Origin of the sequence: Ideonella oryzae (assembly GCF_024055665.1) — a bacterium.
GTDB classification, from domain to species: Bacteria; Pseudomonadota; Gammaproteobacteria; order Burkholderiales; family Burkholderiaceae_C; genus Ideonella; species Ideonella oryzae.
This window is the reverse complement of the sequence record NZ_JAMXMC010000005.1, coordinates 1-113,256: the sequence shown is the minus strand read 5'-3', so window position 1 is coordinate 113,256 and position 113,256 is coordinate 1. Positions and strand designations below refer to the sequence as shown.

The window sequence follows — 113,256 nt, the reverse complement described above, 5'->3', positions numbered from 1 at the left end:
TCGTCGAGCCTGGCACGCCGCGCCTCATCCTGGAAGGCGCGCGGCAGAACAACCTGCAGAACCTCTCGGTCGAGTTCCCGCTGCAGCGGCTCACCGTGGTCACCGGCGTGTCCGGCTCCGGCAAGAGCACCCTGGTGCAGGACGTGCTGGTGCCGGCCCTGAACCGCCATTTCGGCCATGCCACCGAGACCCCGGGCCTGCACGACCGCCTGCTGGGCGCCGACCTGCTGGCCGACGTGGCCTTCGTGGACCAGTCGCCCATCGGCAAGACGGCACGCTCCAACCCCGCCAGCTACGTGGGCGCTTTCGACGAGATCCGCAAGCTCTTCGCGGTCGCCCCGCTGGCGCAGGAGCGCAAGTACACCGCCGGCATGTTCAGCTTCAACGCCGGTGACGGGCGCTGCCCGACCTGCGGTGGCTCGGGCTTCGAGCATGTGGAGATGCAGTTCCTCTCCGACGTCTACCTGCGCTGCCCCGACTGTGACGGCACGCGCTACCGCGCCGAGATCCTGGACGTGAAGATCGAGCGGGCCGGCCGCAGCCTGTCCATCGCCGACACGCTGGAGCTGACCGTCAGCGAGGCGGTGCAGTGCTTTGCCGCCGACCGCGAGGTGGTGGCCAAGCTGCAGCCCATCGTCGACGTGGGCCTGGACTATGTGCGCCTGGGCCAGCCGGTGCCCACGCTCTCGGGTGGTGAGGCCCAGCGCCTGAAGCTGGCCGGCTTCCTGGCCGAGGCGGCGGGCCGGCCGCGCCAGCCGGTGGCCAAGAAGGGCACGCTCTTCGTCTTCGACGAGCCGACCACCGGCCTGCACTTCGACGACATCGCCAAGCTGATGCGCGCGCTGCGCAAGCTGCTGGACGCCGGCCATTCGCTGCTGGTGATCGAGCACAACCTGGACGTGATCCGCGCGGCCGACTGGCTGATCGACCTGGGTCCCGAGGGCGGCGACGCGGGTGGCGAGGTGGTGGCCGTGGGCACGCCGGACGATTTGCGCGCTCACCCCACGTCCCACACCGGCGCGGCCCTGCGCGACTATGACGGTGCCCTGCATGCCGGCGAGAAGAACGCGGCCGACAGCGGCAGCTACCTGGGCCGGGTGGTGCGCGAGAAGCGGGCCGAGGACGAGGCCATCCGAATCATCAACGCCCGTGAGCACAACCTGAAGTCGCTCAACGTCGACATCCCACGGGGCAAGTTCAGCGTCATCACCGGCGTGTCCGGCTCGGGCAAGAGCACGCTGGCCTTCGACATCCTGTTCAACGAGGGCCAGCGCCGCTACCTGGAATCGCTCAACGCCTATGCCCGCTCCATCGTGCAGCCGGCCGGCCGGCCCGAGGTGGACGCGGTCTGGGGCATCCCGCCCACGGTGGCCATCGAACAGCGTCTCTCGCGCGGGGGGCGCAAGTCCACCGTGGCCACCACCACCGAGGTCTGGCACTTCCTGCGCCTCTTGTGGGTCAAGCTGGGTCTGCAGCACTGCGTGCACGACGGCGCGCCGGTGATGCCGCAGACGGCCGAGAGCATCGCCGCCCAGCTGCTGCGCGACCACAAGGGCCAGCACATCGGCCTGCTGGCGCCGCTGGTGGTCAACCGCAAGGGCGTCTACACCGACCTGGCCAAGTGGGCCAAGGCGCGCGGCCACACCCACCTGCGGGTTGATGGCGAGTTCCTGCCGGTGGACCCCTGGCCGCGGCTGGACCGCTTCAAGGAGCACACCCTGGAGCTGCCGGTGGGCGACCTGGTGGTGAGCCCGGAGAACGAGGCCGAGTTGCGCCGCCTGCTGGCCCAGGCCTTGGATGTGGGCAAGGGCGTGCTGCATTTGCTGGCCCCGTTGGACGGCCTGGCCCAGGCGCTGGAGGACGGCGATTCCACGCTGGGCATCGGCAGCGTCAAGGTCTTCTCGACCAAGCGGGCCTGTCCGGTCTGCGGCACCAGCTATCCCGAGCTGGACCCGCGCATGTTCAGCTACAACAGCAAGCACGGTTGGTGCACCAGCTGCGTGGGCACCGGCCTGGCGCTCACCCGCGAACAGCGCAAGGCCTTCGATGACAGCGTGCGCGACGAGGACAACCGCGGCCGCGAGCAGAGCTTCCCCAGCGAGGAGCCCGAAGTCGAAGGCCTGGCCGGCGAGGCCTGCCCGGACTGTCATGGCGCCCGTCTGAACCCGATGTCGCGCGCGGTCAGCTTCCAGGGCGAGGGCATCCACGAGGTGGCTCAGTGGTCGGTCACCCAGACCCGGGCCTGGATCGAGGGCCTGAGCACCGGCGGGGCGATGAGCGCCCGCGAGCTGGGCATCGCCCGCGACGTCATCACCGAGATCCAGGGCCGGCTGGCCTTTCTGGAAGAGGTGGGCCTGGGCTATCTGACGCTGGACCGCGCCGCGCCCACGCTGTCCGGTGGCGAGGCCCAGCGCATCCGCCTGGCCGCGCAACTGGGCAGCAGCCTGCAGGGCGTCTGCTACGTGCTGGACGAGCCGACCATCGGCCTGCATCCGCGCGACAACGGCATCCTGCTCAACGCACTGCACCAGCTGGGCCAGAACGGCAACACCCTGGTGGTGGTGGAGCACGACGAGGACACCATCCGCCGGGCCGACCACATCATTGACATCGGCCCTGGCGCCGGCAAGCGCGGCGGTCGGCTGATCGCCCAGGGCACGGCGGCCGAGCTGGCGCAGCAGCCCGACTCGGTGACTGGTCGCTGCCTGGCCCATCCGCTGGTCCACCCGCTGCAGGCCCGGCGCGAGGTGACCCGGGCCACCCCGGCCCTGGAACTGCGCGGCGCCCGCCTGCACAACCTGCAGCAGGTGGACGTGGACGTGCCGCTGGGCCGGCTGGTGGCGGTCACCGGCGTGTCGGGCTCCGGCAAGTCCACGCTGGCGCGCGACGTGCTGCTGGCCAATGTGGCCGCGCTGGTGGCGGCCAAGGGCCGCAAGAACGACGAGGCCGCGGCCCAGTCCGTCATCCTGCAGGGCTGCAAGAGCCTGAGTGGCTGGGGCGGGGTGGACCGCGTGCTGGAGGTCGACCAGACCCCCATCGGCAAGACGCCGCGCTCCTGCCCGGCCACCTACATCGGCTTCTGGGATGCGATCCGCAAGCTCTTCACCGAGACGCTGGAGGCCAAGGCTCGCGGCTACGCCGCGGCCCGCTTCTCCTTCAACACCGGCCAGGGCCGCTGCCCGGCCTGCGAGGGGCAGGGCATGCGCACCATCGAGATGAGCTTCCTGCCCGATGTGAAGGTGCCCTGCGACGTCTGCCACGGCCAGCGTTTCAACACCGAGACGCTGGCAGTGACCTGGCGCGGCAAGAGCATCGGCGACGTGCTGAAGATGGAGGTGGACGAGGCGGTGGAATTCTTTGCCAGCATGCCGTCCATCGCCCACCCGCTGCAGCTGCTCAAGGACGTGGGACTGGGCTACCTGACCCTGGGCCAGCCCAGTCCCACGCTGTCCGGCGGCGAGGCTCAGCGCATCAAGCTGGTGACCGAGCTGACCAAGGTGCGTGACGAAGTGGGCCGGCGTGGCCAGAAGGCGCCCCACACCCTCTATGTGCTGGACGAGCCCACCGTGGGCCTGCACATGGCGGACGTGGAGCGCCTGATCCGCGTGCTGCACCGGCTGGTGGACGGCGGCCATTCGGTGGTGGTGATCGAGCACGACCTGGACGTGATCGCCGAGGCCGACTGGGTGCTGGACCTGGGGCCCGAGGGTGGCACCGGCGGGGGCCGGGTGGTCTGTGCCGGCACGCCAGAGGCGCTGGTGAAGGCCGGCACCCACACTGGCCACGCTTTGAAGCCGGTGCTGGCACGGCGCTGAGCGGGCCGGGGCCGGGTGATCTCGGCCTCAAGCTGGCGGCTGGGCTGCCGATGTCATGAAATCGATCCGATTTCCAGGGGCTGGCCCCTGCACCCGTTCACCCCGCCATGCGTGTCTGCTCCCTCGCCTCCGTCCAAAACTGCATCGAGCTCGGCCAGCCGCTGCAGTTCAGCGTGCGCGACGAGGGCCATCTGCTGTTGCTGGCCAAGGGGCAGGTGATTGCCGATCAGCGTCAGCTGGAGGATCTGTTTCGGCGTGGCGCCCTGGTGGAGGTGGACGAGTTGGCGGGCCTCAAGCCCGTGGCCCGTCGCAGTGCGCCCGTGCAGCGTCCTGCCGCCCTGTCCCAGGCCTGGGACCGCTGTGGACTGGAGATGCGGCAGTTGTTCAGCACCGAATCCTCGGCCTTGGCCGTGGCGATCGATGCGGCCACGGATCAGATCCTGACGCTGATCCAGGCTGCCCCCGAGGTGGCGCTGTCCCGGGTGGTGCGGCAGCCGAGCAGCGGCGGGGGGCACTACGGGGTGCGCCACTCCATCCATGCCGCCACGGCCTGTCAGGCTGCGGCACGGTTCCTGGGCTGGAGCGACACCGACCAGCGCCGAGCGTTCCAGGCCGCCTTGACGATGAACATCGCCATGGTGGACCTGCAGGCTCGGCTGGCCACGCAGGTCTCACCACTGACGGTGCGCCAGCGCGAGGCCATCCATGAACATCCGCACCGTGGGGCCCAGATGCTGGTGGACGCCGGCATCCAGGACGAGCTCTGGCTGCAGGCGATCCGTCTGCACCACGAGCAACCCGATGGCTCAGGCTATCCGGCGGGTACCTCCGAGAGCAATGAGCTGGCGGAGATGCTGCGCTTTGCCGATGTCTACACCGCGCGCCTGAGCGACCGGGCCGACCGCCCGGCGATCAGTGCCCGCCAGGCGGGGCGGGAACTGCACCAGATGGCCGATGCGAGCCCCCTGGCGGGTGCGCTGATCAAGGCCTTCGGCATCTTCCCGCCGGGCAGCGTGGTGCGCCTGGTCAGCGGCGAAATGGGGATCGTGGTGCGCAACGGCGAGAAGGCCTACCACCCGCACGTGGCCATCCTGACCACGACCAGCGGCGAGCCCCGCCTGTCCCCCCGGCTGGCAGACACATCACGCGACAGTCATGCGGTGTCGGCCCTGCTGCCGGCCCATGCCATGCCCATGCTGATCAGCGAGGAGACGATCGCCGGCTTGATCGCCGCAGCCTGAACCGCGCCAAGAAAAAAGCCCGCCAGGTGGCGGGCTTTCAGTGCGGTCGCGGAGCGACTCAGGGGGTCGGGGTGGCGACCACGTAGCTTTCGGTCACGCCGACGTTGGTCGTGCTGGAGCGGTCCGGGCCGATGGCACCCACACCCATGCCGCGCTTGGCGAAGGCGGTGGCCCAGATCATGAAGTCGGCGTCGTCGGTGGCATCGGCCACCGACAGGATGGCGTCGCGCGCTTCCAGCATGGTCGGCGCGTTGGGCGTCATCTTCAGACCGGCGATGATGTAGTCCTGCACCTTGCTGCGGGCCTGCTTGAAGGTGTAGCGGCCGTCTTGCAGGAAGCCGGCATAGGCCTCCCACAGCACGTTGGCCCAGATCTCGCCGGTGTTGTGCACCTCGGCGTTGCTGACGCCATCCTGGCCGAAGGCCAGCGGGGCGCTGGTGGGCAGGGCCACACCGTTCTGGATGTGCTTGAAGGTCAGCGGGTTCTTGGCGAAGTCCGTCGAGTAGGGCGCGCGGCGGATGCCGAAGTAGTAATCGCCCAGCACATAGCTGCCCACCGAGTACGCACCGTTCCAGGTCGGGTTGGTCTTGACCTGGGTGTCGTCCTGGCGCACCTGCAGCAGCATGGTGTTGAAGTCGCTCCAGCCTTCGCCCATGCCCTTGCCCTGGTTGCTGGACAGGCCGCTGCCGTTGCCGACCAGGCGGTTGCTCACGTAGTGGAAGAACTCGTGGGCGATGATGCCTTCGTCGATGGTGCCGTCCAGGTCATGGGTCGGCTGGGTCCGCTGCATGTGGACCGACACCGGCGCCGGCGAGGCCTTGATGGCATTGCCGTCGTCCAGGGTGACCATCATCGCGGGAATGTTCACCACCGTGACGTCGTCACCGGCCATGCCGATGGGCGAGCCGGCGACGTTGTTGACGATCACGGCACCGACGGCGCCGGCGTCCTGGGCCATCTTGGCCTTCGAGACGAAGCTGCAGCTGCCGCGGTCGATCAGGGCGATCTTGCCAGCCAGTGCCGCCCCATTGATGGGGGCGGTGCAGGCGTCGGTGGTCGGGGCGGTGCCGTCATCCACCAGTTGCAGCGTGCCGGTCAGGTCGAAGCCCTGGGGGCCGAAGGCGGCGGTGCCGAAGCTCAGCTTGCCGGCCAGCGAGGCGGGATCCAGCACCTGGAATTCACCCGTGCTCAGGCCGTCGAAGAGGTACATCTGCATGCGCGGCGAGCCGCCGTCGGCCGGGGTCGACATGTTGGCGTTGTTGCGGCCCGAATAATCCTGGCCTTCGGCCAGGATCGGGTCACCCTCGACGCCACCACGGCCGTAGTTGCTGGCCTGGGCGTTGCCGGCGGCTTCGTCGAAGCCGTGGTCGTACCAGAAGTCATGCAGCCAGTTGTTCATGTAGAACAGGTTGACCACGGCCGCGTTCTTGGCCGGCGTGGTACTCGGGTCCACGTCGCCCTGCAGCGGGTAATCGAAGGTGTTGGCGGCCGTGGTGCCAGCCATCAGGTCGCCGCGGCTGGGCGAGTAGCCGTTGGGCGAAGCCAGGTCCAGATAGGCCTTGACGTTGTTGCCCGAGGTGGACGTGGCGCCATTGGCCAGCCAGGCATCCTGGGTGGAGATCTTGTTGCTGGCCGACTGGGTGATCAGGCGAGACGCCACATCCTTGCGCGGCACCGACTTGGTGTAGTCGAACTTCTTGAACGGTTCCATGCCGTTGCCCAGCGGCGAGTCGTACGGCACGCCGTACTTGTCGGCCAGCATGCGGTAGGTGTAGGGCGTGGCGGTCTCGTAGGTGGTCAGGTTCTTGCGGAACAGCACGCTGCCGTCCTCGGCCGAGACCACGTAGCCATAGTCGAGCTGGCGGGCACCATCGCGGGTGGCAGCCGAGAGTTCGATGTAGTAGCCGGGGACGACCTTGCCGTTGAGTGCGTAGAGCACCGGCTTCACTCGCGGATCGGCTTCCAGCTGCAGATCGCCTTGGCCGGCCGGCCGGGCCCAGGTGCGGTAGGCTCCCTTGGTGGCGCCGGCGGTGAAGTTGCCACCGACCTTGCCGCCCAGATTGCCGAAGGCCTTGACGATGGCCTGGGGGGCGCTCAGCGAGTACTTGGCAGCGCCGATGCTGTTGGCATCAGCCTGCGAGGCGAAGTAGCCGGCGATGGCGACCAGGCGGTTGTTGCGGTCCATCAGCACGCTGATGTCGCGGTTGAAGACCTCGACACCACCGACGCGCTGGCGGAAGCGCTGGATCACGGGACCGGTACCGGTGTCCTGGTGGTCGAACAGGCGCGCATCGCTGATGGCGCCCTGCGACAGACCCAGGGCGCTGGCGTGGCGGGCCAGGAAGTGGCGGGCGGTGGCCTCGCGCAGGGCCTGACCGGTCAGGCTGCTGCGCAGGGTGGAGGTGTTGTTGTCCTTCTTGGCCCACAGGAAGGTGACGCCCAGTCGGCTGTCGTACTGGCTGCGGAAGCCGAAGCGCGACACCTGCGTGTCGGCCGTCTGTCGCAGCGAGGCAGGGGCCGCCTGCCGGGTTTGCAGGGCGGCATCGAAATCGGGCAGATCACCCGACTTGAATTGGGCGGATAGGGGGGACGCTGCTGGCGCAGCCAGGCTGCCGGCAGCCCACAGTGCAGCGATGGTTCCCAGGACAAAGTGACGCATGGTTCGGAACTTCCAGAAAGGAGCGCTGCGCGACCACCCGGTGGGACGTTCGCGCTGGCCACACCGCTTCCGCGCCCCGATCCGGGCCCGAAAACGAACGAAGGACTTTGATTCTCAGCGTTGCGCTTTGTTTCTGGGCGATGAACGCGCCTTCGGATTAGGGGTGGTCAATCCCCGATGCGCCAGCGTCGCCAGCGCCAGGCCAGCAGGCCCAGGACGACCAATCCGTACACCGCGACCTCGGCAAAGTCGTTCTTGCCGGCCTTGACCCAGAAGAAATGCAGGAGCGCCGCCAGGGCGATGCCATAGACCGTCTTGTGCAGGTCCTGCCAGCGGCGACCGCCCATGGCCCGGATGGCGGCGTTGAAGGAGGTGGCCGCCAGCGGCAGCATGGCCAGCCAGGCGGCCGTGCCCACCAGGATGAAAGGCCGTTTGGCCACGTCATGGACCAGGGCGGGCCAGTCCAGGCCTTGGTCCAGCCAGGCGTAGGCCAGCCAGTGCAGCGTGCCGTAGAGGAAGGTGGCTACCCCCAGGTTGCGGCGCCAGCGGGCCAGAGCGTGCCAGCCGGTCCAGCGGCGCAGGGGGGTGATCAGCAAGGTCAGGCACAGCAGGCGCAGGGTCCAGTCGCCCAGGCCCCGGATCAGCGCCTCGGCCGGGTTGGGGCCGAGGGTGTCATGGAAGCCGCGCCAGACGAGCGAGGCGGCGGGCGCGGCCAGCAACAGCCACAGCACCGGCTTGGCCGCCGGGTGCAACAACCAGCGCTGGATCATCAGTAGTACTTCTTCAGGTCCATGCCGGCATAGAGCGAGCCCACCTGGGCTTCGTAGCCATTGAACATCAGCGTCGGGCGCTTGCGGGCGAACAGGCCGTCCTCGCCGATGCGGCGCTCGGTGGCCTGGCTCCAGCGGGGGTGGTCCACATGGGGGTTCACGTTCGAGAAGAAGCCGTACTCCTGCGGCGCTGCGCGGGTCCAGCTGCTCACGGGCTGCTGCTCCACCAGGCGGATCTTCACCAGGCTCTTGGCGCTCTTGAAACCGTACTTCCAGGGCAGGACCACGCGCACCGGTGCGCCGTTCTGCTTGGGCAGCGCCTCGCCATACAGACCCATGGCCAGCAGGGTCAGCGGGTGCATGGCCTCGTCCAGGCGCAGCCCTTCGCGGTAGGGCCAGTCCAGCACGCCCGAGCGCAGGCCGGGCATCTGCGCGGGGTTGGCCTGCGAGACGAACTCCACGTACTTCGCATTGCCGGTGGGCTCGACCTGCCGCAGCAGCTGGGACAGCGAGTAGCCGATCCAGGGGATCACCATGGACCAGCCTTCCACGCAGCGCAGGCGGTAGATGCGTTCTTCCAGCGGCGCCAGCTTGAGCAGATCGTCGATGCCGAAGGTGCGCGGCTTTTGCACTGCGCCTTCGATCGTCACCGTCCAGGGGCGCGTCTGCAGGCTGTCGGCCAGGCGGCCGGGGTCGCTCTTGTCCGTGCCGAACTCGTAGAAGTTGTTGTAGTGGGTGAGGTCGTCGTAGGACGTGGGCTTGTCCATCACGAGGGCCCCGGCCACGCTGGAGCGACCGGCGCTCAGCCTGGGCAGCTTGCCGGGCCCGGCGAGGCCTTGTGCCCGGGCCGCCGGGCTGGACAGACCGGCCAGACCCGCGCCCGCCACGGCCGCGGTTTGCAACCACTGGCGGCGGCTCCGCCAGACGTCTTGGGGGGTGATTTCCGAGGCAACAGGGTGCTGGAAACCGCGGTCTTTCAGGGGGTGCATGGCGAATCCTCGTGGAGGGCGGCTGGGCCGCCGTGGCAGGGCTTCTCCATGAGTCGCGCCGGCCGCCCGAACCTTACGATCGGGCGGGGCTGGACAAGTTCACGCGAGGTGCTGCCGCAGGAAGGCCAGCGTGCGCTCCATGGCCTGGGCGGCGGCCTGGGCGTCGTAGCGGTTGGTGGGTACGCGGTGCGGATCCACCTGGGTTTCGTTGGCAAAGGCGTGCATCGCCTCGTAGGTGTGGAAGCTGGTCGGCACGCCGGCGGCCTTCAGCTTGGCTTCCAGCGCGGGCACGGTGGCCACCGGGAAGAAGGCGTCCTGGGTGGCAAAGTGGCCCATCACCGCGGCGCGGATCTTCGTGGCGTCGATGTACTCCAGCGGTGGGAAGCCGTACCAGGTCACCGCGGCCGCCAGCTCCGGCGAGAAGCAGGCCGACAGCAGGGTCAGCGCCCCGCCCATGCAGTAGCCGGTCACCCCCAGCTTGGCGCTGCCGCTGGCCTGCAGGTGCAGCACGGCGCCCCGGATGTCCTGGCTGGCCGCATCCGCGAAGTCCAGGCCGTTCATCAGGTGCTCGGCCTCCTTGGCCTCGACCGTGGCCTGGCCGCGGTACAGGTCGGGCACCAGCACGCGGTAGCCCGCACGGGCGTAGGCATCGGCCACACCCTTGATCTGGTCGTTCAGTCCCCACCATTCCTGGATCAACACCAGGCCGGGTGCGCCCTGCGGCTGGGCGGGCTCCACCAGCCAGCCCTGGGCGGCTTGTCCATCGGGGCGCTGGAACGTGATCATCTGGCTCATCAGCAGGTCTCCGGCTTCGGTTCGGTCACAAGGTGCCGTAGGAGTGCAGGCCCGACAGGAACATGTTGACACCCAGGAAGGCGAAGGTGGTCACCACCAGCCCGCTCAGGGCCCACCAGGCCGAGGCCACGCCGCGCAGGCCCTTCATCAGGCGCATGTGCAGCCAGGCCGCGTAGTTCAGCCACACGATCAGGGCCCAGGTTTCCTTCGGGTCCCAGCTCCAGTAGCCGCCCCAGGCTTCGGCCGCCCAGAAGGCGCCCAGCACGGTGGCGATCGTGAAGAAGGCAAAGCCCACGGCAATGGCCTTGTACATCACGTCGTCCATCACCGTCAGCGTGGGGGTTTTGGCATTGATCGGGCGCCGCAGGGACACCATCAGGGCGAAGAACAGCGCCGTGCCGCCGATCAGACGCACGGCCTTCCAGGCGGCGTCCACCGGGGCATCCGGGGCGCTGGCCAGGGCGGCGTAGCCGGCGATGCCCACGGCGAGCACGCCGGGCACCGCCACCAGGCCCGTCCACAGCGCGCGCGGGGGCGATTCCTTGAGCAGGCAGGCCAGGCCGACCATGGCGGCCAGGGCGAAGGTGCCGTAGCCGATGAAGTTGGCCGGCACGTGCAGCTTCATCCACCAGCTCTGCAGGGCCGGCACCAGGGGCTGGATCTCCTGGGCATCGCGCACCAGGGTGTACCAGAGCAGGAAGCCGACGGCGGCGCTGACCACCAGCATCACGAAGGGGCCCAGCGTGCGGACTTTGTAATGGGCTTCGTAGTACAGGTAAAACAGCGTGGTCAGCCAGCTGAACAGGACGAACACCTCGTAGAGGTTGCTGACCGGTATGTGGCCGATGTCCGGGCCGATCTGGTGGCTTTCGAACCAGCGCACCATGGTGCCGGTCAGTGCCATGAACACGGCGGTCCAGGCCAGGCCGGAGCCCACCTTCAGGCCCAGCGCGTTCTCGCCGCCCTGGCGGGTGAAGAAGCCGATCCAGTAGAAGAGGGTGCTCATGTAGAAGAGCACGCTCATCCACATGATGGCGCTCTGGCTGGCCAGGAAATACTTCAGCAGGAAGACCTTGTCGCCCGCCGCCAGGTCGGCACCGAAGTTGTCCAGGTGCTGGTTGTAGAGCGAGATGGCCAGCAAGGCCGCCGCACCCACGCCCAGGCTGAGCGTGCGCAGCGGGCCCCAGAACCAGCCCAGGCCGATCAGGCTGGGGACGGCGCCCAGCAGGATGCCGCGCTCGTACACGTCCATCGAGCTGCCGTAACGCTGGAAGGCGTAGCCGGCGCCCAGCACGATGCACAGGGCATAGAGCCAGTCATAGGCGCCGCGCTGGCTGAACCAGCCGGGCTTGCCGACCGCGAGGGTGGTGGTGGTCATCGCGTGGTGTCTCCGGAAAGGGCAGACGGGCCGAGAAGGTCCTGCCGCAGGGCGTTGAAGTCGGCATCAATGTCCAGTGTGCGGCGCGGGGTGGACATGGCCATGAGAATGCGGGTGCGTCCGTCGCCGACCGGGCTGAGCCAGACCCACAGGCGACGTTCGCGAATGTAGAGCATGGCGAAGACGCCCAGGATCAGCAGCACCGCCCCCAGGTAGACCAGCTTCTTGCCGGGGGCGCGGGCCACCTGGAATACGCTGGCTTGGACCTGGTTGAAGCCGCTGAGTTGCATCATCAGCGGCGCCGGGTAGAAATAGCTGTCGGACAGGGCCATCACGGCCTGGGTCATGAAGGTCTGGGTGCTTGCGTCCGACTGGAGCGGGGCCAGACCGTCCGCCTGTCGCACCAGCTGCTCCAGCTCGAACAGCGAGCCGTTGAGGATGCGCAGCAGCACGTCAGCCACGCGCTGGCGGTCGGCTTCAGGCACCGTGCCCTCGATGAACTGGCTCATCGCGGCCAGACCGCCCGGGACCGCGTTGGCCTTGGCCGCCTTCTCGGCGCCGGCGAACAGGGCCAGGGCGCGCTCGCCGGTGATGCGCAGCTGGTCGCGCATCTCGGGACGGTCCGCGGGCGTGGCACTGTCCGCATAGCGCTGGGCGGCCTGGCTGCGCAGGGCCGGGTCGGCCAGGGCGCGGCGCAGGTGCAGCCAGCCGTTCATGCTGTTCTGGTCGTCGACCGGGATGCGCAGGTAGCGGAAGTTCTCGTCGGCGGCCTCGCGCACACCCATCACGAAGACACGCTGGCCATCGATCTCCAGCGGCAGCATGTAGTTCTGGAACTCGCGGGCCTGGCCGCTGGCATCGCGCAGCTTGTAGGTGAAGGACGGGCCGACGTTGTGCAGCTGCTTCTTCTTGTCCGGGTCGACGCCAGCACCCAGGTGCTTGTCCAGCGTGCTGCCAAGGTCGACCTTGCGCACATCCGTGCCCTTGCCGTCGGCCTGGCCCAGGTTCTCGACGTTGATGACCCGCAGGCTGGTCAGCTCCAGGGTGTACTTGTCGCTGCCGCCACTGAGCGGCAGGTTGTCGCCGATGCGACCCTTGAACACCAGCGGCGGGCCGTTGCCCGCGAGCGGCTGGGCCGTCAGTTCCAGCAGTGAGCCGCCGTCTTCGAAGCTGCTCTGGTAGATGGCCACGCCGCGATGGAAAACCGGCTCGTTGACCTTGACCATGGCCTCCGTGGCGGCGCCGGTGTCGTGGTCATGCAGCACGATCTTGCTGGCGAACAGCTTGGGCATGCCGGTGTCGTAGTACTCGACGATGAATTTCTTGAGTTCGACGTCGAAGTCCAGGTCCTGCAGCACGATGCCGTTGGGCATGCTCAGCACCGCGGTGCCGGCGCGCCCTCCCTCGGGCACGAACAGGTTGCCTCGGAAGGTCGGGTTGGTGGGCGGCAGCCGGTGTTCGGGGGCGACATCCTTGATCAGGCCCCCCCCCTCGAAGGTGCTTTTGCCGGTGAACCACATCTGGGCCCGCACGACCAGGTCGCCGTCGAACAGGCCGCCCAGGCACACCAGCACCACGGCCGAGTGGGCGGCCAGGTAGCCGATCTTGTTGAGCCGGCCCTGACGGGCGGCGACCATCGTGCCGTCTTCGCGCACCTGGGCCCGGGCCTGCCAGCCGCGGCGGGCCAGCACGTCGGACACCTGCTGGAGCGCCGCCTCGCCATTCACCGGCAGTTCGCCCTCGGCCCGGTGGTGGAAGGCCTTGAGCGACTGGGCCCGCACATGCTCCTTGAAGCTGCGCAGGTCGTTCAGGATCTTGGGCGTGTTGCGCGCGATGCACAGGCTGGTCGACAGCACCAGAAAGCCCAGGATCAGCAGGAACCAGGGGGCGCTGTAGACGTTGAAGAGGTGGAAACGGCCGAAGACATCCGCCCAGAAGGGCCCGAACTGGTTGATGTAGTTGTTCAGCGGCTCGTTCTGCTTGACCACGGTGCCGATGACCGAGGCGATGCAGATCACGCACAGCAGCGTGATGGCAAAGCGCATCGAGGACAGCAGTTCGAGGCTGTCGCGCCAGGCACGTTGGGGCAGGGAGGGCGAGGCTCCGTGGGAGGCGGTCATGCGGCGATTATCCGGGGCCCGTGGGGCCAACAAGACAAAGGCCGGTCATCGACCGGCCTTTCAAGGGGAATTCAGGAAACCTTCAGCCTGCATCGGCTGATTCGGAGCGGTCTCAATGCAGGCCGGCCACGTAGTCGGACACGGCCTTGATCTCGGCGTCGCTCATGCGGCCGGCGATGTCCATCATCTGCGGGCTGTTGGTCCGCGCGCCACCGCGGAAGGCGGTCAGCTGGGCTTCCACGTACTCGGCGTGCTGACCACCCAGGCGCGGATACTGCACCGGGATGCCGGCCCCGCTGGGGCCATGGCAGCCGGCGCAGGCGGGCACCTTCCGCTCAGCGATGCCGCCGCGGTAGATCTTTTCGCCCAGGGCCACGGTGTCCTTGTTTCTGGCGGCGCCAGCCACAGGCTTCTTGCTGGCGTAGAACGCGGCCACGTTTTTCATGTCGACCTCGGTCAGCGGGGCGGCCATGCCGTTCATGATCGGGTTGACGCGCTTGCTGGCCTTGAACTCGGTCAATTGCTTGACCAGGTACTCGGGGTGCTGACCCTGCAAAATGGGGTAGGTCGCCAAGCCACGGGTGCCATCATTGGTGTGGCAGGCGCCACAGGTCACGGCAATCGCTTGACCGCGGGCCAGATCCGGCTTGAACGGGGCCGCAGCTTCGGCGGCATGAACGGAACCCGCCATCAGGGCTGCGAGCACGAGGGAACTGGCGAACGCGACAGGAGACTTCATTCGGAGGGCCTCGGGGATTGTGGAATTTGTGGGTGTTGGCATGTCAGCGCAAGCCAGCAATCAAACCAGGGAATTCTAGAATGTGCCATGCGTGAAACCTCCAGCCAAAGTCGTTCGGATTTGTCCGAACTCAAACACCCTGCATTGGCCTGGGCTCACAGTGCTCGTTTCCTGACCACGGCCAGCCAGCTTGACCAGCTCCCGCCCGGGGACTTGGGAGAGATCGCTTTTGTCGGCCGCAGCAATGCCGGCAAGTCCACCGCGATCAATGCACTGGCCCAGCGGCGACAGCTGGCGTTCGCCTCCAAAACCCCGGGGCGCACCCAGCATATCAACCTCTTCGCACTGGGGCCGCGCGACGCCCCCGATGCCTACCTGGCCGACCTGCCCGGCTACGGCTACGCCACCGTTTCCCGGACCGAGAAGGTGCGCTGGCAGAAAGTGATGGCGGACTACCTGGAGGTGCGCCGCAACCTCAACGGCGTGGTGCTGCTGGTGGACAGCCGCCTGGGGCTGACACCACTGGACGAGCGTCTGCTGGAGTTCGTTTCGCCGCGGATCAACACCGGTGAAGTCAAGCTGCTGGTGGCGCTGACGAAGGCAGACAAGCTCAACCGCCGCGAGCAACAGGCTGCGCTGGCGGCCGTGCAGGAGCAACTGGGTGCGCGCGTGAGCGAACACGCCGACGTGGGCATGCTGCTGTTCTCGGCCACCAAGCACCAGGGCCTGTCAGACTTGGCCGAGACGATCCACGGCTGGGTGCATCCCCAGGCGAAGCCGCCCGAGGCTGAGACCTCGACAGGCGAGGCAGACGAGGCAAAGGATTTGCCTGCCTGAAGACCGGAGATGAGGGCAGAAGACCGATCCTGCCCCTCTCTGTCAGGGCCGGCCGATGACCAGGGCCAGCCCGGCTTCGCCCCGCGGCGCCCAGGTCAGACCCAGGTACATGGGGCCCAGCCCGGTATCCGCCCCCAGGAACACACTGCCACCATAGCGCAGGCCGGTCAGCCGCAGGTCGCGGTAATCCTGCCAGGCGTTGCCCGCCTCGACGCTGGTGCCCACAAAGAAGCCCCGGGCGAAGACCGGCGTTTCGGCCAGGCGCATGTACCAGTTCAGCCGGCCGAACACCAGGGCGTTGCCGCTGACCTGCCCCGGCTGGTAACCGGACAGTTGCTGGAAGCCACCGAGGCTGTAGCGGCCCACGGTCGAGGCCGAGGCGGTGTTGGCTGCCTTCATCTCGCCATGGAGGGTGATGGTCTGTCGTCCCCAGCTCGCGGCACCGGTGACCTGGCTCTCGACCCAGGCCAGGTTGTGGCTGTCGCCGCGCTCGTGGCGGGTCCCGACCAGGGCGTCGGTCTCGAAGCGGTAGCCCCGCTGGGGAAAGTTGGCGTAGTCGAGCTGGTCCACCACGACGCGTCCGCGCAGCCCCATTTCCTGCCAGGTCTCCTGCGTGTTGATCAGGGTGTCGGCGCCGCCGGCCAGCAGGGGGTCGCTGCGGGTGGCCTCGTAGACGGGGCCGACCCGTACCTCGCCCAGGTTGCCCCAGGGCTGGCCCAGGTCCAGCCCGATGCGCAGTTGGGAGCGGCGCAGCTCGCCGATTTTGTCGCCCCCATTGCTGTTGAACACCGAGAGCTTGCGCCGCTCGCCGTCGGTCCATCCCGAGACGAACCAGTCATCGGACAGGCCAATGTTCCAGTTCAGGGGGTGGTAGAGCTCGGTGAACAAGCGCGGGACCTCGCCGATCTGCGCGATGCTGCGCCATTCCGTGCCATTGGGGGTGAGCCAATGGCGGTTCAGCGAGAGCTTGATGTTGAAGGCGCTGTTGCCGCTGAAGTCGGTGGAGAGGTCCAGGCCGGCGTTCAGGTAGGTGGGGCCCCAGGGCTTGTCTTCCAGGGTGAAGAGCAGGCCGTCGCCGCGCTCGTCGTGCACCAGGTGGTAGTCGGCCTGAACGTAGTCGCCACTGGCTGCCAGGTAGCGTGCATCGCGCTCCGCCTTGGCCGGATCGAAAGGCTCGCCTGCCTTGCTTTCCAACTGGGGCTGAAGCCGGCCCGGGTTGGTCGCCGTGGTGCCTCCGAAGGCCACGAAGTCCAGTTGCGTGGGGGGCAGGCTGGGGGACTGGGTCGCCAGTTGCCAGTCCGCATACTGCACGTTGGGGGTTGCCAGAGCAGTGAGACGGTCCGTACTGGCACGGGCCCCCGCCTCGCCGATGTCGATCAACTGGGCGACCTTGTCAAAATCACCGGAGGTGAGCGTGCCCAGCTCGGGCTGGATCAGGATGTCGCGGGGGCCCAGCGAGTCCAGGCTGTGCCGCACATTCTGCTCGGTCAGGATGTTGATCATCTGGGCGGTGAGCCCGATGGCGGAGTTCAGGGTTTCCCGGCCGGCCAGGGGCGTGCCGATGTTGACGACGATGACGATGTCGGCGCCCATCGCGCGGGCCACGTCCACCGGCACGTTGTCCACCAGTCCGCCATCGCCCAGGATGCGGCCGTTCACCTCGGTGGCGGGGAACACCCCGGGCACACTCATGCTGGAGCGCAGCGCCGTGGCCAGGTCCCCCCGGTCGAGGATGACCGGTCGTCCGGTCTCCATGTCGGTGGCCACCGCGCGGAAGGGGATGGGCAGACGGTTGAAGTCGCTGATCTCCTGGGCCGGCAGGGTGTAGCGTCGCAGCAGGGCGTCCAGGCCCCGGCTGGAGACGGCGCCCTGGGGGGCGCGGAACTCCCCATCGCGCCAGCCGAGTTCCACTGCGGTGCTGAGTTCGAAATCCTGCTCCTTGCGCCGCTGTGACAGCTCTTCCCGGCCCACCCGGGTGGAGAACAGGCTGGTCCAGTTGATTTTCTTGAAGGCGGCCTCGATCTGGTCGGCCTTCATCCCGCTGGCGTACAGCCCGCCGATGATGGCCCCCATCGAGGTGCCTGCGATCACGTCGATCGGAATGTGCTGAGCCTCCAGCACCTTGAGGACACCCACATGGCTGATGCCGCGGGCACCACCACCGGACAGCACCAGGCCCACGCGCGGGCGCTGTCCGGCTGCGGGCGTGGATGCGGCCGATGCCGCAGTGGCTGGTGGGAGTGGTGGTGTGAGAGCCGCCGCGCTCCAGGCGGCGGCATGGAGGCTGCCCAGCAGCAGGGCGGTGGTCAGAAGGCGGGGCATGGTGGTCATTGTGGCCTGGGCCAAGCATGAAAAAGGCCACCCGAAGGTGGCCTCTTGTCTGGCTTGCGAGAGCAGGGTGCTCAGGCAGGACAGCTTACATGTCCATGCCCATGCCGCCCATGCCACCCATGCCGCCGCCCGGCATCGCGGGGGCTTCTTCCTTGGGGGCTTCCGCGACCATGCATTCGGTGGTCAGCATCAGCGAAGCGACGGACGCGGCGTTCTGCAGCGCGGTACGGGTCACCTTGGTCGGGTCCAGGATGCCCATCTCGATCATGTCGCCGTAGGTGTCATTGGCAGCGTTGAAGCCGTAGTTGCCCTTGCCGGCCAGCACGGCGTTGATCACCACGCTCGGTTCGCCACCGGCGTTGGCCACGATCTCGCGCAGCGGGGCTTCGATGGCCTTCAGGACCAGCTTGACGCCAGCGTCCTGATCGGCGTTGTCGCCCTTGATCTCGCCAGCGGCCTGACGGGCACGCAGCAGGGCCACGCCACCACCGGCCACGATGCCTTCTTCCACGGCAGCGCGGGTGGCATGCAGCGCGTCTTCCACGCGGGCCTTCTTCTCCTTCATCTCGACTTCGGTCGCGGCACCGACCTTGATCACTGCCACGCCGCCGGCCAGCTTGGCCACGCGCTCTTGCAGCTTCTCACGGTCGTAGTCGGAGGTCGCTTCTTCGATCTGGATGCGGATCTGCTTGACGCGGGCTTCGATGTCGGCGGCAGCACCGTTGCCATCGATGAGGGTGGTGTTTTCCTTGCCCACTTCGACGCGCTTGGCCTGGCCCAGGTCGGCCAGGGTCACCTTCTCCAGCGACAGGCCCACTTCCTCGGCGATCACCTTGCCACCGGTCAGGATGGCGATGTCTTCCAGCATGGCCTTGCGACGGTCACCAAAGCCCGGCGCCTTGACGGCCACGACCTTCAGGATGCCGCGGATGGTGTTGACCACCAGCGTCGCCAGGGCTTCGCCTTCGACGTCTTCCGCGATGATCAGCAGCGGACGGCCGGCCTTGGCCACGGCTTCCAGCGTGGGCAGCAGGTCGCGGATGTTGCTGACCTTTTTGTCGTACAGCAGGACAAACGGGTTGTCCAGGATGGCCGACTGCTTTTCGGGATTGTTGATGAAGTAGGGCGACAGGTAGCCACGGTCGAACTGCATGCCTTCGACGACATCCAGCTCGTTGTTCAGGCTCTTGCCGTCTTCGACGGTGATCACGCCTTCCTTGCCAACCTTGTCCATCGCCTCGGCGATGATGCCGCCGACGTCGGAGTCGCTGTTGGCCGAGATGGTGCCGACCTGCGCGATTTCCTTGGAGGTGGTGGTGGCCTTGGAGGCCTTCTTCAGCTCGACGACCAGGGCGGCGACAGCCTTGTCGATGCCGCGCTTGAGGTCCATCGGGTTCATGCCGGCGGCCACGTACTTCATGCCTTCGCGCACGATGGCCTGACCCAGCACGGTGGCGGTGGTGGTGCCGTCGCCAGCGTTGTCAGAGGTCTTGGAAGCGACTTCCTTGACCATCTGGGCGCCCATGTTCATGAGCTTGTCTTTGAGCTCGATCTCCTTGGCGACCGACACACCGTCCTTGGTGACGGTGGGGGCGCCGAAGGAGCGCTCGAGCACGACATTGCGACCCTTGGGGCCCAGGGTGACCTTGACCGCATTGGCCAGGATGTTCACGCCTTCGACCATGCGGGCGCGGGCGTCAGCGCCGAAGACGACGTCTTTTGCTGCCATTTGGGATATCTCCGAATTCAGTACAGGATGGATGGGCGGTGATCAGGAAGGATCAGATGATCACTTCTGGATCACGGCGAAGAGGTCTTCTTCGCGCATGACGAGCAGTTCTTCGCCATCGACCTTGACCGACTGGCCCGAGTACTTGCCAAACAGCACACGGTCACCGACCTGAACGTTCAGGGCCACGAAATCGCCCTTGTCGTTGCGCTTGCCCGGACCCACGGCCAGCACTTCGCCTTGGTCAGGCTTCTCGGCGGCGTTGTCGGGAATCACGATGCCGGAAGCGGTCTTGGTCTCGTTTTCCAGACGCTTGACGATCACGCGATCGTGCAACGGACGAAGTTTCATTGCATCTCCTTGGAGCATGGACAGTCAAATGGGAAGGAGGTCGGGGTGCACCGGGCACCTGCCTCGTTCCTTCAGTGAACGTGCAACCCCTCTCTGGGGGTCGCGTTTGTTAGCACTCTCATTGGGTGAGTGCTAAGACACATTATAGGGATGGCTTGCCGGCTTTCAAGAGCCGCCCCGCGTCCGCCTAGGGGTCTTACTTCGCGCGTTCGCGGCTGATCAGCGCGAAGGGCACGAGGATGGGGGCCAGCACCACGTAGTAGAGCAAGGTCACCCCATTGGCCGCCGTCGAGACGGGTGACACCAGGGCATTGGCCACCTGCTCGCTGCGCGGCTGCTCGGCCTGGATCTCCACCGTGTAGGGGTGGTTGAGGGTGGTGCGGATGCGGTTCGCTTTGACCGTGCCCTGGAGATAGCGCTGGCCTCCCACATGGCCAGTCAGACGCAGCCGACCCGGCTCGGTCGGGTCGGCCTGAAAGCCCATCGCCAGTGCCTGGGCCCGATCGGCGTCGTCAAGGCCGGAAGGCAGGATCAGGGCATAGTCGCCCTCGGTCCTGCCATCGGCCGACACGGTGAAGCGCCCCAGTTCGCCCTCCATCCGGGCGTGCAGGGGCGACTCGAGAGCGGCCACCAGGGCCTGCGGGGTGTCGAAGATGTAGTGGTGGTGCTCGCCGATGACCACCAGGTGCTGGCGGTCCTGCGAGAGCAGCAGCGAGCTGAGGGTCTCGTGGTAGGTCTTGAGCACCAGCGGCTCGGGCTGTGCGGTGGCGCAGGCGGCCAGTACACCGGCGGCCGCCAAGGACAGCAGCAACTGTCGGCGCTGCAGCAAGGGGTGTCCGTCACTCATTCGGGCGTCTCCTCGCTGGGCTCGGCCCCGCCGTTGGCGGCCACCCGGTAGTTCTCGCTGGCCCAGGCGCCGAAGTCGTGGCCCTGGCAGCGGGCGCTGCAGAAGGGACGGTAGGGGTTGGTCGGGCCGAACACCGTCCGCTCGCCGCAGGACGGGCAGGTGACGTTGATTGGCGCGCGCGGGGTCGCGGTCGTCGGTGGGTTCACGGTCTCAGGCGCAGAGCGAGAGGTCAAAGGCCGCATCCTGCCCGAAAGGCTTCAGCCGGCCCTCGGTATCAGCCCGCATCAGTCGCACGGACACCATCAGCCGGTGACCGCTGATCTCCGGCACCAGATCCAGCGATTCGTCCAGCCGCAGGCGCAGCAACTGGTAAGTGCGTCCCTGCGGCAGGGGCTGCTGGTACTGCCCACCGGTTGCCACCACGCGGTGCGGCACGCCGCTGTCGCGCAGCAGGCGCAGCAGGAGGTCCAGTCCATTCTTCATGGGCCAGAGCGAGTCGATCCAGCGGGCCAGGTCCTGGCGGCGGGCTTCGGCCGGGTGCTGCTGCCAGGCGTAATAGGCCGGCAGGTCGAACTCGCAGGTGCCGCCGGGGATGCTGATGCGGCTGCGGATGCTCATCAGCCATTCGTTGGCGGTGAGCGCCTGACCGGCCTTGCCGGCCTGGTTGTTGAGGGCCTGGTAGCCCTCATCGATCTGGCCGATCACCTCGTCCAGCGCGGCTTCAGAGATGTGCGGGTTGCCACGGTAGCCCAGCAGCACGCTGCGGTGGCGGTCCAGTTCCTTCAGGATGTCGGACTTCAGGTCGGCGCGCGAGGCCACGTCCATGATCTCGAAGACGGTAACCAGGGCGAAATGATGGTCCACGGGTTCGTCACGTGGCACCAGCAGAGTCAGCCGCTTGAACAGGTGCTCAAGCCGCAGCATGGTGCGAATGCTCTCGTTGAACGGGTATTCGTACAGGACCAAGGTGGGGCTTCCAGGCGGGTGGGATGCTGTGTCGATTGTTTCACAGCCGGGCTGCAGCCGGCACACCGAAGAATCCAAGCATCCACAGGGCATCGAGCTCGCCCGCGAGTTCGTCCAGGGCCAGACCGTCGTTGACGACGCTCGCATCGGCCGCGGCCCGCCGCTCAGCCCGGCTGGCCTGCTGCTGGATGACCTGTTGCACCTGGGCCCGTGGCCAGCCGGACCGTGCCTGGACCCGAGCCTGCTGTGTCGCCTCACTGCAGTCCACCACCAGCACGCGGTCCACCTGCCGGCGCCAGCGGGCACCGGCCTCCACCAGCAGGGGGACATCGAAAACCACGGGGTGGGCCGGATCGGCGGTCTGCGCCTGCCGCTCGGTTTCCAGGCCGATCAGCGGATGGAGGATGGCTTCCAGCTTCAGCTTGGCATCCGGCTGGCCGAAGACGAGTGCACGCATGCGGGCCCGGTCCAACGCCCCCTGGCTGTCGATCATCTCGGGTCCGAAACGGGCGGCGATCTCCGGCAGCGCCGCGCCCCCGGCGAGGGTCAGGGCGCGGGCGATCGCGTCGGTGTCGATGACGCAGGCGCCTCGCTGGGCCAGCATCCGGGCCACTGTGCTTTTGCCGCTGCCGATGCCGCCGGTCAGACCGATGCGGCGCGCCCGGGTCATTGTCCGATCCAGCCCAGCACCCGGTCCAGCCCCGCCAGCATCACGACCAGGCCGCCGCCAGCCAGGAAGGGGCCGAAAGGCACGTAGCGCCCCTCCCTCAGGGCGTTGCTGAGCTTCATGCCGATGCCCACGAACGCGCCGATCACCGAGGCCATCAGCACGATGGGCAGGATGGCCTGCCAGCCCAGCCAGGCGCCCAGGGCGGCCAGCAGCTTGAAGTCGCCCTGCCCCATGCCTTCCTTGCCGGTGGTGAGCTTGAACAGCCAGTACACCGACCACAGCGAGAGGTAGCCCGCAGCCGCCCCGCCGATGGACAGGGCGATCGGCAGGGTCCAGCCCAGGGCAGCGGCGCACAGACCGGCCCACAGCAGGGGCAGGGTGAGGCTGTCGGGCAGCAGGGTGGTGTCCCAGTCGATGGCGGTCAGGGCCACCAGGGTGGCCGCCACGCCGCACCACAGCAGCACGGCCGGCTGCGGGCCCATGCGCCAAGCCAGGCCGGCAAACAGCAGACCGGTGACCAGTTCCACCAGAGGGTAGCGCGCCGAGATGCGGGTGCCGCAGGCGGCACACCGACCGCGCAGCCGCAGCCAGCCCAGCAGAGGGATGTTCTCGTGCCAGCGAATGGCGTGGCCGCAGGCCGGGCAGCGCGACGCCGGCTTGGACAGGGACAGGGGGGGCAGCCCCTCAAGACGTCGTGTCAGCTCCAGCGCGGTGGGCGCCAGGGGCTTCGGGACCGCATCACCAAAGGTGCGCTGCCAGGAATCGGCGTCCGACAGTTGTGCCGCCACATCGGCCCACCATTGCCGCTCCATCATGCGGGGCAGCCGGTGGGCTACCACGTTCAGGAAGCTGCCCACGCACAGGCCCAGCAGACCCAGCACCCAGGGCGAGAGCCACCAGCCCAGGGTTTCGGTACCACCCACCATGCCTCAGACCACCTGACCCAGCTTGAAGATCGGCAGGTACATGGAGACCACGATGCCACCGATGAGCACGCCCAGGATCACGATGATCAGGGGCTCCATCAGGGTGGACAGGCCCTTGACCATCTCGTCCACCTCTTCCTCGTAGAAGTCGGCCGCACGGGAGAGCATGTCGTCCAGCGCGCCCGATTCCTCACCGATGGCGGCCATCTGCAGCACCATGTTCGGGAACACGCCGGTGGTGGTCATCGACGGGGTGAGGGCCGTGCCGGCCGCCACGTCGCGCTGGATCTGCTCGGTGGCCTTGGCATAGACCGCGTTGCCGGCGGTGCCGCCGACCGAGTCAAGCGCTTCCACCAGCGGTACGCCTGCCGCGAACAGCGTGGAGAGCGTGCGCGTCCAGCGGGCCACCACCGACTTCATGATCAGCTCACCGAAGATCGGCATGCGCAGCAGCAGCCGGTCCATCACCATCTGCATCTTCTCCGAGCGCTTCCAGGTGCGGAAGAACATGTAGCCGCCACCAAAGATGGTGCCGAAGATGGCCCACCAGTAGTGCACGAAGAAGTCGCTCATGCCCATGACCAGCAGGGTGGGGGCCGGCAGATCGGCGCCGAAGCTGGTGAAGACCTGCTTGAAGGCCGGGATCACGAAGATCATGATCACTGTCACCACCACGAAGGCCACCACCAGCACCGAGACCGGATAGATCATCGCCGACTTGACCTTCTGCTTCAGTGCCAGGCTCTTCTCCTGGTACATGGCCAGGCGGGCCAGCAACTGCTCCAGGATGCCGCCGGCTTCACCGGCCTCGACCAGGTTGCAGTACAGCGCGTCGAAGTATTGCGGGTGCCGGCGGAAGGCCGAGGACAGGGCCGTGCCGGTCTCCACATCGGCGCGGATGTCGAGCAGGAGGCGGGTCAGCCGGGCGTTGACGCTGCCGCGGGCGACGATGTCGAACGCCTGCAGCAAGGGCACGCCGGCCCGCATCATGGTGGCCAGCTGCCGCGTGAAGACGGCAATGTCCTTGGGCTTGATCGACTTGCCACCGGAGGTGCGGCGCTTCTTGACCTTGGAGACCATCACCCCCTGGCGGCGCAGGCTGGCGCTGACCGCGGCCTCGCCCCCGGCGCGCATCTCACCGCGGACGATCTTGCCGTTGCGGTCCTTGCCTTCCCATTCGTAGGTGAAGTCCTTGACGTTCTTCGCTGCCGCTGCAGTTGCCATTGAGCCTCCGACCGCTCCCGACGGTTGATGGATGAGTGTGTTCTGTTGCCGCGTTCGTTTGCGACTCAGTCGTTGGTGGCCGCAATCACCTCTTCAAGGGTGGTGACCCCCAGCTTGACCTTCACCAGGCCGGACTGTCGCAGGTCACGCACACCTTCGCGCCGCGCCTGCTCGGCCAAGTCCACGGCCGAGCCGTTGCTCAGGATCAGCCGCTGGATCGTCTCTGTGATGGGCATGGCCTGGTAGACACCGACCCGGCCACGGTAGCCATTGTTGCAGGCCGAGCAGCCGACGGCCTTGTAGGGGCGCCAACTGCCGTCCAGATCGCTTTCCTCGTAGCCCGCCCGGATCAGGGCATCGCGCGGATAGTCCACGGGTTGCTTGCAGCTCTCGCACAGCCGGCGCACGAGGCGCTGTGCGGTGATCAGCAGCACGCTAGAAGCGATGTTGAACGGGGCGACCCCCATGTTCAGCAGGCGGGTGAGCGTGGAGGGGGCGTCGTTGGTGTGCAGTGTGGACAGCACCATGTGGCCAGTCTGTGCCGCCTTGATCGCGATGTCGGCGGTTTCGAGGTCCCGGATTTCGCCCACCATGATCACGTCCGGATCCTGCCGCAGGAAAGATTTCAGCGCGCTGGAGAAGGTCAGTCCTGCTTTGTCGTTGACGTTGACCTGGTTGATCCCCGGCAGGTTGATTTCCGCCGGGTCCTCCACGGTGGAAATGTTCACGCCAGGCTGGTTCAGGATGTTCAGGCAGGTGTAGAGCGACACGGTCTTGCCTGAGCCGGTCGGGCCGGTCACCAGCACCATGCCGTAGGGGCGGTAGACGGCATGGAGCAGCCGTTCCTTCTCGGCCGGCTCGTAGCCCAGTGCCTCGATGCCCAGCTTGGCGCTGGAGGAATCGAGGATACGGATCACGATCTTTTCGCCGAACAGCGTGGGCAGCGTGCTGACACGGAAGTCGATCGACTTGCTGCCGAAGCGCAGCTTCATCCGGCCGTCCTGGGGGACGCGCTTCTCCGAGATGTCCAGGCGGGAGATCACCTTGATGCGCGAGGCCAGCTTGTCCTTGATCGCCAGCGGAGGCTGGGTGATTTCGCGCAGTTCTCCATCGACGCGGAAGCGGACGCGGTAGTGGAACTCGTAAGGCTCGAAGTGCAGGTCGGAGGCCCGCATGTTGATGGCATCCACCAACATTTTTTGCAGGAAGCGCACCACCGGCGCGTCCTCCACCTCGGACACCACGTCGGCCGGCGGAGCGTTCGCGCCAGCGTCCTCTTCCGTGACTTCGAAATCGAAGTCTGCCGCACTGATGGCCTCCAGGGCCTGGTTGGCCGACCCGGTTTGTCCGTCGATCAGCTTGCTGAGCTTGTCGTGCTCGACCACCACCCACTCAGGCGACAGCTGGGTGGCGAACTTGATGCGCTCGCTGGCCTCCTGGTCCGTCGGATCAACACAGGCCAGGAACAGTCGGCTGCCCCGCTTGTTCAGCGGCAGGACGTGGTACTGCCCGATCAGCTTGGCGTCGATGATGTTCTTGGGCAGGCGCTGAACATCCACCGCATCCAGGTCCAGCAGGGGAACCGCGAGCGCGGAAGACAGCGCATGCGCCAGTTGGGCCGGACTGAGTTCGCCCGACCCCATCAGCTCGCTGATGAAGGAGACCTTTTTCTCCTTCGCGCCGCGCACCAGTTCCTCGGCACGTGCTGCCGCCAGCTTGCCGCCATGGACAAGCACGCGCGCCACGCCGGAAAGCGTGGGCTTTGAAACATCAGTGATAGTGTCCACGGGTCACAGCAGGCCGGCTGGGCAGGCCAACACCTTGCTCGGCGCAAAATCAATGGCACATGATGACGCAAAACGGCCGCGTTCTGTCAACGGCGCTCGCTTCCGTGGCAGGTGGGGACCGAATTTCCACAGAAATGGCGGCTCCAGGCGACAAAGTGTGTCCGTGCGTCACGGCAGGCGTCACCGGGCGGGGACCGCAGAAAGCACAAAGGCCACGGAAGTCCGTGGCCTTTGTGCATGTGCCTGGTCGGGGTGAGAGGATTCGAACCTCCGGCCTCTACGTCCCGAACGTAGCGCTCTACCAGGCTAAGCTACACCCCGAAGAAGTCGATGGAGCCAAAGCCACCACCGCTCTTGGTGATCTGTTTTTTTCGGTTTCTTTGCCAGCGCTTTTGACTGCGTTCGACTCAGAAAGACCGATCAACTGATCGAGCAGGAAATTCTAGCAAGATTTTTTGGGCAAGGGAAGGGGGTAGGGTGGCGATGCTTTGCTGGGCCGCTTCGGCCTCCTGCCGCGCGGCCTGGCGTGTCACCTCCAATGCCCCCGTGCGATGGACGATGGCCACGATGTCACGCAGTCGCTCCACCTCGCCATGCTCAATGGCGTGCCGGATCACCTGGCGTTCTTCGGCGCTGCCGCGCTGCATGGCCGCCAGCAGAGGCAGGGTGGGTTTGCCTTCGCGCAGATCGTCACCCACGTTCTTGCCCAGGGTGGTGGTGTCCCCCTGGTAGTCCAGCAAGTCGTCCACCAGCTGGAAGGCGGTTCCCAGCGCGCGCCCGTAGCTGGCGCAGGCCTCTTCCGTTTCGCGGGGTGCGCCGGCGAGCACCGCGCCCAGACGGGCGCTGGCCTCGAACAGCTTGGCGGTCTTGTAGCGGATCACCTGCAAATAACTCTCCAGGGCCACATCGGGCTGGTGCATGTTCATCAGCTGCAGCACTTCGCCTTCGGCGATGACGTTGGTGGCCTCGGCGAGCACCTCGAGCACGCGCAGGTCGCCCACCGAAACCATCATTTCGAAGGCCCGGGAGTAGAGGAAATCGCCGACCAGCACGCTGGCGGCATCGCCGAACACGGCATTGGCCGTGGGGCGGCCGCGCCGAAGCATCGACTCGTCCACCACATCGTCGTGCAGCAGCGTGGCGGTGTGGATGAACTCCACCGTGGCGGCCAGTTCATAGTGATGGTCGCCTTGGTAGCCCAGGGCCTGGGCAAACAACAGCACCAGCCGCGGCCGGATGCGCTTGCCGCCGGCATTGACGATGTAGTGGCCGATCTTTTCAATCAAGTCCACTTCTGACCGCAGTCGCCTCTGGATGGCCTCGTCTACCCGGCGCATTTCCAGGGCCATCGGATCGGGGTCGGTGGCCGCATGGTGGACCTGGGCGAGCGAGGGGGTCATGGAGACACGGGTGGCGAGGCACGGGACTGGAGCGGGCCATTATAGGAAGGTGGGCCCGTCCCCGTTGGTCATGGGCCGCACAAGCTGGCATTCTGGGGGGCGGCATGCTATGATGCCAAGCTTCGCCTGGGAATGGGCCCGGGCGGGATTGGTGTTCCGGTTGTGCTGCGCGGCGTTTGTCGCGGACCACCCCGGCTCACCTTTGAGCAAAAGGGCACATATGTACGCGGTCGTAAAAACCGGTGGCAAGCAATACAAGGTTGCTGCCGGCGAAAAGATCAAGGTAGAACAGATTGCTGCGGACGTTGGCCAGGAAATCGTGATCGATCAGGTACTGGCCGTGGGTAGCGGCGCGGATCTGAAGATCGGGACCCCCCTGGTGAGCGGCGCCACGGTCAAGGCAGTGGTGGTGGCTCATGGCCGTCACGACAAGGTCCGCATCTTCAAGATGCGCCGTCGCAAGCACTACCAGAAGCATGGCGGTCACCGCCAGAACTACACCGAGCTGGAGATCAGCGCGGTCAACGCCTGATCCGGGCATCAGAAGGAGTTCTGAACCATGGCACAGAAAAAAGGCGGCGGTTCCACGCGGAACGGCCGTGATTCCCAACCGAAGATGCTGGGCGTGAAGGCATTTGGTGGTCAAGTGGTTTCGGCCGGCTCGATCATCGTGCGTCAGCGCGGTACCAAGTTCCACGCTGGCAACAATGTCGGCATGGGCCGCGACCACACGCTGTTTGCGCTGGTCGAGGGCACCATCTCGTTCGCCGTCAAGGGCGAGCACGACCGCCACACCGTGAACGTGACGCCGCTGGCCTGAGGCCTGCGCGTCCTGTTTGCCTTCGGGCAGACCGCCAAAGCCCCGGCACGCCGGGGCTTTTTGTCTTCTGGCCACCGCCGCGCTGGCGGGGCCGCCCGGCATCGCGGGAGCGGTGCATCCTCTCCGATACCATCGAGGCACCATGAAATTCGTTGACGAAGCCACCATCGACATCGCCGCCGGCAACGGGGGCGCAGGCTGCGTGAGCTTCCGCCGCGAGAAGTTCATTCCCTTCGGCGGGCCGGATGGCGGCGATGGCGGGCGCGGCGGCAGCGTCTATGCCGTGGCCGACCGCAATCTCAACACGCTGATCGATTACCGCTACCAGCGACGCTACGACGCCCGCAATGGCGAGGGCGGGCGCGGCGCGGACTGCTTCGGCGCCGCCGCGGAGGATGTCGTCCTGCGCATGCCGGTGGGCACCATCATCACCGACATTGAAACCGGTCGCGTGCTGGCCGAGCTGATTGAACCCGATCAGCCGGTGCTGCTCGCCAAGGGTGGCGACGGCGGCTTCGGCAACCTCCATTACAAGAGCGCGACCAACCGCGCGCCGCGCCAGCACACGCCGGGCTGGCCGGGCGAGCGCTACAAGGTCAAGCTGGAGCTGCGCGTGCTGGCCGATGTGGGCCTGCTGGGCATGCCCAATGCGGGCAAATCCACGCTGATCGCCGCCATCTCCAACGCCCGGCCCAAGATCGCCGACTACCCCTTCACCACCCTGCATCCCAATCTGGGGGTGGTGCGGGTCGGGCCGGAAAAGAGCTTTGTCGTGGCCGACATTCCCGGCCTGATCGAGGGCGCTTCCGAAGGCGCCGGTCTGGGCCACCTGTTCCTGCGCCATCTGCAGCGTACCCGGTTGCTGTTGCACGTGGTGGACCTGGCGCCCTTCGACGAAGGCGTCGACCCGGTGCAGCAGGCCAAGGCCATCGTCGAGGAACTGCGCAAGTACGACGACGGCCTGCATGCCAAGCCCCGCTGGCTGGTGCTGAACAAGCTGGACATGGTGCCTGAAGACGAGCGCGCCGCGCGGGTCAAGGATTTCGTCAAGCGCTACAAGTGGAAGGGGCCGGTGTTCGAGATCTCGGCCCTGGCGCGCGAAGGTCTGCAGCCGCTGCTTCATGCCATCTGGGACCACGTGGCGGCCCAGCAGGAGCTCCCGCCGCCTGAGCGTGATCCGCGCTTTGACGAGGTGCCCGGCGAGGCCGGCCATGAGTGAGGCCCTGCGCCAGGCCCGGCGCATCGTCGTCAAGGTGGGCTCCAGTCTGGTGACCAACGAGGGCCGGGGCGTGGACGCCGAAGCCATCGGCAACTGGTGCCGCCAGATGGCTGCGCTGGCCCACCAGGGACTGGAGGTGGTCATGGTCTCCAGTGGCGCGATTGCCGAAGGCATGAAGCGCCTGGGCTGGACCAGCCGTCCGACCGAACTTTCCGAGTTGCAGGCTGCCGCAGCCGTGGGGCAGATGGGCCTGGCCCAGATGTACGAGAGCCAGCTGTCCCGCCATGGCATGGGCAGCGCCCAGGTGCTGCTCACCCATGCCGATCTGGCCGACCGCGAGCGTTACCTGAATGCCCGCTCGACCCTGCTGACCCTGCTGGGCTTGAAGGTCATCCCGGTCATCAACGAGAACGACACCGTCGTCAACGACGAAATCAAGTTCGGCGACAACGACACGCTGGGCGCTTTGGTGGCCAACCTGATCGAGGCCGATGCCTTGATCATCCTGACCGATCAGAAGGGCCTGTACTCGGCCGATCCACGCAAGGACCCCGACGCCCGCTTCATCGACGTCGCCCAGGCCGGTGACCCGGCCCTGGAAGACATGGCCGGCGGCGCCGGCTCCCGTGTGGGCACCGGCGGGATGATCACCAAGGTGCTCGCGGCCAAGCGTGCTGCGGGCAGCGGTGCCAGCACGGTGATCGCCTGGGGCCGGGAGCCGGATGTGCTGTTGCGTCTGGCGGCGGGCGAAGCCATCGGCACCGCCCTGGTGGCTGGCACGGCCAAGACGGCAGCCCGCAAGCAGTGGATCCTGGATCACCTGCAGATCCACGGCGCCGTGCGGATCGACGCCGGCGCGGTGGCCAAGCTGACCCGGGAAGGCGCCAGCCTGCTGCCCATCGGTGTGACCGCCGTCGAAGGTGATTTCCAGCGTGGCGACGTGATTGCCATCGGCGACGCCCAGGGCCAGGAGGTGGCCCGCGGGCTGGCCAGCTACTCCAGCGCCGAGGCGCGCCTCATCGCGCGCAAGCCCTCGTCACAGATCGCCGGTCTGCTGGGGTACACCCACGGCACCGAACTGGTCCACCGCGACAACCTCATCCTGCGCTGAAGCCGGCTGAGCCGCCAGGTCGCAGAAGTCGCCTCCCAGAGGGGGGGCATCCCGACGCCCATCGCGGCCATGCGGGCGGACGCCGCCGCGCAGATAGCGGTTCGGATGATGGGACACCTTGGGCAGGAAGCGCGCCAGTTCGGTCAACGCCAGTTGGTAGACATCCCGCTTGAACTCGATCACCACGTCCAGTGGCACCCAGTACTCGTTCCAGCGCCAGGCGTCGAACTCGGGATGGTTGGTGGCGCGCAGGTTCATGTCGCTGTCGCGCCCGCACAGGCGCAGCAGGAACCAGATCTGCTTCTGGCCCTTGTAATGGCCGCGTGCGTCCTTGCGGATGAAGTTCTCGGGCACGTCGTAGCGCAGCCAGTCACGGGTGCGTGCGACGATCTCGACATGCTCGGGCCGCAGCCCGACTTCCTCGTGCAACTCACGCAACATCGCCTGCTCAGGCGACTCGCCGTACTTGATGCCCCCTTGCGGGAACTGCCAGGAGTGGGTGCGCAAGCGCTTGCCCCAAAACACCTGATTGCGGGCGTTGAGCAGGATGATGCCGACGTTGGGCCGATAGCCTTCCCGGTCGAGCATAATCAAACCCCTGATTTTGAACTGAAATCAATATAGCACCGGCCGTGCCAGCTGCGGAGCTTCTCGCTAACCCGCAGGCCGCGGTCAGGCTGCAGAGCCCCCCATGAAAGCCTCCCAGTTTTTCATTTCCACCCTCAAGGAAGCGCCCGCCGATGCGGAAGTGGTCAGCCACAAGCTGATGATGCGTGCCGGCATGATCAAGCGCCTGGGCGCTGGCATCTACAACTACATGCCCATGGGCCTGCGGGTGATCCGCAAGGTCGAGGCCATCATCCGCGAAGAGATGAACCGTGCCGGTGCGGTGGAGCTGCTGATGCCGGTGGTGCAGCCCGCCGAGCTGTGGCAGGAGACGGGCCGCTTCGACAAGATGGGGCCGGAACTCATGCGGGTCAAGGACCGGCATGACCGCGACTTCGTGATCCAGCCGACCTCGGAAGAGGTGGTGACCGACATCGCCCGCCAGGAGCTGCGCAGCTACAAGCAACTGCCCAAGAACTTCTATCACATCCAGACCAAGTTCCGTGACGAGCGCCGTCCCCGCTTCGGCGTGATGCGCGGGCGCGAGTTCACGATGAAGGACGCCTACTCCTTCGACCGTGACGTGCCCGCAGCGACCCTCAGCTACCAGACCATGTTCGATGCGTACAAGCGCATCTTTGACCGCTTTGGCTTGCAGTACCGTGCTGTGGCGGCCGACACGGGCGCCATTGGCGGCGAGATCTCGCACGAGTTCCAGGTCATTGCCGAGACGGGGGAAGACGCCATCGTCTACTGCCCGGGCAGCGATTTCGCAGCCAATATCGAGCTGGCCGAAGGGGTGCCCTTGCTGTCCCAGCGCGCTGGGGCCACGCAAGCGCTGGCCAAGACGGCCACGCCGGGCAAGAGCACCTGCGCCGATGTGGCAATGCTGCTAGGCTTGCCGCTGGCGCAGACCGTCAAGTCGCTGGTGTTGGCCACCGATGAGCTAGACGAACGGGGCGACATCAAGAAGACCACCGTGTGGCTGCTGCTGTTGCGCGGCGATCATGATCTGAACGAGGTCAAGACTAGCAAGGTCGAGGGCCTGAAGGCGGGCTTCCGCTTTGCCACCGTGGCCGAGATCGAGGACCACTTCGGCTGCAAGCCGGGCTACCTGGGGCCCATCGGCCTGAAGAAGCCGGTGAAGGTGATCGCCGACCGCACCGTGGCCCGCATGGCTGATTTCGTCTGCGGAGCCAACGAGCCTGACTTCCACCTCACCGGGGTCAACTGGGGCCGGGATTTGCCTGAGCCCGACGTGGTGGCCGACATTCGCAACGTGGTCGAGGGTGATCCGTCCCCCGACGGCCAGGGCGTGCTGGCTATCCAGCGCGGGATCGAGGTCGGCCATGTGTTCCTGCTGGGCACCAAGTACTCCAAGGACATGAATGCCACCTTCCTGGACGAAACCGGCAAGCCGCAGCTGATGGTCATGGGCTGCTACGGCATCGGCGTCACCCGCATCCTGGGCGCGGCCATCGAGCAGAACCACGATGAGCGCGGCATCATCTGGCCGGCTGCCATCGCGCCGTTCCAGGTGGCGATCTGCCCGATCGGTTACGACCGTTCGGTCGAGGTGAAGGCCGCGGCCGACGCGCTGCACCAGGAACTGCTGGACGCCGGGATGGATGTGATCCTGGACGACCGCGGAGAGCGTCCGGGCGCCATGTTCGCCGACTGGGAGTTGATTGGCGTGCCGCAACGCGTGGTCATTTCCGACCGCGGACTGAAGGAAGGTGCCTTGGAAGTGCAGGGCCGCCGAGAGGCCGAAGCCAGCAAGGTGGCGCCGGCCGAAGTGGGCGCGTTCGTGAAGGCGCGCCTGTCGGCATGACCGCTCGTGGCGCCGGCCCCAGCGCGGGCCGGCGGGTTTGCCTGCTGGGCCTGGGGAGTCTGTTGCTGCCCGCCTGGCGTCCTGCCTGGGCGGGGGCCCAGGTCGAGGAGCAGCTGGCCGATGCTGTCCGCACGGCACTGTCGGCGGCCGTGGCCGACAGTGCGCCTCCCAAGCCCCGCTTTGACCAGATCGAGGACCGACTGGCCTACCTGCGTTGGCTGGGGACGATGAGCGACCGCCTGAAGCGGCAGAAGTCCGAGTTGCAGACCCGCGTGGAGTTTCTCGAGACACTCTGGTACGAGAGCAAGCGGGCTGGACTGGAGCCGGCCCTGGCGCTGGGGCTGGTGCAGGTGGAGAGCAACTTCCGCAAGTACGCCATCAGCGTGGCCGGCGCCCGCGGCTACATGCAGGTGATGCCTTTCTGGATGCGCCAGATTGGCAACGGGGATGTTTCCCGTCTGTTCCACATGCAGACTAATCTGCGCTTTGGCTGCGTGATCCTGCGTCACTACCTGGACGTGGAGCAGGGCAACCTCTTCATGGCGCTGGGCCGCTACAACGGCAGCCGCGGCCGGGCCGAATACCCGAACATGGTGTTGGGCGCGCGCAAGCGCTGGCTGCCGACCGTCTGAGCGGTCGGGCTCAGAGCCCAGTCCAACGGCGAGGTTGGCCCCGGCCCACGCCGGTCAGCTCGATCACCCGCTCCACCGTGTCGTCCACCAGCTCGGCGATGCTCTGGGGGCGGTGGTAGAAGGCGGGCAGCGGCGGGAAGACGATGCCGCCCATCTCCGTCACCGCGGTCATGTTGCGCAGGTGGGCCAGGTTGAATGGGGTTTCGCGCACCATCAACACCAGACGCCGCCGCTCCTTGAGCGTCACGTCCGCGGCGCGCGTGAGCAGGTTGTCGCCAAAGCCATGGGCGATGGCCGCCAGCGTCTTCATCGAACAGGGCGCCACCACCATGGCGGTGGTGGGGTGGCTGCCGCTGGCAATGCAGGCGCCCACGTCGCCCAGGGCATGGACCTCATCGGCCAACTGTTCCAGCGCGCCGCGATCCAGGCCCAGCTCATGGTGCACATTCAGCACCCCGGCCGAGGTGACGACCAGATGGGTGTATACCTGCAACTCGCGCAGGCGCTCCAGCAGACGCACGCCATACACCGCGCCCGAAGCGCCGGTGATGCCCACCGCGACCCGCGGCGGAGCCGATGACTCCACGGTCAAGGCCGCAGATCCTCAGGCTGCCAGCATGGGCTGCAGTTCGCCGGTCTGGTACATCTCCATCATGATGTCCGAGCCGCCGACGAATTCGCCGTTCACGTACAGCTGGGGGATGGTGGGCCAGTTGGCGTAGTCCTTGATGCCCTGGCGGATTTCCTCATCCTCCAGCACATTCACCGTGGTGATGTCGGTCGCGCCGCAGGCCTTCAGGATCTGGATGGCCCGGCCCGAGAAACCGCACATCGGAAACTGGGCGGTGCCCTTCATGAACAGAACCACCTTGTGGCCCTTGACGAGTTGGTCGATGCGTTGCTGAACGTCGCTCATGGCTGTCTCTGCTTCTGCTGTCCGGACATGGGTCACCGTGACCCATCGGTCCCGGTGTCGTATGGCAGATTTATACGTCAAGCCGACGCTGCCGGTGGCGAAAGCCCGGCAAGGCCCCGGGACGCGCCCAGGAAAAGTGCCGGTTTGGGTTCAGAAGCGGTAGGACAACTGCACCTGCATCACCGGTGTCAGCTGCATGCGGTCCAGCAGATCACTGCCCTGCAGGCCGGTGGCGGGACGCAGGCCCTGGGCCAGCAGCCCCAGGTCGGCGCTCAGGCTCAGGCCGCTGCGAGCCCACCAAGCGGTGTAACCCATGCCCAGGTAAGGGGTGGGGCTGTGATCCAAGGCACGGGTGCCCGGCGTGGACAGCAGCGAGGGGCGGGTCAACACAGGCTCAGTCCCCGCGGGCATGGGAGCGCCCAGGGCCAGGGAAGGTGGGCCGAACAACAGGGCGCCGGTGGCGCGCAGCCCGCCGCCATCGCCCACCTGGCCCAGGCCCAGGTACCGGTCACCCGACACGCTGGCAGCCCCCAGGCCCAGGCGCGCACCTTCGAGGGACGCGGACCAGCCGATCGGCTGGCTCACCGTGCTGATGCGCAGCTGCCATTGGGGCCAATGGTCTTCCGGATGCAGGCCATCGCCCACCGTGGCGGCACCACAGGTGGCCACCCACAGGGCACCCACCATGAAACCCAGGACTTTGCGCATGATCCAGTCCTCCATCACAGCTGCCCGGGCGCCTTCGAGTCGGTGAAGGCACTTGCATCCGGTGACATTGATGCTACGCCAGCAGCAGCTTCTTGCGCACTGAAATGCGGGCGGGAAAACGCCTTGTTTCAGGCCAAGTCCCGCTCGGCCCGAGCGGGCCAGCGGCCACCGGTGCATCGGTCCACGCCGGCGAGATCCTGGCGGGTCTGAACATCGCGGAAACCCGCTTCGGCCAGCAGGCTCCGCACTGCCTTGGCCTGGTCCCAGCCATGTTCGAACAGCAGCCAGGCCTCCGGGCGCAGGTGGGACGGCGCATCACGCACCAGCGCGCGCAGGGCGTCCAGTCCGTCCCCTTCGGGGGTCAGCGCCTGCCGCGGCTCGTGGCGCAGCGCCGGCAGGTGGGGATCGTCACCTGCGATGTAGGGGGGATTGCTCACCGCCAGATCGAAGGTTTTGCCTGCCACCGCCTGCCACCAGTCGCTCTGCAGAAAACGCACGGGCAGCGCCAGCCGCTCGGCATTGGTCCGCGCCACCGCCAGCGCATCGGCGCTGGCATCCAGGGCCGTGACATCGGCCGCGGGCCAGCGGTGACGCAGGGCCAGCGCGATGGCGCCGCTGCCGGTGCCCAGGTCGATGACCCGTGGGGATGTCGCTGCCATGCCCACCAGGCATTCCAGTGCCCAGTCGACCAGCACCTCGGTGTCCGGCCGGGGCACCAGCACCGCCGGGCTGACCTGCAGCCGCAGGCCGTGGAACTCCCGCTCGCCCAGCAGATAGGCCACCGGTTCGCCGTCCAGCCGGCGCTGAACCAGGGCTTCGAAGCGCTGCTGCTCGCCTGTGGGCAACGGAGCATCGTCATGGGCGATCAGCCAGCTGCGGTCGTGTTGCAGTACATGGCCCAGCAAGAGGTGGGCGTCGACCCGATCGATCCCGGCCTGCAGGGCCTGGCGCAGGGCCTGGGCAACGGTCAGGGCCTGGCTCATGCGCCGGTCTCCAGCGCGGCCAGCTGCTGCTGGGCGCGGGCGACCTGCAGAGCCTGGATCAACTCGCCCAGGTCACCGTCCATCACTGCACCGAGCTTGTAGAGCGTCAGGTTGATGCGGTGGTCGGTCACCCGGCCCTGGGGGAAGTTGTAGGTGCGGATGCGGTCGCTGCGGTCGCCCGAGCCCACCAGGGCCTTGCGGGTGGCCGCCTCCTTGGCCTGACGCGCGCTGCGTTCCCTGTCCTGCAGCCGGGCCTGCAGCACGGCCAGGGCCTTGGCCTTGTTGCGGTGCTGGCTGCGGTCGTCCTGGCATTCGGCCACCAGGCCGGTGGGCAGGTGGGTGACGCGGATGGCGCTGTCGGTCTTGTTGATGTGCTGTCCGCCGGCGCCGCTGGCGCGGAAGGTGTCGATGCGCAGCTCGGCCGGGTTGAGCGTCACCTCGGCCGCCTCGTCGGGCTCGGGCATCACCGCCACCGTGCAGGCGCTGGTGTGGATGCGGCCCTGGGCCTCGGTGGCCGGCACCCGCTGCACGCGGTGGCCGCCGGACTCGAACTTCATCCGCTCGTAGACCCGTGTGCCCTCCACGCGGACGACGATTTCCTTGTAGCCGCCCAGGTCGGAGGCGCTTTCGCTCATCACCTCGCAGCGCCAGCCTTGGCGCTCGGCAAAGCGCAGGTACATGCGAGCCAGGTCGGCCGCGAACAGGGCGGATTCCTCGCCCCCGGTGCCGGCGCGGATCTCCAGGAAGGCGTTGCGGGCGTCGTCCGGGTCGCGTGGCAGCAGGGCGGTCTGCAGCTGGGTGTCCAGCGTGGCCAGCTCGGCCTGGGCCGTGTCCACCTCATCGCGGGCCATCTCGGCCATCTCCGGGTCGTCCAGCATCTCCCGTGCGGCGGCCAGATCAGCTTCGCGCTGGGCGAAGCGCTGGTACAGCCCCACCACCTCGGCCGCCTCGGCCTGTTCGCGGGCCAGCTGCCGGTAGCGGCCCATGTCGGCGGTGACCTGGGGGTCGGCCAGCAGGCTGTCGAGTTCGGACAGGCGCATGGCCAGGCGCTGGAGCTGCTGGCGCAGGGATTCGTTCATGGGCGGGGGCTCCGCAGAGGAGCCGGGGGAGGCGAGGACGGACGGCGGCTTGCTGCACGGCAGGCGTGCAAAGCAAAGGCGTGCAAAGCGGCAGGACGGCCGCTAATGCCCGTTGCCGGCCGGGTCGCGCGGGCTGTTGCGCAGGAACAGACGCGAGACCACCTCGGCCGTGTGCTGGCGCTGCTCTCCTTCGGAGGCGTGCAGCTCGGCCAGGGCGCCGTGCAGGATCTTCTGGGTCAGGCCGCGGCTGAGGGCGTCCAGCACTTCGTCCACATCACCGCCGCGGGCCAGCAGCTTGCGGGCGCGGGCGATTTCGGCGGCGCGCCAGTGGTCGGCCTGCTGGTTCAGGGCCTGGATCAGCGGCACGCTGGCGCGCTGGTCCAGCCAGTGGCTGAAGCTCTGCACGCCGGCATCGATGATGGCCTCGGCCTGGGCCACGGCGGCTTGGCGCTTCTCGGTGGCCGTCTGCACCGCCTGGGTCAGGTCGTCCACGGTGTAGAGATAGACGTCCGAGAGCTGGGCGACCTCGGGTTCGATGTCGCGCGGCACGGCCAGGTCCACCATGAACATCGGGCGGCGGCGGCGGGCCTTCAGGGCCGATTCCACCGCGCCCAGGCCGATGATGGGCAGGCTGCTGGCAGTGCACGAGATGATGGCGTCGAACTCGTGCAGCCGGCTGGGCAACTCGGCCAGGCGCAGGGCCTGGGCGCCGAAGCGGGTGGCGAGTTTCTCGCCACGCTCCAGCGTGCGGTTGGCCACGGCCATCAGCCGGGGTTCGCGGGCGGCGAAGTGGGTGGCCACCAGCTCGATCATCTCGCCGGCGCCGACGAACAGCACCTTGATCTGGCTGAGGTCTTCGAACAGCTGGGCGGCCAGGCGCACCGTGGCGGCGGCCATGCTGATGGAGTGGCTGCCGATCTCGGTGGAGGTGCGGACTTCCTTGGCCACCGAGAAGGAGCGCTGGAACAGCTGGTGCAGCGTGGTGCCCAGGGTGCCGGCTTCGTCAGCGCCGCGCACGGCCTGCTTCATCTGGCCCAGGATCTGCGGTTCGCCCAGCACCATGGAATCCAGGCCAGAGGCCACGCGGAAGGCGTGCCGGGCCGCCTCGCGGTTCTCCAGCACATAGGTGTGGTCCTGCAGGTGCATCTCGGAGACGCCGCCGCGCTCGGCGAGCCAGGCCAGGGCCGGGCCGACCAACTCCCGACCTTGCTCGGGGGTGGCCGAAGCCACGTAAAGCTCGGTGCGGTTGCAGGTGGACAGGATGGCCGTTTCCGGTGTCGCCCGCCGCAGCGCGTCGCGCAGGGCCTGCAGCGAAGGGGTCAGCTGCTCAGGCGCGAACGCGAACCGCCCGCGCAGATCCAGCGGGGCGGTGTGATGGTTCAGACCGAGCGCGATGACACTCATGTTGCCGATTATAAAATTCGACTTCCGTCCCCGCACTGGGGACGCCCGGCGCAAATGCGGCGGATTTGACAACCATCAAGCGAGAGGCTGGTCGACATGGGTCCCCTGGACGCTTTGTGGCACCTGTTGAACTTCTTCGGCCCGGCCCTGGGCGTGGGGCTGGCGGTGACGCTGCTGGCCAAGCTGATCTGGTGGCGTGAGCTCAAGGCGGTGTCTTTCCAGACCCTGGCGCTGTGGTGTGTGGCCGTCGGAGCCATGGTGCTGGTGGCGGGACTGGTGATTTTCGGTCGGGATGGCCGCATGGCCACCTATGGCGCCCTGGTGCTGGCGATGGCCCTGACGCTGGGCTGGCGCGGCGGCCTGCTGCGCCGCTGAGCGCCCGGCCGGCACCGGGCCGCCTGGGCGAAGTTCAGGCCGTCACGCGGTCGCGCACCAGCACCTCGGCCCGCAGCGAATGCGGGAAGGCCTCGGTGATGGTCACGTCCACCATCTGGCCAATCAGGCGGGCGGTGCCGGCGAAGTTGACGATGCGGTTGCACTCGGTGCGGCCCATCAGCTCCTCGGCATTGCGGCGCGAGGGGCCCTCCACCAGGATGCGTTGCACCGTGCCCACGCGGGCCGCGCTGATGGTGCGCACGTTCTCCTCCAGCCGGGCTTGCAGGCGCTGCAGCCGGGCCAGCTTGACCTCCTGCGGCGTGTCGTCGGGCAGGGCGGCGGCCGGGGTGCCGGGGCGGGCGCTGAAGATGAAGCTGAAGGAGGCGTCGAAGCCGACATCGTCGATCAGCTTCATGGACTTCTCGAAGTCCTCGTCCGTCTCGCCCGGGAAGCCGACGATGAAATCGGTCGACAGGCTGATGTCCGGCCGCACCGCGCGCAGCTTGCGGATGATGCTCTTGTATTCCAGCGCGGTGTAGCCGCGCTTCATGGCCGAGAGGATGCGGTCTGCGCCATGCTGCACCGGCAGGTGCAGGTGGTTGACCAGCTGCGGCACGCGGCCGTAGACGTCGATCAGGCGCTGGCTGAACTCGTTGGGGTGGCTGGTGGTGTAGCGGATGCGCTCGATGCCGGGGATCTCGGCCACGTACTCGATCAGCAGCGCGAAGTCGGCGATCTCGCCGCTGTCGCCCATGGCACCGCGGTAGGCGTTGACGTTCTGGCCCAGCAGCGTCACTTCCTTGACACCCTGGTCGGCCAGGCCGGCAATCTCGGTCAGCACGTCCTCGAAGGGGCGCGACACCTCTTCACCCCGGGTGTAGGGCACCACGCAGTAGGTGCAGTACTTGGAGCAGCCTTCCATGATGGAGACGAAGGCGGTGGCGCCCTCGACCCGGGCCGGCGGCAGGTGGTCGAATTTCTCGATCTCGGGGAAGCTGATGTCCACCTGCGGGCGGCGCTCGGCCTGGCGCTGGGCGATCATCTGCGGCAGGCGGTGCAGCGTCTGCGGGCCGAAGACCAGGTCCACATAGGGTGCTCGCTCGATGATGGCCGCGCCTTCCTGGCTGGCCACGCAGCCGCCCACGCCGATCAGCACGCCCTTTTCCTTCAGGTGCTTGACCCGGCCCAGGTCGGAGAAGACCTTCTCGGCGGCCTTCTCGCGGATGGAGCAGGTGTTGAACAGCACCAGGTCGGCCTGCTCCACGTCGTCGGTGGGCTCGTAGCCTTCGGCGGCGCGCAGCACGTCGCTCATCTTGTCGGAGTCGTACTCGTTCATCTGGCAGCCGAAGGTCCGGATGAACACTTTCTTGGTCGTCATGGCGGGGTCTCCTCCGGCGGGCGCCGGGGCGAAGGTCTGCGCGCAAGGGCAGCGTCAGACCGCAGTCGAAAGGGGGAGTGGCGGCTCAGGACGCCGCCGGGTGGGCCGGAGCCGGCCTCAGGGCTTGGTCCAGGTCTGGGCCGCGGCGTCGAAGGTCCAGCTGCGGGCCTGTTCCAGCGTCATCGGCCAGGGCCGCTTCTCGGCCTCGTCGTCGCGCAGCAGCCAGACGTCAAGCACGGTGCCGGAGTTCATCTCCACCGTGTAGTTCACGACGAAGCGCTGGCCGGTCAAGGTACCGGGCAGCTTCATCATGTTGTCGGTGCCATGGATGCGCGCGCCCGGGGCCAGGCGGGCGGACTCGCCGTTGAGCAGGATCTGCGGCGGCGCGCTGAAGTTGATGACGCCACGCAGCGCGTTGGCGGGGAAGGTGCGCGTCATCCAGGCCTGAGCGACCAGCGGGGTCAGCAACAGGGCGGCGGGGCCCGCCAGCAGGCGACGGCGGGTCAGGCAGGGAACACAGCGGGGCATGGTGTGGATCCAGAGGCTGTGAAGCAGTGGGGCCCGATCGAGTGATCTGGCGACCGAGCCAATGAAAAGGCCCGAGCATTTTGCAATGACTCGGGCCAGTATGTTCTGGTGGCGCTTCAGGGATTCGAACCCCGGACCTGCGGATTATGATTCCGTCGCTCTAACCGGCTGAGCTAAAGCGCCAAGAGCCCTCTACTATAGCATCGAGTTTTTTCTCGCGTCAACACTTTTTGTCGATCAGGGGGCGAGACCGGCCCTCAGCTGGATGGCAATGGCGGCCGCCTGCCCGAAGGAGAGCCGTTCGACCGCGTCTTGCAGGGCGGCAAAGGTGTCGGGCGCCAATTGCTGGCGAAGGGCCGGGGCGAGCTCGCGGAACCGCGCCAGCGCCCCCAGGTCCTGGGCCTCCAGCAGATCCAGCCAGGCTTGAAGGATGGGGGGGGGCAGGGCGGGGGCGGAGGCTGGCGCCGCCGGGGCCTGCCCGTCCGCCTTGCGCAGCGCGGCCAGGGGGGGGGCAGCCTGCTGGTTCAAGCGCCCCAGCGCCTGGGCCAGGGCCTCCAGGGCTGGACGCAAGGAGGCCTCCGGCCCACCCGAGCGGGCCAGCGCTTCGGCATCTCCGGCCAGCTGCTGAACCACCTTGGCGCTCAGCATGCCTGCGCTGCCGCGCAGCTTGTGCAATCGTGCGGCCAGGGTGGTGTTCTGGGCGGGCTCGGCCGTCGGCGCCTGGCGCAGATCCTGGTATTCCTGCAGCAGGCGTTCCAGCATGCGCAGGAAGACGGCGGGATCGGGGCCGATGCGCTCGGCGGCTTCGCGGGTGTCGATGTCCGGCAGGCGTGGCCAGTGAGGTGGCGTTGCGGCAGCATCGGCCTGGCGCCGCTCCACCGGCCAGGGGGTCCCTTGGCGGGATTCCACATGCCGCCTCAGCAGGCGGATCAGGGCATGGGGGTCCAGCGGCTTGCTGATGAAGTCATCCATGCCGCTGTCCAGCGCGCGCTGGCGCTCGGCCACCAGCGCGCCTGCGGTGAGTGCGATGACCGGCAGATCCTTGAGACCCATGTCCTGGCGCAGGCGGCGTGTGGCCTCGTTGCCGTCCATCACCGGCATCTGCACGTCCATCAGCACGGCGTGGAAGCCCAGAGGGGACTGTCGCAGCAGGTCCAGTGCCTCCTGTCCGTTGCCGCAGGTGGTCACGTCGGCACCTTCGCGCTGCAGGATGCGCCGGGCCACCTCGAGGTTGATGTCGCTGTCGTCCACCAGCAGCAGTCGCATGCCCGGCAGCCAGCAGGCGCCCGCGGCATCAAGGCGGGTGGACTGGGTGACCTTGTCGAGCCGGTCGCTGCGCCGGGCCACGGCCGCATTGACGGCATTGAAGAGCTCCGAATGGGACACCGGCTTGCCCATCGTGCCATCCACCAGTTCGCTGGTGGGCAAGGGTGCCTGGGCGCTCAGGAGAACCGAAGGCGGCAACTGCTGGCGGCCAAACTCCTGCCCCAGTTCCTCCAGCACCTCCAGGGCTGTGGCGTCGGCCAGGTGCAGGTCGGCCACCAGGGCGTCCGGAGGGCGCTGGTGTTGCAGCCGCTCCCGCAGCCGTGCGCGCAGCTGTTGGCCGGAATCCACGGTTTCCGCGCGCCATCCCAGGGACCGGGCCATGGCCGCCAGGATGTTGCGGTCGGTGCCCAGGTCGTCGGCGATCAGCACCTCCAGGGCCTGGTTCATCGGCCGCTCCGAGGGTGGCTTCGCAGTGCCGTCGCGGGGCAGCCGCAGGGGCAGGGTGAGCCAGAACGTGCTGCCTGCGCCGCTCTGGCTGCGCACGCCCACCTCGCCACCCATCAGGCCGGTCAGGTGGCGCACGATGGACAGACCGAGTCCGGTCCCGCCGAAGCGGCGGGTGGTGGAGGCATCGGCCTGCGTGAAGGGGGCGAACAGGCGCGCTTGCACAGCCTGCGGGATGCCCATGCCGGTGTCGGTCACTTCGCAGCGCAGGACGACGCGTTCGGGGCCGTGCTCGAGCGCGTGGATGACCAGCTCGATCCGCCCGGATTCCGTGAACTTGAGGGCATTGCTCAGCAGGTTGGTGAAGATCTGCCGGATGCGCTGGACATCGCCCTGCAGCTCGCGGGGCACCTCGGCGTCGGCCTCCAGGGTCATCACCAGGCCTTTGGCCTCGGCCTGCGGGGCCATCCATTCCCGCAGTTCGTGGAGCAGTTCGTCCAGGCGGAAGGGCGCCTCATCCAGGGTCATCTCGCCGGCCTCGATCTTCGAGACGTCGAGCACGTCGTTGATCACGCCCAGCAAGGACCGGCTGGCCATCTGGATCTTGGACAGGCAGGACCGCTGTTCACTGTCGAGCTCGGTCTGCTCCAGCAGGTAGGACAGGCCGATCACGGCATTCATGGGGGTGCGGATCTCATGGCTCATGTTGGCCAGGAAGGCTGTCTTGGCCGCACTGGCGGCCTCGGCCGCTTCCAGGCGCAGCAGGGCCTGGTCGGCGGCGCGCCGGGCCGTGATGTCCTGGATGGCGCCCAGCAGCCGGACGGGCGGGCCGGCGGGCTCCTGTGGACCGGCGTCGGGCTCGCCCACGCTGCGCACCCAGATGGTCTGACCGTCCGCGCGCCGCAGCGGGAGTTCCAGATCCCAGCTGCGGCCGTGTTCCGTGGCCTCCCGGATGGCCTGTTGCATGGCCGTGCCCGCTTCGCCAGGATAGAAGGCCAGGGCCTCCTCGAGGCTGGGCTGGTGGTCTTCGGCCACGCCGTGGATCTGCCGGACCTGCACGGTCCAGTCCAGTTGTCCGGTGCCCAGGTCCAACTGCCAGCCACCCACCCCGGCCAGCCGCCCGGTGCGCTCCAGCAGGGCCTGGCTCTCGGCGAGGCGCCGCTCGGCATTCTTGCGTTCGGTGATGTCGGTGCGGATGGAGATGAAGCGCTCGATGCGTCCCTGCGCGCCGACAAAGGGGGCGATGATGCTGTCCACCCAGTAAGGCTGTCCCTGCTTGGTGTGGTTGCAGACCTCGCCGTGCCAGGGGTGGCCGCTGCTGACCGTGCGCCACATCGCCTGCCAGAAGGCCTGCGGATGGTGGCCGGAATTGACGAGGCGGTGGGTCTGCCCGATCAGTTCCTCCCGGCTGTAGCCGCTGATCTGGCAAAAGCCCTCGTTGACGTCGATGATGCGCCCGGCCCGGTCCGTGACGGAATAGAGGGCGTGGGACTTGATGGTGGACAGCAGCGCCTCGTTCTCGCGCAGGGCCTGGCTCAGGCGCAAGCGGCTCTCGGCCTGCTCGGTGACGTCGTGCACCAGCACGTAGAAGCCGCGAACCTCGCCGTCCTGGATGTCGGGCAGGTAGTGCGCCAGCAGGTGGACCAGGCCCTGGCCGCCCGGTGCGGGCATGCTGCGCTCGAAGGTCTGCGCCTGGCCTTGCAGGGCCGCCTCGATCTGCGGGCGGTCCTGTTCAAAGCGGTCCGGTCCCAGCAGATCGCCCAGGCGCTGGCCCGGCAGCCGACCGGGGTCCACGCCGAACCAGCGCTGATAGGCCTGGTTGGCAAAGCGGTTGATCAGCTGGTGGTCCCAGTAGCCGATCATCGAGGGCACGGCGTCCAGGATGGTCTGGAGATCGCGCCGGGCCGCCTCCAGCTGGGTGGTCCGCTCCAGCACCTCCTGCTCCAGCCGGGCATTGAATTCGCGCAGATTGCGCTCGACCAGCTTGCGCTCGCGGATGTCGCGGATCGTCTTGGCCAGGCCGACGATGTGCCCCTGGGCGTCGGTCACGGCCGACAGGGTGATCGACACATCGACCCATTGGCCATCGCGCTGATGGCACTGGGTGTCGAAGGCGGGCAGCCGTTCCCCATTCAGCACGCGGGCGCGGCGCCGGTCCTGCTCCTCCAGCCCCTCGATCGGTTCCAGCAGCCACGCCGCATGGCGTCCCGCCACCTCGCTTTCCGCATAGCCGAAGATCTGCTCGGCGGCACGGTTCCAGCTCACGATCCGACCGTCCAGCGTCTCGCCGATGATGGCGTCGCTGGAGTGCTCGATCAGCGTGACCAGCTGCGCCTGCAGCACACGGGCGGTCGCCTGCCGCTGGCGGCCCACCACCACACCCCAGGCCACTGCCGCCAATGCCAGCGACACGGTCAGGCCGGAGCCGAGCACCAGCCAGACCGGGGTGAGGTGCAGGCCCCGCACAAAGCCCGGCGGGGCGGCCAGGGAGATGTCCCATTGACGGCCATACACCGTCCGGACCAGGGTCTGCTGGAGCTCGGGGTGTGTTCCCGCCTGGCCGGTCTGGAAGAACGGGGTGTGCTCCTCGGCCCCCTGGTCGCGCAGGCTGACGGCGAAGTTCTCGCCGCGCCAGTGGGTGCTGCTCAGCAGCTCGTCCAGGGAGAGCGGCGCGAAGGCCCAGCCCAGGGTGGCCGCCTCACGTTGCTCGGGGCTGTCCAGCGAGGCCTCGGGTCGGTAGATCGGCAGCAGGAACAGGAAGCTCTGGTGCGCCTGACCGCTGGCCTGCAGCAGGGTGATGGGCGCGGTGAGACGGGCCTGTCCGGTGCGCGCGGCATCCAGGGCGGCGGCCCGGCGCCGGGCCTCGGAGGCAATGTCCAGACCCACGGCGGCCCGGTTGCGCGCCTCCGGCTCGATGTACTCGATCACGGCCAGCGGGCCGTCGTGCGGGGCCAGTTGCTGGATGCCAGCGCCAGGGCCGCGTTCCTGGCGCATGCGTGCCAACAAACGCGGCAGATCCGCCGGTGCCAGTCGGCGGATGAAACCGTAACCCCGCACGCCGGAGAATTCCTTGTCGATGTCACGAGAGGCGGCATAGGCGCGCAGGCGGGGCAGGCTGATCTGCCATTCCCCGGTGGCCAGCACGGCCCCACGCAGGCCCCGCAGGCCGTACTCGTAACTGCGCACCCGGTCCGTCAGGGCATCGGCGAGCAGCTGCGAGCGGATGGCGAATTCCGCTTGTGCAAAGGCCATGTTGTGGCGCTGCCATTGCCACGCCGTCAGGGCGGACAGCAGGGCACCCGCCAGCAGCAGGGCGAGCGGCCAGCGCCAGATGGGTGGGGGCGGCCTCATGGTCTGGCCTGCATGGGCGGTGCCATGGCGCCGGGCCTCAGGCCTGTGGCGCCGATCCAGGCGGCCGGCTTGACGGGAAGGTCAGCGCCATCGTCGTGCCCTGCTCTGGCGCACTGCGGACTTCCAGCCGGCCGCCCATGGCCTGCACCAGTTGCCGCGTCAGGGCCAGGCCGATGCCGTGGCCCTGGCCGGAGCGGCCCAGGCGGTTGAAGGGCTCGAAGAGATGGGCCTGCTGGTCGGGACTCATGCCCGAGCCCTCATCCGTGAAGTGCAGGACCGTCAGGTCATCCTGGCGGGTCGCCCGCACGGTCAGGAGACCCGCGCGGCGGTTGTACTTGATGCCGTTGCTGCCGAGGTTGAGCACGCATTGCTTGAGCCGGTCGGCGTCTCCCAGGATCCACAAGGGCGTGGCCTCGACCTGCAGTTCGATGCGAACCTGGCGCTCGGCCGCCTGGGTGCCCAGGGCGGGCAGGGTGTCCTGCAGAAGACCGGTCAACTCCACCGGCTCGGATTGGATCTGGAACTGCCCGGTTTCGAAGCGGTTGACGTCCAGCACGTCGCGCATCAGGGCCTGCAGCATTCTGCCGGCGGTGGTGATCTGCTGGAGCCGCTCGGCCTGCTCGGGCGCCAGGGGATGCGGGTCGTCCAGCGCCATCAGCTGCGCGAAACCCAGGATGCCGTTGAGCGGGTTGCCGATCTCGTGGGCGAAGTAGGACAGCATCAGGGTCTTGGTGCGGCTGGCCGTTTCAGCCGCCAGCTGGTCGCGTCGGGCCTTTTCCGCCAGCTCCTGGCCACGCAGGTCGCGCAGCCAGACGGTGGCGAGCTTGTCTCCATCCTGGCCGAGCTGGACATGGACCACCTCCACGGGTACCGGTTCGCCACGGGGCGCGGGCAGCAGGGCACGCAAAGACCGGTGCGGTCCTTGGGCCAGCGCCTCGGGGGGCACCCACCGCAGCAGGGGTTGCCCCAGCAGCTGCTCCTCGTCCACCTGCAGCAGGCGGCAGACGGCCCGGTTGGCCAACACCACGCGCCCCTGCGCGTCGGCGGTCAGCAGCGCCTCGGGGGCCGCAGCGAGGATGTCCGCCATGCGGTCGTCGCCCAGCCGTCGCCAGTGTTCCCGCTCGGCCAGCAAGGCCGCATCGGCCTGGCGCCGGCTGCGCAACAGGCTGCGCAAGCGGGCCTGGAGCACCGAGGGGATGAAGGGCTTGGTGATGAAGTCGGTTCCGCCGGCCTCGAGTGCATGGGCTTCGGTCTCCGGGTCGGCGTATCGGGTGACGAACACCACCGGCACCGAGCGCAGGCGGGGCAGGGCCTGCAGGCGCTCGCACAGCTGCAGGCCATCCTGGTCGGGCATCTGGATGTCCAGCAGGATCAGATCGGGTGGATCGGACTGGGCCAGCTGCAGGGCCTGGGCACCATCGCTGGCCAGCAGGAGGCGGGCCCCCATGCCATCGAGGGCGCGTCGCATCACTTCCTGGGCGATCACGTCGTCGTCCACGATCAAGATGGTGGGGGGCGGTGGCGCGCCCGCAGGGGCGGGACGTGACCCGGCCTGCTGCACGGCCGAGGCCGCCAGGCGGCGGGCCCGGAGCTGGGCACGGATGCGGGCGATCACCTGGGAAGCGACTGGCGGCTTGTTGACGAAATCGGCCGCACCCAGGTCCAGTGCGGCCGCTTCGATGCGGGCGTCGTGGTGGCTGGTCAGGAAGATGATCGGGATGGGGGAGAGATCGGGGTCTCCTTTCAGGCCCCTGCACACGGCAAAGCCGTCCAGGCCCGGCATCTCGGCATCCAGCAGGATGAGGTCCGGGTGCTGCTCTCGGGCCAGGCGCAGCGCGTCCGTGCCATTGAGCGCAAAGCGCACACGCCCCTCATCGGCCAGCATGCGGCCCAGGACCTGCACGGTCTCCGAGTCGTCATCCACCAGCAGCAGCAGTGGTTTGGACATGGCGCTCCCTGGTTCTTGTGGACGTCCGTCCTGCCATTGTGGAGTTCTTTACTGGGAAATAGAGGGGGCCCCAGGGAAATCCGCAGGCCGACATCCTCAAGTTGTTCACGCCGGAGCGCCTGTCGGCCCCTTTCCGGGCATGGGGCGGGCCCTCAGTGACAATACGGGCATGTTCAGTTTCTTCCGCAAAAAGGCCGCGCCGCCGGCGCCGACCGTGGAGGCGCCCGCCGAGTCCACCCCGGTCCCTGCGCCCGCACCCGCCGAGGCACCACCCACGCCTGAGCCACCGGCCGCTGTCGCCCAGACCGCGGTGACCGAGCCAGCCGTCCCGTCCCCCGTGGCGGCAGAGGCGGCGCCGGCCCCTCGACAGGGCTGGCTGTCCAAGCTCAAGGCGGGGCTGGCTCGCACCGGCTCCAGCATTGCCCAGGTCTTCACCGGCACCCAGATCGACGACTCGCTCTACGAGGAGTTGGAGTCGGCCCTGCTGATGGCCGATGCCGGCGTCAAGGCCACCGAGCACCTGCTGGCCGACCTCAAGCGCCGCGTCAAGGAGGCCAAGGCCACCGAGCCGGCGCAGGTCAAGGCCCTGCTGGTGGACGCGGTGGCCGAACTGCTGGCCCCGCTGGAGGCGGCGCTGACCATCGGCCGCCACCCGACCACGGTGATGATGGTGGTGGGCGTCAACGGCGCGGGCAAGACCACCAGCATCGGCAAGCTCACCCGCTACCTGGCCGAGCACGACGCCAAGGTGCTGCTGGCCGCGGCCGACACCTTCCGTGCCGCGGCGCGCGAGCAGCTCTCGGTCTGGGCCGGTCGCAACCAGGTTGAGATCGTTTCACAGGAGGGGGGCGATCCGGCCGCGGTCAGCTTCGACGCGGTCAACGCCGGTCGTGCCCGCGGCTGCGACGTGGTCATTGCGGACACCGCCGGCCGCCTGCCCACCCAGCTCCACCTGATGGAGGAGCTCAAGAAGATCCGGCGCGTGATCGCCAAGGCCGACGCCAGCGCCCCGCACGAGGTGCTGCTGGTGGTGGACGGCAACACCGGCCAGAACGCGCTGGCGCAGGTCAAGGCCTTTGACGAGGCCCTGGGCCTGACCGGTCTGGTGGTGACCAAGCTGGACGGCACCGCCAAAGGCGGCGTGCTGGCGGCCATCGCGCTGTGGGCGCGCGAGCGTGCGGCCGGCCCGGTGCCGGTCTATTTCATCGGCGTGGGCGAGAAGCTGGAGGACCTGCAGACCTTCAGTGCGCGCGAGTTCGCGCAGGCCCTGCTGGACTGAGCCCGCACAGCGATCCAGAAATGCAAAAGGCCCCATGCGGGGCCTTTTTTCATGGGGCGGGGGCTCAGCGGCCGCCCGGCATGCCCGGGGGCATCATGCCCTTCATGCCACCCAGGCGCTTCATCATCTTCATGAGGCCGCCGCCCTTCATCTTTTTCATCATGCCCTGCATCTGGTCGAACTGGTTGATCACCCGGTTCACATCCTGAACCTGCACGCCCGCACCCTGGGCAATGCGGCGCTTGCGGCTGGCCTTGCTCTTGTGGTCCAGCAGCAGCGAGGGCTTGGTGCGCTCCTTGGCGGTCATCGCGCTGATGATGCCCTCCATGCGGCGCATGTCCTTCTCGGCCCGGTCCATGTCGGCCTGGCCGGCCTTGGCGGCCATCTGCGCGGGCAGCTTGTCCATCAGGCTGGACAGCCCCCCCATCTTCTTCATCTGGCTGATCTGCGACAGGAAGTCGTTGAAGTCGAAGCCCTCGCCGGACTTGACCTTCTCGGCCAGCTTCTGGGCGGCCTCCAGGTCCACACCCTTCTGGACCTCTTCCACCAGGGCCACGATGTCGCCCATGCCCAGCACGCGGCCGGCGTGGCGATCGGCGTCGAAGACCTCCAGGCCGTCGATCTTCTCGGAGACGCCGGCGAACTTGATCGGCGCGCCGGTGATCTGCCGCACCGACAGCGCCGCACCACCGCGCGAATCGCCGTCCAGCTTGGTCAGCACCACGCCGGTCAGGGGCAGGGCCTCCTTGAAGGCCTTGGCCGTGTTGATGGCGTCCTGGCCCTGCATCGCGTCGACCACGAACAGGGTCTCGACCGGGTTCAACGTGGCGTGCAGCTCGCGGATCTCGGCCATCAGGGCCTCGTCGATCGCCAGCCGGCCGGCCGTGTCCACCAGCAGCACGTCGAAGTAATGCTTCTTGGCGTAGTCCAGCGCCGCCAGCGCGATGTCACGCGGCTTCTGGTCCGGTGCAGAGGGGAACCACTCCGCGCCGGCCTGGCCGGTCACGGTCTTGAGCTGCTCAATGGCGGCCGGGCGGTAGACGTCGGCCGAGACGGTCAGCACCTTCTTCTTGCGCTTCTCGATCAGCAGCTTGGCCAGCTTGGCGGTGGTGGTCGTCTTGCCCGCGCCCTGCAGACCGGCCATCAGGATGATGGCGGGCGGCTGGGCATTGAGGTTGATGTCGGCCACGCCCTCGCCCATGGTGGCGGCGAGTTCCTTGTGGACGACCGAGACCAGGACCTGGCCGGGGTTGAGCGAGCCCACCACCTCCTGGCCCAGGGCCTTTTCCTTGACCCGGGCGATGAAGTCCTTCACGACGGGCAGGGCCACGTCGGCTTCCAGCAGGGCCATGCGCACTTCGCGCAGCATGTCCTGGACGTTCGATTCGGTGATGCGGGCCTGGCCGCGCATGGTCTTGACCAGGCGCGACAGGCGGTCGGTGAGGGTGGTGGCCATGGGGTGTGCGCTCCTTTGCGTTCCGGCACGGAAGGCGGATGGGGGCGCCGGTAAACTGTGGCGATGATTTTAGCCGCCGACCCCCCCGCCGCTTCGACGACGCTGGCCACGGCGTTGACTGTGGCCGCCTACCTGCTGGCCACCTTGCCCGCCGCGCCCGAGCGCCGCTGGCCCCTGCAGGCCCTGGTGGCGGCCTGGGGGCTGCAGGCGCTGGTGCTGATCTCGGACGCCTGGCCGGGGGGCGATGGCCTGCCAGGCCTGCGCATCGGGTTTGCGCCGGTGCTCTCGCTCACGGTCTGGCTGGTGATCGCCATCCACGGGCTGGAAAGCCGCATGCTGCCGGTGCCGCGTCTGCGGCGCACCCTGGCGGCCACCGGCGCGGTGGCTGCGGCCCTGGCCTGGATCTTTCCGGGCGAGCTGCATGTGGTGGCCCATTCCCACTGGGCGCCGCTGCACTGGCTGCTGGGGCTGTGTTCCTATGGCCTGTTCGGCGCCGCAGTGCTGCATGCGCTGCTGCTGGACAACGCCGAGCGTCGCCTGCGCCGCGGCATTGGCACTGGCAGCGGCACCTTCGGCGTGCCGCTGATGCGGCTGGAGCGGCTGACCTTCCGCTTTGTCGAGGCCGGCTTCGTGGTGCTCACGCTGGCGCTGGCGCTGGGTCTGAGCTCGGCCTACTGGCGCTGGGATCACAAGACCGTGCTGTCCCTGTTGGGCTGGGCCACGCTGGCGGCGCTGCTGATCGGCCGCCGGGTGCGGGGCTGGCGAGGCCACCTGGCCACCCGCTGGCTGTATGCCGGCGCCCTGTTGCTGTTGCTGGCCTATGTGGGCTCCCGCTTCGTGCTGGAGGTGGTGTTGCAGCGCGCCGCCGGCTGAGGTCGCCCATGGCCAGGATCCTGCTGTTGCTGGGCTTGCTCGTGCTGGCTCTGTTCTGGGCCTTTGGCCGGCGCCGGGACGGGACAGGCCAGGCGCCGGGCGGGCGCGATCCCGTCGCGCCATCGTCCGGGCCCCAGCCCATGGTGGGCTGTGCCCACTGTGGCCTGCATCTGCCGCAGGCCGAGGCCGTGCAGGATGGTGAGGGCCGCTGGTTCTGCAGCGAGGACCACCGGGCGCGTGGAGGGCGGGTGTGAGCCGGCCCCGCTCCGGCCCGCGTGCGGCCAAGGAGGCCGCCCGTGACAGTTCCTGGTTTGGCAGCTCGGTGGCCTTCACCGAAGAGAACGATGCGGCCGATGATGGCCCCTTCTGGGCCGCCCGGGTGCGCCGCCTGCTGCAGGGGGGGCGTGCTACCCAGCGCCGCATCTACGCCACCTACCTCTTCGCGCGCGCGGCCCTGGGGCTGGGCCTGGTGGGCGCCCAGGGCCTGCTGAACTGGCTGAGCGGACGCAGCCTGGGCGAGGTGTTCTGGCTGGCGGGGCTCTACGCCGGCCAGGCCAGTCTGCGGTGGTGGTGGTGGAAGCGCCGGGCCGCCCAGGCCCAGCGCCTGACGGCCATGCACTGGTGGAGCACCATCGGCGTGGACGTGCTGCTCTTCGGCGGGATGCACTGGCTGGACACCAGTTCGGCCCTCAACTACGGGGCACTGCTGGTGCTGCCGGTGCTGATGGCCGGCGTGCTCAGCACCCGTCTGCCGGCCCTGGCCACGGCCTCGGCCGTCACGCTGCTGTTGCTGGTCACCGCCTTCCACAAGGGCCTGCAGGGGGGCGATCTGCCGGGCCTGCTGTCCCAGGCCGGCCTGGCCGGTGCGGGCCTGTTCATGATCTCCCTGGTGTCGGGTCAGATGACCCAGCGCCTGGCCCGGGAGGAACAGGCGGCCCGCGACAGCCTGGAACTGGCCTTCCAGCAGGCGGAGCTCAACCGCCTGGTGATCGACGAGATGTCCGACGGGGTGCTGGTGGTGGACCGGGCCGGCACCGTGCGTGCGGCCAATCCAGCGGCCCGGGCGCTGCTGTCTGACCAGGGCCACTGTCCGGCGCCGCCGTTCCCGCTGGGGCAGGAGCGGGGTTGGCGTGCGCTGCGCGATGCCGTGCTCCGGGCCTACGAGGCCGGCCACTGGCCGCCGGAAGGGGTGGATCTGTCGGTGGCGGCGACCGGCGAGATGCCTCGTTCCATCCGGGTGCGGGCGCGTTTCACCCGCGGCGTGCGGCTGACGTCCGAGGCCTTGCCAGGCCGGTCGGGCAGCCAGCAGGAGGTGCTGGCCGTGCTTTTCGTGGAGGAGCTGCGGCAGGTGCTGGCGCGCCAGCGGCAGGACCGCCTGGTGGCCATGGGTCGCATCTCCGCCGGGGTGGCGCATGAGATCCGCAATCCGCTGGCGGCGGTGGCGCAGGCCAATGCCCTGCTGCAGGAGGATGCCCTGCGGGCCGACCAGCAGCGGCTGGTGCGCATCATTGCCGACAACGTCGAACGCCTGCGCCGCATCGTCGACGACGTGCTGGAGGCGGCTCCCGGCAGCAGCACGCCCTCGCGCAGCCTGGACGCCGTGGCTGAAACGGGCACCATCGTCAGCGAGTGGGCCCACACGGTGGGCCTGAGCCTGGGCGGTGCCAGCCGGCTGAAGGTGGAACTGCCGACCCAGGCCCTGGGGGTGTCCTTCGACCCGGACCACCTGCGCCGCGTGCTGGTGAACCTGCTGGACAACGCCCTGCGTCACGCCAGCGAGCAGCCGGGCTCGGTGCTGCTGCGGCTGGAGGCTCTGGAAGGCGACTTCGTGCGCCTGACCGTGGCCAATGACGGCCAGCCCATTCCCCCGGAGGTGGAGCCCCATCTCTTCGAACCCTTCCACAGCACGCGCAGCCGCGGCACGGGCCTGGGCCTGTACATCTGCCGGGAACTGTGCGAGCGTCACGGTGCCCTGATCGACTATGTGCGCCTGCCCGGCGAGCGCCGCTGCAACCAGTTCATGGTGGTGATGCGGCGCGATGTGGTCCCCGACGAGGCCAGACTCCACCTATGAACGAATCCCATTCGACCGGCCGCGTGCTCGTGGTCGACGACGAGCCCGACCTGCTGACGCTGTACGAGCTCAGCCTGCTGCGCGAGGGACATGAGGTCGAGACCGCGGCCAGCGTCAGCGAGGCCTGGGGCCTGCTGCAGCAACGGCACTTCAGCCTCGTCATCACCGACATGCGCCTGCCCGACGGCAGCGGCATGACGCTGATGCACAAGCTGGAAGAGGCGCACCGACCGGAAAAGATCATTGTGATCACCGCCTACGGTTCGGCCGAGAACGCGGTGGAAGCCCTCAAGGCCGGCGCCTTCGACTACCTCACCAAGCCGGTGGACCTGCGGCAGTTCCGCTCAGTGGTGGCGGCCGCGTTGGGCCGGGTGGCCACCCCGGTGCCGCCGGCCCAGCCGGCCGGGCCCCTGTCGCAGTCCGCGCTGGCTCGGCTGGTGGGCCGCTCGGCGGCCATGGGCGAGGTGCGCGTGCTGGTCGAGAAAGTGGCGCGCAGCATGGCCCCGGTGCTGGTGCAGGGCGAATCCGGCACCGGCAAGGAACTGGTGGCCCGCGCCATCCACGAGGTCAGCCCGCGCTCGGGCCAGGCCTTCGTGGCGGTCAACTGCGGCGCCATCCCGGAGCATCTGCTGGAGGCCGAGTTCTTCGGCTACCGCAAGGGCGCCTTCACCGGTGCTCAGGAAGACCGTGCCGGCTTCTTCCAGGCCGCGCACGGGGGCACCCTGTTCCTTGACGAGATCGGCGACCTGCCACTGGCCATGCAGTCCAAGCTGCTGCGGGTGATCCAGGAACGCGCGGTGCGGCCTGTGGGCGCGGTGAGCGAGACGCCGCTGAACGTTCGCATCGTCAGCGCCACGCACAAGGACCTGGCAGCCGAAGTGGCGGCCGGGCGCTTCCGGCAGGATCTGTTCTACCGCCTGAACGTCATCCGCATCGAGGTGCCGCCCCTGCGCGAGCGCCTGCAGGACCTCGGCGAGATCTGCCAGGCCCTGCTCGAACGCATCGCCCGCGATGCCGGCGTGTGGCCGTCGCCGCAGCTGTCGGCGGAGGCCCGCGCCCGCCTGCAGCGTTACCACTTTCCCGGCAATGTGCGTGAACTGGAAAACCTGCTGCACCGTGCCGTGGCCCTGAGCACCCACGAGGTCATCGAGGCGGGCGACCTGGGGCTGCCGGATACCTTGCTGGGCGATGGGCACGGTGATGGCGAAGCGCCCGCCATGCCTGTTCTCGCACGGCCGGCGGCATCGGCTCCTGTCGAGGATGCTGGTGCCGAGCCGCTGCCGACGGATCTGGCCGCCTACCTTGACGAGGTGGAGCGGGCCATCCTGGTGCGGGCCTTGCGCCAGCATGGCTTCAACCGCACGGCCGCGGGCGCCAGCCTGGGCCTGTCACTGCGGCAGATGCGCTACCGCATGGCCCGCCTGGCCATCACCGAAGGGGATGACGGGCCGGCCGCGGAGACACCATGAACCCTGCTTCAGCACCAGGGGGTGGTGAGGGTTGGCAGGCCGGGTGGTGGTGCGGGGCGCAGGCCGTGCCGTCGCCGAATTTCGGCCCCCGCCCGGCGGGTGTGGCCATCGACCTGGTCGTGCTGCATTCCATCAGCCTGCCGCCGGGCGAGTATGGCGGTGACGGCATCGTCCGCCTGTTCACCAACACGCTGGACTGGTCGGCTCATCCGTACTACGAAGGGATCCGCGGTCTGGAAGTCTCGGCCCACTTCGTGATCCGGCGCGATGGCCAGCTGCTGCAGTTCGTTTCCTGTGACGACCGGGCCTGGCATGCCGGGCGTTCGGCCTGGCAGGGGCGCGAGAACTGCAACGACTACGCCATCGGCATCGAGCTCGAAGGCCTGGAAGGCGAGCCCTTCGAGGTGGTGCAGTACGAGGCCCTGGCACGTCTTCTGCAAGCCGTGGCGCGAGCCTACCCGGTGCGCGCCGCCATGGGGCATGAGCATGTGGCACCCGGTCGCAAGCGTGACCCGGGTCCGGGCTTCGATTGGTCTGCCGTTTCGACCCGCCTGGCCGCTCTCGGCTGGGACTGGCCGCCGCGGACCACCGCACGCTGAGTCACGGAGTCGCTGCAAAGCGGCATCAGGGTTCGACGCTATCTGTAGTGCTTGAACAGGGCTGCGACCCCAGATATAGTGTCCAGCGTGATAAGCTCTTAGCTTGGACATCCTGACATGCAACACCGACTCGGTTTGTGCCTGACCTGCGCGAGCGCCCTTTGCGGGGTGCGCGGTCAGGAACACCCCTCCACCGAGCGCGGCATGAACACCGGGATCCGACGAAGTCGAGCCGTCGCCACGGGCTGAACCTCCCGCGGCGACCTTTCTTTTTTCAATCTTTGTTTTTCAGCGACGCCGCGGCGCCGCAGGGGATTCCTTTTCCCTGATGGCGCCTGGAAAGCCGCACACCAAGAACTTCACCGAGGGGAATTCATGCAAGCTGTTGCCACCAGCACCTCCGAGTCCACGATGACCGCCCGTCCGGCGGCACCCGCCGAGCAGCGGGATGCGGGCGCCTTCCAGGGCTACCAGATCATCCGTCGCAATGGCGCCGTGGTCTCCTTCGAGCCCAACAAGATCGCCGTGGCCCTGATGAAGGCTTTCCTGGCGGTGCATGGCACCCAGGGGGCGGCTTCGGCCAGCGTGCGCGAGATGGTGGAGGCGCTGACCGAGGCCGTGGTGCGCGCGCTGATGCGCTCCCGTCCGGGCGGTGGCACCTTCCACATTGAAGACGTGCAGGATCAGGTCGAGCTGGGTCTGATGCGCGGTGGTCACCATGAAGTGGCGCGTGCCTACGTGCTGTACCGCGAGCGCCGCGCGCAGGAGCGCGCCAAGGCTGGCCAGGCTGCCGAGGCGGCCCTCGTCCACACCCTGACCGTGACCGACCGTGGCCAGCGCGTGCCGCTGGACGAAGGCAGGCTGCAGGGCCTGATCGAATCGGCTTGCGCCAACCTGGGCGCCGATGTGCGGCCCGAGCCCATCCTGGCCGAGACCCGCCGCAACCTGTATGACGGCGTGCCCATCGACGAGGTGTACAAGGCCGCCATCCTGGCGGCCCGCACCCTGATCGAGAAGGAGCCGGCCTACACCCGCGCCACCGCGCGTCTGCTGCTGCACACCATCCGCAAGGAGGTGCTGGGCGAGGAGGCGACCCAGGCCGAGATGGCCCAGCGCTACGCCGAGTACTTCCCCAAGTTCATCAAGAAGGGCGTGCAGGCCGAGCTGCTGGACGAGAAGCTGATGCAGTTCGACCTGGCCAAGCTGGGCGCCGCACTGCAGGCCGACCGTGACCTGCAGTTCGATTACCTGGGCCTGCAGACCCTGTTCGACCGCTACTTCCTGCATGTGGACGAGCAGCGCATCGAGATGCCGCAGGCCTTCTTCATGCGCGTGGCCATGGGCCTGGCCCTGGGCGAGATCGACCGCGAAGCCCGCGCGATCGAGTTCTACAACGTGCTGTCGACCTTCGACTTCATGTCCTCGACGCCCACGCTGTTCAACGCGGGCACCCGCCGCTCGCAGCTGTCGAGTTGCTACCTGACCACGGTGGCCGATGACCTGGACGGCATCTACGAGGCCCTGAAGGAGAACGCGCTGCTGTCGAAGTTCGCCGGCGGCCTGGGCAACGACTGGACCAATGTGCGCGCGCTGGGCTCCTACATCAAGGGCACCAACGGCAAGAGCCAGGGCGTGGTTCCCTTCCTGAAGGTGGTCAACGACACGGCCGTGGCGGTGAACCAGGGCGGCAAGCGCAAGGGCGCCGTCTGCGCCTACCTGGAGAGCTGGCACCTGGACATCGAAGAGTTCCTGGAGCTGCGCAAGAACACTGGTGACGACCGCCGCCGCACCCACGACATGAACACCGCGAACTGGATTCCGGACCTGTTCATGAAGCGGGTGATCGAGGGCGGTGACTGGACTCTGTTCAGCCCCTCGACCTGCCCGGACCTGCACGATCTGATGGGCGCCGAGTTCGAGCGCGCCTACACCGCCTACGAGGCCAAGGCCGATCGTGGCGAGATCAAGCTCTTCAAGCGCATGCCGGCCAAGGACCTGTGGCGCAAGATGCTGACCATGCTGTTCGAGACCGGCCATCCCTGGATCACCTTCAAGGATGCCTGCAACGTGCGCTCGCCGCAGCAGCACGTGGGCGTGGTGCACTCGTCCAACCTGTGCACCGAGATCACGCTCAACACCAGCGATGACGAGATCGCCGTCTGCAACCTGGGCTCGGTCAACCTGGCCCAGCACCTGAAGGACGGTGCCAACGGCAAGGAGCTGGACCTCGACAAGCTGAAGAAGACGGTGTCCACCGCCATGCGCATGCTGGACAACGTCATCGACATCAACTACTACGCGGTCAAGAAGGCACGCGACTCCAATCTGCGTCACCGTCCGGTGGGTCTGGGCATCATGGGCTTCCAGGACGCGCTGTACCAACTGCGCACGCCTTACGCCAGCCAGGCCGCGGTGGAGTTCGCCGACCGCTCGATGGAAGCCGTCTGCTATCACGCCTACTGGGCCTCGTCCGAGCTGGCCGCTGAGCGGGGTCGTTACTCGACCTACCGCGGCTCGCTGTGGGACCGCGGCATCCTGCCGATCGACTCGATCGAGCTGCTGGCCCAGCAGCGTGGTGGCTATGTGGACGTGGACCGCAGCACGACGCTGGACTGGGATGCGCTGCGCGCCAAGATCGCTCGCGACGGCATGCGCAACAGCAACTGCGTGGCCATCGCCCCGACCGCGACCATCTCCAACATCATTGGCGTGGATGCCTCGATCGAGCCCTGCTTCGGCAACCTGTCGGTCAAGTCCAACCTGTCGGGCGAGTTCACCGTGGTCAACGAGTACCTGGTGCGCGACCTGAAGGTACTGGGCCTGTGGGACAGCGTGATGGTCATGGACCTCAAGCACTACGACGGTTCGCTGCGCCGCATCGACCGCGTGCCCGATGAGCTCAAGCAGCTCTATGCCACCGCCTTCGAGGTCGAGACGCAGTGGCTGGTCGAAGCGGCAGCGCGCCGCCAGAAGTGGATCGACCAGGCCCAGTCGCTCAACATCTACATGGCCGGCGCCTCGGGCAAGAAGCTCGACGAGACCTACAAGCTGGCCTGGGTGCGTGGCTTGAAGACCACCTACTACCTGCGCACCATGGGCGCCACGCATGCGGAGAAGTCGACCATCTCGGCTGGCTCGCTCAATGCGGTGCCGATGGGTGGCGGTCAAGGTGGCCTGTCCGCGATGGAAGCCGCTGCAGCACAGGCTCAAGCCGCGATGGCCGAGGCTGCTCCCGCGACCGACATCAAGTTCTGCGCAATCGACGATCCGGGCTGCGAGGCCTGCCAGTAAGCCGCGATGGTGAAGCGCATGCCCCAACGGGTTTGCAGTGGCATGTGCTTCAAGTCGGTTCGTGGTGCGCGATGGCGTGATCACTGCTGCATTCCGATGCAGTGCTGCAACATCGCTGTCGCGCGTCTGTCAAGAAGTGCTTGGTGTTCCAACACAACACTCCGATAATTCGCCCCATAGGAAACACGCCATGCTGGTCTGGGAAGACGACGTTCGTACCCCGCCGAATCCTGCTCAACGTCCCGCGCCTGAAGCCGAACTCGGCCTGCGGACTGTGACTCCGTCGCCGCTTCAAACCGCGACGGCTGCTGTGGCCTCCACCCCTTCTTCTGCTTCTGCAGATGCCAGCGCTGCCAGTTCCGTGTTCGCCAAGAGCACCCGCCGCGTGAACGTGGCCGACAAGCGCATCATCAACGGCCAAACCGATGTGAATCAGCTGGTGCCGTTCAAGTACAAGTGGGCCTGGGAGAAGTACCTCGCCACCTGCGCGAATCACTGGATGCCGCAGGAAGTGAACATGAGCCGCGACATCGCGCTCTGGAAGGACCCCAACGGCCTGAGCGAGGACGAGCGCCGCATCATCAAGCGCAACCTCGGCTTCTTCGTGACCGCCGACTCGCTGGCCGCCAACAACATCGTGCTGGGCACCTACCGCCACATCACGGCGCCCGAGTGCCGCCAGTTCCTGCTGCGCCAGGCCTTCGAAGAGGCAATCCACACGCACGCCTACCAGTACATCGTCGAGAGCCTGGGCCTGGACGAGAGCGAGATCTTCAACGCCTACAACGAAGTCCAGTCCATCCGCGACAAGGACGAGTTCCTGATCCCGTTCATCGACGCGATCATGAACCCCGGCTTCAAGACCGGCTCGCTGCAGAACGACCAGACGCTGCTGAAGTCGCTGATCGTGTTCGCCTGCCTGATGGAAGGCCTGTTTTTCTACGTCGGCTTCACGCAGATCCTGGCCATGGGTCGCCAGAACAAGATGACCGGTGCGGCCGAGCAGTACCAGTACATCCTGCGCGACGAGTCCATGCACTGCAACTTCGGCATCGACCTGATCAACCAGATCAAGCTCGAGAACCCGCAGCTGTGGACGACCGAGTTCAAGGCCGAGATCCGGGCGCTGTTCGAGAAGGCCGTGGACCTCGAATACCGCTACGCCGAAGACACCATGCCGCGTGGGGTGCTGGGCTTGAACGCCTCGATGTTCAAGGGCTACCTGCGCTACATCGCCAACCGCCGTGCCACCCAGATCGGTCTGGATGCTCTGTTCCCGAACGAGGAAAACCCGTTCCCGTGGATGAGCGAAATGATCGACCTGAAGAAGGAGCGCAACTTTTTCGAGACCCGCGTCATCGAGTATCAATCTGGTGGCGCACTGAGCTGGGACTGAGCGGCCTGGAGGCCGGGTGGACACGGGGGCTCAGACGCTGAGCCCCCGCGGCAAAGCCACCCATTTCTTCCGGTTGTCGGTTTCGGACAGCGAGAGATCAAGATCCCCAGCCCGTCCGCCAGGCCACAGAAGCTTGGCGACGTGCTGTCTCCCCATTCATCGCACCGGGGGAGCCCCGGCTTGCCGGGATAACACCGCGGGCGATGGATCGCCGGGCTGTCTCGAGCGGCACGGTGTTTCTGCAACTTGATCAAGGAGTTTGAAATGGCAACTGCGAAGAAGGCGGCTCCGGCCAAGAAGGCCCCGGCCAAGAAGTCCACCCCGGTCAAGCCGGTGGTGAAGGCGACCGCGAAGAAGGCGGCCCCGGCCAAGAAGGCCGCTGCTCCGGCGAAGAAGGCGGCTCCGGCCAAGAAGGCAGCCGCTCCGGCGAAGAAGGCGGCCCCGGCCAAGAAGGCAGCCGCTCCGGCGAAGAAGGCGGCTCCGGCCAAGAAGGCAGCCGCTCCGGCGAAGAAGGCGGCTCCGGCCAAGAAGGCAGCCGCTCCGGCGAAGAAGGCTGCGGCTCCGGCCAAGAAGGCGGCCGCTCCGGCGAAGAAGGCTGCGGCTCCGGCCAAGAAGGCGGCTGCTCCGGCGAAGAAGGTCGCTCCGGTCAAGAAGACGGCGGCGAAGAAGGCTGCGGCTCCGGCCAAGAAGGCGGCTCCGGCCAAGAAGGCGGCGGCCAAGAAGGCCCCCGCCAAGCCTGCCCCTGCGGCCCCTGCCCCTGCTGCGAGCGCTGCCAAGACGGCCCTGAGCCCGACCGCGGCCTGGCCCTTCCCGACTGGCAACAAGCCCTGAGGATCGCGTCAGGCGGCCTGTGCCGCCTGTGCGAGACGGAAAGCCCGGCCTGGCCGGGCTTTTTTTATGGGCAGCGTGGGCGTCAGGCCAGGCCCAGGGCCGCGTGCTCGATCGGGTGGTTTTGACCACCGCGGTGGGCGATCTTCAGCGCACCCAGGCGGTTGCCCAGGGCCACGCACCGGTCCAGCGACCAGCCTTGTTCCAGTCCGAACAGCAGCCCGCCCCGGAAGGCATCGCCGCAGCCGGTGGGATCGACCAGGGCCGATGCTGCCACGCCCGGCACGCGCTGACATTCGCCCTGGACCCACACATCCGCCCCCTGGTCGCCCAACGTGACGACCAGGCCCGCCAGGTGTGAGCGAGAGATGTCGGCCAGCTCCTGTCCGACGCGGTCACACAGCATGCGGGCCTCGTAGTCGTTGACGGCCACCCAGGTGGCCTGGGCGATGAAGGCCTTGAGCTCGTCACCGTTGAACATCGGCAAGCCCTGACCCGGATCGAACACAAAGGGGATGCCTGCGGCTTGCAGGTCACGGGCGCGTCGCAGCATGGCCTCGCGCCCATCCGGTCCGATGATGGCCAGGCGGATGTCCTGCCGTGTCGGCAGGCCGATCTCGTGGGCCCGCTGCATTGCACCCGGGTGGAAGGCGGTGATCTGGTTGTTGTCCCGGTCGGTGATGATGATTGCCTGCGCGGTGTAGTCGTCGGCAACGCGCAGCACGCTGGCGGTGTCGATGCCCAGCTCGCCGAAGCGGTTCAGGTAGGCCTGACCGTCGTTGCCCAGGGCGGCCAGCACCACCGGCTCGCCGCCGAGTTGCCGCAGGGTGTAAGCGATGTTGCCGGCGCAGCCGCCCCATTCGCGGCGCAGCGTGGGCACCAGGAAGGACACGTTCAGGATGTGCACCTGGTCGGGCAGGATCTGGTCGGCGAAGCGGCCGGGAAAGTCGGTGATGGTGTCGAAAGCCAGCGAGCCGCAGACGAGACAGGCCATGGGGGTTCCTTGGTGGGCGAGCGCAGGGCTCAGGGGTAGAACACTTCCAGCGCGTAGCCGGTGACTTTCAGCGGCGCCACATCCAACCGCACCTGCGCATGCCAGCTGCCCTCGCTGGGCAGCGTGGTGTCTGTGGCGCCCAGTTCGGCCGGACTGAGCACCCGGCGGGCCAGGGTGAGGCCGTCGTCAGAGGTCAGGGTCAATTCGAGTGAGGGGCGCCGCACCGGCCAGCCGGCCCGGTTGCGCAGCTCGGCCGTGATGGTCAGCTCCCCAGGCACCTCGGTGGTCTGCAGCTGGCTGCTGTCGAGCACGATCTGGTCGAGGGCCATGGGGGCGCCCACCTCGCAGCCGACGGTGCCGCACAAGGCTGCAAGATAAGGGCGGCTGGCCGGCCAATGCGCAGCCAGCAGGTCCCGACCCTGCAGGGTCAGCTGTCCGCCCAGCGCCAGCAGCAGCAGCGCACACAGAACCGCCAGGAGTGCGCGGCGGACCCGGCGGGCGCCTTGCACCTGTCTATCGGCCTGCTGCAGAAAGCGCGGCACCACGGCTTCGGGCTCGGGGTTGGCCTCTTCTGGCGTCAGGGCCTCGCGTTCCCAGGGTTCGGGCAGTCGACTGGCGCCGAAGGGGGCGGCCAATGCGTCGGTGTCGGGCGCGTCCACGCTGTCGTCTCCACCATCGCCGGGCAACTCGTAGCCGGCCGGCGGTGTGGGTTCGGCGCTTGCCTCCTCATTGGCCCCAACTTCGGGCTCAGGCTCGGGTGCGGGCTCAGCGGGTGCGGCAGGCGCGGGGGGCGGCGGAGAGGGGAGGGTGACTGGCGCCGGTGCGGGCGGAGAAGGAAGGGAGGGCGCGGGAGGAGGGGGCGGCGAGGCGAGAGGGGCCTCTTCCGGCGTGGGTTCGGGCGGGGGCGGCGAAGCCTCCAGGGGGCTGGGCTCGGTGGCCGCAAAGGAGGGCGAAGGGGCGTCTGCCGGTGTGGGGGTGGGGGCTGGCGACGGACTGTTGTCCAGATCGAACAGGCTCTCCAGGGCGTTGAAGACCTCGTGGCACTGGCCGCAGCGCACCCAGCCCTGGGACACCTTGAGCTGGTCCTGGACAACACGGAAAACCGTGCCGCAAGCGGGGCAACGCGTAGCCAGACTCATGGCGGCGATGATGCCATGGGTGTGCCCTGCCGCCCGGGCTCAGGCGCGTGCAGCGCCCATCAGGATCCAGCCGTCCTCACGGTCCAGCACCTGCAGGGGCAGCCAGGGCGCGTAGGCTGCCTGGAGCTCTTCGGCCTGCCTTTCCAGGATGCCGGCCAGCACCAGGTGACCACCCGGGCGCACATGCCCGCACAGCAGCGGCGCCAGCAGCTTGAGCGGCGTGGCCAGGATGTTGGCCAGCACCAGCGGGTATTCGCCCCGGGCCAATTCGGGCAAACCGGCCTGCACCGTGACGCCATTGGCCTGGGCATTGGCCAGGGTGGACTCGACCGCGGCCGGGTCGATGTCCACCGCGTCGACCGCCCGGGCGCTGTGCAGGGCGGCGGCAATGGCCAGGATGCCGGAGCCACAGCCATAGTCCAGCACGCGGTCCCAGCCAGCCGCCCGGGTGGGCGCCTGTCGGGCGATCCAGCGCAGGCACATGCGGGTGGTCGGATGCGTGCCGGTGCCAAAGGCCAGGCCCGGATCCAGGCGGATCACCTCGCGGGCCTGGGCAGGTGGCTCATGCCAGCTCGGCACAATCCAGAAGCGCTCGGTGATCTCCACCGGCGAGAACTGGGACTGGGTCAGTCGCACCCAGTCCTGCTCGGCCACCGGCTGCAGGGCCTGCACCCGGAGGTCGACCGCCCAGTCCTGGGCCAACAGCAGGGTGGCGGCCTGGGAAGCCTCCTCCTCGGTGTTGAACAGGGCCTTGAGGGTCGAGCGATTCCAGCCCGGCCGGGCCGCGGGCATGCCCGGCTCACCGAACAGGGCCTTCTCTGCCTCGGTGTCGGCGTCCGCGTCCTCGACCGAGACGGAGAGGGCCTCCAAATCGTTCATCAGGGCTTCGGACACCGGCTCCACCAGCGTCTCCGGTGCGCTCAGCACCAGTTCAAACATCGCCACCAGCGGTTCCGATCAGCGGTTGTGGCTGGACAGCCAGCCTTCCAGGTAATGGATGCTGGTGCCGCCTTGCACGAACTTGGCATCAACCATCAACTCGCGGTGCAGCGGGATGTTGGTCTGGATGCCTTCGACCACGGTCTCGTTCAGGGCCATGCGCATGCGGGCCAGGGCCTGCTCGCGGGTGTCCCCGTGCACGATGACCTTGCCGATCATCGAGTCGTAGTTCGGCGGCACGAAGTAGTTGGTGTAGGCGTGGGAGTCCACCCGCACCCCCGGGCCGCCCGGCGGATGCCACATCGTGATGCGGCCCGGCGAGGGCAGGAAGTTGTACGGGTTCTCGGCATTGATCCGGCACTCGATGGCGTGGCCGTGCATCTGGATCTGGCGCTGGGTGAAGGGCAGCTTCTCGCCAGCCGCGATGCGGATCTGCTGCTGGACGATGTCGATGCCCGTGACCAGTTCGGTCACCGGATGCTCCACCTGCACGCGGGTGTTCATCTCGATGAAGTAGAACTCGCCGTTCTCGTACAGGAACTCGAAGGTGCCGGCTCCGCGGTAGCCCATCTTCTTGCAGGCGGCGGCACAGCGGTCGCCCACCTTCTCGATGACGCGGCGGGGAATGCCCGGTGCCGGCGCTTCTTCGATGATCTTCTGGTGGCGACGCTGCATCGAGCAGTCGCGTTCACCCAGCCAGACCGCGTTGCGGAAGGTGTCGGCCAGCACCTGGATCTCCACATGGCGTGGGTTTTCCAGGAACTTCTCCATGTAGACGGCCGGGTTGCCGAAGGCCGCACCAGCCTCGGTCTTGGTCATCTGCACCGCATTGACCAGGGCGGCCTCGGTGTGGACCACTCGCATGCCGCGGCCACCGCCGCCGCCCGCGGCCTTGATGATCACCGGGTAGCCGATGGAGCGGGCGATGCGGATGATCTCCTTGGGATCCTCCGGCAGGGCCCCTTCGGAGCCGGGCACGCAGGGCACACCGGCCTTGATCATCGTCTGCTTGGCCGACACCTTGTCGCCCATCATGCGGATGGACTCGGGGGTCGGGCCGATGAAGGTGAAACCGCTCTGCTCCACCCGTTCGGCAAAGTCGGCGTTCTCTGAGAGAAAGCCGTAGCCGGGGTGGATGGCCTCGGCGTCGGTCACCTCGGCGGTCGAGATGATGGCCGGCATGCTGAGATAGCTCTGCGCGGAGGGGGCCGGGCCAATGCACACGGCCTCGTCGGCCAGACGCACATACTTGGCATCCCGGTCGGCCTCGGAATAGACCACGACCGACTTGATGCCCATCTCCTGGCAGGCCCGCAGGACGCGCAGGGCGATTTCGCCCCGGTTCGCGATCAGGATCTTCTTGAACATGGTGTTCCGATCACTCGATCACGAACATCGGCTGACCGAACTCGACCGCCTGGCCGTTCTCGACCAGGACTTGGCGGACCGTGCCGGTGACTTCGGCCTCGATCTCGTTCATGATCTTCATCGCCTCGATGATGCACAGGGCTTCACCCGACTTGATGCTGCTGCCCACTTCGACGAAGGGCTTGCCGCCAGGGGTGGAGGACGCGTAGAAGGTGCCGACCATCGGCGACTTCACCACGGTGCCCGTCACGGCGGGAGCGGCCGGGGCTTCGGCGGGCGGCAGGGCGGCCGGGGCGGCAGCGGCGGCGGGCGCGGCGACCGGCATGGTCATGACCGGCGCGGCGAAGGTCGCTCCACCGGACTTCACGATGCGCACCTTGCCTTCGTTTTCGGTGATCTCGAGTTCAGCGATGTTGGACTCCGAGACCAGGTCGATCAGAGTCTTGAGCTTGCGCAGGTCCATGGGAAACAGTGCTCCTGTCGATGGGAGATGCCCGCGGCCCGGGTGGGGCAGGGGCAACACGGGGGGGGCAACCGGGCGCGAGGGTCCAGGTGTCATTTGATCGGGCGATGAGTCCCGAAGTCCGTGCATTATGGGGAAACAGCCGATATCCGTCAGCTTCGCCCCCTATCTTGAACTGGGGTGTCCGAGGCTGTCGGATCGCTGTGCGAAGCCGGCATTGTCGCACTTTGCCAGCATGTTTCCAGATGATCTGGCTGTCATGCCTCAAATTGCCGTGCAATCAACCCGGGTCGGATCTCAGGGGGGCGTCTGGTCTGTTCAGGCCCGCGGCAACCACTGAGCCAGTTCATCCGGCGTCGCGGCACCCAGTTTGCGCCAGATGATCTGCTCATCCGATGACAGCAGCAGTGAAAACGGCAGCCCCCCATTGGGATTGCCCAGGGGCCGCAGCATGGACAGGCCGGCCACACCCAGCACCCCGACCGGGTAGTGCACCGGGGTTTGGGCCAGGAAGCCCGCCACGGCCTCGCTGCTGTCCAGAGCCAAGCCCAGCACCTGAACCCGGGGCCATTGGCGGGATGCGGCGTCCAGCGCCGGCAGTTCATGCACGCAGGGCGGGCACCAGGTGGCCCAGAAGTTCACAAGCAAAGGGCGTTCCAGCCATTGGGCAGGGTCCAGTGCGGGTCGTCCGGGGGGCACGGGCCAAGCCTGGTGACGCAGCCGGTGCAGCAGTTCTGCCTCTTCGGGCGGGCCGTCCGTGGCGGATTGCCTTCGCCACCACCAGCCGCCTGCCAGGCCTGCGGCGCCGGCAGCCGCTGCGCCGGCCAGCCAGCGACGTCGGGCGGGCTTCATGCGGCGTCCTCCTGCAGGCGCTGGCGCAGCGCCTGGGCATCGCCTCGCCAACTCCGACCGCGGCCGTCCGGCCGCAGGGCGCCACGCAGGTCGTCGTGGTCATGCACCACGAAATGCAGGGTCACCGGTTCCGGCAGCTCCCGGCTGCGATCGACCGTGCTCAGAACCACCGTGTCCGGGTCGTCACTGCCACTGTCGAAATCCAGGCCCTCATTCAGGAAGGCGATCTCGGCGCTCTTCGGGTCATCGCAGTAGAGGTCGATCACGATGTTGGACAGCCGCGTGGCGGTGCCGCGCCAGACCGCACCGCCCAGGTGCGGCCGGAAGACGGCGAGCCGCTCCATCCAGCGCAGGGCCAGCTGGCGCAGCGCCCGCAGTTCGGCCGGCTGGGTGTCGGCGCAGAACAAGGCGATGTACTCGCGCACCGCATCCTCCACCTGCTCGTTGCTGGGCAGCTCACCCTGCCGGCCACCGCGGCGACCCAGGTCGCGGGCCGCCTTGCGCTTGGCGCTGGGGTACTCCAGTCCCTCGTCCACCACCAGCCGGGCGGCTGTGGCAGCGATCTCCTCGCTCAGGTCCGGGTTCATCGGCGCGCTCCTAGGGCAGGTCCACCGCGCCCATCCGGGCCTGGATGATGGCCGATCGGCCGCTGACGTAGGCGGAGCCGGGGTTTTTCTCGAAACGCTTGGGGGCCGGCAGCATCACCGCCAGCCGGGCCGCGGCGGGCGGTGACAGGTGCGCCGCGTCCACATGGAAATAGTGGCGGGCGGCGGCCTGGGCCCCAAACACCCCTTCGCCCCATTCCACATTGTTCAGGTAGATGGTGAGGATGCGCTTCTTGCCCAGCACAAACTCCAGCATGTAGGTGATCAGCGCCTCCTGGGCCTTGCGCAGCACATGTCGCTCGCCGGAGAGGAACAGGTTCTTGGCCAGTTGCTGGCTGATGGTGGAGCCGCCCACCACCTTGGCGACCACCTGCTTCGCGGGCGCAGGGGCGCCAGCCTTGGCGGGCTTGCGTTGGGCCAGGCGGTCGTTCTGGCGGTCGGCCCGGGCTTCCGCGCGCTGGTTTTTCTGCCAGGCGCCCTCGATGGCATCCCATTCAATGCCGCTGTGCTCGGTGAAGCCAGCGTCCTCGCTGGCGATCACCGCGCGCTTGAGCGAGGGCGCGATGCGTTCGTCGTCCACCCACTCCTGGGTCCAGTCGATCTGGTGCTGCTCGGTCAGCAGGCGCCAGGCCTCGCTGCGCTGGAAGGTGGTGGACTGGGGGGCGACCACCAGCATCAGGGCGATGCGCAACAGGAAATACAGCTGCAGCGCCAGCAGGGACAGGGCCAGCAGGGCGAACAATCGGCCCAGACGGGCGCCGAGCGCGTTCATCTCAATGTCCTTGTGTCGCGTCGACTTCGGCCCGCAAGGTCGCCAGCACGCCGGCCGTCGGGGGACGCACACCCCGCCACCAGGCGAAGGACTCGGCGGCCTGCTCGACCAGCATGCCCAGCCCATCACGCCCGATGGCGCCGTGGCGGGCCGCCCAGGCCAGGAAGGGGCGGGCGGCAGGGCCGTACATCAGGTCCAGCGCCAGGGCGCCGGGCCGCAGCACCGTGGCCGGTACCGGGATTTCGCCGCCACCCAGGCTGCTGGCGGTGGCGTTGAGCACCACGTCAAAACCGGTGCCGGGCGCCTCCAGGCCGCTGGCCAGCAGGTCCACGCCATGGCGCCGGGCCAGGGCGGCGTGGCCGGCGGTCAGGGCCTGGGCTTTGTCCAGGCTGCGGTTGGCCAGCACCAGCTGGACCGGCCCTTCGGTCAGCAAGGGGCCCAGCACGCCCGCCCCGGCGCCACCGGCGCCGATCAGCAGCACGCGCTGCCCGGCCAAGGGCACGCCGGCGTTGGTCACGATGTCGCGCACCAGCCCCACGCCGTCGGTGTTGTCGGCCAACCAGCGGTCGCCGTCGCGCTTGAGGGTGTTGACGGCCCCGGCCAGCTCGGCGCGCTCACTACGCTCAGCCGCGGCCTCGAAGGCTTCGAACTTGAAGGGCACGGTGACGTTGCAGCCCCGACCACCCTGTTCGGCAAAGTCCGCCAGGGTCTGGGCGAAGCCGTCCAGCGGGGCCTGCACCCGCTCGTAGCGCAGGGCCTGGCCCGTGGCGGCGGCGAAAGCGGCATGGATGGCGGGTGAGCGGCTGTGGGCCACAGGGTGGCCGATCACCGCGTAGAGGTCGGTGGGGACGGTCATGGGAGCGACTCAGGGGCGCGCCGAGGTTTCGGCCGTGGCCTCGAAGCCCTCGTTGCGGGTGAAGCGGAAGCGCGAGGTGACCACGATCTGGTCGGCCTGCTTGCGCATGGCGTCGGTGAAGTCCCCAAAGGGCGAGGCGGCGCGGGCGATGGCCAGGGCGCGCCGGTTCAGCAGCTCCGACTTGGAGGCCTGCACGATCTCGGCATCGACGATGCGGCCCTGGGCATCGATCGTGATGTTCATGATCAGCTCGCCGTAGAGCTTCTGGCCCTTGTATTCGGGGAAGTCGCGCGTGCCGCGCTCCTCGATCCGGCGGCGCAGCTTGTCGTAGTAGACCGCATACACCTGGCCTTGCGTGGCCGGGCTGATGTAGCGCTTGCGCGGTCGGGCGTTCTCTTCATTGATGCGCTTCTCGATCTCGGCGAGCGTGCGCAGCATCTGGCGGCGACGCTCTTCGCGCTGGGCCTGGTCAGGGGTCTGGACCGGTCGCGTCGGGTCGGGCACCGGCAGCAGGGCGATCTGGCGGCGCAGGTCGGCCAGCAGCTGCTGTTGCTGGGCCTGCATCTGGTTGATCTGCTGCTCCGCCTCGTCGGTGTCGATGCCCAGGCTGTTCAGCTCGGAGGCCGGCAGCGGCGAGGTGGCGCGGCCCTGGTCCTGGTTTCCGCCGCCGGCCAGGTCGGCCTGGGCGATGGCCTGGGCCTTGACCGGCTTCTCGCTGGAGCGGGCATTGACCAGGATGACTTCCAGCGGCGTGTCCTCGAATACCCGGTTGAAGCGCTCTGGATCGACGAAGCGGATCGTCAGCAGCACCGCATGCAGGGCGACCGAGATCAGCAGCGTGCTTTGCAGCAGGGTCGGGGGCCAGGGCAGCTTGGGCGGTCGCATCGGCGCAGCAGGGCGGAGGAACTCAGGCGGCGGGGGCGGCGGGTGGGGCGTCCTCGCCGGCCTCGTCGAGATTGATGGCCAGGGTGAGACCGGTGGCCGGCGCGTCGTCCTCGCCCTCGCTGTCCTCCGCCTCGGCCGGGGCGGCCTCGTCGTCCAGGCGGGCGGACAGGCTCGCGTGCAACTCCAGCGTCAGCAGGTCCATGCCGGTGACGCGCACCCGCACCCGGGTGCCGCGCGGGAAGCTCTCCGTGCCCAGGGCGCGGAAGACCAGCGGCAGGGTGTCGGCCCGCACCAGACCATCCTTGAGCACGGCGGCGTCCAGCTCGGTCACGCCCTGCTGCTCGATCCAGCGCAGCGTCCAGAAGCGCTCGATGGCGGACTGGAAGCCGTTGTAGGCCGCATAGGCGCCGTCAAAGCCCGAGATGACCGAGAACAGCGTCGCATCCTTGGGCTTGAAGGGGGCGGCCAGCGCCGCGGTGCGGCCATGGCGGGCGCAGGCGATGATCTGCCACTGGTTGACCAGGTCCACGTAGCGGCGCAGCGGCGAGGTGGCCCAGGTGTACTGCGCCACGCCCATGCCCGCGTGCGGCAGCGCCTTGGTGCCCATGCGCACCTTCACGCCCGGGGCCAGGCTGGCCTGGCTGCGGTAGATGCCGGGCACGCCCAGTTCGGCCAGCCAGCCACCCCAGGTGCTGTTGGCCAGGATCATGGCTTCGGACACGATCAGGTCCAGCGGGGCGCCGCGTCGGCGCTCACTGATGCGCACCGTCTCGCTGCCGTCGGGCTCGCCGCTGTTGCCATCCAGGCGGAAGTTGTAGTCCGGCCGGTTGAAGTTCTCGGGCTTGCCGCGCACCACCTCGCGCGCGGCCTTGAGCTGGCGCGCCAGGCTGAAGCAGAAGGCCAGCTCGGCCGCGAAGGGGTAGTCGGCCACCGCCTCGCCGCTCAGCGTGGCCTCGGTGATGACCTCGTCGAGCTGGTCATGGCGCAGGTTGGCGGCGATCGGCACCCGCTCGAGCCGGGTCTCGCTTTTCTTGACCGCCAGCGTGGCTTCGTCCAGCGTCACGTACAGGCTGACGGCCGGGCAGTCGCGGCCCTCGTCCAGCGTGTAGGCCTGCACCACCGCGTCGGGCAGCATGGTCAGCTTCCAGCCGGGCATGTAGACGGTGGACAGGCGCTCGCGGGCCACCTTGTCCACCGGCGAATCCGGCAGCACGGCCAGGGCCGGCGCGGCGATGTGCACGCCGAACACCACCTCGCCCGAGCCCAGGCCGGTGACCGAGAGCGCATCGTCGATTTCGGTGGTCTGCGAATCGTCGATCGAGAAGGCCTGCACCGGGGCCAGCGGCAGCTCGTCGGCAATGGCCGGCGCCTCCAGTGGCGGGAAACCCGTGCCCTTGGGGAACTGCTCGAACAGGAAGCGCCGCCAGTGGAACTGGTAGGGGCTGGTGATGGCGCCGGCGTCCTTGAGCAGGTCCAGCGGGGCGCGCTGGCTCTGCTTGGCGGCGTCCACCACGGCCTTGTATTCGGGGGCGTTCTTGTCCGGCTTGAACAGGATCTTGTAGAGCTGCTCGCGCACCGGAGCCGGGCATTGGCCGGACACCAGCTCGGCGGCCCAGCCCTCGATCTGCGCGGCCAGCTGCTTCTTGCGCTCGATGGCCAGCAGGGCGGCCTTGATGGTTTCTTCTGGGGCCTTCTTGAACTGGCCCTTGCCGGCACGGCGGAAGTAGTGTGGGGCTTCAAACAGCCGGAACAGCGCGGCGGCTTGCAGCTCAGGCCCGGCGGAGGCGCTGAAATAGTCGCGCGCCAGATCCGCAAAGCCGAACTCGCCCTCGGGGGCGAATTCCCAAGCCAGGTCGAGGTCGATCTCGCCGGCCTTGGCCTGCGCGGCGGCGATCAACTCTGCCGGCTGCGGCTTGTCAAAGCGCAGCAGCACGTTGGCATTCTTCACCTTCACGCGCTTGCCCGAGTCGAGCTCGATCTGCATCGAGCTGTCGGCTTCGGACATCACACGGCCGGCCAGGAATTTGCCAGCATCATCGAACAGGGCGTACATCACCGGCGGATTGTCGCCGATGGGCGGGCCGTGCCGTCAGCCGGTCGCTTCCAGAAGTTGCAGTGAGCGGACCATGTAGGCCAGCGGCGCCTCGAAATTGCTCAGCGCGTGGTCGCTGCCTTCGATCAGCAGGCGCGGTGCGCCGGCATAGCGCGCGGCCATCTCGCGCCAGTCCAGCACCTCGTCGCCGGTGGCAATGACGGGGAAGTAGCGCTCGGCCCGGGTGAGCTGCGCGGGGGTCATCTCTTGCAATTCGCCGATGAACTCCTCGCGGAAGTAGAAGCGGTCCAGCGGGTTGTGCCAGGCGGTCTGCTCGCCGATGTGGCGGGCCAGGTCCCGCGCCGGGTTCACCGCGGGGTTGAAGAGCACGGCCGGCCGGCCCAGGCGCTCGGCCAGCACCGTGGCATAGAAGCCGCCCAGCGAACTGCCCACCAGCACGGCGCCCTCCAGTGGCCAGTCGCGCACCAAGTCCAGGGCCAGCGCGATGGCCTCGCGGGGGGAGGGCGGCAGCTGCGGGCAGCAGAGGTTCAGATCCGGGCGGTGGGCATCCCGCCAGGCGGCCACCGCACGGGCCTTGGCCGACTGGGGGGAGGAGCGGAACCCGTGCAGATACAGCAGATGCGAGGGAAGCATGGGATCAGTGTAGGCGCGATCTTGAGGTACAAGAGCCGCTTGCCGCTGCCCGGCCCGACCCCGGCCGCTGTGGCCCTCCTTCCCGCCCAACCCGGGCTTCCGTCCCTGATGTCCATGCCTCAGCCTACTTCCTCTTCCGCCGCGCCGGCCACGGCGTTCCGACCCGTCCGCACCGTGCTGGTGAGCGCCCTGATGGGGGCCCTCGGGGCGATGGCCCAGGCCCAGCCCGGCACGCCGGAGCCCGCCGCAGCGGCCAGTGCGCCCGCCGCGGCCGCGCGGCCGGACCCGAACGCCCCCAAGCCGTTCGACGAGGTCGTCAAGGATGCCCAGCGCACCGAGGGCTTTTTCCCGGTCTGGCGCAAGGACGACAAGGTGTGGCTGGAGATCCCGGCCGAGCGCCTGGGCCAGCCCTTCCTGCTGACCGCGGGCATCAACCAGTCGGTGGGCGAGCGCGGTCTGTATGCCAGCCAGATGGGTCCGGACTGGACGGCCGAGTTCCGCATGGTCGGCAAGCAGATCCAGCTGATCGCGCTGAACACCGCCTACCGCCCCGGGGCAGACAAGGCCTCCCAGGCCGCCGTTCGGCAGGCCTTTGCCGAAAGCCTGCTGGGCGCCGCTCCGGTGGCCAGTGCGCCGCACCCGCAACGCAAGAGCGTGCTGATCGATGCCGGCTTCCTGCTGTCCGACATCGTGGGCTACTCGACCCAGCTGGAAGCGGCCTTCCGCCTGCCCTACGGCCTGGCCCGGGGCGAATCCTCCTTCGAGTCGGTGCGGGCCGATGAGGGCCTGACGACGCTGAACGTGCGCCTGCTCTACGCCACCCCGCGCCTGCCGGCGCCGCCGCTCACCCCGCCGCCGGTGCCCACGCCGCCGCCGCCGGAGACCACGCCCGATCCGCGCAACTTCTTCGTCGGTGTGACCTACAGCCTGGCCAAGCTGCCCGAGCAGCCGATGGCGCCCCGTCTGGCCGACCCGCGCCTGGGCTTCTTCACCGAAGACTTCACCGACTTCAGCGGCGACCTCAAGCCCAACCAGCGTGTGCACTACGTGGACCGCTGGCGCCTGGAGAAGAAAGACCCGGCGGCCGAACTCTCCGAGCCGGTCAAGCCCATCACCTACTGGCTGGACAAGAACATCCCCGAGCGCTACCGCGCCACCATCACCGCGGGCATCCTGGAGTGGAACAAGGCCTTCGAGAAGATCGGCTTCAAGAACGCCATCGTGGTGCGGCAGCAGCCCGACGATGCGGACTTCGACACCCTGGACGCCGGCCATGCCTCGATCCGCTGGTTCGTCGGCGCCGATGTGGGCTTTGCCCGCGGCCCGAGCAAGGCCGACCCGCGCTCCGGCGAGATCCTGGATGCGGACATCGCCATGAGCGACGTCTTCGCCCGGGGCGCCCGCCGCACGCTGGCCGAGGACACCGACGGTGCGAAGGCTCAGGTGCTGCGGCAGGCCACCCAGGCGGCCCAGTCCCTGGTGCTGGGCGGCGGCCGGGGCGACGAGGAACGTTGCAACTACGCGCAGGAGGCGGCCGAGCAGATGGGCTTTGCCCTGGATCTGCTGGAAGCCCGCGGCGACATCGCGCCGGACAGTCCTGAGGCCGAGGCCTTCGTGCAGGCGGTGATCAAGGACGTGATCACGCACGAGGTGGGCCACACGCTGGGCCTGAAGCACAACTTCAAGGCTTCTACCACCGTGACCCGCGAACAGCTCAAGGACCCGGCCTGGACGGCCACCCACGGCATCTCCGGTTCGGTGATGGACTACAACGCCTACAACCTGTCGCTGCGCAGCGAGGCGACCTCGTCGATCACCAACACCACGCTGGGCCCTTACGACTACTGGGCCATCGAGTACGCCTACAAGCCCATCGCACCGGGGCAGGAGGCCCAGGAGCTCGGCCGCATTGCCAGCCGCAGCACCGAGCCGACCCTGGCCTATGCCGACGATTCGGATGCCGAGGGTGGCCCGGTGGGGGGCATCGACCCGCTGGCCAACCGCTTCGACCTGGGTGACGACCCGCTGGCCTGGTACAGCCGGCGCATGGAGCTCTCGCGCGAGCTCTGGACCCGGGTGCAGGCCCGTGGCGCGCGGCCGGGCGACGACCCGTTGCGTGCGCGGCGGGTGCTGCTGAGCGGCTTCCGCCAGCTGCGCAACATGCCCGAGATGGTGGCCAAGTACGTGGGGGGCATGCAGACGCTGCGCGACCTGCCGGGCACCACCGACCGGCCGGCCTATCAGCCGGTGGCGCCGGAGCGTCAGCGTCAGGCGCTCAAGCTGCTGGCCAAGGATGTCTTCAGCGTGGACAGCTTCAGTTTCCGGCCGGAGTTCCTGTCCTCGCTGTCGCCCGACTACACCGAGTGGGAGCGTGCCAAGCCGGTGAGCATCCCCTCGGTGGTGCTGCAGCTGCAGACCCAGGCGCTGGACAAGCTGATGTCGGCTGGCACGGCGCAGCGCCTGCTGGAGCTGCCGAACTACCTGAGCCCGGCGCAGCGCCCGGGGGCGCTGTCGCTGGACGAGGTCTATGCCACCTTGCAAGCCAGCGTGTGGAGCGAGCTGCAGAGTGGCCGCGAGATCGAGCCGATGCGTCGCAGCCTGCAGCGCGAACACCTGCAACGCGTGGTGGCCATCCTGACCAAGGGCGGCGCCAAGCTGCCGGCCGATGCGGCCAGCCTGGTGCGTTGGCATGCGGTGAAGCTGCAGGCCCAGCTCAAGGCGGCAGCAGGGCGTGGCAGTCTGTCGGTGGCCTCGCGCGCGCACCTGGCCGAGAGCCTGGGCACGCTGACCGAAGCGCTGCGGGCCGTGATGGACCGCAGCTGACCGGATGGAGCAGGGACGGGGCGCGGGTCGGCCCCGTCTTCTTCAGGCGGTCTTCTGGGCCAGGGCGGCGAGCAGCTTCTCGTGGATGCCGCCGAAGCCGCCGTTGCTCATGCACAGCACATGGTCGCCCGGGCGGGCGACCTTGACGATGGCGACCACCATCGCGTCGATGGTGTCGCAGACCTGGGCCTGGGCGCCCATGGGCGAGAGGGCCTCCCGGGCGTCCCAGCCCAGGCCGCCGCTGTAGCAGAAGGCCAGGTCGGCCTCCTCCAGCGCCCAGGGCAACTGGGCTTTCATGGTGCCCAGCTTCATGGTGTTGCTGCGCGGCTCGAAGGCAGCCAGGATGCGATGGTCCAGCCCCACCTTGCGGCGCAGGCCGTCCAGCGTGGTGCGGATGGCAGTGGGGTGGTGGGCGAAGTCGTCGTAGACCTTCACCCCGCCCGCCTCACCCCGCAGCTCCAGGCGACGACGCACGTTCTGAAAACGGCCCAGCGCGGCGGCGCTGACCTCGGGCGCCACGCCCAGGTGCTCGGCCGCCGCGATGGTGGCCAGCGCGTTGAGCTGGTTGTGCTCGCCCAGCAGGCTCCATTCCACGCGAGCGATCTTCATCGCGCCACGCAGCACGTCGAAGGCATGGGGTTCACCGCGCGCGCGCAGCGCGCCCGGATCTTCCTTGCGGGCGCCAAAGCGCTGCACCTGACTCCAGCAGCCACGCGCCAGCACCCGCTGCAGGGCTTCCTCGCGGGCGTTCACCACCAGGCAGCCGGTGGAGGGCACGGTGCGAACCAGGTGGTGGAACTGGGTCTCGATGGCGGCCAGGTCCGGGAAGATGTCGGCGTGGTCGTACTCGAGGTTGTTCAGGATGGCCGTGCGGGGGTGGTAGTGCACGAACTTGCTGCGCTTGTCGAAGAAGGCCGTGTCGTACTCGTCCGCTTCGATCACGAAGGCGGAACCATTCCCGAGCCGGGCTGAGACGCCGAAGTTCTGCGGCACGCCGCCGACCAGGAAGCCGGGCTGCAGGCCGGCCTCTTCCAGCACCCAGGCCAGCATCGAGGTCGTGGTGGTCTTGCCGTGGGTGCCGGCCACGGCCAGCACATGGCGGCCTTGCAGCACATGCTCGGCCAGCCACTGCGGGCCGCTGGTGTAGGGCAGGCCAGCGTCGAGGATGGCCTCCATCAGCGGGTTGCCTCGGGTGACGACGTTGCCCACCACGAAGAGGTCGGGCTGGAGCGAGAGCTGCTCCGGGCCGAAGCCTTCGATCAGGTCGATGTCCAGGGCCCGGAGCTGGTCGCTCATCGGCGGGTAGACGTTGGCATCGCAGCCGGTGACGGTGTGGCCGGCTTCGCGCGCCAGGGCGGCCAGGCCACCCATGAAGGTGCCGCAGATGCCCAGGATGTGAATGTGCATGGCAGGGGAAAGGTGGCGCGGGCGGGCGATGCCCGCGCGGGTTCAGCAGGTGAAGCTCTGTCGGCCAGCCCACTCATCCCCGGGGACGAGGGTGATGGGATCGCGCACGCAGGCGGCTTCGACGCAGAGCATGTGCCGCCAGTCCTCTGCGGGCAGGTCTGTCAACTTGGACACACCTTCGGAGCCGGGGTTCCAGACCACGACATCCTCGAAGTCGCTCAGGCTGATGCGCAGTTTGCGGCCCAGTTCGCGCAGGATCAGCTGGCGCGGGGCCTGGTGGTAGACGCGGTCGATGGCGCCGATCACCGCGGTGACGTCGCCCCACTGGTCGCCTTCCACGCCCAGCAGTGCGTCCTCGTAGTGGCAGCCCTGCAGGCCTTCGAGCTGGGCCTTCTCGACGTTCTGGCTGCGCAGGTAAGTGTGCAGTGCAGCGTGGAAGTCGAAGGGGGTCTCACCGGTGTTGGTGATGCACAGCTCGATGTCCAGGTCGCGCCCGGCCACGCTCACCGTCACCTCGGCGGTGAAGCCGTGGGGCCAGTGGGTGCGGGTGGCCAGGTCGTCGGTGAAGCGCAGCGTCGCGATGGCGTGCTCGCCCCGCACCACCACTTGCACCGGCGTCCAGCTGCGGGTGCGCACCAGGCCGTGGCGGGGCAGCGGGCCGCGCTCGTTGAACTGCGGGAAGATCACCGGCACGCCCCCGCGCACCGAGGCGCCTACGCCGTAACGGGCGGTCGGGGACAGGTAGAGCTGCTCTTCGCCACCGGCCGGCACCCAGGACACCAACTGCCCCCCGTGCAGCAGCACGGTGGCTTGTGCACCGTCGGGCGCGCGCAGGTGGACGGCGGGTTGGCCGCGGAACTCGGTCAGACGGATATCGCTCATGCTGAGGCCAGGACGTCCTTGGCGGCGGCGAGGGTGGCGTCCAGGTCGGCGTCGCTCAGCGCGGCGCTGGTGAAGCCAGCTTCGTACAGCGCCGGAGCCAGGTAGACGCCGCGCTCCAGCATGCCGTGGAAGAAGCGGTTGAAGCGGGCCTGGTCGGTGGTCATGACCTGCTGGTAGTTCTGCGGTAGCTCGGGCATGAAGAAGAAGCCGAACATCCCGCCTTCGCTGTCCACGCTGAAGGGCACGCCGGCGGCATCGGCCGCGGCTTTCAGGCCGGCCATCAGGCGCCGGGTCTTGGCGTGCAGGGCCTCGTGGAAGCCCGGCTTGGAGATCTCCTTGAGCGTGGCCAGACCGCAGGCGGTGGCCACCGGGTTGCCCGACAGGGTGCCAGCCTGGTAGACCGGTCCCAGCGGGGCCAGGTGCTGCATGATGCGCCGGCTGCTGGCGAAGGCTGCCAGCGGCATGCCGCCGCCGATCACCTTGCCGAAGACCGAGATGTCGGGTACGAAGCCGGGGATGGCCTTGGCATAAAGGCTCTGGGCCGAGCCCAGGGCCACGCGGAAGCCGGTCATCACCTCGTCGAAGATGAACAGCGCGCCATGCTGGTCGCACAGCTCGCGGATGCGCTTCACGAAGGGCACGCTGGCGCGCACGAAGTTCATGTTGCCGGCGATCGGCTCGATCATCACGCAGGCGATCTCGTCGCCGTGGGCTTTGAAGGCGGCCTCGATCTGTTCGACGTTGTTGTACTCCAGCACCAGCGTGTGCTGCACCACCTCGGCCGGCACGCCGGCGCTGGTGGGGTGGCCAAAGGTGGCCAGGCCCGAACCGGCCTTGACCAGCAGGGCGTCGGCGTGGCCGTGGTAGCAGCCTTCGAACTTGATGATCTTGCTGCGGCCGGTGGCCCCGCGGGCCAGGCGGATGGCGCTCATGCCGGCCTCGGTGCCGGAAGACACCAGGCGCACCTGCTCGATGCTGGGCACCAGGCCGATGATGGCCTCGGCCAGCTCGACCTCACGTTCCGTGGGGGCGCCAAAGCTGAAGCCCTCGCGGGCGGCCGACAGCACGGCCTCCAGCACGGCGGGATGGCCGTGGCCCAGGATCATCGGGCCCCAGGAGCCGATGTAGTCGATGTAGCGCTGGCCGTCGGCATCCCAGATGTAGGCGCCTTCGCCGCGGGTGATGAAGCGGGGGGTGCCGCCGACGGCGCGGAAGGCGCGCACCGGCGAGTTCACACCACCCGGGATGGACTGTTGGGCCCGTTCGAACAGTTGGACATTAGTGGACACGGCGGCGGCCTCCGGGCGCGGCAGGGGGTTCATCGGGAAAGCTGGGGGTGGGTCCGGGCGGATTTGGCGCGGGCTCGCCCTCGGCGGCTGTTTCCTCTTCCGGGGGCAAGGCCCAGAAGAATCGGTCGGGAATGACGTGGCCCATGCCGGGGCGGAAGCCGGCATCCAGGCTCTGGTCCAGGAACTGCAGGGCTTCGCCGGTGGCGGCCTGGATCTCGGCACCCACGGCCAGCAGGGCGGCCAGGGCGGCGGACAGGGTGTCGCCCGCACCGACGAAGCTGACGTCGAAGAGCTCGAACTTCTCGCCGGTCAGGGCCCCCTGGGCCGAGGCCAGCACGTTGTCGATGAACTGCCCGGCCTTGGCCGGCAGCATCACGCCGGTTACCAGCACGTAGCGGGTGCCGTGCTCGGCGGCGGCCACGGCCAGTTCGCGCGGTGAGGCTGGGCGCTCCGACTCCCATTCGGGCAGCAGGAAGTCGGTCAGCGTCTTGTGGCTGCCCACCAGCACCTCGGTGGCCGGCAGGATCAGTTCCCGGAAGGCATCCAGGTAGCTCTGGTGCTCGTCCTCCTCCAGCCAGGACAGGTTGGGCAGGTAGGACACCAGGGGTAACTCGGCATAGTCCGAGAGGATCTCGGCCACGGCGCTGACGTTCTCGGCCGAGCCCAGGAAGCCAACCTTGAAGGCACTGGCGGTGACATCCTCAAGAATGTTGCGGGCCTGTTCAACTACCGCGTCGCCCTCGATCAAGTGCTGGTCGAAGACTTCGGCCGTGTCGCGCATCAGCAGCGTGGTCACCACCGGCAGGGCGTGGGCGCCCATGGCCGCGATGGTGGCGATGTCACCTGCCACGCCGCCGGCGCCGCTGGGGTCGCCGGCATTGAAGCTCATCACGCAGGCGGGCGTTGCGCCGGCGTCCTGGGCGGTGCCATCGGGAGTGGAGGCGTCGGGGGGGGATTCAGTGTTCATGGCAGGGACCGGTCGAAGAAATAGGCAGTGGGCAGTCCGGCCGACGCGGGATCGTAGGATGAGTCGGGATGATGTTGCGCAAGTGTCGATAAAACCTTGTCGTAACCTAGCATCCCCTCGCTATACTCGGACGGATTGTAGTGATCTGGCTTGGATACCGTGAGCGAAAACACAACCTGGATGTGTCTCATCTGCGGATGGATATACGACGAGGCTGCCGGTGATCCCGAGCATGGCATTGCCCCGGGGACCAAGTGGGCGGACGTGCCCATGAACTGGACCTGCCCCGAGTGCGGTGCGCGCAAGGAAGATTTTGAGATGGTTCAGATCTGAGCTGCATCGCGATGTGCGAGAGGCAGGACGGTCAGACCCGTTGGGATGTAATTCGTTAAGGGGCGCGAGGTGACCGATTTGGGTCTGACGCAAACTGCGTCGCCAACCACCCGGGTACTGGTGATTGACGACAGCAACACCATCCGGCGCAGCGCGGAAATCTTTCTGCGCCAGGGCGGGTACGAAGTGATACTGGCCGAGGACGGTTTCGATGCCTTGGCCAAAGTCAATGATTTCGAACCTGATCTCATCTTCTGCGACATCCTGATGCCGCGGCTGGATGGCTACCAGACCTGCGCCATCATCAAGCGCAACCCCCGGTTCGCCCAGGTGCCGGTCATCATGCTGTCCTCCAAGGACGGGGTGTTCGACAAGGCCCGCGGTCGCATGGTCGGCTCCGACGATTACCTGACCAAGCCTTTCACCAAAGACCAGTTGCTGCAGGCGGTGGCGCATTTTCGTGCGCTGGCCGTGCAGCGGTGATGCCAGCCGCGGCCGGGGCGACCATTGAGGTGTGCCTTGCCGTGGCGGTGCTGTTTTGCAGGGTAGCTTCATGAGCATCCAGAACATCCTTCTCGTCGACGACTCGAAGACCGAGTTGCATTACCTCTCGGACATGCTGACCAAGCGCGGCTTCAGCGTCCGGACGGCCGAAAGCGGCGAGGAGGCCCTGCGCCGCCTGTCCGAGGCCAAGCCTGACCTGATCCTGATGGATGTGGTCATGCCCGGCACCAACGGCTTCCAGCTGACCCGCACCATCACCCGCGATCCCCGCTATGCGGATGTGCCGGTGATCATGTGCACCAGCAAGAACCAGGAGACCGACCGGGTCTGGGGGCTGCGCCAGGGCGCACGCGACTATGTGGTCAAGCCGGTCGATGCCGATGACCTGATGGCCAAGATCCAGGCTCTGGGCTGAGCAGGCGGCGATGTCCAACAAGGAAGCGCTGCGAGAGCTCCAGGTTCGGCTGGCCAACCGACTGCAGGCCGCTCGCGAGCGGCCCCGCGAAGCGGGCTGGCTGGCGGTGGAATGCGCGGGAGCCGGTCTGCTGCTGCCCTTGGGGCAGGCTGGCGAGATCCAGTCCCTGCGGGAAATGGCCCCGGTGCCCCACGCCGCACCCTGGCTGGTCGGGGTGGCCAACGTCCGCGGCCAGCTCAATGCGGTCATGGACCTGGCCGCCTTTCTGGGCCTGCGGGAGCGGGGTTCGGGTGCACGTACCGGGCAGCTGGTGGTGTTCAACCCCGGGCTGCGGGTCAACTCGGCCTTGCTGATCGACCGTCTGGTCGGTTTGCGCGACAGCGATCAGCTGCAACGCGTGACCGAGGAGACAGGGCCTCGTCCGGCGTTTGCCGTGCGGCAGTGGCGCGATGGCCAGGGCCGTGTCTGGGATGAACTGGATCTGGCGGCGTTGGTCCAGGATCCGCTTTTTCTTGAAGTGGCTGCGGGTTGACGTGGCTGTCCTGTCGTGATTCGAGGCATTCCCTGAGAGGATGAGATGAGCCTGCTCGATCAGTTGAAGAACAAGTTTGCCGCCCGGTCGGCCTCTCAAGAATCCGATGCCGTGGAGTCTCCTGCGCCTGCGGGATCGACAGGGGCGGATCACGAGGTTGATCGCCTGCTCGAGCAGATCGATCAACGCCTGGAGCAGTCCGCCGGAGGGGCTGAAGCCCCGTCCCCGGCGGCGGCCTTGCCGCCGGAGGCCGAGGATCCTGGCCTGTCCCAGCTGCCCCCGGATGTCTCCACCTTTGGCGAGGAGTCTTCGGGGCTGCCGCTGATCGGCCGTCGTCCCCTCTACGAGCAGCAGCGTCTGCTGCTGACGATGGTGGGTGCGGGCGCGGCGATCTTCGTGATCACCGGTGCCCTCTCGCTGGGTGCCGCCAACCGCCAGGCCAGTCAGCTCTCGGCCACGGGTCAGGCGCTGATGCAGTCGCAGCGGCTGGCCAAGTCGGTGTCCCAGGCACTGGTGGGCAGTCCGGCGGCCTTCCCGGAAGTGCGAGAGAGCGGCCAGGTGCTGGCCCGCAACCTGCGCGGCCTGGCCAAGGGCAACGAGGATCTGACCGCCGTGGGCGGTGGCACCCAGGACGTGCTGTCGCCGCTGCTGCCGCTGGTCGACCGCGCCGAGAAGAACGCCGGTGTGGTGCTGGCCCAGCAGACCGTGCTGACCCAGGTGGGGCAGGCGCTGCGCCTGATCAACCGCCAGTCCTCCGACCTGCTGGAAACGGCCGAGACCGTGTCCTCGCTGAAGCTGCAGGGCAACGCCTCGCCGGTGGAGATCTCGGCCGTGGGCGAGCTGGTGATGCTGACCCAGCGCATCGGCAAGAGCGCCAACGAATTCCTGACGCTGGAGGGTGTGAGCCCTGAGGCCGTGTTCCTGCTGGGCAAGGACCTGAACTCCTTCCGGGAGATTGCCGACGGCCTGCTGCGTGGCAATGCCGAGTTGCGCCTGCCCGGCACCAAGGACGCCGCCACCCGCGAGCGCCTGGAACAGCTCATCTCGCAGTACGAAGAGACCCGGGCGCAGGCCACGGCCATTCTGGGCAACCTGCAAGGCCTGGTGGCTGCGCGCGAAGCCCAGAACGCCATCGTGGCGGACTCCGAACCGCTGCGTAAGGGTTTGGAGCAGGTGCAGCGCAGCCTGGAAAGCGGTGGCGGCCTGAGCGCCGGCTACCTGATCGCGCTGCTGGCCTCCGCCGCGGCCATCCTGGCCGGCGGTGCGGGTCTGCTGCGACTGTATGTGCGCAACCAGGCCTTGCGGGCCCAGCAGGCCGAAGCCCAGCGGGTGGCCGCCGAGGACCAGGAGCGTGAAGCCAAGCGCGTGAACGACGCCAACCAGGCGGCCATTCTGCGGCTGATGAACGAACTGCAGACGGTGGCCGAGGGCGACCTGACCCAGCAGGCCACGGTGACCGAGGACATCACCGGCGCCATCGCCGACTCGGTGAACTACACGGTGGAAGAGCTGCGCTCCCTGGTGGCCCAGGTGCAGGGCACGGCGGCCCGGGTGACGGAGACCACGCAGCAGGTGGAGCAGACCTCCACCGAACTGCTGGCGGCGTCCACCGAGCAGCTGCGCGAGATCCGCGAAACCGGCGAGTCGGTGCTGCAGATGGCCGTGCGCATCAACCAGGTGTCGGCACAGGCCCAGCAGACGGCCGCGGTGGCCCGTCAGTCGCTGGAAGCTGCGGACTCCGGCCGCAAGGCGGTGGCCGACACCATCGACGGCATGAACACGCTGCGCGAGCAGATCCAGGAGACCTCCAAGCGCATCAAGCGACTGGGTGAATCCTCGCAGGAGATTGGCGAAATCACCGAGCTGATTTCCGACATTACCGAGCAGACCAACGTGCTGGCGCTGAACGCCGCCATCCAGGCGGCCTCCGCCGGTGAAGCGGGTCGGGGCTTCTCGGTGGTGGCCGAAGAAGTGCAGCGGCTGGCCGAACGCTCGGCCGATGCGACGCGACAGATCGCGGCCCTGGTGAAGACCATTCAGACCGACACCCAGGACGCTGTGGCCGCCATGGAGCAGTCGACGCAGGGCGTGGTGCAGAACGCGCAGCTGTCCGACGCGGCCGGTGCGGCCCTGGTCGAGATCGACCGCGTGACGCGCGAGCTCTCCGAACTGATCGACGGCATCTCCCACGAGGCCCGCAGCGAAGCGGAGTCCGCCAACGTGGTGGCGGCCAACATCCAGCACATTTTCGCCGTGACCGAGCAGACCGGTGAGGGCACGCGCTCGACCGCACAAATGGTTCATGACCTGTCGCGATCTGCCGATGAACTGCGTCAAACGGTGGACCGTTTCAAGATTGCCTGACCTTGCAGCAGGCAGCACGGCAGCCTGAGGGACGACATAGGAACCCGGCACGACCATGGATTCAACTCACGATCAAGAACTGCCGGGGGACCTGAGCGCACTGGCCTGGGTCCAGGATGAACTCCGCAGGACGCTCGACAACGCGCACAAGTCCCTGCGCCGTCAGCTGCGCAACCAGGAGTTGCAGCCGGCCGAGGTTCCCGCGCCGGCGTCGCACCCGGCGTTGCAGCAGGCGCGCAACCTGATCCACCAGGGCGTGGGTGCCCTGGAACTGATCGGGCAGGTGAGCGCGGCGCGCGTGCTGCGCGCCAGCGAGCAGGTCGTCCAGCGCATTGACCGGGGTGAGCTGGTCTGCGAGGCCGGGCCCGTCGAGGCGATCGAGAAGGCGTCTTTCGCGGTGCTGGATTTCCTGGGCCGGCAGCTTGCCGGTCGGGCGCCGTCCGAACTGGGCCTGTTCCCGCAGTACCGCGAGGTCATGACCCTGGCCGGTGCCGAGCGCATCCATCCCTCGGACCTCTGGGAAGCCATTCCGGTGCTGCCGGCGGCGGCGCCCTCGGCCGCCACTGCGCCCGATCCGCGTGTGCGCCAGGCGGTGGAAGCCCGTTTGCTGAAGTACCTGCGGGGCGATGTGGCCGCGGCCCGCCGCATGAGCGATGCCTTTGCCCAGCTGGGCGAGCGCACCGAGGGCCGGCTGGGCCTGGCCTGGCGCCTGGCCTCGGGCTTCTTCGAGGCGCAGGCTCAGGGCCTGCTGCCACCCGATCTGCTGGCCAAGCGCCTGGCTTCGCGCCTGCTGGTGCAGCTGCGGGCCGTGGAACGGGGCGCGCAGGACTGCCCGGACCGGCTGCTGCAGGATCTGCTGTTCTTCTGTGCCCGCGCGCGCCGCGACGACGCCCAGGCCCCGCGTCTGTCCCAGGTGGCACGCCAGTGCGCCCTGCCTGCGCTGGACGGTGCCGACTACGAGCACAGCCCGCTGGGACGCTACGACCCGGCCCTGGTGCCTCAGGCCCGTCGCCGCGTGGCCGCCCTCAAGGAAAGCTGGTCGCTGGTCGCTTCGGGCGAACTGGCCTCTCTGGCCAGCTTGCACGAGCAGACGGCCCAGGTGGGTGAGTCGATCCGCCACATCTACCAGGATGGCGAGCGGCTGGCCCAGGCCCTGCAGACGGCCACCGAGAGCGCGGTGCAGGCGGGGCGCGGTCCCTCGCCGGAGCTGGCCATGGAAGTGGCCACGACCTTGCTCTGCCTGGATGCCTCGCTGGACGAGGCCGATCCGGAGCACCCGGACCTGCAGGATCGCATCCAGCAGGTGGCCCAACGGCTGGAGGTGGTGACGGCCGGTGGTTCGGCGCCGCCGCTGGAGCCCTGGGTCGAGACGCTGTACCGCGACGTCTCCGACCGTCAGTCCATGGGCAGCGTGGTGCAGGAACTGCGTGCCACGCTGGCCGAGATCGAGCAGCAGCTCGACCGCTTCAACCGCAATACGGACGAGCGCGACGCGCTCACGCCGGTGCCCAACCAGTTCAACGCCATGCGTGGCGTGCTGTCGGTGCTGGGCCTGGACCAGGCGGCCCAGGCCGTGCAGCGCATGCGTGATGACGTGGCCGCCGTGTTGGCCCAGGATGCCGATGCCTCCCGTGCCACCGAGCAACTGGCTGACAACCTGGGGGCTCTGTCCTTTCTGATCGACATGCTGGGCGTGCAGCCCCAGCTGGCCAAGGCCCTGTTCCGCTTTGACCCGTCCACTGGCCGCTTTGCCGCCCTGATGGGCCGCGCGAAGTCGGCGGCCAAGCCGGTCGACGTGGAGCCCGCGCTGATGGACCAGGTGCAGACCCTGGCCCGCAGTGCCGAGCAGGAGGGGGTCTCGACCGAGGACCTTCATCGCCACCTGGAAGGCCTGGCCGACCAGGCCGTGGCCGCCGACCAGTCCGATGTGGCTCAGGTGGTGAGCCAGGCCCGCGAGGCGCTGGCCCAGGCACAGGACGCGCAGGCCGAGGAAGCCGCGCGGGCGGATGTGGTCCAGGCGCTGTCCGCCCTGGCCACGCCGCCGGCTCCGCCTGCGACGTTGCCGGTGTCGGCGCCCGCAGGCGACGACGATGACGACATGCGCGAGATCTTCCTGGAAGAGGCGCGCGAGGTGCTCGAACAGGCGCGGGAAGGCCTGGCGGGCCTGCGTGCGGACGCCAGCGATCTCGAGGCGATGACCACGGTGCGCCGGGCTTTCCACACACTCAAGGGCAGTTCCCGCATGGTGGGTCTCATGGCCTTTGGCGAGGCGGCCTGGTCCTGCGAGCAGCTCTACAACGCCCGTCTGGCCGAGGCGGTCGTGCGGGCCGACGAACCGCTGTGTGACTTCACCGGACGCGCCCTGGACCAGTTGGAAGACTGGGTCGGCCGGATCGCCGAAGGTCAGGACGACGCCCCCCAGGGCGCCGCGCTGATGGCCGAGGCGCAGGCGCTGCGTCTGGGAGCACAAGGCGCGGCTGTGGCAGCGGCGCCTGCCCAGGAAGAGCCGTCGGCCGTGCCGGCGGTCGAGATGCCCGAGGTTTCTGAGGTCGTGGACCCGTCGGCGGCCTGGGCCGCGGCCACCATGCCCCTGCCGATCCTGGACGAGGCGCTCACCGAGCCGGCGTCCCCGACGCCCGAAGTGGATCCTCATCTGATCGATCTGGACCTGGATCTGGATGCCGGCACGGGGCCCGCGATGGCCATGCCCGATCTGGATCTGGACCTCAGCTTCGATGCGCCTGAACCCCCCCAGGCTCCGGGCGAGGCGCCAGACCGTCTGTCGCTGCTGGAACTGCCGTCGGATCTGCGGGATGTGGTGGCCACCGGAGAGGTGGAGAACGAGCCTCCCACCACCATCGAGCCTTCGCCGGATCTGACCGGCGGGCTGCCGCCCTCCTGGTCTGACACCCAGATGGACGAAGCCCCTGAGCTTGCGGCGATGCCCCCGGCCCCGCCCCGCGAGGAGCCTGTTCTCCTGGAAGCCTGGGTGTCCGAGGAACTGCACGAGCGTGTGAACGGTCTGCAGGAAGAGGGGGCGCCCTCCGAGCCGGGCATGCTGCCGGAGACACCGGCCGAGGTGTCGTCCGGCCTGTCTGCTCCAGAGGCGGGGCCGACCGAGCCGGTCTGGGCCGAAACCGCTGCGGGTGCGATGCCCACGCCCGAGGTGGAGCCGTCGGAACAGGTGGAGCCCAGCGTGCAACGCTCCGAGTTGCCGGCCGGGCCTGCGGAGGCCGCGGCGCCGCCGGAGGATGACGCAGAGCGCTACAAGGTGGTGGGTCCGCTGCGCATCCAGATCGCGCTGTTCAACATCTACCTCAATGAGGCCGACGAGCAGTCGCGCCGTTTGAGCACCGAGCTGTCGGAGTGGCAGCTGGAGCTGGACCGTCCGGTCGGCGAGACCGCGGTCGCGTTGGCCCATTCCCTGGCGGGCAACTCCGCCACCGTGGGCTTCCAGGACCTTTCCAGCCTGGCCCGTCGGCTGGAACATGCGTTGGAACGATCTCACGCGCGCGGCCGTGGCGAGGCGGTCGAGGCCACGCTCTACCTGGCGGTGGCCGAAGAGATCCGGCGCCTGCTCCATCAATTCGCCGCCGGCTTCCTGAAGCCGGTGCAGGCCGAGATCCTGGAGCAACTGAGCTCGCACGAGCATGACGAGGTGCAGCTGATCGAGCGTCTGGCGGCCCTGGAAGAAACCGCGCAGTCCGATGGGGAAGAGCGCGGAGAAGCCGATGAGGATGCTGATCGGCCGGTGACGTCCTTTGCGGCGCTCAACCCGCTGGGCGAGATGAGGTTCTCAGCCCTGGAGCATGCCGAGCCGTCCCCCACGGCTGCCGCGGCCCCGGTGCGTGCCGAGCCTGCGGGGGCAGCCACCCTGCTGGGCGAACAGATCGAGGCGTCCGACGCGATCGATGCCGAGCTCTTCGACATCTTCGTCGAAGAGGGCGCTGAACTGCTGCCTCAACTGGCCGAGCACCTGCGCCTGTGGGAGGCCCAGCCCGATCAGATGAATGCCGGCGTGGCGGCGATGCGGGCCCTGCACACCTTCAAGGGGGGCGCACGCCTGGCCGGCGCCATGCGCCTGGGCGAAATGGCTCACCGGCTGGAGACCGCGATCGAGCGCCACATGGCCCGAGGCCAGGTGGAGACCGGTGCGATCAGCCAGCTGTACCAGGGGGTGGACCAGCTGGCCGAAGAGTTTGCCCGCCTGCAGGCCGGTGGCTTCGAGTCCCTGCCCGAGCCGGTGGAGGCACCGGTGGCTCCGCCCGAGCTGGAGCCGGTGGCGACGGAGAGTCTGGCGCAAGCCCTGTCCTCGGAGCCAGAGCTGGACGAGATCTCGCCCGTGCCGGTGTCCGATGAGGGCGCCGCTTCGGCGACACCCGCCGTGCGGGTGGACTGGTCCCGTCTGGCCAAGGGCTTTGCGGTCGCGGGCCATGCTCCGGCCGATCTGGGCACGGCCGCCGAGCTGGCCGCCGGCAGCGTGCGTGTGCGTGCGCCACTGCTGGACCGCATGGTCAGCCATGCCGGTGAAGTGGGTATTGCCCGTGCCCGCATGGAGGCGGACGTCGGCCAGATGCAGGGCAGCCTGCGTGAGCTGACCGACAACCTGGAGCGTCTGCGCCGCCAACTGCGCGATCTGGAACTGCAGGCCGAAACCCAGATGGCCACCCGCATCGAGGCGGCGCGCAGTTCGCAACAGTCCTTTGATCCGCTGGAGATGGACCGCTTCACCCGGGTGCAGGAACTGACCCGGATGATGGCCGAGTCCGTGTCCGACGTGGGCACCGTGCAGCGCAGCTTGCTGCAGACCTTGCAGGACGCGGAAGACCAACTGGCCATGCAGGCCCGTCTGGCGCGTGACCTGCAGGACGATCTGCTGCGGGCCCGGATGGTGGAGTTCGACACACTGTCGGACCGCCTTTACCGCGTGGTGCGCCAGGCGGCCAAGGAAACCGGCAAGCAGGTGCGGCTGAACTTCTCGGGGGGCGGGATCGAAATGGACCGGGCGGTGCTGGACCGCATCGCGCCGCCGCTGGAACATTTGCTGCGCAATGCCGTCGTGCATGGCATTGAGCCGGCTGGCCTGCGCGAGGCGCTGGGCAAGCCGTCCGTGGGCGGCATCGATGTGGTGGTGCGCCAGAGCGGCAATGAAGTGCAGCTGGACGTGCGCGACGATGGCGCGGGTCTGAATCTGGCCCGCATCGCCGAGCGGGCGACGGCGGCCGGCCTGCTGACCGCCGACAGCCGTCCCACCGAGGCCGAGCTGGCTTCGCTGATCTTTGCGCCGGGTTTCTCCACGGCCGACGAGGTGACCGAGCTGGCGGGGCGCGGGGTGGGCATGGACGTGGTCCGAACCGAGGTGACCGCGATGGGCGGCCGCATCGAGACCGCCAGCACCTCCGGGCAGGGCACCGCCTTCCGCATGCTGCTGCCGCTGACCACCGCGGTGACGCAGGTGGTGCTGATGCAGGCCGGCAGCCAGACCGTGGCCGTGCCCTCCACGCTGGTGGAAACCGTGCGGCGCGTGCCCGCGGCCGAGATCGAGCAGGCTTATGCGCAGGGCGTCCTGCGCCATGGCGAGGAGGATCTGCCCTTCTTCTGGCTGGGATCGCTGTTGCAGGACGCGCTGCGTGGGTCCGCCGAGGGCCGCACCCTGCCCGTGGTGGTGGTGCGCAGTGCAGACCAGCGCGTGGCCATCCACGTCAGCCAGATCCTGGGCAACCAGGAAGTGGTGGTGAAGAACCTGGGACCGCAGCTCTCGCGCTTGCCGGGTCTGGCCGGCATGTCGGTGCGCGCCAGTGGCGAGACCGTGCTGATTTACAACCCGGTGGCCCTGGTCGCGGTGTACGGTGCCGATGTCCGTGCACAGCTCCAGGCGGCCACGCAGGGCGCCGGGCCGGAAGTGCTGGTGCCGGTGGTGCAGCCGGTCGAGCCCGAGGTGAAGGCTCCGCTGGTGCTGGTGGTGGACGATTCCCTGACGGTGCGTCGGGTCACCCAGCGGCTGCTGCAGCGCGAGGGCTACCGCGTGGCCCTGGCCAAGGACGGTCTGGAAGCCCTGGAACGCCTGGCCGAGGAAACGCCGGTGGTCATGCTGTGTGACATCGAGATGCCCCGCATGGACGGCTTTGACCTGATGCGCAATGTGCGTGGGGACGTGCGGCTGGCCTCGCTGCCGGTGATCATGATCACCTCGCGGATTGCCGAGAAGCACCAGGAACACGCCCGCGAACTGGGGGTCAACCACTACCTGGGCAAGCCCTACGACGAAGACCAGTTGCTGAAGCTGGTGCAGGGCTATGTGCAGGCCAGGGTGGAGGCCTGACATGGGCGTTGGCGCGGCCGGGCCCATGGGTGCAGCGGTCGCGTCGACGCCGGGTCTTCTTGCCGCGCCATGACCCAGTTGCTGGAGCAGTTGGCGGCCCTCACCGGGCTGCGGGACCGGGATGCGCTGGACGCGGGCCTGGTCGCCGCCGTCGCCGACCTGACCCGGGCCCGGCGGGTGGCGGTGCATCGCGTGGTGGGCGACGAAGGCGCACAGCGCTGGCTCACGCGGGCACAACGCGGAGAATCTCCCCATGTGCCCGCCCTGGTGCCCTTGTGGACCGACAGCGGTGACCAGCCGGCCCTGGACGAACAGCCGGCCTGGCGGGACTGCCTGCTGACGGGGCGCCCCCGGGCCTGGCGGGCCAGTGACAGTCTCAGCCTGTTCCCCTTGCCTGGGCAGAACGGACAGGGTGGGGTGGTCGAGGTGGTGACCGAGCGGCCCCCCACACCGGCCCAGGTGCGGGGCGTCAACGCCGTGCTGGCCGTGGTGCGCAACCAGCTGGGCCTGCTGGACTACAGCGAGCGCGACACCCTCACGGGCCTGCTCAACCGCAAGAGCTTCGACGACTCCTTCTACAAGGCTGCCATCCAGCCTGTGCAGGACCTGTTGCCGGACGGACAGACGGAGCGGCGCCAGACCGCTCCGCCCCGTTACTGGCTGGCGGTGCTCGACATCGATCACTTCAAGCAGGTCAACGACAACTTCGGCCACGTCATTGGCGACGAGGTGCTGCTGATCGTTTCCCAGCTGATGTGCAGCACTTTCCGCTACTACGATCAGCTCTACCGCTTCGGGGGCGAGGAGTTCGTCGTGCTGCTGCGCTGCACGACCGAGGAAGATGCCTTTCTGGCATTCGACCGCTTCCGTTCCCGGGTGGCCACCCACAACTTCCCGCAGGTGCATCGGCTCACGCTGAGCATCGGTTTCACCGATGTGCGTCCCGGCGACACCCCGGTGGCCGCCGTGGAGCGGGCGGACCGGGCGGTCTACTACGCCAAGAACCACGGCCGGGACCAGGTCCGCAGCCTGGAGGCCCTGGTCCGCCAGGGCCGGCTGGTCGACGATGACAAGTCCAGCGAGGTGGAGTTCTTCTAGAACGCCTCGGCAGCCTCAGGGCGCGGGTTTGCCGCGTTCCTTCACCACGGCATAGCGCGCCAGGGTGTGCTGCCGCGCCACGGCGTGGTCCACGATGGGCAGCGGGTAGTCCGCCTCCAGTCGCAGCCCGGCCTCGGCCAACTCCAGCGGGCGCGCCTGCCAGGGGGCGTGGATGGCCGTGGCCGGCAGCTTGGCCAGCTCGGGCACATAGCGCCGGATGAACTTGCCCTCGGGGTCGAACTTCTCGCTCTGGGTCACCGGGTTGAAGATGCGAAACCAGGGCTGGGCGTCGCAGCCGGTGGAGGCGGCCCACTGCCAGCCACCGTTGTTGGCGGCCAGATCGAAGTCGTTGAGGTGCAGGGCGAACCAGGCCTCGCCGCGCCGCCAGTCAATGCCCAGGTCCTTGACCAGGAAGCTGGCGCTCACCATGCGCAGCCGGTTGTGCATGTAGCCCGTCTGGGCCAGCTGGCGCATCGCGGCGTCCACCAGCGGGTAGCCGGTGCGGCCCTGGCACCAGGCCTCGAAGTGCGCGTCGGCCGTCTTGCCGTGGTCCCAGTGGATGGCCTCGTATTCGGGGCGGAAGGCGTGGCCCACCACATGCGGGTGGTGGTGCAGGATCTGGTGATAGAAGTCGCGCCAGACCAGTTCGGACAGCCACACCTCGGCGCCCCGCGAGCCACCTTCCATGCGTTGCCAGGCCTCGCGGGCCAGGCGCCGGATGGACACCGTGCCGAAGCGCAGGTGGGTGCTCAGGTAGCTGGGGCCCTTGACGGCCGGGAAGTCGCGTGCGTGGTCATAGGCGTCGATGCGGTCGAGGAAATCGGCCAGCAGTTCCTGGGCGCCAGCCGAGCCCGAGGGCAGGCGCAGGCGGTGCAGGTCGGTGCGTTGGAAGTCGATGTCCTGCAGCTCTGGCACGCCGCTGGCCGGCCCCAGCAGTGTCTGCGGCCACGGTGCCAGTGCGCCGGCGTGGCGTGCCACCGGATAGGCCTTCAGGTAGAAGGGCGTCAGCTTCTTCAGCCAGGCGTTCTTGTACGGGGTGAAGACCGAGAACGGCGTGCCGCCGGCCGTCATCACCTCGTCCCGCTCGAAGACCACCTGGTCCTTGCTGGTGTAGAAGGACACGTCCTCGCCAGCCAGCGCGCCGCGCACGGCGGCATCCCGGGCCAGGGCGTCGGGCTCGTCGTCGTGGTTGGCATACACGGCCTGCACGCCCAGCGTGCGGGCCATGTCGGCCACCACCTGGCGGGCACGGCCGTGGCGCACCACCAGCCGCACGCCATCGACGCCATGGGACAAGCCCAGGGCCTGCAACTGGTGGTCCAGGTCCACCAGGCTGTCGCGGATGAACTCCACCCGGCGGTCCTGCCGGGGCAGGGGGGCCAGGATGTCGGTGTCGAAGACGAACAGGCAGAACACCTGTCGGGCGGCTCGGCAGGCCGCGTACAGGGCGGCATGGTCCTCGGTGCGCAGGTCGCGCCGGAACCAGACCAGGGCACGGTCGAATCGGGTCGTCATGGTGTGAGTGTCGCGGCATTTGCCCGACCGGGGGGAGCCCTGAAATAGAATGCGCGCCATGGCGGCGGACGGCATCAACCTCACCAATCAGTTCCTGATCGCGATGCCGGGCATGGCGGACGAACGCTTTGCCGGCTCCGTGGTCTACCTGTGCGAGCACAACGACCAGGGCGCCCTGGGCCTGGTGGTGAACAAGCCGGTGGACATCAACCTCGGCGAACTGTTCGAGAAGATCGACCTGGCCCTGGGCGACACCGCCCTGGCCGAGCAGCCGGTGTACTTTGGCGGCCCGGTGCAGACCGAACGGGGCTTCGTGCTGCATGACGCCGGCGCGGCCGACGAGGGACCGGTCTACAGCTCCACCCTGAACGTGCCCGAGGGCCTGGCCATGACCACCAGCAAGGATGTGCTGGAGGCCATCGCCCGCGGCGAAGGCCCCCGGCGCGTGCTGGTCACCCTGGGCTACAGCGGCTGGGGTGCGGGCCAGCTGGAAGACGAGCTGGGCCGAAACGGCTGGCTGACCGTCCCGGCCGATCCGGCCATCATCTTCGACACCCCGGTGGACGAGCGTTACATGAAGGCGCTGGCCCTGCTGGGTTTCGATCCGCGCATGCTTTCGCAGGAAGCGGGGCACGCATGAGCGCTGGTGGCCTGTCCACCTCGTCGTTCCTGGCGTTTGATTTTGGCGAGAAGCGGGTGGGTGTGGCCACCGGCTCGGGCCTGATGCGCCAGGGGCAGCCGCTGCGCACCGTGGCCGCCCAGGGCGACGCCCGGTTTGCCGCCATTGCCGAGCTGATTGCGCAATGGCAACCTGATGCGCTGGTGGTGGGCGTACCGTTCCACCCCGATGGTGCCGAGCATGAAAACACCCGCCGGGCGCGCAAGTTCGCGCGCCAGCTGCATGGGCGTTTCCGTCTGCCGGTCCACGAGGTGGATGAGCGCTACACCACCACCGAGGCCCTGTCCTCGGGCGCCGCCGATGCCGACGCCGCGTCCGCCGCCATCATCCTCGACCAGTTCTTCCGGGAGCACCCCAGCCCATGAGCAGCCTGTCCCTCGATGCCGAGGCCCTGTACGTCGAATTGCGCCAGGGCGTCAAAAGTCTGTTGAAGCCCGAACTGTCCCTGGTGGGCATCTGGTCCGGTGGCGCCTGGCTGGCCGAGCGCCTGCAGGCCGACCTGGGCCTGCCGGGCGCGCATGGAGTGATCTCCAGCACCCTGCACCGCGATGACTTCGGTGCCCGCGGCCTGGCCAGCACCGCCGATGCCACCCAGCTGCCCTTCGCCATCGATGGCCGGCACATCCTGCTGATCGACGACGTGCTCTACACCGGCCGCACCATCCGGGCGGTCATCAACGAGCTGTTCGACTTCGGCCGGCCCGCCAGCGTGCAGTTGGCGGTGCTGGTGGACCGGGGCGGGCGCGAGCTGCCCATCCAGCCGGCCTTCGCGGCTGCCCGCGTGACACTGCCGGCGGCCCAGCGCCTGTCGCTGGCCCGCACCGACGGCAGCGCCTTCACTTTCACTCTCCAAGAGGAGCACTGAATGCTCTCCAAGCGCAATCCGCAGCTCAACCAGCACGGTGAGCTGGTCCACCTGCTGACCACCGAGGGCCTGCCCCGCGATGTCATCCACCACATCCTGGACACCGCGGGCACCTTCCTGTCGGTCAATGACCGGGAGGTGAAGAAGGTGCCGCTGCTGCGTGGCAAGAGCGTGTTCAACCTCTTCTTCGAGAACAGCACCCGCACCCGCACCACCTTCGAGATCGCGGCCAAGCGCCTGTCGGCCGACGTGGTGAACCTGGACATCGCCAAGTCCAGCACCGCCAAGGGCGAGACCCTGCTGGACACGGTGGCCAATCTCTCGGCCATGCACGCCGACATGTTCGTGGTGCGCCACAGCGAATCGGGCGCGCCCTACCTGATCGCCCAGCACTGTGCGCCGCATGTGCATGTGGTCAACGCCGGTGACGGCCGCCATGCCCACCCCACCCAGGGGTTGCTGGACATGTACACGATCCGCCACTTCAAGAAGGACTTCACGCAGCTGAGCGTGGCCATCGTCGGCGACATCGTTCACTCGCGCGTGGCCCGCTCGGACATCCACGCCCTGACCACGCTGGGTGTGCCGGACATCCGCGCCGTCGGCCCCAAGACCCTGGTGCCCGGCGACCTGGCCGGCATGGGCGTGCGGGTCTGCCGCGACCTGGCCGAGGGCATCCGCGGCGCCGACGTGATCATCATGCTGCGCCTGCAGAACGAGCGCATGAGCGGCGCGATGCTGCCCAGCGCTGGCGAGTACTTCAAAACCTACGGCCTGACCGACGAGAAGCTGGCGCTGGCCAAGCCCGACGCCATCGTGATGCACCCGGGCCCGATCAACCGCGGCGTCGAGATCGACTCGCCGGTGGCCGATGGCACCCACAGCGTGATCCTGCCCCAGGTCACCTTCGGCATCGCCGTGCGCATGGCGGTGATGTCCATCATCGCGGGGAACGAAGCATGAAAGTCCTGATCCGCAACGGCCGCGTGGTGAACCCGGCCACCGGCCGTGATGAGCGTGCCGACATCGCCGTGGCCTCGGGCCGCATCCGAAGCGTCGGCGGTGTGGCCGCCGACTTCACGCCCGACCGCATCATCGAGGCCGAGGGCTGTGTCGTCTCGCCCGGCTTGGTGGACCTGTCGGCCCGCCTGCGCGAGCCCGGCCACGAACACGAGGGCATGCTGGAGAGCGAGCTGAACGCCGCGGCTGCCGGTGGCGTCACCAGCCTGGTCTGCCCGCCCGACACCGACCCGGCCCTGGACGAACCCGGCCTGGTGGACATGCTGAAGTTCCGTGCCCGCAAGCTCAGCCTGTGCCGTCTCTTCCCGCTGGGGGCGCTCACCCGCGGCCTGGCCGGCGAGTCGTTGACCGAGATGGTCGAGCTGACCGAATCGGGCTGCGTGGGCTTCTCCCAGGCCGAGGTGCCGATCGGCGACACCCTGGTGCTGTTGCGTGCCCTGCAGTACGCCTCCACCCACGGCTACCCGGTGTGGCTGAGGCCCCAGGACGCCAGCCTGGGCAAGGGCGTGGCCGCCAGCGGCGCCGTCGCGACCCGGCTGGGCCTGTCGGGCGTGCCGGTGGCCGCCGAGACGATCGCCCTGCACACCCTGTTTGAGCTGGTGCGCGCCACCGGCGCCCGGGTGCACCTGTGCCGCCTGTCCAGCGCGGCGGGCGTGGCCCTGGTGCGCCAGGCCAAGGCCGAGGGCCTGCCCATCACCGCCGACGTCAGCATCCATTCGCTGCACCTGACCGACGTGGACATCGGCTACTTCAATTCGGCCATGCGCCTGAGCCCGCCGCTGCGCCAGCAGGCCGACCGCGACGCGCTGCGCGCCGGTCTGGCGGATGGCACGATCGACGCCCTGGTGTCGGACCACACGCCGGTGGATTCGGATGCCAAGACCGTGCCCTTTGCCGAAGCCGAGCCGGGTGGCACCGGCCTGGAGCTGCTGCTGAGCCTGGCGCTCAAGTGGGGCCAGGACAGCGGCCTGTCGCTGGCCGACACGCTGGCGCGCATCACCAGCAAGCCGGTGCAGGTGCTGGGCGAATCGCTGGGTTCGCTGGCCGGCAGCGCCGGGCAGATCGTCGAGGGCGGCGTGGCCGACCTCTGCGTCTTCGATCCGGCGGCGGTCTGGCAGGTGAGCCCCGCCGTGCTCAAGAGCCGCGGCAAATCCACCCCCTTCGACTTCAGCCACTGCGGCATGGCGCTGCCGGGCCAGGTGCGCGCCACGCTGGTGGCGGGCACCGTGGCCTATCAGGCGCGCTGAGTCCGTGCCGGGGAAGTTGTTGCGCCTGCCGCTGGCGCTCTGGCGCCTGGCGCGGTTGGCGCTGCATCTGCTGCACGGCATGGCCATGGTGGCCCTGCGCTTTCGCCATCTGGACGCGAAGGGCCGCCAACCCTACATGCAGTGGTGGAGCGGCAGGCTCATCCGCCTGATCGGGGCCCGGCTGGACCTGCAGGGCGCCCCGCGTCCGGGGGCCACGCTGTTCATCGCCAACCATGTGTCCTGGCTGGACATTGCCAGCATCCATGCGGCCTGCCCGCAGGCGCGTTTCGTCTCCAAGGCGGACGTGCTGCGCTGGCCGCTGCTGGGCTGGCTGATCCGCCACGTCGGCACGCTGTTCATCGAGCGTGAGCGCAAGCGCGACGCGTTGCGCGTGGTGCATCAGATGGCCGAGGCCCTGCGCCAGGGCGATTCGGTGGCGGTCTTCCCGGAAGGCACCACCGGCCCCGGGCCGCAGGTGCTGCCCCTCCATGCCAACCTGCTGCAGGCGGCCATCGCGGTGGAGGCGCCGGTGCAGCCCATCGTGCTGCGCTACAGCGAGCCGGGGCAGGTCTTCGGCACGGCGGCGCAGTACATCGGCGACACCACGCTGATCGGCAGCATCTGGAAGATCATCAGCGCCCGCGGGCTGGTGGTGCATGTGCACTTCCTGCCGGCCCAGGGCACGGCCCACGCCGACCGGCGGGCCCTGGCGGAGCATCTGCAGGCTCAGCTGCAGACCGTTCTGGATCAGGCCGCAACGGCCTGACCGCAGACTTCAGCCGCCGCTCAGGCCTTGCCCTGGCTGGCCACGGCTGCGGCGGCCTTGGCCACCGCCTCGGCGTCGCCCAGGTAGTAGTGGCGGATCGGCTTGAGGTTGTCGTCCAGCTCATAGACCAGCGGCACGCCGTTGGGGATGTTCAGGCCGACGATGTCCTGGTCGCTGATGCCGTCCAGGTACTTCACCAGGGCGCGGATGGAGTTGCCGTGCGCCGAGATGATCACGCGCTGGCCGCTCTGGATCGCCGGGGCCAGCACCTCGTTCCAGCAGGGCATCACGCGGGCCACGGTGTCCTTCAGGCATTCGGTCAGCGGCACCTGCTCGGGCTGCAGCTTGGCGTAACGGGCGTCCTGGCGCTGGCCGCGGGGGTCATTGGCCTCCAGCGCGGGCGGCGGGGTGTCGTAGCTGCGGCGCCAGATCAGCACCTGTTCGTCGCCGTACTGCTTGGCCATGTCGGCCTTGTTCAGGCCCTGCAGGCCGCCGTAGTGGCGCTCGTTCAGACGCCAGTCCTTCACCACCGGCAGCCAGATGCGGTCCATCTCTTCCAGGCAGTAGTTCAGGGTGTGGATCGCGCGCTTGAGCACCGAGGTGTAGGCGACGTCGAAGTCGTAACCCTCGGCCTTGAGCAGCTTGCCCGCGGCCATGGCCTGGGAGATGCCGGTGGGGGTCAGTTCCACGTCGGTCCAGCCGGTGAAGCGGTTTTCCAGGTTCCAGGTCGATTCGCCGTGGCGGATCAGGACAAGCTTGTGCATGGCTTTCGAGATCGGTTGCGGCTGCCCGCGGCAGCCAGGGTGGGGAAAGGGCGCGAAGCCCTCGATTCTATAATTCGCGGCCTTTCACTCCCCCTGGAATTCCGCCCCATGAGCAGCAACGTCCAATTCCTGATCGACAACTGGGTGCTGGTGGCCGCAGCGGTGGTCTCCGGCACGCTGCTGCTGCGCCAGTCGCTGGCAGGGGCCACGGGCCAGGGCATCAGCCCGGACGAGGCGGTGCGCCTGATGAACCGCGAGAAGGCCGCGGTGGTCGACGTCTGCGAGCCCGAGGAGTTTGCTGCCGGGCATGTGATCGGCTCGCGCAGCATCCCGCTGGCCACGCTGGGCAGCGCCCAGAATCTGCCGGCCAACAAGGAGCAGCCGCTGATCGTGGTGTGCGCCTCGGGCATGCGGGCCACCCGTGCGGCGGCGCAGCTGCGCAAGCAAGGCTATGCCCAGGCACAGGTGCTGCGCGGTGGCATGAAGGCCTGGCGCGAGGCCGGTCTGCCGGTGGAGACCGGTGCCAAGGGCAAGGCCTGACCCAGGCCCGGACTGGCGTCCCGCTGTGCCTCGCAGTGGGGTACCGGCTGGGGTAAGACCCTGCGGCAGCAGGCCTTTGTGCCGGCGCCCACAATGGCGACCCTGATCGAGTGAATTCTGCGAGTCCCGCCATGAACAAGGTGCTGATGTACACCACCCAGGTCTGCCCCTACTGTCTGCGCGCCAAGGCCCTGCTCAAGCAGCGCGGCGTCGAGGCCATCGAGGAGATCCGGGTGGACCTGGACCCGGCCCAGCGCGACACCATGATGGAGCGCACCGGGCGCCGCACCGTGCCCCAGATTTTCATCGGCGACACCCATGTGGGCGGCTGTGACGACCTGATGGCGCTGGACCAGCGCGGTGGCCTGATGCCCCTGCTGCAAGGGGCCTGAGCCGGGTCACGGGGGCGCCACGCCCCTGCGCCATAATCGGCGGCCTCACGGCCCGCCACCATGCCGGTGGCGGGCCCGGTTTTTCTGAAAGTGACCCATGGCCGACCAAGATCAGAACCCCGTGTTCCAGCTGCAGCGCGTCTACCTGAAGGACCTGTCGCTGGAGCAGCCGAACTCCCCGCAGATCCTGCTGGAGCAGCAGCAGCCCCAGGTCGACATCCAGCTGAACATGGGTGCCGAGCCGATCGCTGACGGCGTGTTCGAGGTGACCGTGACGGCCACCGTCACCACCACCGTGGGCGATCGCACCCTGTTCCTGGTCGAGGCCAAGCAGGCCGGCATCTTCGAGATCCGCAACGTGCCGCAGGACCAGCTGCAGCTGCTGGTCGGCGTGGCCTGCCCGCAAACCCTGCACCCCTACCTGCGCGCCATCGTCTCCGACGTGTGCATCCGCGCCGGCTTCCCGCCCATCCTGCTGCCGGAAGTGAATTTCCAGGCCATGCTGGAGGCCCAGCAGGCGCAAGCCCAGGGCGCGCCCAACTGAGTCTGAATGCCGGCTGAGGCCAGGATGCAGATTTCCGTGTTGGGTGCCGGTGCCTGGGGCACCGCATTGGCCATTGCCGCGGCGCGCCGCCATGCGGTGACGCTGTGGGCCCGCGACCCGGCCCAGGCCCAGGCCCTGTCGGCCGACCGGGCCAACACCCGCTACCTGCCCGACCGTCCCTTCCCGGACACCCTGGTGGCCACGGCCGACTGGTCGGCCGCGGTGGACCACGCGCAGGGGGAGGGGCTTTTCGTCGTGGCCACGCCGATGGCGGCGCTGCGGGGCACGCTGGCCCGCCTGCCGCACGACGCCCGCGTGCTGTGGCTGTGCAAGGGCTTCGAGGCCGGGACCGGTCTGCTGGGCCACCAGATCGCCCAGGAACTGCTGCCCAAGGCGCAGTGCGGTGTGCTCTCGGGCCCCAGCTTTGCCCAGGAAGTGGCGGCCGGCCAACCCACCGCGCTGGTCGCGGCCAGTGCCGATGTCGGCCTCACCCGCCTGGCGGTGCAGGCCTTTCATGGCGGCTCGCTGCGCGTCTACATGTCCACCGACCCGGTGGGCGTGGAGGTGGGCGGCGCCGTCAAGAACGTGCTGGCCATTGCCACGGGCATTGCCGATGGCATGGCCCTGGGCCTGAATGCCCGCGCGGCCCTGATCACCCGCGGCCTGGCCGAGATGAGCCGCCTGGGCGTGGCCATGGGCGCGCAGGGCGAGACCTTCATGGGCCTGACCGGTCTGGGGGATCTGGTGCTGACCGCCACTGGCGACCTCTCGCGCAACAGGCAGGTGGGCCTGGCCCTGGCCGAAGGTCTGACGCTGGAGCAGGCCCTGGCCCGGCTGGGCCATGTGGCCGAAGGCGTCTACAGCGCCGCCACCGTGGTGGCACGCGCCCGCGTGCTGGGCGTGGAGATGCCGCTGGCCGAGGCCGTCAACGAGGTGCTTCAGGGCCGTCTGACCCCGCTGGATGCGGTGCAGCGCCTGATGCACCGCGACGCCCGCATGGAGGCCGAGGGGTTCTGAACCTCGGTCTTGCCCGCGCGTCCGTCAGACGGCCCCCTCGAAGCCGCACTGCCGCCAGGCTTCGAACACCGACACCGCCACCGCATTGCTCAGGTTCAGGCTGCGCTGGCCGGGTCGCATCGGCAGGCGCAGTCGCTGCTCGGGGGCAAAGCGCTCGCGCAGGGCCACCGGCAGGCCGGCCGTTTCCTGGCCGAAGACCAGCGTGTCGCCCGCCTGCCAGCGCACCTCGTGCGGGCGGCGGGTGCCATGCGTGGTGAAGGCGAAGCAACGGGCCGGATCGGGCTGCTCGGCGGCCAGGAAGGCCTCCCAGGAAGCGTGCCGCTGCACCGGGGCGTACTCGTGGTAGTCCAGCCCGGCCCGGCGCAGCAGCCGGTCTTCCATGTCGAAGCCCAGGGGTTCGATCAGGTGCAGGGCGCAGCCGGTGTTGGCCGCCAGACGGATCACATTGCCGGTGTTGGGCGGGATCTCGGGGTGGACGAGCACGATGCGGAACATCCCCGCATTGTCGCTGCTGTCGACTCCCGACTCAGTGGGCCGGGCGATCGGGCCGCGAAGGCGCCGGGGTGCGGGCCAGGGCCCAGGCGCTGACCTCACGGGCGCCTGAACGCAACAGCAGATCGGCCGCCGTGGCCAAGGTGGCGCCGGTGGTCATCACATCGTCCACCAGGGCCACATGGCGCCCCGCCAGCCGGCTCGCCAGGCGGGGGTGGACCACGAAGGCGTCGCGCAGGTTGGCGCGCCGCGCGGCCGCGTCCAGGGTGGTCTGGGCCGGGGTCTCCCTCCAGCGCTGCAGGCCATCGGCCTGGGCGGGCAGGCCCAGTTCCCGGGCCAGACGCCGGGCCAGCTCCCAGGCCTGGTTGTAGCCGCGCTCGCGCAGGCGCCGGGGGGACAGGGGCACCGGCAGCAGCAGGTCGGGCCGCAGCTCGTCTGAGGTGGCCAGCAGCGGGCCCAGATGATCGGCCAGGGGCCGCACCAGCACACTGGCCAGCTCCGGTGCATGGGCGAACTTGAAGCGCGCGATCAGCCGGTCCCAAGGGAAGGCATAGTCCAGGGCCACGACCGTGCGGGCCATGGGCGGGGCGTGCAGGCTGCAGGCGCCGCAGGGGCTGCCGGCCTCGGCCAGTGCCAGGCCGCAGCGCACGCAGCGGTGCCGCGGTGGGGCAAAACGCGCCCGGCAGGCCTCGCACAGCCCGCCGGCACACCAACTGTGGCAAACCAGACAGGGGGCAGGCCAGCGGCGTGCCCATGCCAACCCTGCATGGGCCACGGACTTGGCGAACTGCAGGGGTGCGACCGGCATCGGCTCAATATACTGCCGGCCATGTCCGCGCCCGCGTCTGCGTCCCCGTCCTCCTTCCCCCCTTTCGCGGACCTTCCTGCCCCGTCCGTCCGTCTGGATCCTGCCGCCGTGGCGCGTATCCGGGGGCGCCTGGCTGCGGCTGAAGCGCCTTCGTGGCTGCACCAGGAGGTGGCCCGCCGGATGGCGGAGCGGCTGTCGCTGATCCGGCTGACGCCCGGCCAGGTGCTGGACTGGTCGCTGGACGCCGGCCCGCCGGCAGAAGGCATGCGGGCGGCCTATCCCAAGGCCACGCTGCAGCAGGTGCGGCCTGCGGGTGAAGTGGCGCCCACCGCACCTTGGTGGAAGCGCTGGTGGGGCGGCGGTGCCCCGGTGCCGGTGGTGCCAGAGGCGGTGGCGTCTGGCGGCGCGGGTCTGGTCTGGTCCAACATGGCTCTGCAGTTCGAGAACGACCCGCCGGCCCTGTTTGCCGCATGGCGCCGCGCGTTGGGCGTCGACGGCTTCGTCATGTTCTCCACCCTGGGGCCGGGCTCCCTGCCGGAGCTGCGCGCGGTCTATGCGGCCGAGGGCTGGGGCGAGCCCCATGTGCCTTTTGTGGACATGCATGACCTGGGCGACATGCTGGTGCAGGCGGGCTTCGCCGATCCAGTGATGGACCAGGAGACCCTGACCCTGACCTATGGCAGCGCGGAGCAGCTGCTGGCCGAGTTGCGCAGCTGGGGCGGCAATGCTGCACCGGGGCGCATGCGCGGTCTGCGCGGCCGGGCCTGGCGCGAACACCTGTTGCGGGCGCTGCGTGCGCGGGCCGATGCCCAGGGCCGCATCCGGCTCACGCTGGAACTGGTCTATGGCCACGCCTTCCAGGCCCCGGAGCGCGGCCCCGCCGTGGCCGCTGAAACCGCGGTGGATCTGACCACCATGCGGCGCATGCTGCGCGAGCAGAAGCCACCCCGCTGACCCCGCGGCGCAGACCGTCGGGCAGCGGTATCTCAGGGATTCAACCGTGGCGCATATGGGAGGCTCAATCACTGAGCCGTTTGAGGAAATACCCATGCGTCATGGTGTTTTCCATGGCGTCAATCGACTTCCTGGGTCGATCTGGATCAATCCCTAGCAGCACACTCGGCCATCGCGTTTGAGTAGAAACGCTCTCCCTTCGGTGAGCACGGCTGCCCTACGCTGGGGCTCGCCGGATGAGCTTGATCGTTCGCAAGCCAATTGCGACGCACCGGCACCGCAACGGGACACCCGTCACCATGGGGATGTGCAGCATGCTGGGCAAGACCGCGGGATGGACAGGGGGCGCCGCCCTCTTGTCAATGTGGGGAGGCCGGATGGCCTGGGCCGCCGATGGCGCGGTTCAGAGCCTGCCAGGCGGGCCGGCCGTGCGCCAGATGGATCTGGCGCCGCCGGCCACGCAGATCGCGGCGGACGTGCAGTCGCTGCACTACGGTCTGCTGGTGGTGTGTCTGCTGATCTTTGTCGCCGTCTTCGGTGTGATGTTCTATTCCATCCTGAAGCACCGCAAATCGCTGGGGGCCAAGCCGGCCAATTTCCATGAGAGCGTCAAGGTCGAGATCGCCTGGACGATCGTCCCTTTCATCATCGTGGCCTGCATGGGCTTTGCGGCCACCAAGACGGTGGTGGCGCAGAAGGACACCAGCAATGCCGACCTCACGATCAAGGTCACCGGCTACCAGTGGAAGTGGGGCTATGAGTACCTGAAGGGCCCTGGCGAGGGCATCCAGTTCCTCTCCACGCTGGACCCGGCCCAGCGCCAGATGTCCGACGCGGGCAAGCCTTCAGGCGACGACTACCTGCTCAAGGTGGACCACCCCATGGTGGTGCCGGTGGGGCAGAAGGTGCGCATCATCACCACGGCCAATGATGTCATCCACTCCTGGATGATCCCGGCCTTCGGCGTCAAGCAGGACGCGATTCCCGGCTTTGTACGTGACACCTGGTTCCGCGCGGATCGCACGGGCGACTTCTACGGGCAGTGTGCCGAACTGTGCGGCAAGGAGCACGCCTACATGCCCATCCATGTGCGGGTGCTCAGCGCCGACGACTACGCACAGTGGGTGGCCGGCGAGAAGAAGCGTCTGGCCGAACTGGCCGACGATCCGAAGAAGGTGTGGGAGCACGATGCCCTGATGGCCCGTGGACAGCAGGTCTATGCCGGCAACTGCGCGGTGTGTCACCGGCCGGATGGCAAGGGCGGCGGGCCGGTCAAGCCCCTGGATGGTTCGGCCAAGGTGCTGGACGCCGACCATCTGGTGCAGATCCAGGTGCTGCTGCACGGTCAGAACAACGTCATGCCGTCGTGGAAACAGCTGTCCGACACCGAGATCGCGGCCGTGGTGACCTTCACCAAGAACAACTGGAGCAACCAGACCGGCCAGACCGTCCAGCCTTCGGAGGTGACCGCTGCGCGTGCGCAGTGAGTCTCGAAGCCCTCTTGCGATCCACGCGTCCCGTCCAGGAGCCACGATGAGCGCAGTCCTTGATGCCCATGGCCATCCGGCCCACGATGCCCATGACCATGCCCATGGGCCCACCCCCGGCTGGCGCCGCTGGGTCTATGCCACCAACCACAAGGACATCGGCACGATGTACCTGCTCTTCAGCTTCACCATGCTGATGATCGGGGGCGTGCTGGCGCTGTGCATCCGCGCCGAGCTGTTCAAGCCCGGGCTGCAGTTCTTCAACCCCGAGCTGTTCAACCAGTTCACCACCATGCATGGGCTCATCATGGTGTTCGGGGCCATCATGCCGGCCTTCGTCGGCTTCGCGAACTGGATGATTCCGCTGCAGATCGGGGCCTCGGACATGGCCTTCGCGCGGATGAACAACTTCAGCTTCTGGCTGCTGATCCCCGCGGCCCTGCTGTTGGTGAGCTCCTTCTTCATGCCCGGAGGTGCACCGGCCGCGGGCTGGACGTTGTATGCACCGTTGACCCTGCAGATGGGCCCGGCCATGGACGCCGGCATCTTCGCGATGCACATCATGGGCGCCAGCTCCATCATGGGGGCGATCAACATCATCGTCACGGTGCTGAACATGCGCGCGCCGGGCATGACGCTGATGAAGATGCCGCTGTTCGCCTGGACCTGGCTGATCACCGCCTACCTGCTGATCGCGGTGATGCCGGTGCTGGCCGGCGCCATCACGATGACGCTGACCGACCGCCACTTCGGCACCAGCTTCTTCAACCCGGCTGGCGGCGGCGACCCGGTGATGTACCAGCACATCTTCTGGTTCTTCGGTCACCCCGAGGTCTACATCATGATCCTGCCGGCCTTCGGGATCGTCAGCGCCATCATCCCGGCCTTCGCCCGCAAGAAGCTGTTCGGCTACACCTCGATGGTCTATGCCACCGGCTCCATCGCCATCCTGTCCTTCATCGTCTGGGCCCACCACATGTACACCACCGGCATGCCGGTGACGGGCCAGCTGTTCTTCATGTACGCGACGATGCTGATCGCCGTGCCCACGGGCGTGAAGATCTTCAACTGGGTGGCCACCATGTGGCGCGGCTCGATGACCTTCGAGACGCCCATGCTGTTCGCGGTGGGCTTCCTCTTCGTCTTCTCGATGGGCGGCTTCACCGGCCTGATCCTGTCGATGGCGCCGGTGGACCTGCAGCTGCAGGACACCTATTACGTGGTGGCCCACTTCCACTACGTGCTGGTGGCGGGCTCGCTGTTCGCCATGTTCGCCGGCTACTACTACTGGGCGCCCAAGTGGACCGGGGTGATGTATTCGGAGACGCGCGGCCGCATCCACTTCTGGGGCTCGCTGATCTTCTTCAACGTCACCTTCTTCCCGATGCACTTCCTGGGGCTGGCCGGCATGCCGCGTCGCTATGCGGACTATCCGATGCAGTTCGCCGACTTCAATGAAGTCGCCTCGATCGGCGCCTTCGGCTTCGGTTTCATGCAGGTGTATTTCTTCCTGGCCACCGTGCTGCCGATGATGCGCGGGCGCGGCGAGCCGGCACCGGCCAAGCCCTGGGAGGGCGCCGAAGGCCTGGAATGGGAGGTGCCCTCGCCGGCGCCCCACCACACCTTCGAAACCCCGCCGAAGCTGGACGAGACCGCCACCCGCGTGGTGGGATGAGGGGGTGGACATGGCCACCTTGACCCCCTCCCAGCGGCGGGCCAATCTGCGGCTGGCCTGGACGCTGGCGGCCGTGGCCCTGGTCATCGGCCTGGCCTTCGTGGCCAAGATCATCTGGTTGCACGCCTGAGCCCGGAGCAGGACATGTCCCTCGCCGCCCGAGCCCGCCAAGACCAGCTGGTGATGCTGGGCAAGCTGCTGGTCATCGCCGCGCTGATGTTCGGCTTCGGCTATGCGCTGGTGCCCATCTACCGGCACATCTGCACGGCCCTGGGCATCAACGTGCTGTCGCTGTCCGAGCGCGGCGGCAGTGCGGCCCAGGCCGCACCTGCCAACACCCAGGTGGACACCAGCCGCACCGTGACGGTGGAGTTCGACGCCAATGCCCGCGGCCTGTGGTCCTTCAAGCCTGAGGTGCGATCCCTGCAGGTGCACCCGGGGCAGATGGCCACGGTGATGTACGAGTTCACCAACACCCAGCCGCGCACACTGGCGGCCCAGGCCATTGCCAGCTACGCGCCCAGCGTGGCGGGCAACTACTTCGAGAAGCTCCAGTGCTTCTGCTTCAACGAATACACGCTCCAGGCCGGCGAGTCCCGGCGCTGGCCGGTGGTGTTCTATGTGGACCGCAAGCTGCCGCACGATGTGAGCACCATCACGCTGTCCTACACCTTCTTCGAGGTGGGCGGCAAAGTGCCCCCCGCGCCAGGAGGCGGCACATGAGCCCCCAGACCCATGGCCGCGATGGCAGCTTCTGGCAGACCGTGCGCCTGGTGGCCTGGTCCTTCTTCGGCGTGCGTCGCCGGACGGACCAGGAGCAGGACCTGCGGCGGGTCAAGCCGCAGCATGTCATCGTGGCCGGCCTCGTGGGGGCGGCCTTGTTCGTGGGCCTGCTGCTGCTGCTGGTGAATTGGGTGGTCGACAGCGGCGCTTCCCACTGACGGGTTCTGGACGAGACACACACGCTATTCGCAACGAGGAGAGCAGACGATGTCCGCAGCGAACGATTCACACGGCACGCCGTACTACTTCGTGCCCCAGCCTTCGCGCCATCCGGCCCTGGGGGCGCTGGCGCTGTTCCTCATCGCCTTCGGTGCCGCCCAGTGGATCAACGACCTCAGCTGGGGCCGCTATGCGGTGCTGGCGGGCTTTCTGGTGCTGTTCAGCGTGCTGTTCCAGTGGTTCGGCGACGCGATCCGCGAGAGCGAGGGCGGGCAGTACTCCCAGCGCATCGACGCGTCCTTCCGCTGGAGCATGAGCTGGTTCATCTTCTCGGAGGTGATGTTCTTCGCGGCCTTCTTCGGCGCCCTGTTCTGGGCCCGGGCGCATGTCATCCCCGCCCTGGGCAGCCTGGACAACCAGCTGCTGTGGCCGGACTTCAAGGCCGTCTGGCCCAGCGAAATGCCCGGTGCGACGGGTTCGCCCGCGGGCACGGTGGCCCCGTTCGAGACCATGGGGCCCTGGCCGATCCCGACGCTCAACACCGCGCTGCTGCTGACCTCGGGCCTGACCATCACGATGGCCCACCACGCGCTGCTGGCCGATCGGCGGGGCACCTGCATCGGCTGGATGTGGCTGACCGTGGCGCTGGGTGCCACCTTCCTGGGCTTCCAGGCTTACGAGTACATGCATGCCTATCACGAGCTCAACCTGAAGCTCACGTCCGGCATCTACGGCTCCACCTTCTACATGCTCACCGGCTTCCACGGCTTCCACGTGCTGCTGGGCACGCTGATGCTCACGGTGATCACGCTGCGCCTGATGAAGGGCCACTTCAGCAGCAAGCACCACTTCGGCTTCGAAGGCGTGGCCTGGTACTGGCACTTCGTGGACGTGGTCTGGCTCGGCCTGTACTTGGTCGTCTACTGGATGTGAGTCGGCCATGCACCGCAACACCCCCAGCTTGCACGGGCTCGCACCCGCGCTTGGCGCGGGGGAGGGGGCGCGGCCTTCAGCGGGTGAGGGGCAAGCCGGTCGGATGGATCCAGCCCAGGGCCCAGGCCCCCAGCACCGCCAGGAACAGGGCAATGGACAGGCCGATGCGCCAGGCCAGGGCGCGGGCCATCTGCCGGCCGCGTTGGCCGCCGTCGTCCTCGGGGCGACGGCGCAGCATCAGCAGGCCGGCGGCGGCCAGGCTGCCCAGGATGGCCAGCAGGGTGGCGATGATCAGGATCTTCATGTCCGGCATTCTTCTCCCGTCCCGGTGCCGGGCGCAGGAGGGCTTGCCCGGAGCGACCCGTTCACACGGCGGGTTCTGGTGCTGCTGGCGGCGCTGACGGTGGCCGCGGTGACGGCCCGTCTGGGCCTCTGGCAGATGCACCGTGGCCAGGAGAAGCGGGCTCTGCAGGCCGAGATGCTGGAGCGTGCCGAGGCGCCCGTGCTGAGCCCGGAGGCCCTGGCGCGCAGCCCTCTGGCCGCCCAGGGACAGTGGTACCGACGGGTCACCGTTCAGGGGCGCTGGCTGCCGGTGGCGCCGGTGTTCCTGGACAACCGTCAGATGGATGGCCGGCCGGGCTTCTTCGTGCTCTCGCCCCTGCAGCTGGACCGCGGGGATGTGGTGCTGGTGCAGCGTGGTTGGGTGCCGCGCGATCAGCAGGACCGCAGCCGGTTGCCGGCCCTGCCGCTGCCCGAGGGGGAGGTGTTGGTGTCGGCCCGCGTGGCGCCCTGGCCATCGGCCCTGACCGCCTTGGGGGCGGATGCCCCCGGCCCGATCCGTCAGAACGCCGATCCCGAGGCCCTGGCCCAGCTCTGGGGGCCTGCGCTGTTGCCCTATTCGCTGCAGCAGCTGGCGCCTTCTCCCGTGGCCGCCGGTGCGGCTGCGATGGCCGAGCAAACCTTGCAGCGGCGTTGGCCGCAACCCGCGCTGGATGTGCGCAAGCACGACCTGTACGCCGTCCAGTGGTTCTTGTTCTCGTCGCTCACCGTGGGGTTGTATGTCTGGTTCCAGCTCATTCGCCCGCGCCTCGCACGCCACACCGCCTGAGCCGCTGACGCTCACCGTGCATGGCCTGCCTGGCACTGCGCCGGCCGAGGGCCGTTCGCCCTCCCGCTGGAGCGGGCGCTTCACGCTGCTGCTGGTGCTGCTGGCCTGCGCAGCCCCGGTGGTGGCCTCCTACTTCACCTATTACGTGCTGCGGCCCCAGGGGCGCAGCAACTATGCCGAGCTGATCCAGCCTTCGCGCGGCCTGCCGGCCGACCTGCCGCTGCAGACCCTGGACGGCCGTGCCGTGGCGCCCGCAGCCCTCAAGCGCCAGTGGCTGTTGACGGTGGTGGCCCCTGGCGCCTGCGATGCGGCCTGCGAGCGCATGCTGTTCGAGCAGCGGCAGCTGCGCGAGATGCTGGGCCGCGAACGCGACCGGGTGGACAACCTGTGGCTGGTGACCGACGACGCCCCTGTGCGGCCTGAGGTGCTGCAGGCACTGACCCCGGGCACCTGGGTGCTGCGGGTGCCGCCTCAGGCCCTCGCGCAGTGGCTGCAGCCTGCGCCCGGGCACGCCTTGAGCGAGCACATGTACGTGGTGGACCCGATGGGCGAGTGGATGATGCGCACCCCGCCCCAGCCGGAGCCCAAGCGCTTTCACAAGGATCTGGAGCGGCTCCTGAGGGCGTCGGCCTTCTGGGACCGTCCCGGGCGGGAGGTGGGGCAATGATGAACGCGACACCCGTGGACTGGAGCCCGGCCCTGGCCCTGCTGGCCGGCTCCGGCAGCGTGACGTTGCTGATCCTGCTGGGCTTGGCCTGGCGCTGGCGCGGTGCCAGCCGGCGCCAGCGTCTGGCCGCGCTCACCACGCTGGCCCTGTTCCTGACGGTGGACCTGATCGCCTTCGGCGCCTTCACCCGCCTGACCGATTCCGGCCTGGGCTGCCCGGACTGGCCGGGCTGCTACGGCGAGGCCAGCCCGCTGGCGGCGCGTGCCGCCATTCATGCCGCTCAGCAGGCCTTGCCCAGCGGTCCGGTCACCTGGTCCAAAGCCTGGGTGGAGATGACCCACCGTTACCTGGCCATGGTGCTGGGCGGCCTCATCCTGACCCTGGCGGTGGCCAGCCTGCGTTGGCGCCGCGAGCTGCCGCACTGCTGGCTGTGGCCGCTGCTCACGCTGGGCTGGGTCATCGTGCAGGGCCTGTTCGGTCGCTACACCGTGACCTGGAAGCTCTATCCGGCCATCGTCACCCTGCACCTGCTGGGGGCGCAGCTGCTGCTGGCCTTGCTGATGATCCAGCACCGGGCCTACCAGGACCAGGCCCTGGCCCTGGGGCGGGGCCTGCGCACGGCGGTGGGGGGCGTGCTGGCCCTGGTGCTGGCCCAGGTGGCCCTGGGGGGCTGGGTGAGCAGCAACTATGCGGTGCTGGCCTGCCAGGGCTTTCCCGCCTGCAACGGCCAGTGGTGGCCGCAGGCGGATTTCGCGCAGGGCTTCACGCTGCTGCGCGAACTGGGCCGGGCCCACCATGGCGGCTACCTGGGCTGGGAGGCCCTGGTGGCCATCCACTGGGCCCACCGGCTGATGGCCGCGGTGGTGGCCCTGGCCATCGCCGCGCTGGCCGTGGCCTTGTGGCGGCGGGGGGCGGCTTATCACCGTGGCGCGGCCATGCTGGCCGGCCTGCTGACCCTGCAGGCCCTGACCGGCATCGGCAATGTGGTGCTGCAGTGGCCGCTGGCGGGAGCGCTGCTCCACTCTGTGGGCGCGGCAGCCCTGGTGGCCACGCTGGTGGGCCTGCTGGCGCGCCGTGAGCCTCGTTCCGTCACTGTCCCGCAGGCGGCCGCGCGGCCGGCCTGGCGGGCGCCGCGAGAGGTGGTGCTGTCATGAACACCCAGGCCCTTTCTGCCCCCACCGCGCTGGTCCGCTGGCGCCACAAGTGGCGTCAGTTCCACGCCCTGACCAAGCCGCGCGTGGTCCAGCTGATCGTGTTCTGCGCGGTCATCGGCATGCTGCTGGCCAGTCCGGGCTGGCCGGACTGGCAGGTGCTGCTGGCCGGCACGGCCGGCATCTGGTGGGTGGCCAGTGCGGCCGCGGCCTTCAACTGTCTGGTGGAGCGCGAACTGGACCGGCGCATGCAGCGCACGGCCTGGCGGCCCACGGCCCGGGGCGAGCTGTCGCCGCGGGAGACGCTGGCTTTCTCGCTGGCCCTGTGTGCCCTGGGCAGTGCGGCGCTGCTGCTGTGGGTCAACGCGCTGACCCTGGCGCTGACCCTGGCCACCTTTGTCGGCTACGCGGTGGTTTACACCCTGTGGCTCAAGCCGCGCACGCCGCAGAACATAGTGATCGGCGGGGCCTCCGGGGCCATGCCGCCGGTGCTGGGTTGGGCTGCGGTGCGGGGCGACGTGGGGCCCGAGGCCTGGCTGTTGTGTCTGATCATCTTCCTCTGGACGCCGCCGCACTTCTGGTCCTTGGCCTTGTATCGGATGGAGGACTATCGCCGGGCTGGCCTGCCCATGCTGCCGGTCACCCACGGACCCGAGCTGACCCGCCTGCACATCTTCCTCTACACCGTGGTGCTGCTGGCGGGCACGCTGATGCCCTTCATCTACGGCATGAGCGGCTGGATCTACCTCGTGAGCGCGATCACGTTGGGGTTGTGCTTCATGGTGTATGGTTTCCGGCTCTGGCGGCAGTACAGCGAGGCGCTGGCCCGCCGCACCTTCTGGTTCTCGATCCTGTACCTGTCGCTGCTGTTTGCCGCGCTGCTGCTGGACCACTACATCAGCCCCTGGCTGGGGCCTTCCTGATCCGATCATGACCCTGTCCCGCCGTCACGCGCTCCTGGCCTCTCTCTCCACGCTCACCCTGGCCGCCTGTGACGGGCAGGTCTTCAAGAGCGGCGACGTGCCGGCCCATGCCCCCTTCAAGGGCATCGACATCACCGGCGCCACCTACGCCCGCGAACTGCACCTGACGGACATGAACGGCCAGCCGCGCACCCTGGCCGACTTCAAGGGCAAGGTCGTGGTGGTGTTCTTCGGCTATGTGCAGTGCCCGGACGTGTGTCCCACCACGCTGGCCGAGCTGGCCGCCGTCAAGCAGCAGCTGGGCGAGGCCGGCAAGGAGGTGCAGAGCATCTTCGTCACCGTGGACCCGGAGCGCGACACGCCGGAGATCCTGAAGGCCTACATGGGCAGCTTCGGCGGCAGCGACTTCCTGGCCCTGCATGGCACGCCGGAGGAAACCGCCGCCGCCGCCAAGGAATTCAAGATCTTCTACGCCAAGGTGCCGGGCAAGACCGCGTCGAGCTACACCATCGACCACACCGCGGGCTCCTACCTGTTTGACCGCGCGGGCCGGGTGCGGGTCTTCAGCCGCTACGGCGCAGGCCCGGAGGCCCTGGCCGCGGACCTGAAGATCCTGCTGGCCGAGAAGGCCGTAAGCGTGGCCCCAAGGCCGTATTGACCCACCCACGCTGATCACCCGAGCATGCGTCCACATGCAAGCCTGTGGACGCACCCCAACCTGGAGCGGCGAGCGCGTGCTCAAGACGAACGCGCGCGGCCGTCACAACTACTTGCCAGAGTTCAAGCGCTGGATCGTCGAGCAGGCGCTGCAGCCTGGCATGTCACTGGCTGGCC

General features: G+C 68.4%; 100 protein-coding genes and 2 tRNA genes (1 of these 102 only partly in view). 49 read left to right on the top strand and 53 right to left on the bottom strand.

Features of this window, described 5'->3' with window-relative positions:
• Both uvrA and M0L44_RS09355 read left to right on the top strand, forming a co-directional pair.
• Positions 1-3,815, top strand: partial view of an excinuclease ABC subunit UvrA gene (uvrA, locus tag M0L44_RS09360; RefSeq protein ID WP_252769442.1) — the 3' portion only. Its footprint begins 1,858 nt before the window's first position; the window shows 3,815 of its 5,673 coding nt (coding positions 1,859-5,673); the start codon falls outside the window, past its left edge; it ends in the stop codon at positions 3,813-3,815.
• Between the two features lie 107 nt (positions 3,816-3,922).
• Complete coding sequence (locus M0L44_RS09355; RefSeq protein WP_252769440.1) at positions 3,923-5,056, top strand: HD-GYP domain-containing protein; 1,134 nt, start codon at positions 3,923-3,925, stop codon at positions 5,054-5,056.
• 58 nt (positions 5,057-5,114) lie between these two features.
• Here the strand turns inward: M0L44_RS09355 and M0L44_RS09350 are convergent, their stop codons facing one another.
• The 7 genes from M0L44_RS09350 to M0L44_RS09320 form a co-directional block, all read right to left on the bottom strand.
• Positions 5,115-7,715, bottom strand: coding sequence for a M36 family metallopeptidase (locus M0L44_RS09350; RefSeq protein WP_252769439.1), 2,601 nt, complete (start codon positions 7,713-7,715; stop codon positions 5,115-5,117).
• A gap of 167 nt (positions 7,716-7,882) precedes the next feature.
• Complete coding sequence (gene msrQ, locus M0L44_RS09345) at positions 7,883-8,485, bottom strand: protein-methionine-sulfoxide reductase heme-binding subunit MsrQ (protein ID WP_252769437.1); 603 nt, start codon at positions 8,483-8,485, stop codon at positions 7,883-7,885.
• On the bottom strand, positions 8,485-9,474 hold the full coding sequence (msrP, locus tag M0L44_RS09340) for a protein-methionine-sulfoxide reductase catalytic subunit MsrP (protein ID WP_252769435.1): 990 nt from the start codon (positions 9,472-9,474) through the stop codon (positions 8,485-8,487). The genes msrQ and msrP overlap by 1 nt, the downstream gene beginning before the upstream one ends.
• Before the next feature lie 99 nt (positions 9,475-9,573).
• Entirely contained in the window at positions 9,574-10,260 is a 687-nt protein-coding gene (locus M0L44_RS09335) for a dienelactone hydrolase family protein (protein WP_435526407.1), read from the bottom strand.
• Between the two features lie 34 nt (positions 10,261-10,294).
• Entirely contained in the window at positions 10,295-11,647 is a 1,353-nt protein-coding gene (gene ccsB, locus M0L44_RS09330; RefSeq protein WP_252769432.1) for a c-type cytochrome biogenesis protein CcsB, read from the bottom strand.
• On the bottom strand, positions 11,644-13,767 hold the full coding sequence (locus tag M0L44_RS09325) for a cytochrome c biogenesis protein ResB (protein ID WP_252769430.1): 2,124 nt from the start codon (positions 13,765-13,767) through the stop codon (positions 11,644-11,646). The genes ccsB and M0L44_RS09325 overlap by 4 nt, the downstream gene beginning before the upstream one ends.
• Positions 13,768-13,879: 112 nt before the next feature.
• A complete protein-coding gene (locus M0L44_RS09320) occupies positions 13,880-14,506 on the bottom strand; it encodes a c-type cytochrome (protein ID WP_435526400.1) in 627 nt (208 codons plus the stop codon).
• Positions 14,507-14,593: 87 nt separating this feature from the next.
• Between M0L44_RS09320 and yihA the strand changes: the two genes are divergently transcribed.
• Positions 14,594-15,343 carry a ribosome biogenesis GTP-binding protein YihA/YsxC gene (gene yihA, locus M0L44_RS09315; RefSeq protein WP_252769706.1) on the top strand — a complete coding sequence of 250 codons (750 nt, stop codon included), beginning with the start codon at positions 14,594-14,596 and terminating at the stop codon, positions 15,341-15,343.
• A 42-nt stretch (positions 15,344-15,385) separates the two neighbouring features.
• Here the strand turns inward: yihA and M0L44_RS09310 are convergent, their stop codons facing one another.
• From M0L44_RS09310 to M0L44_RS09255, 12 genes are all read right to left on the bottom strand, one after another.
• Positions 15,386-17,665, bottom strand: coding sequence for a patatin-like phospholipase family protein (locus tag M0L44_RS09310; RefSeq protein ID WP_252769426.1), 2,280 nt, complete (start codon positions 17,663-17,665; stop codon positions 15,386-15,388).
• Between the two features lie 94 nt (positions 17,666-17,759).
• Positions 17,760-19,403, bottom strand: coding sequence for a chaperonin GroEL (gene groL, locus M0L44_RS09305; protein WP_252769425.1), 1,644 nt, complete (start codon positions 19,401-19,403; stop codon positions 17,760-17,762).
• 60 nt (positions 19,404-19,463) lie between these two features.
• Positions 19,464-19,754 (bottom strand): co-chaperone GroES, encoded by a 291-nt coding sequence (gene groES / locus M0L44_RS09300; protein WP_252769423.1) that lies wholly within the window; start codon positions 19,752-19,754, stop codon positions 19,464-19,466.
• 196 nt (positions 19,755-19,950) lie between these two features.
• Positions 19,951-20,601, bottom strand: a complete 651-nt coding sequence (locus M0L44_RS09295; RefSeq protein WP_252769421.1) for a hypothetical protein — start codon at positions 20,599-20,601, stop codon at positions 19,951-19,953.
• Positions 20,598-20,807: a DNA gyrase inhibitor YacG gene (locus M0L44_RS09290; protein ID WP_252769420.1), complete on the bottom strand. Its 210-nt coding sequence runs from the start codon at positions 20,805-20,807 to the stop codon at positions 20,598-20,600. The genes M0L44_RS09295 and M0L44_RS09290 overlap by 4 nt, the downstream gene beginning before the upstream one ends.
• Before the next feature lie 4 nt (positions 20,808-20,811).
• Positions 20,812-21,567 carry a cell division protein ZapD gene (gene zapD, locus M0L44_RS09285; RefSeq protein ID WP_252769417.1) on the bottom strand — a complete coding sequence of 252 codons (756 nt, stop codon included), beginning with the start codon at positions 21,565-21,567 and terminating at the stop codon, positions 20,812-20,814.
• A 40-nt stretch (positions 21,568-21,607) separates the two neighbouring features.
• Positions 21,608-22,237, bottom strand: a complete 630-nt coding sequence (gene coaE, locus M0L44_RS09280) for a dephospho-CoA kinase (protein WP_252769416.1) — start codon at positions 22,235-22,237, stop codon at positions 21,608-21,610.
• Positions 22,234-23,163, bottom strand: a complete 930-nt coding sequence (locus M0L44_RS09275) for a prepilin peptidase (protein ID WP_252769413.1) — start codon at positions 23,161-23,163, stop codon at positions 22,234-22,236. The genes coaE and M0L44_RS09275 overlap by 4 nt, the downstream gene beginning before the upstream one ends.
• Before the next feature lie 3 nt (positions 23,164-23,166).
• On the bottom strand, positions 23,167-24,387 hold the full coding sequence (locus M0L44_RS09270; protein ID WP_252769412.1) for a type II secretion system F family protein: 1,221 nt from the start codon (positions 24,385-24,387) through the stop codon (positions 23,167-23,169).
• Positions 24,388-24,452: 65 nt separating this feature from the next.
• Positions 24,453-26,174, bottom strand: coding sequence for a type IV-A pilus assembly ATPase PilB (pilB, locus tag M0L44_RS09265; RefSeq protein ID WP_252769410.1), 1,722 nt, complete (start codon positions 26,172-26,174; stop codon positions 24,453-24,455).
• Positions 26,175-26,418: 244 nt separating this feature from the next.
• Positions 26,419-26,495, bottom strand: a tRNA-Pro gene (locus tag M0L44_RS09260).
• Between the two features lie 86 nt (positions 26,496-26,581).
• Positions 26,582-27,574: a polyprenyl synthetase family protein gene (locus tag M0L44_RS09255; protein ID WP_252769409.1), complete on the bottom strand. Its 993-nt coding sequence runs from the start codon at positions 27,572-27,574 to the stop codon at positions 26,582-26,584.
• 220 nt (positions 27,575-27,794) lie between these two features.
• On the opposite strand from M0L44_RS09255, the gene rplU reads away from it, so the two are divergent.
• The 4 genes from rplU to proB all read left to right on the top strand — a co-directional run bounded on the left by rplU (position 27,795) and on the right by proB (position 30,724).
• Entirely contained in the window at positions 27,795-28,106 is a 312-nt protein-coding gene (gene rplU, locus M0L44_RS09250; protein ID WP_022980501.1) for a 50S ribosomal protein L21, read from the top strand.
• Positions 28,107-28,133: 27 nt separating this feature from the next.
• On the top strand, positions 28,134-28,394 hold the full coding sequence (rpmA, locus tag M0L44_RS09245) for a 50S ribosomal protein L27 (RefSeq protein ID WP_252769408.1): 261 nt from the start codon (positions 28,134-28,136) through the stop codon (positions 28,392-28,394).
• Between the two features lie 142 nt (positions 28,395-28,536).
• Positions 28,537-29,613, top strand: coding sequence for an Obg family GTPase CgtA (cgtA, locus tag M0L44_RS09240; protein ID WP_252769406.1), 1,077 nt, complete (start codon positions 28,537-28,539; stop codon positions 29,611-29,613).
• Complete coding sequence (proB, locus tag M0L44_RS09235) at positions 29,606-30,724, top strand: glutamate 5-kinase (RefSeq protein WP_252769404.1); 1,119 nt, start codon at positions 29,606-29,608, stop codon at positions 30,722-30,724. The genes cgtA and proB overlap by 8 nt, the downstream gene beginning before the upstream one ends.
• Here the strand turns inward: proB and M0L44_RS09230 are convergent.
• Positions 30,650-31,312 (bottom strand): RNA pyrophosphohydrolase, encoded by a 663-nt coding sequence (locus M0L44_RS09230; protein WP_252769402.1) that lies wholly within the window; start codon positions 31,310-31,312, stop codon positions 30,650-30,652. The two genes, proB and M0L44_RS09230, sit on opposite strands and share 75 nt — an antisense overlap.
• Before the next feature lie 103 nt (positions 31,313-31,415).
• Between M0L44_RS09230 and M0L44_RS09225 the strand changes: the two genes are divergently transcribed.
• Both M0L44_RS09225 and M0L44_RS09220 read left to right on the top strand, forming a co-directional pair.
• Complete coding sequence (locus M0L44_RS09225) at positions 31,416-33,161, top strand: proline--tRNA ligase (protein ID WP_252769400.1); 1,746 nt, start codon at positions 31,416-31,418, stop codon at positions 33,159-33,161.
• The gene (locus M0L44_RS09220; protein ID WP_252769399.1) at positions 33,158-33,793 is read left to right on the top strand and encodes a lytic transglycosylase domain-containing protein; all 636 of its coding nucleotides are present in this window, start codon (positions 33,158-33,160) and stop codon (positions 33,791-33,793) included. The genes M0L44_RS09225 and M0L44_RS09220 overlap by 4 nt, the downstream gene beginning before the upstream one ends.
• 10 nt (positions 33,794-33,803) lie before the next feature.
• Here the strand turns inward: M0L44_RS09220 and M0L44_RS09215 are convergent, their stop codons facing one another.
• From M0L44_RS09215 to hemA, 6 genes are all read right to left on the bottom strand, one after another.
• Positions 33,804-34,385 carry a UbiX family flavin prenyltransferase gene (locus tag M0L44_RS09215; RefSeq protein ID WP_252769398.1) on the bottom strand — a complete coding sequence of 194 codons (582 nt, stop codon included), beginning with the start codon at positions 34,383-34,385 and terminating at the stop codon, positions 33,804-33,806.
• 12 nt (positions 34,386-34,397) lie between these two features.
• Positions 34,398-34,709 (bottom strand): Grx4 family monothiol glutaredoxin, encoded by a 312-nt coding sequence (gene grxD / locus M0L44_RS09210; RefSeq protein ID WP_252769396.1) that lies wholly within the window; start codon positions 34,707-34,709, stop codon positions 34,398-34,400.
• A gap of 150 nt (positions 34,710-34,859) precedes the next feature.
• Positions 34,860-35,417 carry a hypothetical protein gene (locus M0L44_RS09205; protein ID WP_252769394.1) on the bottom strand — a complete coding sequence of 186 codons (558 nt, stop codon included), beginning with the start codon at positions 35,415-35,417 and terminating at the stop codon, positions 34,860-34,862.
• Between the two features lie 128 nt (positions 35,418-35,545).
• A complete protein-coding gene (prmC, locus tag M0L44_RS09200) occupies positions 35,546-36,400 on the bottom strand; it encodes a peptide chain release factor N(5)-glutamine methyltransferase (protein ID WP_252769393.1) in 855 nt (284 codons plus the stop codon).
• The gene (prfA, locus tag M0L44_RS09195; protein WP_252769391.1) at positions 36,397-37,479 is read right to left on the bottom strand and encodes a peptide chain release factor 1; all 1,083 of its coding nucleotides are present in this window, start codon (positions 37,477-37,479) and stop codon (positions 36,397-36,399) included. Before prfA ends, prmC begins: the two co-directional genes overlap by 4 nt.
• Positions 37,480-37,581: 102 nt before the next feature.
• A complete protein-coding gene (hemA, locus tag M0L44_RS09190; RefSeq protein ID WP_252769390.1) occupies positions 37,582-38,883 on the bottom strand; it encodes a glutamyl-tRNA reductase in 1,302 nt (433 codons plus the stop codon).
• A 96-nt stretch (positions 38,884-38,979) separates the two neighbouring features.
• On the opposite strand from hemA, the gene M0L44_RS09185 reads away from it, so the two are divergent.
• Complete coding sequence (locus tag M0L44_RS09185) at positions 38,980-39,258, top strand: hypothetical protein (RefSeq protein WP_252769389.1); 279 nt, start codon at positions 38,980-38,982, stop codon at positions 39,256-39,258.
• Positions 39,259-39,292: 34 nt separating this feature from the next.
• On the opposite strand, the gene miaB is transcribed toward M0L44_RS09185, so the two are convergent.
• The 5 genes from miaB to M0L44_RS09160 form a co-directional block, all read right to left on the bottom strand.
• Positions 39,293-40,636 carry a tRNA (N6-isopentenyl adenosine(37)-C2)-methylthiotransferase MiaB gene (gene miaB, locus M0L44_RS09180; protein WP_252769387.1) on the bottom strand — a complete coding sequence of 448 codons (1,344 nt, stop codon included), beginning with the start codon at positions 40,634-40,636 and terminating at the stop codon, positions 39,293-39,295.
• A 117-nt stretch (positions 40,637-40,753) separates the two neighbouring features.
• The gene (locus tag M0L44_RS09175) at positions 40,754-41,164 is read right to left on the bottom strand and encodes a hypothetical protein (protein ID WP_252769385.1); all 411 of its coding nucleotides are present in this window, start codon (positions 41,162-41,164) and stop codon (positions 40,754-40,756) included.
• Positions 41,165-41,270: 106 nt separating this feature from the next.
• Positions 41,271-41,347 (bottom strand) — tRNA-Met (locus M0L44_RS09170).
• Positions 41,348-41,401: 54 nt separating this feature from the next.
• Positions 41,402-46,225, bottom strand: a complete 4,824-nt coding sequence (locus M0L44_RS09165; protein ID WP_252769383.1) for a PAS domain-containing hybrid sensor histidine kinase/response regulator — start codon at positions 46,223-46,225, stop codon at positions 41,402-41,404.
• A 37-nt stretch (positions 46,226-46,262) separates the two neighbouring features.
• Entirely contained in the window at positions 46,263-48,173 is a 1,911-nt protein-coding gene (locus M0L44_RS09160; protein WP_252769381.1) for a response regulator, read from the bottom strand.
• Positions 48,174-48,342: 169 nt separating this feature from the next.
• Here M0L44_RS09160 and ftsY point away from each other — a divergent pair, with 169 nt between their 5' ends.
• On the top strand, positions 48,343-49,452 hold the full coding sequence (gene ftsY / locus M0L44_RS09155) for a signal recognition particle-docking protein FtsY (RefSeq protein ID WP_252769380.1): 1,110 nt from the start codon (positions 48,343-48,345) through the stop codon (positions 49,450-49,452).
• A gap of 64 nt (positions 49,453-49,516) precedes the next feature.
• Here the strand turns inward: ftsY and ffh are convergent, their stop codons facing one another.
• Positions 49,517-50,908, bottom strand: a complete 1,392-nt coding sequence (gene ffh / locus M0L44_RS09150; RefSeq protein ID WP_252769378.1) for a signal recognition particle protein — start codon at positions 50,906-50,908, stop codon at positions 49,517-49,519.
• Between the two features lie 63 nt (positions 50,909-50,971).
• Here ffh and M0L44_RS09145 point away from each other — a divergent pair, with 63 nt between their 5' ends.
• From M0L44_RS09145 to M0L44_RS09110, 8 genes are all read left to right on the top strand, one after another.
• The gene (locus M0L44_RS09145) at positions 50,972-51,781 is read left to right on the top strand and encodes a cytochrome C assembly family protein (protein WP_252769377.1); all 810 of its coding nucleotides are present in this window, start codon (positions 50,972-50,974) and stop codon (positions 51,779-51,781) included.
• A gap of 8 nt (positions 51,782-51,789) precedes the next feature.
• The gene (locus M0L44_RS09140; protein WP_252769376.1) at positions 51,790-52,035 is read left to right on the top strand and encodes a PP0621 family protein; all 246 of its coding nucleotides are present in this window, start codon (positions 51,790-51,792) and stop codon (positions 52,033-52,035) included.
• Positions 52,032-53,855 (top strand): sensor histidine kinase, encoded by a 1,824-nt coding sequence (locus M0L44_RS22190; RefSeq protein ID WP_252769375.1) that lies wholly within the window; start codon positions 52,032-52,034, stop codon positions 53,853-53,855. Before M0L44_RS09140 ends, M0L44_RS22190 begins: the two co-directional genes overlap by 4 nt.
• Positions 53,852-55,324: a sigma-54-dependent transcriptional regulator gene (locus M0L44_RS09130; protein WP_252769374.1), complete on the top strand. Its 1,473-nt coding sequence runs from the start codon at positions 53,852-53,854 to the stop codon at positions 55,322-55,324. The genes M0L44_RS22190 and M0L44_RS09130 overlap by 4 nt, the downstream gene beginning before the upstream one ends.
• A complete protein-coding gene (gene ampD / locus M0L44_RS09125) occupies positions 55,321-55,923 on the top strand; it encodes a 1,6-anhydro-N-acetylmuramyl-L-alanine amidase AmpD (RefSeq protein WP_252769372.1) in 603 nt (200 codons plus the stop codon). The genes M0L44_RS09130 and ampD overlap by 4 nt, the downstream gene beginning before the upstream one ends.
• Positions 55,924-56,334: 411 nt before the next feature.
• Positions 56,335-59,214 (top strand): ribonucleoside-diphosphate reductase subunit alpha, encoded by a 2,880-nt coding sequence (locus M0L44_RS09120; RefSeq protein WP_252769705.1) that lies wholly within the window; start codon positions 56,335-56,337, stop codon positions 59,212-59,214.
• A 190-nt stretch (positions 59,215-59,404) separates the two neighbouring features.
• Positions 59,405-60,610: a ribonucleotide-diphosphate reductase subunit beta gene (locus tag M0L44_RS09115; protein WP_252769370.1), complete on the top strand. Its 1,206-nt coding sequence runs from the start codon at positions 59,405-59,407 to the stop codon at positions 60,608-60,610.
• 264 nt (positions 60,611-60,874) lie between these two features.
• A complete protein-coding gene (locus tag M0L44_RS09110; protein ID WP_252769369.1) occupies positions 60,875-61,441 on the top strand; it encodes a histone in 567 nt (188 codons plus the stop codon).
• Between the two features lie 82 nt (positions 61,442-61,523).
• Here the strand turns inward: M0L44_RS09110 and M0L44_RS09105 are convergent, their stop codons facing one another.
• The 12 genes from M0L44_RS09105 to M0L44_RS09050 all read right to left on the bottom strand — a co-directional run bounded on the left by M0L44_RS09105 (position 61,524) and on the right by M0L44_RS09050 (position 72,997).
• Positions 61,524-62,432, bottom strand: a complete 909-nt coding sequence (locus tag M0L44_RS09105) for a carbohydrate kinase family protein (RefSeq protein ID WP_252769368.1) — start codon at positions 62,430-62,432, stop codon at positions 61,524-61,526.
• A 29-nt stretch (positions 62,433-62,461) separates the two neighbouring features.
• A complete protein-coding gene (locus tag M0L44_RS09100) occupies positions 62,462-63,571 on the bottom strand; it encodes a zinc-ribbon and DUF3426 domain-containing protein (protein ID WP_252769367.1) in 1,110 nt (369 codons plus the stop codon).
• Between the two features lie 39 nt (positions 63,572-63,610).
• Positions 63,611-64,510: a 50S ribosomal protein L11 methyltransferase gene (gene prmA / locus M0L44_RS09095; RefSeq protein WP_252769704.1), complete on the bottom strand. Its 900-nt coding sequence runs from the start codon at positions 64,508-64,510 to the stop codon at positions 63,611-63,613.
• 18 nt (positions 64,511-64,528) lie between these two features.
• Positions 64,529-65,878 carry an acetyl-CoA carboxylase biotin carboxylase subunit gene (accC, locus tag M0L44_RS09090; RefSeq protein ID WP_252769366.1) on the bottom strand — a complete coding sequence of 450 codons (1,350 nt, stop codon included), beginning with the start codon at positions 65,876-65,878 and terminating at the stop codon, positions 64,529-64,531.
• Between the two features lie 10 nt (positions 65,879-65,888).
• Positions 65,889-66,341: an acetyl-CoA carboxylase biotin carboxyl carrier protein gene (accB, locus tag M0L44_RS09085; protein WP_252769365.1), complete on the bottom strand. Its 453-nt coding sequence runs from the start codon at positions 66,339-66,341 to the stop codon at positions 65,889-65,891.
• 318 nt (positions 66,342-66,659) lie between these two features.
• Positions 66,660-67,193, bottom strand: coding sequence for a TlpA family protein disulfide reductase (locus M0L44_RS09080; protein WP_252769363.1), 534 nt, complete (start codon positions 67,191-67,193; stop codon positions 66,660-66,662).
• Entirely contained in the window at positions 67,190-67,780 is a 591-nt protein-coding gene (locus M0L44_RS09075; RefSeq protein ID WP_252769362.1) for a hypothetical protein, read from the bottom strand. The genes M0L44_RS09080 and M0L44_RS09075 overlap by 4 nt, the downstream gene beginning before the upstream one ends.
• Before the next feature lie 10 nt (positions 67,781-67,790).
• The gene (locus M0L44_RS09070; protein WP_252769361.1) at positions 67,791-68,570 is read right to left on the bottom strand and encodes a transglycosylase domain-containing protein; all 780 of its coding nucleotides are present in this window, start codon (positions 68,568-68,570) and stop codon (positions 67,791-67,793) included.
• A 1-nt stretch (position 68,571) separates the two neighbouring features.
• Complete coding sequence (aroE, locus tag M0L44_RS09065; RefSeq protein ID WP_252769360.1) at positions 68,572-69,426, bottom strand: shikimate dehydrogenase; 855 nt, start codon at positions 69,424-69,426, stop codon at positions 68,572-68,574.
• A gap of 9 nt (positions 69,427-69,435) precedes the next feature.
• The gene (locus M0L44_RS09060; protein ID WP_252769359.1) at positions 69,436-70,311 is read right to left on the bottom strand and encodes a TonB family protein; all 876 of its coding nucleotides are present in this window, start codon (positions 70,309-70,311) and stop codon (positions 69,436-69,438) included.
• A gap of 22 nt (positions 70,312-70,333) precedes the next feature.
• On the bottom strand, positions 70,334-72,364 hold the full coding sequence (locus M0L44_RS09055) for a ribonuclease catalytic domain-containing protein (protein WP_252769703.1): 2,031 nt from the start codon (positions 72,362-72,364) through the stop codon (positions 70,334-70,336).
• A 36-nt stretch (positions 72,365-72,400) separates the two neighbouring features.
• Positions 72,401-72,997 carry a YqiA/YcfP family alpha/beta fold hydrolase gene (locus M0L44_RS09050; RefSeq protein ID WP_252769357.1) on the bottom strand — a complete coding sequence of 199 codons (597 nt, stop codon included), beginning with the start codon at positions 72,995-72,997 and terminating at the stop codon, positions 72,401-72,403.
• 114 nt (positions 72,998-73,111) lie between these two features.
• On the opposite strand from M0L44_RS09050, the gene M0L44_RS09045 reads away from it, so the two are divergent.
• On the top strand, positions 73,112-75,820 hold the full coding sequence (locus M0L44_RS09045; protein ID WP_252769356.1) for a zinc-dependent metalloprotease: 2,709 nt from the start codon (positions 73,112-73,114) through the stop codon (positions 75,818-75,820).
• Positions 75,821-75,862: 42 nt separating this feature from the next.
• Here the strand turns inward: M0L44_RS09045 and mpl are convergent, their stop codons facing one another.
• From mpl to thiD, 4 genes are read right to left on the bottom strand one after another with little or no spacing between them, the layout of a single operon-like run.
• Positions 75,863-77,227: a UDP-N-acetylmuramate:L-alanyl-gamma-D-glutamyl-meso-diaminopimelate ligase gene (gene mpl / locus M0L44_RS09040; RefSeq protein WP_252769354.1), complete on the bottom strand. Its 1,365-nt coding sequence runs from the start codon at positions 77,225-77,227 to the stop codon at positions 75,863-75,865.
• 42 nt (positions 77,228-77,269) lie between these two features.
• Positions 77,270-78,109, bottom strand: a complete 840-nt coding sequence (locus M0L44_RS09035) for a D-hexose-6-phosphate mutarotase (RefSeq protein WP_252769353.1) — start codon at positions 78,107-78,109, stop codon at positions 77,270-77,272.
• Complete coding sequence (gene hemL / locus M0L44_RS09030; protein ID WP_252769351.1) at positions 78,106-79,431, bottom strand: glutamate-1-semialdehyde 2,1-aminomutase; 1,326 nt, start codon at positions 79,429-79,431, stop codon at positions 78,106-78,108. The genes M0L44_RS09035 and hemL overlap by 4 nt, the downstream gene beginning before the upstream one ends.
• Complete coding sequence (gene thiD / locus M0L44_RS09025; RefSeq protein ID WP_252769350.1) at positions 79,388-80,365, bottom strand: bifunctional hydroxymethylpyrimidine kinase/phosphomethylpyrimidine kinase; 978 nt, start codon at positions 80,363-80,365, stop codon at positions 79,388-79,390. The genes hemL and thiD overlap by 44 nt, the downstream gene beginning before the upstream one ends.
• 180 nt (positions 80,366-80,545) lie before the next feature.
• Here thiD and M0L44_RS09020 point away from each other — a divergent pair, with 180 nt between their 5' ends.
• The 7 genes from M0L44_RS09020 (at position 80,546) to M0L44_RS08990 (ending at position 91,933) form a co-directional block, all read left to right on the top strand.
• Positions 80,546-80,698 carry a rubredoxin gene (locus M0L44_RS09020; RefSeq protein WP_084382701.1) on the top strand — a complete coding sequence of 51 codons (153 nt, stop codon included), beginning with the start codon at positions 80,546-80,548 and terminating at the stop codon, positions 80,696-80,698.
• A 69-nt stretch (positions 80,699-80,767) separates the two neighbouring features.
• Entirely contained in the window at positions 80,768-81,181 is a 414-nt protein-coding gene (locus M0L44_RS09015) for a response regulator (RefSeq protein ID WP_304607939.1), read from the top strand.
• 70 nt (positions 81,182-81,251) lie between these two features.
• Entirely contained in the window at positions 81,252-81,617 is a 366-nt protein-coding gene (locus tag M0L44_RS09010) for a response regulator (protein WP_256490217.1), read from the top strand.
• A 10-nt stretch (positions 81,618-81,627) separates the two neighbouring features.
• Positions 81,628-82,149, top strand: a complete 522-nt coding sequence (locus tag M0L44_RS09005) for a chemotaxis protein CheW (protein WP_252769349.1) — start codon at positions 81,628-81,630, stop codon at positions 82,147-82,149.
• 45 nt (positions 82,150-82,194) lie between these two features.
• Positions 82,195-84,513 (top strand): methyl-accepting chemotaxis protein, encoded by a 2,319-nt coding sequence (locus M0L44_RS09000; protein WP_252769348.1) that lies wholly within the window; start codon positions 82,195-82,197, stop codon positions 84,511-84,513.
• Between the two features lie 55 nt (positions 84,514-84,568).
• Positions 84,569-90,835, top strand: coding sequence for an Hpt domain-containing protein (locus M0L44_RS08995; protein WP_252769347.1), 6,267 nt, complete (start codon positions 84,569-84,571; stop codon positions 90,833-90,835).
• Positions 90,836-90,904: 69 nt separating this feature from the next.
• The gene (locus M0L44_RS08990; protein WP_252769345.1) at positions 90,905-91,933 is read left to right on the top strand and encodes a GGDEF domain-containing protein; all 1,029 of its coding nucleotides are present in this window, start codon (positions 90,905-90,907) and stop codon (positions 91,931-91,933) included.
• Between the two features lie 15 nt (positions 91,934-91,948).
• Here the strand turns inward: M0L44_RS08990 and M0L44_RS08985 are convergent, their stop codons facing one another.
• Positions 91,949-93,448 carry a cryptochrome/photolyase family protein gene (locus tag M0L44_RS08985; RefSeq protein WP_252769344.1) on the bottom strand — a complete coding sequence of 500 codons (1,500 nt, stop codon included), beginning with the start codon at positions 93,446-93,448 and terminating at the stop codon, positions 91,949-91,951.
• A gap of 58 nt (positions 93,449-93,506) precedes the next feature.
• On the opposite strand from M0L44_RS08985, the gene M0L44_RS08980 reads away from it, so the two are divergent.
• The 6 genes from M0L44_RS08980 to M0L44_RS08955 are packed head-to-tail and all read left to right on the top strand — an operon-like array spanning position 93,507 to position 98,025.
• Positions 93,507-94,088: a YqgE/AlgH family protein gene (locus M0L44_RS08980; protein WP_252769701.1), complete on the top strand. Its 582-nt coding sequence runs from the start codon at positions 93,507-93,509 to the stop codon at positions 94,086-94,088.
• On the top strand, positions 94,085-94,492 hold the full coding sequence (gene ruvX, locus M0L44_RS08975; protein WP_252769342.1) for a Holliday junction resolvase RuvX: 408 nt from the start codon (positions 94,085-94,087) through the stop codon (positions 94,490-94,492). The genes M0L44_RS08980 and ruvX overlap by 4 nt, the downstream gene beginning before the upstream one ends.
• The gene (pyrR, locus tag M0L44_RS08970; RefSeq protein WP_252769341.1) at positions 94,489-94,992 is read left to right on the top strand and encodes a bifunctional pyr operon transcriptional regulator/uracil phosphoribosyltransferase PyrR; all 504 of its coding nucleotides are present in this window, start codon (positions 94,489-94,491) and stop codon (positions 94,990-94,992) included. The genes ruvX and pyrR overlap by 4 nt, the downstream gene beginning before the upstream one ends.
• Complete coding sequence (locus tag M0L44_RS08965; RefSeq protein ID WP_252769340.1) at positions 94,993-95,955, top strand: aspartate carbamoyltransferase catalytic subunit; 963 nt, start codon at positions 94,993-94,995, stop codon at positions 95,953-95,955.
• A complete protein-coding gene (locus M0L44_RS08960; protein ID WP_252769339.1) occupies positions 95,952-97,259 on the top strand; it encodes a dihydroorotase in 1,308 nt (435 codons plus the stop codon). Before M0L44_RS08965 ends, M0L44_RS08960 begins: the two co-directional genes overlap by 4 nt.
• 4 nt (positions 97,260-97,263) lie before the next feature.
• Positions 97,264-98,025, top strand: coding sequence for a lysophospholipid acyltransferase family protein (locus M0L44_RS08955; RefSeq protein ID WP_252769338.1), 762 nt, complete (start codon positions 97,264-97,266; stop codon positions 98,023-98,025).
• Between the two features lie 20 nt (positions 98,026-98,045).
• Here the strand turns inward: M0L44_RS08955 and gpmA are convergent, their stop codons facing one another.
• Positions 98,046-98,789 (bottom strand): 2,3-diphosphoglycerate-dependent phosphoglycerate mutase, encoded by a 744-nt coding sequence (gpmA, locus tag M0L44_RS08950; protein ID WP_252769336.1) that lies wholly within the window; start codon positions 98,787-98,789, stop codon positions 98,046-98,048.
• Positions 98,790-98,897: 108 nt separating this feature from the next.
• Between gpmA and M0L44_RS08945 the strand changes: the two genes are divergently transcribed.
• From M0L44_RS08945 to M0L44_RS08930, 4 genes are all read left to right on the top strand, one after another.
• On the top strand, positions 98,898-99,329 hold the full coding sequence (locus tag M0L44_RS08945) for a rhodanese-like domain-containing protein (protein WP_252769334.1): 432 nt from the start codon (positions 98,898-98,900) through the stop codon (positions 99,327-99,329).
• Between the two features lie 131 nt (positions 99,330-99,460).
• A complete protein-coding gene (gene grxC, locus M0L44_RS08940) occupies positions 99,461-99,721 on the top strand; it encodes a glutaredoxin 3 (RefSeq protein ID WP_151121987.1) in 261 nt (86 codons plus the stop codon).
• 97 nt (positions 99,722-99,818) lie between these two features.
• Positions 99,819-100,265 carry a protein-export chaperone SecB gene (secB, locus tag M0L44_RS08935; RefSeq protein ID WP_252769333.1) on the top strand — a complete coding sequence of 149 codons (447 nt, stop codon included), beginning with the start codon at positions 99,819-99,821 and terminating at the stop codon, positions 100,263-100,265.
• A 24-nt stretch (positions 100,266-100,289) separates the two neighbouring features.
• A complete protein-coding gene (locus tag M0L44_RS08930) occupies positions 100,290-101,282 on the top strand; it encodes an NAD(P)H-dependent glycerol-3-phosphate dehydrogenase (RefSeq protein WP_252769331.1) in 993 nt (330 codons plus the stop codon).
• A 24-nt stretch (positions 101,283-101,306) separates the two neighbouring features.
• Here M0L44_RS08930 and M0L44_RS08925 read toward each other — a convergent pair whose 3' ends face one another.
• Together M0L44_RS08925 and M0L44_RS08920 are read right to left on the bottom strand one after the other, a co-directional pair.
• On the bottom strand, positions 101,307-101,777 hold the full coding sequence (locus M0L44_RS08925; protein WP_252769330.1) for a tRNA (cytidine(34)-2'-O)-methyltransferase: 471 nt from the start codon (positions 101,775-101,777) through the stop codon (positions 101,307-101,309).
• Between the two features lie 31 nt (positions 101,778-101,808).
• Entirely contained in the window at positions 101,809-102,582 is a 774-nt protein-coding gene (locus M0L44_RS08920) for a ComF family protein (protein ID WP_252769329.1), read from the bottom strand.
• A gap of 108 nt (positions 102,583-102,690) precedes the next feature.
• On the opposite strand from M0L44_RS08920, the gene M0L44_RS08915 reads away from it, so the two are divergent.
• The 7 genes from M0L44_RS08915 (at position 102,691) to M0L44_RS08885 (ending at position 108,573) form a co-directional block, all read left to right on the top strand.
• On the top strand, positions 102,691-103,536 hold the full coding sequence (locus M0L44_RS08915) for a methyltransferase domain-containing protein (RefSeq protein WP_252769328.1): 846 nt from the start codon (positions 102,691-102,693) through the stop codon (positions 103,534-103,536).
• A gap of 362 nt (positions 103,537-103,898) precedes the next feature.
• Positions 103,899-105,023, top strand: coding sequence for a cytochrome c oxidase subunit II (coxB, locus tag M0L44_RS08910; protein ID WP_435526406.1), 1,125 nt, complete (start codon positions 103,899-103,901; stop codon positions 105,021-105,023).
• Between the two features lie 46 nt (positions 105,024-105,069).
• A complete protein-coding gene (gene ctaD / locus M0L44_RS08905; RefSeq protein WP_252769325.1) occupies positions 105,070-106,698 on the top strand; it encodes a cytochrome c oxidase subunit I in 1,629 nt (542 codons plus the stop codon).
• 10 nt (positions 106,699-106,708) lie between these two features.
• A complete protein-coding gene (locus M0L44_RS08900) occupies positions 106,709-106,828 on the top strand; it encodes a cytochrome oxidase small assembly protein (protein ID WP_252769324.1) in 120 nt (39 codons plus the stop codon).
• A 14-nt stretch (positions 106,829-106,842) separates the two neighbouring features.
• A complete protein-coding gene (locus M0L44_RS08895) occupies positions 106,843-107,421 on the top strand; it encodes a cytochrome c oxidase assembly protein (protein ID WP_252769323.1) in 579 nt (192 codons plus the stop codon).
• A complete protein-coding gene (locus tag M0L44_RS08890; RefSeq protein ID WP_252769322.1) occupies positions 107,418-107,639 on the top strand; it encodes a DUF2970 domain-containing protein in 222 nt (73 codons plus the stop codon). The genes M0L44_RS08895 and M0L44_RS08890 overlap by 4 nt, the downstream gene beginning before the upstream one ends.
• Positions 107,640-107,688: 49 nt before the next feature.
• Positions 107,689-108,573, top strand: a complete 885-nt coding sequence (locus M0L44_RS08885) for a cytochrome c oxidase subunit 3 (RefSeq protein WP_252769321.1) — start codon at positions 107,689-107,691, stop codon at positions 108,571-108,573.
• Between the two features lie 76 nt (positions 108,574-108,649).
• Here the strand turns inward: M0L44_RS08885 and M0L44_RS08880 are convergent, their stop codons facing one another.
• Positions 108,650-108,877: a DUF2909 domain-containing protein gene (locus M0L44_RS08880; protein WP_252769320.1), complete on the bottom strand. Its 228-nt coding sequence runs from the start codon at positions 108,875-108,877 to the stop codon at positions 108,650-108,652.
• A gap of 78 nt (positions 108,878-108,955) precedes the next feature.
• Here M0L44_RS08880 and M0L44_RS08875 point away from each other — a divergent pair, with 78 nt between their 5' ends.
• From M0L44_RS08875 to M0L44_RS08855, 5 genes are read left to right on the top strand one after another with little or no spacing between them, the layout of a single operon-like run.
• Positions 108,956-109,681, top strand: coding sequence for an SURF1 family protein (locus tag M0L44_RS08875; RefSeq protein WP_252769318.1), 726 nt, complete (start codon positions 108,956-108,958; stop codon positions 109,679-109,681).
• On the top strand, positions 109,632-110,348 hold the full coding sequence (locus M0L44_RS08870; RefSeq protein ID WP_252769317.1) for an SCO family protein: 717 nt from the start codon (positions 109,632-109,634) through the stop codon (positions 110,346-110,348). The genes M0L44_RS08875 and M0L44_RS08870 overlap by 50 nt, the downstream gene beginning before the upstream one ends.
• Complete coding sequence (locus M0L44_RS08865) at positions 110,348-111,502, top strand: COX15/CtaA family protein (RefSeq protein ID WP_252769315.1); 1,155 nt, start codon at positions 110,348-110,350, stop codon at positions 111,500-111,502. The genes M0L44_RS08870 and M0L44_RS08865 overlap by 1 nt, the downstream gene beginning before the upstream one ends.
• Positions 111,499-112,422: a heme o synthase gene (gene cyoE, locus M0L44_RS08860; protein ID WP_252769314.1), complete on the top strand. Its 924-nt coding sequence runs from the start codon at positions 111,499-111,501 to the stop codon at positions 112,420-112,422. The genes M0L44_RS08865 and cyoE overlap by 4 nt, the downstream gene beginning before the upstream one ends.
• A gap of 7 nt (positions 112,423-112,429) precedes the next feature.
• Positions 112,430-113,080: an SCO family protein gene (locus M0L44_RS08855; RefSeq protein ID WP_252769313.1), complete on the top strand. Its 651-nt coding sequence runs from the start codon at positions 112,430-112,432 to the stop codon at positions 113,078-113,080.
• Positions 113,081-113,256: the final 176 nt, after the last annotated feature.

Bases quoted from the DNA above. Each gene is read 5' to 3' on its own strand.
- M0L44_RS09355 (WP_252769440.1), top strand. From the start codon at position 3,923: ATGCGTGTCTGCTCCCTCGCCTCCGTCCAAAACTGCATCGAGCTCGGC.
- M0L44_RS09350 (WP_252769439.1), bottom strand. From the start codon at position 7,715: ATGCGTCACTTTGTCCTGGGAACCATCGCTGCACTGTGGGCTGCCGGC.
- msrQ (WP_252769437.1), bottom strand. From the start codon at position 8,485: ATGATCCAGCGCTGGTTGTTGCACCCGGCGGCCAAGCCGGTGCTGTGG.
- msrP (WP_252769435.1), bottom strand. From the start codon at position 9,474: ATGCACCCCCTGAAAGACCGCGGTTTCCAGCACCCTGTTGCCTCGGAA.
- M0L44_RS09335 (WP_435526407.1), bottom strand. From the start codon at position 10,260: ATGATCACGTTCCAGCGCCCCGATGGACAAGCCGCCCAGGGCTGGCTG.
- ccsB (WP_252769432.1), bottom strand. From the start codon at position 11,647: ATGACCACCACCACCCTCGCGGTCGGCAAGCCCGGCTGGTTCAGCCAG.
- M0L44_RS09325 (WP_252769430.1), bottom strand. From the start codon at position 13,767: ATGACCGCCTCCCACGGAGCCTCGCCCTCCCTGCCCCAACGTGCCTGG.
- M0L44_RS09320 (WP_435526400.1), bottom strand. From the start codon at position 14,506: ATGAAGTCTCCTGTCGCGTTCGCCAGTTCCCTCGTGCTCGCAGCCCTG.
- yihA (WP_252769706.1), top strand. From the start codon at position 14,594: ATGCGTGAAACCTCCAGCCAAAGTCGTTCGGATTTGTCCGAACTCAAA.
- M0L44_RS09310 (WP_252769426.1), bottom strand. From the start codon at position 17,665: ATGCCCCGCCTTCTGACCACCGCCCTGCTGCTGGGCAGCCTCCATGCC.
- groL (WP_252769425.1), bottom strand. From the start codon at position 19,403: ATGGCAGCAAAAGACGTCGTCTTCGGCGCTGACGCCCGCGCCCGCATG.
- groES (WP_252769423.1), bottom strand. From the start codon at position 19,754: ATGAAACTTCGTCCGTTGCACGATCGCGTGATCGTCAAGCGTCTGGAA.
- M0L44_RS09295 (WP_252769421.1), bottom strand. From the start codon at position 20,601: ATGAGTGACGGACACCCCTTGCTGCAGCGCCGACAGTTGCTGCTGTCC.
- coaE (WP_252769416.1), bottom strand. From the start codon at position 22,237: ATGACCCGGGCGCGCCGCATCGGTCTGACCGGCGGCATCGGCAGCGGC.
- M0L44_RS09275 (WP_252769413.1), bottom strand. From the start codon at position 23,163: ATGGTGGGTGGTACCGAAACCCTGGGCTGGTGGCTCTCGCCCTGGGTG.
- M0L44_RS09270 (WP_252769412.1), bottom strand. From the start codon at position 24,387: ATGGCAACTGCAGCGGCAGCGAAGAACGTCAAGGACTTCACCTACGAA.
- M0L44_RS09255 (WP_252769409.1), bottom strand. From the start codon at position 27,574: ATGACCCCCTCGCTCGCCCAGGTCCACCATGCGGCCACCGACCCCGAT.
- rplU (WP_022980501.1), top strand. From the start codon at position 27,795: ATGTACGCGGTCGTAAAAACCGGTGGCAAGCAATACAAGGTTGCTGCC.
- rpmA (WP_252769408.1), top strand. From the start codon at position 28,134: ATGGCACAGAAAAAAGGCGGCGGTTCCACGCGGAACGGCCGTGATTCC.
- cgtA (WP_252769406.1), top strand. From the start codon at position 28,537: ATGAAATTCGTTGACGAAGCCACCATCGACATCGCCGCCGGCAACGGG.
- proB (WP_252769404.1), top strand. From the start codon at position 29,606: ATGAGTGAGGCCCTGCGCCAGGCCCGGCGCATCGTCGTCAAGGTGGGC.
- M0L44_RS09230 (WP_252769402.1), bottom strand. From the start codon at position 31,312: ATGCTCGACCGGGAAGGCTATCGGCCCAACGTCGGCATCATCCTGCTC.
- M0L44_RS09225 (WP_252769400.1), top strand. From the start codon at position 31,416: ATGAAAGCCTCCCAGTTTTTCATTTCCACCCTCAAGGAAGCGCCCGCC.
- M0L44_RS09220 (WP_252769399.1), top strand. From the start codon at position 33,158: ATGACCGCTCGTGGCGCCGGCCCCAGCGCGGGCCGGCGGGTTTGCCTG.
- grxD (WP_252769396.1), bottom strand. From the start codon at position 34,709: ATGAGCGACGTTCAGCAACGCATCGACCAACTCGTCAAGGGCCACAAG.
- M0L44_RS09205 (WP_252769394.1), bottom strand. From the start codon at position 35,417: ATGCGCAAAGTCCTGGGTTTCATGGTGGGTGCCCTGTGGGTGGCCACC.
- prmC (WP_252769393.1), bottom strand. From the start codon at position 36,400: ATGAGCCAGGCCCTGACCGTTGCCCAGGCCCTGCGCCAGGCCCTGCAG.
- prfA (WP_252769391.1), bottom strand. From the start codon at position 37,479: ATGAACGAATCCCTGCGCCAGCAGCTCCAGCGCCTGGCCATGCGCCTG.
- hemA (WP_252769390.1), bottom strand. From the start codon at position 38,883: ATGAGTGTCATCGCGCTCGGTCTGAACCATCACACCGCCCCGCTGGAT.
- M0L44_RS09185 (WP_252769389.1), top strand. From the start codon at position 38,980: ATGGGTCCCCTGGACGCTTTGTGGCACCTGTTGAACTTCTTCGGCCCG.
- miaB (WP_252769387.1), bottom strand. From the start codon at position 40,636: ATGACGACCAAGAAAGTGTTCATCCGGACCTTCGGCTGCCAGATGAAC.
- M0L44_RS09175 (WP_252769385.1), bottom strand. From the start codon at position 41,164: ATGCCCCGCTGTGTTCCCTGCCTGACCCGCCGTCGCCTGCTGGCGGGC.
- M0L44_RS09165 (WP_252769383.1), bottom strand. From the start codon at position 46,225: ATGAGGCCGCCCCCACCCATCTGGCGCTGGCCGCTCGCCCTGCTGCTG.
- M0L44_RS09160 (WP_252769381.1), bottom strand. From the start codon at position 48,173: ATGTCCAAACCACTGCTGCTGCTGGTGGATGACGACTCGGAGACCGTG.
- ftsY (WP_252769380.1), top strand. From the start codon at position 48,343: ATGTTCAGTTTCTTCCGCAAAAAGGCCGCGCCGCCGGCGCCGACCGTG.
- ffh (WP_252769378.1), bottom strand. From the start codon at position 50,908: ATGGCCACCACCCTCACCGACCGCCTGTCGCGCCTGGTCAAGACCATG.
- M0L44_RS09145 (WP_252769377.1), top strand. From the start codon at position 50,972: ATGATTTTAGCCGCCGACCCCCCCGCCGCTTCGACGACGCTGGCCACG.
- M0L44_RS09140 (WP_252769376.1), top strand. From the start codon at position 51,790: ATGGCCAGGATCCTGCTGTTGCTGGGCTTGCTCGTGCTGGCTCTGTTC.
- M0L44_RS09130 (WP_252769374.1), top strand. From the start codon at position 53,852: ATGAACGAATCCCATTCGACCGGCCGCGTGCTCGTGGTCGACGACGAG.
- ampD (WP_252769372.1), top strand. From the start codon at position 55,321: ATGAACCCTGCTTCAGCACCAGGGGGTGGTGAGGGTTGGCAGGCCGGG.
- M0L44_RS09120 (WP_252769705.1), top strand. From the start codon at position 56,335: ATGACCGCCCGTCCGGCGGCACCCGCCGAGCAGCGGGATGCGGGCGCC.
- M0L44_RS09115 (WP_252769370.1), top strand. From the start codon at position 59,405: ATGCTGGTCTGGGAAGACGACGTTCGTACCCCGCCGAATCCTGCTCAA.
- M0L44_RS09110 (WP_252769369.1), top strand. From the start codon at position 60,875: ATGGCAACTGCGAAGAAGGCGGCTCCGGCCAAGAAGGCCCCGGCCAAG.
- M0L44_RS09105 (WP_252769368.1), bottom strand. From the start codon at position 62,432: ATGGCCTGTCTCGTCTGCGGCTCGCTGGCTTTCGACACCATCACCGAC.
- M0L44_RS09100 (WP_252769367.1), bottom strand. From the start codon at position 63,571: ATGAGTCTGGCTACGCGTTGCCCCGCTTGCGGCACGGTTTTCCGTGTT.
- prmA (WP_252769704.1), bottom strand. From the start codon at position 64,510: ATGTTTGAACTGGTGCTGAGCGCACCGGAGACGCTGGTGGAGCCGGTG.
- accC (WP_252769366.1), bottom strand. From the start codon at position 65,878: ATGTTCAAGAAGATCCTGATCGCGAACCGGGGCGAAATCGCCCTGCGC.
- accB (WP_252769365.1), bottom strand. From the start codon at position 66,341: ATGGACCTGCGCAAGCTCAAGACTCTGATCGACCTGGTCTCGGAGTCC.
- M0L44_RS09080 (WP_252769363.1), bottom strand. From the start codon at position 67,193: ATGAAGCCCGCCCGACGTCGCTGGCTGGCCGGCGCAGCGGCTGCCGGC.
- M0L44_RS09075 (WP_252769362.1), bottom strand. From the start codon at position 67,780: ATGAACCCGGACCTGAGCGAGGAGATCGCTGCCACAGCCGCCCGGCTG.
- M0L44_RS09070 (WP_252769361.1), bottom strand. From the start codon at position 68,570: ATGAACGCGCTCGGCGCCCGTCTGGGCCGATTGTTCGCCCTGCTGGCC.
- aroE (WP_252769360.1), bottom strand. From the start codon at position 69,426: ATGACCGTCCCCACCGACCTCTACGCGGTGATCGGCCACCCTGTGGCC.
- M0L44_RS09060 (WP_252769359.1), bottom strand. From the start codon at position 70,311: ATGCGACCGCCCAAGCTGCCCTGGCCCCCGACCCTGCTGCAAAGCACG.
- M0L44_RS09055 (WP_252769703.1), bottom strand. From the start codon at position 72,364: ATGTACGCCCTGTTCGATGATGCTGGCAAATTCCTGGCCGGCCGTGTG.
- M0L44_RS09050 (WP_252769357.1), bottom strand. From the start codon at position 72,997: ATGCTTCCCTCGCATCTGCTGTATCTGCACGGGTTCCGCTCCTCCCCC.
- M0L44_RS09045 (WP_252769356.1), top strand. From the start codon at position 73,112: ATGCCTCAGCCTACTTCCTCTTCCGCCGCGCCGGCCACGGCGTTCCGA.
- mpl (WP_252769354.1), bottom strand. From the start codon at position 77,227: ATGCACATTCACATCCTGGGCATCTGCGGCACCTTCATGGGTGGCCTG.
- M0L44_RS09035 (WP_252769353.1), bottom strand. From the start codon at position 78,109: ATGAGCGATATCCGTCTGACCGAGTTCCGCGGCCAACCCGCCGTCCAC.
- hemL (WP_252769351.1), bottom strand. From the start codon at position 79,431: ATGAACCCCCTGCCGCGCCCGGAGGCCGCCGCCGTGTCCACTAATGTC.
- thiD (WP_252769350.1), bottom strand. From the start codon at position 80,365: ATGAACACTGAATCCCCCCCCGACGCCTCCACTCCCGATGGCACCGCC.
- M0L44_RS09020 (WP_084382701.1), top strand. From the start codon at position 80,546: ATGTGTCTCATCTGCGGATGGATATACGACGAGGCTGCCGGTGATCCC.
- M0L44_RS09010 (WP_256490217.1), top strand. From the start codon at position 81,252: ATGAGCATCCAGAACATCCTTCTCGTCGACGACTCGAAGACCGAGTTG.
- M0L44_RS09005 (WP_252769349.1), top strand. From the start codon at position 81,628: ATGTCCAACAAGGAAGCGCTGCGAGAGCTCCAGGTTCGGCTGGCCAAC.
- M0L44_RS09000 (WP_252769348.1), top strand. From the start codon at position 82,195: ATGAGCCTGCTCGATCAGTTGAAGAACAAGTTTGCCGCCCGGTCGGCC.
- M0L44_RS08995 (WP_252769347.1), top strand. From the start codon at position 84,569: ATGGATTCAACTCACGATCAAGAACTGCCGGGGGACCTGAGCGCACTG.
- M0L44_RS08990 (WP_252769345.1), top strand. From the start codon at position 90,905: ATGACCCAGTTGCTGGAGCAGTTGGCGGCCCTCACCGGGCTGCGGGAC.
- M0L44_RS08985 (WP_252769344.1), bottom strand. From the start codon at position 93,448: ATGACGACCCGATTCGACCGTGCCCTGGTCTGGTTCCGGCGCGACCTG.
- M0L44_RS08980 (WP_252769701.1), top strand. From the start codon at position 93,507: ATGGCGGCGGACGGCATCAACCTCACCAATCAGTTCCTGATCGCGATG.
- ruvX (WP_252769342.1), top strand. From the start codon at position 94,085: ATGAGCGCTGGTGGCCTGTCCACCTCGTCGTTCCTGGCGTTTGATTTT.
- pyrR (WP_252769341.1), top strand. From the start codon at position 94,489: ATGAGCAGCCTGTCCCTCGATGCCGAGGCCCTGTACGTCGAATTGCGC.
- M0L44_RS08965 (WP_252769340.1), top strand. From the start codon at position 94,993: ATGCTCTCCAAGCGCAATCCGCAGCTCAACCAGCACGGTGAGCTGGTC.
- M0L44_RS08960 (WP_252769339.1), top strand. From the start codon at position 95,952: ATGAAAGTCCTGATCCGCAACGGCCGCGTGGTGAACCCGGCCACCGGC.
- gpmA (WP_252769336.1), bottom strand. From the start codon at position 98,789: ATGCACAAGCTTGTCCTGATCCGCCACGGCGAATCGACCTGGAACCTG.
- M0L44_RS08945 (WP_252769334.1), top strand. From the start codon at position 98,898: ATGAGCAGCAACGTCCAATTCCTGATCGACAACTGGGTGCTGGTGGCC.
- grxC (WP_151121987.1), top strand. From the start codon at position 99,461: ATGAACAAGGTGCTGATGTACACCACCCAGGTCTGCCCCTACTGTCTG.
- secB (WP_252769333.1), top strand. From the start codon at position 99,819: ATGGCCGACCAAGATCAGAACCCCGTGTTCCAGCTGCAGCGCGTCTAC.
- M0L44_RS08930 (WP_252769331.1), top strand. From the start codon at position 100,290: ATGCAGATTTCCGTGTTGGGTGCCGGTGCCTGGGGCACCGCATTGGCC.
- M0L44_RS08925 (WP_252769330.1), bottom strand. From the start codon at position 101,777: ATGTTCCGCATCGTGCTCGTCCACCCCGAGATCCCGCCCAACACCGGC.
- M0L44_RS08920 (WP_252769329.1), bottom strand. From the start codon at position 102,582: ATGCCGGTCGCACCCCTGCAGTTCGCCAAGTCCGTGGCCCATGCAGGG.
- coxB (WP_435526406.1), top strand. From the start codon at position 103,899: ATGTGGGGAGGCCGGATGGCCTGGGCCGCCGATGGCGCGGTTCAGAGC.
- ctaD (WP_252769325.1), top strand. From the start codon at position 105,070: ATGAGCGCAGTCCTTGATGCCCATGGCCATCCGGCCCACGATGCCCAT.
- M0L44_RS08900 (WP_252769324.1), top strand. From the start codon at position 106,709: ATGGCCACCTTGACCCCCTCCCAGCGGCGGGCCAATCTGCGGCTGGCC.
- M0L44_RS08895 (WP_252769323.1), top strand. From the start codon at position 106,843: ATGTCCCTCGCCGCCCGAGCCCGCCAAGACCAGCTGGTGATGCTGGGC.
- M0L44_RS08890 (WP_252769322.1), top strand. From the start codon at position 107,418: ATGAGCCCCCAGACCCATGGCCGCGATGGCAGCTTCTGGCAGACCGTG.
- M0L44_RS08885 (WP_252769321.1), top strand. From the start codon at position 107,689: ATGTCCGCAGCGAACGATTCACACGGCACGCCGTACTACTTCGTGCCC.
- M0L44_RS08880 (WP_252769320.1), bottom strand. From the start codon at position 108,877: ATGAAGATCCTGATCATCGCCACCCTGCTGGCCATCCTGGGCAGCCTG.
- M0L44_RS08870 (WP_252769317.1), top strand. From the start codon at position 109,632: ATGTCTGGTTCCAGCTCATTCGCCCGCGCCTCGCACGCCACACCGCCT.
- M0L44_RS08865 (WP_252769315.1), top strand. From the start codon at position 110,348: ATGAACGCGACACCCGTGGACTGGAGCCCGGCCCTGGCCCTGCTGGCC.
- cyoE (WP_252769314.1), top strand. From the start codon at position 111,499: ATGAACACCCAGGCCCTTTCTGCCCCCACCGCGCTGGTCCGCTGGCGC.
- M0L44_RS08855 (WP_252769313.1), top strand. From the start codon at position 112,430: ATGACCCTGTCCCGCCGTCACGCGCTCCTGGCCTCTCTCTCCACGCTC.